Source organism: Pseudoalteromonas rhizosphaerae, from assembly GCF_902498845.1.
Taxonomy (GTDB): domain Bacteria; phylum Pseudomonadota; class Gammaproteobacteria; order Enterobacterales; family Alteromonadaceae; genus Pseudoalteromonas; species Pseudoalteromonas rhizosphaerae.
In genome coordinates, this window is sequence record NZ_CABVLM010000010.1 from 1 (window position 1) to 115343 (window position 115343).

Genomic DNA, 115343 nt, shown 5'->3' on the forward strand with positions numbered 1-115343 from the left:
AGAATGGTGGGTCATGATGGACTTGAACCATCGACCAATGGATTAAAAGTCCACTGCTCTACCAACTGAGCTAATGACCCGCTCTGATGTGCCTAAACACGGTGCGTGAATCCGCCGATTATAACCACTCTACTATTCAACGAATAAAGAATGGTGGGTCATGATGGACTTGAACCATCGACCAATGGATTAAAAGTCCACTGCTCTACCAACTGAGCTAATGACCCGCTCTGCTGCTGCAACAAAATGCAACAAAACATTAATACGTAAATCCGCCGATAAAGACCATTCTATTATTAAATAATGAATGGTGGGTCATGATGGACTTGAACCATCGACCAATGGATTAAAAGTCCACTGCTCTACCAACTGAGCTAATGACCCGCTCTTTTTGTCGCAATTCGAGTGGTTGAACCATTCGTTTGCTGCGGGCGCTTATAATACTTATTTAAAAAATGAGTGCAACAGAAAATGTCTCTTTTTTTAAGTTTTTATGTCTAGTTGACCAATTTTAGACCGCTTATGACAAAAAGCAGTCTAATCAAACTGATTCTACATTTTTGAAAGGCGATCAGTGGCCAATTTTGCAGCAGTTGTACTTGGGTATTGGTTAAGTAAATCATTAAAGGTTTTTGACGCTTGTTCGGCTAAACCTTGCTCTTGTAATAAAGTACCAAGCTTTAACATGGCATCTGGACGCTTATTTGAATTTGGAAATTCATTTACAACAACTTTAAAATGTTCCGATGCCTTTACTGGATCATTTTTAATTGTTAATAATTGTCCTAACCAATAATGAGCGTTAGACGCATACACAGAATTTGGATATGTTGTTAAAAACGTTTGAAACTCTGGAATTGCCTGATCATAGCGCTTATCCTTCATGATTAATGCCACTGCACGCTCGTATGCCTCATTCTCAGACAGATCAGAACTTATAGCTTGCGATGCAACAGGCTCTGCGTGTTGCTCTGCACTAGGTTGCGAGTAAGCTTGGCTAACGCGATTTTCTATTTCTTGATACAGCTCACGTTGACGTTGCAGTACTTTTTCAAGCTTATAGGTCTGCTCTTCAGTGATCCCGCGAACCTGGCTCACTTCATCTTGCAGCCTATTTAACTGTTGCTGTAACTCAACTTGTAATAAATTTCTCGACTGCATCATACTTTCAAGGGCAGCAAGGCGTTTTTCTATACTCGATTGTGAACTCGCAGCTTCTGAAACAGGAGCGGGAGCAGCCCAAACATGGGTGCTCCCGCTCAATATCATGGCTGCCAAAATAATTTTCGGCTTCATAATGTCTCTAATTTAGTAAACTAGTACCGCACGGCGGTTTTTAGCGAAAGCAGATTCAGTACGTGATTTAACCATCGGCTTTTCTTCACCGTAGCTCACTACTGACATTTGGCTTGCAGAAACACCTAAACTTTGTAGGTATTTTTCAACTGCTTGGCCACGGTGCTCACCCAGTGCAATATTGTACTCAGGAGTGCCACGCTCATCAGCATGACCTTCAATTAATACTTTAACAGATGGGTTTTTAACTAAAAACTCAGCATGTGCACGAAGTAATTCGCCATACTGACCTTGAATAGTCGCAGTATCAAAACCAAAGTAAATCACTTGTTCTTGACGCAATTCGTCATACTTCTGACGAAGTTCTTCTTGTGCTTGCTGCTCTGGCGTTAATGTCGCAACTTCGACAGTGTCATTATCAGTTGTTTGCTCAACAGTCGCTTGATTTGATTGATTTGCTGCACCTTCATCGATATCCGAAGATGAGCTACAAGCTGCTAGTGTCATAACTGGCACAGCAATTAGCAGGCCTTTAAGTATTTTATTAAGTTGCATTGAGTAGATTCCTATATTGAGTAAACCAGCAAAAATTACTGTAAATAAGGCGACCACGCGGGTGCCTTTACTTGTCCATTTAGCACAGGTAACCGTGCTTTAAAGCGACCGTCCATTGATACTAGCGCTAGTACCTGCTTATTATTATGTAGCGTGCTATAGATGATCATCGAACCATTTGGTGCTACGCTCGGTGATTCATCTAGGCGCGTTCGTGTTAACACTTGAAATGCGCCTGTAGCCAGCTCTTTCTTAGCAAGATGGTACTGCCCGTTGGTACGGTTAACCATCACTAATTCTTTGCCGTCAGGGGTAATAGAACCAGCTAGATTCATATCACCATCAAAGGTCATTCGTTGTGACCTACCTGTTTGTAAATTTAACTTATAAATCTGAGCATTACCACCCCTTTCAGAAGTAAACACTATATCTTGACCATTCGGATGCCAAGACGGTTCAGTATCTATACTACGGTGGTTAGTCAATCGGGTTTCTTTACGCGTTGCTAAGTCTAGCATATACACTTCTGTAGCGCCGTTTCTGTCTTTTGATAGCACCAATAGTAGTTTTTTACCATCGGGTGAGAATTGTGGCGCACCATTAATACCTTGGTGACTTGTTATGAGTTCACGCTTACCAGTGTATAAATCTTGGATATAAATTTGGCTTTGACGATTTTCAAAGGTTACATACGCTAGTTTAGTGCCATCTGGTGACCATGCTGGTGACATAAGCGGCTCTTGCGAGCGTAATAAAACCTGCTCATTGAAACCATCATAATCTGCAACTACTAACTGGTAAGGCTTTGGTTCATCATCACGTACAATGACATAAGCAATTTTAGTTAAAAATGCGCCGCGCTCACCGGTGAGTTTTTCATAAATAACATCACTGATGCGGTGTGCATAACGTCTAAAACCGGTATCACTGATCACACTTTCGCGTGCTTCTTGAATATGATCTTGGTTTTTAATAAGTTTTCCGTTACTCATCATTTGCGTTTCACCACCAGTGATTTGGCCTCGGATAACATCAATAAGCTCATAGCGTACTAAGTAACGGCCATCAGTTTGTTGTTCGACTTCACCAACTAAAATCGCTTCAACACCTTTATTTACCCAAGCGCCATAGTCTACGTCTGCGTCTTTACTAGGTAACTGTGGCATGGCATTAACGTCAATGGGTTTAAATTTACCGCTACGCATTAAATCCGCAGCAATCACATCACTGAGCTTTTGTGGAATTGGCCCCACACCTTTATACTTAAATGGCACGATCGCAATAGGTCGCGCGCCATCAATGCCTTCGGTTATGACTATTTCAAGTGCCGCATTTGCAACACTGGTAAAGCCTAAAACGAAAATTAAACAAACTGTTTTCAACTTGTTGAACATACCATTCCTTTAAAATTGTGGCTTAATTGTTAAGTTAATATTTTTTAATTGCTCAAACACATCTTTATCTTTAGAAACTGGCAGTGTATCAGCCATACGAACCGCTCTAAGCGCCGCTTCACATACTAACTTATCACCACCTAAAGATGTAACTTGTGTGACCAGACCATTAAAACCTAAGCGAATATTCACACGGCATTGTTGGTTTTTCATCTTTTCATCAATTAATAAATTTTGCTGAATACGCGCCATAATTAATGCTTTATATTTATCAACCTCAGTGCCTACCTGTTGCTGACGTATTTTATTACGTGCAGCTTGCTCTGTAGCCAGTTGCTCTTGCAGCATTTGCTCTTGTAACGCTTTTTGTCGTGCCTCTTCAGCAGCTTCTGCACGTTTTTTAGCAGCTAACTCTTCGCGTTTACGGTCGTCTTCAGCTTTCTTTAAAGCCTCTTCTTCTGCTTTACGTTTTTCAGCAGCAGCTTTAGCAGCAAGTTCAGCTTGTTCTTTTTGCTTTTCAGCCTGCTGCGCTTTTTCACGTTCTTTTTGCTCTATTTCACGCGCTTTTTTAGCTTGAGCTTGGGCTTGTGCGGTTTCTTTCTCTTTCGCGCGACGCTCTTGCTCTAACTTTTTGATCCGGCGGTCTTCAGATTCACGCTGTTTACGTGCATCAGATGCTCGGCGCTCTAAATCACGAATGCGCTTATCTTCAGCACGTTTTTTATCATCTTCTTTGCGTTTCAACTCAGCAATTTTTTGCTCAACCATTTTCTGGTCAACAGTCACCGCTGAAACAGCATTTTCAGCATCAGGCATAGCCTTGTTCAAGGTAACTTCCATTACTGTAGGCGGTGAAGTATGAAAACTCGCGGTTCCAATCAAAACGCCAACTATAGCGAGGTGCAATAGCACTGATTTTAATACTGAAGGACCCATATTAGCTTTTATTCCCTTCAAACGATTCAGTCATTAATCCAACTGAAGGTACACCGGCATTTTTTAAGAAATCCATCAATAATAGTACTTCTTGATACGATACTTTACCTGAGCCTTTGATCATCACTGGGGTTTCTGGGTTTTTCATCAGTTGCAACTTGATAACAGCGGCAACATCTAATGCTTCCATCGGTTCTTCTGGATCAGTACCGATACTGACATAGTACTTACCTTGTGCATCAATTGAAGCAATGATCGGTGGCGTATCTTTAGTATCAACTAAATCTGATTCTTCCATTTTTGGCAAATCAACTTTAACGCCATGAGTGATCAAAGGCGCAGTGGCCATAAAAATAATCAGTAGCACCAGCATTACATCAATGTAAGGAACTACGTTTATCTCTGCAACAGGACGACGCTTCTTACGCTGATACATTCGCTTTTGCCTCTATTTGGGTAGCTGCTTGACGGTGTAAAATATTTGCAAACTCTTCCATAAAGTTAATGTAGTTAGATTCTAGCTTTTCAACTCTATTAGCAAAACGGTTGTATGCAATAACCGCTGGAATAGCAGCGAATAAACCCATAGCTGTTGCAATAAGCGCTTCAGCTATACCTGGGGCAACCATTTGTAAGGTTGCTTGCTTAACTTCGCCTAACGCGATAAAAGCATTCATAATGCCCCATACAGTACCAAACAAACCAATGTAAGGACTGATAGACCCCACTGTTGCTAAAAACGATAAACTTGATTCTAATTTTTCGATTTCGCGAGATAACGCAACTCGCATTGAACGATGCGTCCCTTCCATTACAATGCTAGCACTTTGAAAAGAGTTTTTCTTATGGCGAGCAAACTCTTTAAAGCCTGCTATAAATAATGCTTCAACACCAGTTGAGCTACCGCTACGCGATGAGATCTCATTGTAGAGTTTACTTAAATCAATGCCTGACCAAAATTTTTGCTCAAATCGCTTAGTATTGGATAATGCATCCGAAATTGCTTTTTTACGCTGAAAAATAATTGCCCATGACATCACTGACATAGCTAATAATGCCAGCATAACTAATTGCACAAGAAAACTTGCTTCTAGAATTAAATCTAAAAAATTAAGCCCTGAACCCACATTAAACTCCTAATAAGATTTCTTGTATAAATAACATTTCATTATACGCTAGGTATATGACCGAAAAAATGGCCAAAAGTTGCAACTAGTGTATCTATTCAGCTCAGTACTGACAACGCTATTGCTGTGAATTAGCAACAAAAAACGTTGAAGAGCAGGCTGACTCCATTTTTATAGCCTTGTTCGGCAATCTTGACGCAACAATTTAAGATTGTACTGCCGAGGTAAATACATGCTGGGGTGCTTATTTATAAACAAAAACTGTGTAAAACACCCTCTTTATTCACTCTTAATGAATAAACAAGCATAATTGACTATAAGCATAGTCATTGCAACAGTTTAACTAATCTATAAAAAAATCATTCAAATAAATAAAACATCACAAATTCAATAGATTAATATACGACCGTGAATTTTATGAACAAAAATAAAGCGCCCATAAAAATCTTGCTATTAGTTTTTTTTATCTGAAAATTAAATTTTTCTAGTTTGAACAAAAACCAACTATTGCGTATTATTCTCCCATACCGAGCTAGCGCAGCAATGAATACTTCATTCAGCCCAGTTCTTTGCAATATGATTCTGATTTTTCGTATTGCTACGCTTAAAGTCTTCTTGATAAAACTTGATGAATTTAAGCAGTGTTACTTAGATTACTTCCTTCAACTTGTTGTTTGCCCGCATTTTATGCGGGCTTTTTTTTGCCTGCAAATCACGCACAGCACTACCTCGCTATGGCGCATACAATATCGTTTACAAACTTAACAGTATGTGAATTGCATTAGCCCAAATAACTAAATAATCTAAACTTTAAGTAATATGCTAATCACGCGATTAACTTAAACACAGCAAAATAGACATTTGAATAGTGGCTAAAAGAACAGTATAGAAGATGTATGAGGTGGGTTTGCAGCCATACGCACGCATACAGCTACAATAAATGTACTTTATTCTTGTTTGGGTAATAAGCCAAAGTGATGATAGGCGTTATCAGACACAATACGCCCTCTTGGCGTACGTTGGATAAATCCTTGCTGGATGAGGTAAGGCTCGATCACATCTTCAATGGTTTCTTTTTCTTCACCGATGGCGGCGGCTAAGTTGTCTAACCCTACCGGCCCCCCCATAAACTTTTCAATGATCGCGAGTAAATATTTACGGTCCATATAATCAAAGCCGCTTTTATCGACATCAATCATATTAAGTGCCAGCTCTGCCACTTCGGCATTTACAGTACCGTCTGATTTAACTTGCGTGTAATCTCGTACCCGGCGTAATAATCGATTGGCGATACGTGGCGTACCACGAGAGCGTTTAGCAATTTCAATGGCGCCTTCATCACACATGGCTAAATTTAAATAATGAGCAGAGCGCCCCACTATAGTCGATAAATCTGCCACCGAATAAAACTCTAAACGCTGCACAATACCAAAACGGTCTCTAAGTGGTGAGGTTAACGAGCCTGCGCGAGTGGTAGCACCAATTAAGGTAAAAGCGGGTAAATCGAGCTTAATGGAACGAGCTGCGGGCCCTTCACCAATCATTAAATCGAGTTGATAATCTTCCATTGCAGGATAGAGTATTTCTTCAACTTGCGGGCTTAGCCTATGTATTTCATCAATAAAAAGTACATCGCCTTCTTCTAAATTGGTCAGTAGTGCGGCTAAATCACCGGCTTTTTCAAGCACTGGGCCCGAGGTTGTTTTAATACTAACATTCAGCTCATTGGCAACAATGTTTGCTAGTGTGGTTTTTCCCAAACCCGGCGGACCAAATATTAATAAATGATCAAGCGCTTCACCCCGACTCCGTGCAGCTTCTATAAATATTTCCATTTGCTGTTTAACATGGGGCTGACCAGTATAATCGGCTAATAGTTTTGGTCTAATCGCGCGATCGACTACATCTTCATTACTTTGTTCAGTCGCATCTATTAAACGATCCGCTTCAATCATGGTTTACTCACAACATTGATTTTAGAGATTCTTTGATCAGAACCTCTGTAGACATACCAGGCTTGGCCACTGATTTTACTGTTTTTTGTGCTTGCGCCAATTTATAACCTAATGACACTAACGCAGAGATTGCATCATCTGCCGCATTATTAGCAATAAGTGCGTCAGAGGCGGGCTCTATAACTGCATTATCACTAAATGGCGTGAATAAGTCATTACCCCAATCTTTTAATCGGTCTTTCATTTCAAGTACCAGGCGCTCTGCGGTTTTTTTACCTACGCCTGGCAGTTTCACTAAACTGGTGGCATCTTCGTTATTCACACAGCTAACAAATTGCTTAGCCGACATCCCTGAAAGTATTGCTAATCCGAGCTTTGGCCCAACGCCATTGGCTTTTAATAGCTCTCTAAATAATGCTCGCTCTATTTTATTATTAAAGCCAAATAATAACTGGGCGTCTTCTCTTACTACAAAATGAGTATACACAATGGCATTTTCGCCAATGTTTGGTAAATCATAAAAACACGTCATCGGCATGTTAACTTCGTAACCAACACCGCTTACTTCAAGCAAAATTTCTGGCGGTTGTTTTTCTACTAAGATGCCATTTAAGCGACCTATCATGTTATTTCCTTAATCGTCCTCTAACGGTTTTACTGGCACTGCCCGCTAGTTTTATTAAATTTTGATCGGAATGAGCATGGCATATCGCAATGGCTAATGCATCTGCTGCATCCGCTTGCGGTGTGCCTGGTAATTTTAAAATATTTTTAACCATATGCTGCACTTGCGATTTATCGGCACCACCGTGCCCTACCACCGCTTGTTTAATTTGCCGCGCCGAGTATTCAAACACCGGTAACTCAGCCATTGCCGCACCAACAATTGCAGCCCCTCTGGCTTGGCCTAATTTAAGAGCTGAATCAGGATTACGCGCCATAAATACTTTTTCAATGGCAAAATGATCGGGAGAGAATTGTTCGATTAGTTGACTGATCCCTTGATAAATCATTTTTAATCGAATAGGAAACTCGTGATCGGCCAGTTTTATACAACCGCTGCCTAAATAAGTAAATTTAGCACCTTGATGGGCAATCACCCCATAACCGGTTAATCGTGAGCCAGGATCAATCCCTAAAATAATAGCCAATACTTGCCCAATCAGTGTAAATAGTTAAGTACGCTAATAATGCCAGAGCACTGTATAAATTACCAGTGCATTATTGGCATAAAAAAGCCCGTAAAAACGGGCTTGTTTAATTGCTAACCTTTTAGGCTAAAGAGCGTAGTAACCCTTGGGTATTTTTACGCATGGTTCTAGCTATCATAAAGTAGCCCAGTGATGCCACAAACACACCACCCACTAATGGTCCAATAAGCCAAATATGCGGGTGCAGCTTACCTGCTAAGTCAAACATCTCACGTTGCACTATTAATAAAGCCACATCACTGACCAACGCAGCGACAAAACCAGCAGCGCTGCCCAGCAATAAAAACTCATATAAAGTGGCATTTTTTATTAGCCGCCCTTTGGCGCCTAAGGTACGCAATATGACAATTTCCTGCATCCGTTCACCAAGGCTTGCTTGCACTTGCGAAATTAAAACCAAGCCACCACACATCACCACTATCGCCAGTACAAATCCAATTGCCAGCGATACTTGCGAAATAGTAGAGCGTATTTGTTTGACAAAGCTGTCAACGTCGATGGCGTTGATTGTCGGGTAGGCACGTAGTAGCTCACTAAAATCGCGTTTTTGATCGGCTTCGATACGCACCGATGAAATATACGTCGCAGGAAAATCAGCCAATACATCAGGGCTTAATATAATAAAGAAATTAGGCTTCAAAGTAGCCCAATTAACTTTACGAACACTGGTTATTTTGGCATCAAATGACTGGGCGCCAATCAAAAATGTTAGCGTATCACCCAGTTTCACATCTAAGCGTTCTAGCATAGATTCTTCGATCGATGCTTCAGCGGTGGCATTGTCGCCAAACCACTGCCCGTCTATGATCTCGTTTTGCACAGGGACTTGCTCTAACCATGTAAGGTTTAGCTCACGGCCAATACCTGCGCGTGCTTCTTCGTCTTTCTTTTCGTTGTCTTGCAATGAGACTTCGCGAGCAACTAATTCACCATTAACAGCGTTTACGCGACCACGAATAGTCGGGTAAAACTCAGATACTTGAATATTTTTTTGCTCTAAAAAGCTTGTTACGTCTGGCAATTCAGTTTCGGTTATATTGACTAAAAAAGCATTCGGCGCGTCGCTTGGAAGTTGCGATTGCCAATCTGCGATCATATCGTTTTTCAGCACCACTAAAAATAACAATAGCTTTATTGCCAACGAAAAACTGATCAACTGTACCGCATTAGCATTGGCACGTTTTTGCAACGAAGCAATCGCTAATGACCAACTATTCCCCGGGCGCAATCCTAGTTTACGTCCGCTGCCAAAAATTAACCGCGATAATACAAACAGTATTGCAATCAAAATTAAAGTAGAGACAAACAAAATAGCGGTAATTTTAAGGTTATTACTAAACAACCACATTAATAAAAAGACTGTTAAGCCCGACATCGCTAAATGCACTTTACTTACTAATAGCTTATCGCCTAAGTTACGGCGTAATACCCTAAGCGGTGGAATATCAAATAAATCTAATAACGGCTTGATTGAAAACATCACCGCACAGATAACGCCAGTACTAATCGCCACAAACCACGGTTTTATACCCGCAGCAGGAAGAGTATTGTTCATTGATTTAGCTAAATAACTAGTAGCTATCTCTTGTAAACCATAGCCAATGGCTAAGCCAAGTATGACCGACAAAGCACACACCAGTGATAAATGCAGTAAGTAAATTTTGCGAATTGTCGATCGGCTACCACCTAAGGTTTTCATCATCGCAACTGGGTCATATTGGCGTTCGCAATAACGCTTTGCAGACACGGCAATCGCCACCGCCGCTAAAATAATGCCCAATAATCCCGCTAATAATAGAAAGCTTTCAGCGCGGTTTAAGCTATTTGCAATCGGCGACTGTCTGTCTTTAACACCATACCATTGCTGATTTTCTTTCATTTGTGGTTTTAGCCAGCTATAAAAGTCAGTAAGGTTACTCTCATCCCCTGCATACAACTGACGGTAAAAAACACGGCTGCCCGGCTGGATCACTTCAGTTTTTTCTACATCTTGGTTATTTAACAACACACGACGACTACTTGAAAAAATATTAAATGGCGCATCAGGCTCTTCCACCAATACTTTTTCAATATTAAATTGCGCAGCGCCAAGCTCAACCGTATCACCTACTTTTACATTTAGTGCATAAAATACCGATTCACTAAACCACACATTACCAACAGTTGGCCCTTGCGTGGCCACTTCAACCTCGCCGGTTAAGCTGCTTTTAACTTTTAGTTCGCCCTTAAGTGGGTAATGCTCCGACACCGCCTTTACTGAGCTTAATTGCATTTCGTCATTAGCAAACAGCATAGTATCAAAGTAAGTGAGCTGTGCGGTTTGTAAGTTGTATTCGCTTGCTGTTGTTAAATATTCACCCGGTAATTCATGGTTGCTTGCCAGCACGCGATCAGCGGCAATAAAGGCACTGCTTTTTTGCGCGATGCTTTGCCCTATGCGATCAGTCACCATAGAAAGCGTTAAAACCGTCAATACCGCCAACGCTATGGCCGCACAAATCACCGTAAGTTCACCACGGCGAAATTCACGGCTAAATAATTTTAATGCTAATTTAACCCACATTCGCCACAGCCTCATTGGTATTTTTAACTAATTGACCCGCTTCAATTTGTAACACATGCTGACACTTTGCTGCTAACGCCTCATCATGTGTGACTAAAATCAACGTCGTGCCATGAAGCTGATTAAGCTCGAATAACAGTGACTCAATTAACTTACCATTTTTGCTATCAAGATTTGCTGATGGCTCATCGGCGAATAAAATCTTTGGTGTGCCAATAAATGCGCGAGCAATCGCTACACGCTGCTGCTCACCACCAGACAATTGCGACGGATAATGCTCAATACGATGACTTAAACCTACTTTTTCCAGAAGATCGAGTGCTTGTTGCTTGGCATTTTTTTCACCAGCAAGCTCTGCCGGTAACATCACATTCTCAAGTGCTGTTAAACTCTGTACCAACATAAATGATTGAAATACAAAACCGACTTTTGCAGCTCTTAATGCCGCACGCGCTTCTTCATCAAGTTCATGCAGCGGCTCACCATCTAAATAAATTGATCCCTGAGTCGATTGGTCAAGCCCTGCGAGCAAACTTAATAAAGTTGATTTACCTGAACCTGAGGTACCAACTACAGCAACTGAGTCTCCAGACTTGACATTAAAGGTGATGTCACTGAGGATGGGCAAATCCCCTTCAAGGGTATTAACCGTTTTAGAAAGACCTTTAACCTGAATGATATTTAATTGAGATAGCGCTGACATATGATGTATTCAATCCTACGTTTTATTTTCGTTTTACTATTAGTAATCAAACCACTTAGTGCGGCAGCTGACAACACAATTTTAATTTTAGGTGATAGTTTAAGCGCCGCCTACGGCTTAAAACAAGAGCAAGGCTGGGTTAAACTGTTACAAGATAAGTACGACAACGAGCAAGCACCAATCCAACTTATCAATGCCAGTATCAGTGGCGAAACCACCGGTGGCGCACTGCGTCGTTTAGACGCCCTACTTAATGAGTTTCAACCGAGCCATGTACTTATAGAGCTTGGTGGTAACGACGGCCTGCGTGGCTTTCCAATTAAACGCCTAAAAGAAAACCTAGCCAGTTTAGTGAGCAAGAGCAAACAAGCTGATGCCAAAGTAGCGATTATGGAAGTACACATCCCGCCTAACTATGGGCCACGTTATACCGGATTATTTACCGCTAGTTTTGCTGAGGTTGCTGGTGCCACAAACAGCCATTTAATGCCATTTTTTATCTTGAATGTCGCTGCTGATAATAGCCTGATGCAAAACGACAACATACACCCTAACAAAACTGCTCAACCTATACTACGAGATGTGATGTATAAATCGATCAATGACTGGATAAATAACTAAACATCCTCATAAAATGATTTATTTCACTCAGTACGTGCAATAAATGTTCAAACAAACAAAAGCTTATTGATTTTTGAAAAAATATACGTACTATTGCTTGCAACGTCGGTATGTAGCGCAGCTTGGTAGCGCACTGTCATGGGGTGGCAGGGGTCGAGAGTTCGAATCTCTCCATACCGACCATTTAATTCAACAACTTAACCTCATTTATATATAAGTTGTTTTCTTTAAAAACCTTTCGTGTAGCCAATCTGTAGCCACTCTACTCATTTTATAGCTGGGAAATAAAGCTTACTTCATTTAGCTGTTCGTGCGTACTGGTTGCGAAACTCCCGTTTTACGATGTCTGAAAATACCCTAAATAAACTTGGCTAGTTTCGTATATTGATCTAAGCTATTGCGTAAGCCCCACACACCAGAAAGCCGTTTCTTTGTAGATACCTAAATAAGCTTTTCCGAGTCCAATTGTTCCCCCAGCTTGTCTTAATACCTTTATTATTAAGGTGATTTACTAAAGCATAATAACTAGGATTTTTGTATCGGCTAGATTGATTGAGCAATTCCACCAGCGCTTTAAAAATTAGTTTATCGTTTTCTATTCGATGTGAATTTTGCATAACTCCCCTTTATTAAGTCATATTATACCCTTTTATATGCTAATGTTTGCTTGGCAGAGTTAAAGCATGTTTGTATAGCTATCAGCATATGCTTGAAGTTCAATTCTACAATCAAGCTACTTTTTACAATTAAAGTTTCTAAGGAGAGATATGTTTTTTTCTAAAAGTGATAAATCAACACCATCAAATACTAAGCCTGACTGGAGCTTAAAAGATAAAGAGCTAATAAATAATATAACTGGTAACACATATAATACATCAGACTTAGCATACGCATTAAAGAAAGACGGGCATAATGCTATTGCAGCCATTTGGTATAAAGGCCAATTTTTATGCAGCTTAACAACGCTCTACAGTCAATCTGGTATTTATAAAAATCATGGTATGAAAGAATGCGATGCTTTCATAGAAGGCTTCGACGATACAAACCTAGCTGACCTAAACAGCAATGAAATAGAAATATCTTTGCCTTACCTTAAATTCATGAAAAAAGAATTTGGATTAGCGGGAATCAGAACCCAGCAAAACCAAAACCATTACGATGTGCTCTATTATGGTAAATACTTAACACAAATTTCTGAGTCTGTAGCTAACACAATAGAGAAAGCTAAAGATATCCACCTAACCAGAAAATATGGTGTTAATGGCAGTAAAGCCAAACAAGACTATGATAAACAGAAAATAGAACACGCTATTGCAAGTAAACTAAACAAAGTTGAAGCAAAAGACGTACTACTGACAACCGAAACAGCGCCAAACTTAAATATTACAAAACGTATTGATGTTATTACTGCCGAATGCGCTTATGGCATGAACATTTTTAAAGATTTTTTTGCAAGTTTTAGTGATACTTTTGGAGGTCGCAGTAACAGCATACAAAACACGCTTAGAGATGCCCGTAAAACAGCACTAAATGAACTTAGAAAAGAAGCTATCTCAGTCGGAGCTAATGCGGTTATAGGTATTGATTTAGATTACAGTGAGATATCTGGCGGTGGTAAATCAGGTATGTTATTTATCGTTGCTTCGGGCACAGCTGTAATTATCGAGAATTAAACATAACTATATTATATGTGCTCTATAATGCCCGAAAAGCCATATCAAAATTCTATTCAAAGAAGTTAAAATATCTCTTTAATATATTGTTATTAAAACACTTTTATTTTCTATAGGTGCTTTCGCAAAGCCTATATATCTTGAATGCGAAATTATAAAACTAGACAGCCACTCTAATTGAACAAACAATGCTGTTCTATCACATTTACTTTTTAGATTAAGAGTTAATCTTTTACTACAAGGTTACTTTCATTTTTTCTATTTAATAAGTTATTAATCCGCTTAAACCTAAATTGCGCGCACGAAAATGACTGCACAATTGCAGTTTTAACTTTTTACTGAGGGCTTTTAACTTAACTTCTATATTTGCACAAGCTGACCTTTGTGCTGAACAAATTTTAACTAGATTAAATATTCTAAAGCATGTATTTTGTTTGCCAGGATAAAGTATAGGGACATTAAAATGAATAAAAAATTAATATTATTGGCTTTATTTCTTGGGGTAACACTAACTGCGTGCGGCGGTTCAGGTAGTTCAACTAAGCCACAAGTAGAAAATAATAATCTCAGTGATAGCGATAAAGATACATCTACCGATAGTTCAACCGGCTCAGGTGCCATTACTGCTAAAATCAATCCGATCCAATCGGTATACACCGGTTCAACGGTCAGATTAGTAGGAACAAGTAGCATTGTTCCTGCCATTTCAAGCGTGGATTGGTCAATTATTGAAAAGCCTGATAATAGCTCTGCAAAAATAGCAAATAATAGCAGCCTAATGAGCGAGTTTGTTGCCGATATAGCTGGTACATATCAAATTCAGCTAATCATTAAGTCAGGTTCAACAGAGTCTATTGCTACAGCGTCAGTGAGCATTTCAGATAAACCAATTGAGCCAAAAAATCATGCCCCAACAGCTGTTATTACTCCTTTTGAGGAAAAAGTGGGTAAAAATAAGCAAGTAACACTAAGCGGCAAAAATAGCTCAGATCCTGATGGCGATAATATTTATTATAAGTGGCAAGTTACCAGTGCTAACAATGCATTAGACTTCTTTCTCGCCAATCCTGAAGGACAAAGTGCTGGTTTTGAAGGAAGAGACTATGGCATATTCACGATCAGCTTAACGGTACATGATGGTAAAGCCTATTCAGAAACGGTAACCAAACAGATAGAAGTATATGATGATAGACCAGAGCTCATAGCATCATTTGACGCACCTGAAACCGCTGAAGTGAACGAGTTTATTAACCTTGATGCAAAAGACAGCATGCAATACAATTTTGCGACTCCTATGTTTAGCTTCGACAGTATTCCTGCTACCAGCAAGGTAACATTAGCCTATACTATGTCGTATATCTCCTTCTTTATTCCAGATGTTGCCGGTGAATACAAGGTTCGTTTTACACTCAAAGATAGAAATAGTGACCGTACGGAATCAGTCGTAAAAACGATAACGGTCTCAGAGAAACAGAGCGATGCTGGTAAAACAGCAATTTCATTTAGTTCCGACCAAAATGCACCACCAGCACTTAACGTCTTGCCAAGCCCATTGCTTAATACCTTTACCCTATCAGAGCAATTATTCTACGCTGAAGTACAAGAGCCTGAGGGCGCGCAAGTAGAGTTGAGCTGGAAGTGGCTAAATAGGCCAGCGAATAGCCAAGCAGATATTATTGCTGAAACAGGTAGCCGCGCTAGAGTTCGTTTTGATGTTGCTGGCTTTTACATTTTACAAGTCGCCGCCTCTGACGGAGAAAACACCACGAAAAGGTTTGTCGCAATCAAAGTAGAAGATCCCGATAACTCCGCGCCGACCATTATCGATGTTGAGATGTTCGGGAATAAAATCAAAGGCAGTAATTTAACACTCAAAGCACACGCCTATGACAAAGAAACAGATCCCATTACCTACACATGGCTCGTATTATTGCCAAATGGCAGGGTTGCATCTATTGGTAACGAAACAAGTGATACAGCAATATTGCCTTTAGTTTCCTCAGGTAACTATCAAGTGCTTGTTTATGCAAAAGATGATATAGCTCCTTATTCGAGTCATAAACGCATTACATTTATCGTTGAGTAACAACTGATGCGGCACGCTTAGCTCGTGCCGCTCACTGTCTTTCTTAGCTCTATCATCAACTCCTTTACCCTGTGAATAAACGAGTCAGCCGATTCCTCTAAAAGATATGCTTGAGCTACGCCCAACTCAGCTAGTTTTATCTCCGCTTCTTGGCAACTAAACTCCTACTAAAATAGATAGCCATTTTAGAGCTTGGCAGTAGCCTGTGAGCTCGATGGATTTAAGCTCAAGTTACGTTTATTGATAACTAAAATTACGCAGTCCATTTTAAAGCTAACTAATAAGCCTATTTGACTAATTACTTAACCATTGCAACTTGGATCAATTGCAAATATATTAACAAAACTACTAAGTAGAAGGATTTACTGATGCCAGGTGCCTTTGCACACATTACTGCGGCTAACTTAGCTACTGAGAATAACGCCCTGATTGGAATGAATATTCCTACCAAAGCAAAGCTGATCTTAAGTCAAAATCAAAAATACCTTGAGTTAGGCTGTGTATCGCCTGACTACCCTTATTTAGCTGTGGGTAATTCAGAGCAAAATAAATGGGCTGATTTAATGCATTATCACAATACCGGTGATGTAATTAAAGAAGCAGTAAAGTATTGCAAAAATCTAGAGGGATCAGCGCAAGAAAAATGCTTTGCTTGGCTGTGTGGTTATATGTCGCATGTTGCAGCTGATATCACCATTCATCCCGTGGTCGAGCTTAAAGTGGGCCCGTATGAGCAAAACCAAACTGACCACCGCACTTGTGAAATGAATCAAGACGCTTATATTTGGCCAAGGTTAAACTTGGGTGAAATTGGCCTTGCTGATCGCGTTGAGCTGAATATCGGCTCGTGTACCAACCAGAATAAGTGCCTTGATGAAAATATTAAACAACTATGGCAGCATGTTTTATCGCATATCCACCCAGATTACGCACAATCAGCAGCTCCTGACTTTGATGCGTGGCATTCAGGCTTTCAACTGGTTGTTGATCATGCTGAAGAAGGATATCGGCTTTTTCCATGGGCAAGGCATGTTGCGGCAAACAATGGACTACTCTACCCTCGCCAAGATGAGATTGATTACACTTACATTGAGCAGCTTAATACTCCAAATGGCCCAATGCACTACGACGACATTTTTAATTTAGCGGTTGAAAATATACAGTATTTTATATCGATTATTGCTAATGCTATTTTTAATGATGGAGAGTGCTGGCAAATTTGTAATTGGAATTTAGACAACGGTAAAGACGAAAATGGCAACTTAACCGCGTGGAATATTTAAAATGAAATACTTAACTCTAATCTTAGTAATTGTTTTATCTGTGGGCTGCTCTAGCCTAGCTAATGCACATGATCCAGAAAAGATGGCTGATCTTGCATCACAACTAAAAGATATTTCAGCCGCGGTTGATGGCACATTAAAGTTCAGCACCAAAACCTATACTGATCCGCAAGCATTACTAATGGCTGCTATCAACAGCAATAAAAACAAACTCACCCCTTTTGAGGACTATCAGTTAAAAGTTTTCATTCAAGATAAAAATGCCATTTTATTACTGTGTGAGGATGACATTTTACTTATTGAAGATGCTGGCTGTACTGCGCCATCCGATATCCAGCATTGGCAATCAACTGACACTCAAGCCTGTAAAGTTACTATCAACGCCAGCAAAATTTGTAAGCGTTAAAAAATTGCGATTTATTCTTTTTTATAAAGTTTAATTAAGCCAACTTATTTTTTAAATACAATGTTTACCTTCATTAATAAAAGGAATTTCAATGAATAACAAAATAACCAAGGTACTTATATTTTGTATCGCCCCCCTAATATGTGTATTTAACCTACACGCAGAGCCTTTGCTTTCCCCCTATCCAAGTGCCAAGCTGGAGAATTCCGTTATTTTAGCGGGTGAGGAAACTCGCCTTGTTACAAAGTTTGTTGCTACAGCAGAAAAGTCTCAACAATTTGAGTATAAAAAATTCATTGGTGATACAGGCCATTACGCTTATACGATAAAAAATGTTGCTTCGTTAAAGGTAACAAAAAATTATGAAAGTGCGTTAAGTGATGCTGGTTTTAAAGTGGTTTATACATGTTCTTTAAGTGATTGTTATTCAGGAGATAAACGTGAACAAAGAAAATTATTAGCTGAAAAGTCTAGCTACTTTAACCCTAGTAATCAATTCCAACAACCTCACTATATTTTCGCCACAAAAGGGGATGAGTCCCTCGATGCTGCTATTTCGTTATTTGTTGGTCAGTATAAAAATACGACGCGAGTATTATTAACCACAGTGGATATAAAAGACATTGAATCAGGACTTGTCACTGCCAATTTTGACGCATTTACCAAACACAATAGTAAACAGATAACCAAGGCACCCCGTAAAGATAAAGGGGGCTCAGCAGATCATCCATTAATAAGTCGCTACCCTAGTAGTTATATTGAAGATTACAAACAGGTTGATTATGAAGAATTCAGCATTCCTGTTGGTATTGTTGATACAAAAACAAAGACACTGCCAATGCTAGACGTTACCGGAGACTTAACCCAAATTACTTATGTCGTAAACAGGGTGTCAACGCTAAAAATTTATCATAATTATCTAAGTGCTTTAGTAAAAGCAGGGTTTGAAACGGTATTCTCTTGTCAAAAAGATACATGCAGTGGTAACACCAGAGATAGATTAATCCGTGAGGATTTACAAAAGTTAGGTGATAAGCTCGCTGTAAAACAAGCTTATAATTACTGGCGCCAACCTCGATACCAAGTTATGAAAAGTACTGTTGAGGGCCAAACTACCTATGTAGCTTTTTTCATCGGTAACTATGAAGGCGATTCTCGTATTCAGCTTGTAGTGATGCGGAGCGAGCCATTATTAACTGGGTTAATAGAGACAAATAGCGATAAAGTGTTAGAGCAACTTAAGCAAAAAGGTAAAGCCTCAATCTATGGGGTGTTATTTGACTACGATAAAGCGGTCATAAAGCCTGAATCTAAACAATCATTGGATGTCATTGCGCAAGTTTTAGAAAAAAATAAGGGATTGAGTTTGTATGTTGTTGGTCACACAGATGATAAAGGCTCTGCTGAATATAATTTAGACCTTTCTAAACGTCGGGCTGATGCGGTAGTTAAAGCTTTAATTGCTGACTATGGTATCGCTAAAACAAGATTAATACCTCAAGGTGTTGGCCCCTATTCTCCCGCAGCCACTAACAAAAACGAATTAGGTCGAGAGCTGAATCGACGTGTTGAATTAGTCGAAAGGTTATCTGATTCAAAATAATTACGTATCGCGAAAAATGCATATTAACGCCATTGCCTTAATATGCATCTTTATCACCAATTAGGTACGAAGTTCTATTTCAAAGTGGTCACTAGGCTCGCATTGAAGACTAAGCCTTTATCTATAGTGGCTTTAAAACTGCAAAACGCACCATTCACTAAACATAAATTGGGTGCAACATGTCCGATATCAGCGTCGATGATAACTGGGAATAAACAATTACCTAACGCAAGCTCAAGGGCTTGGTAATAATCAATAGTTTGCTCTGGAGAGCTAAGCAAAGCACTACGCCCCAGAATAATACCGTTAATATCAGCAAACACACCATTTAACCGCAACGCCATTAAAGTACGAGCCACTGCTGTAGGTGAAAGCTCTGCATTTTCTAAATAAAGTAGTAAACCTTCTGGCGCATATGTTTGCTTAAAGTTATGCAGATCAAGATATGGAGAAGCCAGTAACACGTTAAGTGAGTCTAAACAGCCACCAAATAACCGCCCCGTCAGCTCTACTTGCCTTGAGTCTTGATAGTTTAGGCAGCGCCATTGACTCGGCTGAGTATAATCAAATAATGCATCTGGCTCTTTTGCGTAATCAATCACTTTATTCTGATAATACTTGGCAGGCACCTGCTCGAAATAGCTATTTTTCTCAAGCGCCAGAACATCAAAAACTTGTAAGCAGTAATTGTCTTTCTCGTTGGGATGTAATTGCATTAGATTTGCAGCATGAAGTGTTACCCAACCACATCGCACTGTAAGCATACAAGCAAACGTGCTCACATCTGAAAAACCTACTAACCACTTTGGCTTGGCAGACTTAACCGCATTAAAATCAATATACTGAAGTACTTCCATGGCAAGCTCACCACCCCACGGCGGCATAATTGCGGCAATGCTGTCATCTAGTAAGAACGCCATTAGCTCATCAGCGCGTTGTTTTGCTGGGCTACTTTGTTGTCTTAAGCATTTACCTTCGACTACTAGGTAGCCACGGCGTGTTAAGCCAGAAAGTACGCGTTCCAGGCGTGGGTGAAAGATACTCTCAACACCGGATGAAAATGCGCAAATGGCAATTTTATCGCCGTTTTTTAATGCGTCAGGAAAAGTAATTGCTGTCATCAACATCTGCAAATTATCAATACGTTAGCTTAACGTACCCAATTTATTAAGAAATGTCGAGATTGTTTATGGCATAAAAAAACCGATGCAAGCATCGGTTTTTAAAAACGTGAAAATGAGTAAAGTAATTAAATGTACTCAACCTCAATGATTTCGTATTCCACGTCGCCTTTCGGGGTTTTAATGATCACAGCATCATCTGCTTGTTTACCAATTAAACCACGGGCAATCGGTGAATTAACCGAAATACGGTTATCTTTAATACTTGCTTCATCATCACCAACAATTTGGTATTTAACTTCAGCATCAGTCTCAACATTAACGATTGTTACTGTGGTACCAAAAATAACTTTACCCGTATTTGGTAGTTTAGTCACATCAATGATTTGTACATTTGAAAGCTTAGCTTCAATTTCTTGAATACGGCCTTCGCAAAAACCCTGTTGCTCACGCGCTGCGTGATATTCAGCGTTTTCTTTTAAGTCACCATGTTCACGTGCAACTGCAATATCAGATACAATTTTTGGACGGGTAACTGTTTTTAATTCGTTAAGTTCTTTGCGCATTAAATCTGCGCCACGAACTGTCATCGGAATTGTTTGCATACTTTTCTCACTTAATCCCAAGGCCGATAAACGGCCTTGGCACATTTCCTTAGTTCAATCGCAGGTGTAGTTCTTGAACTGACGTCACTTTGCTGCGGTCGTCTGCTTGGTTAGCAGTACAGTTAGCAAATGCCGCATTCAAGGTCGTTGTATAGTTAGTTTTGTGTTGCAATGCACCACGACGTAACACCTTCGAATCTTCGATCGCTTGGCGACCTTCGGTAGTATTAACGATATAGCTATACTCGCCATTTTTGATTCTATCAAGAATGTGCGGGCGACCTTCAAATACTTTGTTTACACGACGTACTGCAATACCAGCATCTTCAAGTGCAGCGGCTGTGCCACCTGTTGCATCTAGTTCAAAACCTAGGTCTGTCATGGTTTTAGCTAGTTCAACAATACGTGGCTTATCGCTATTACGCACAGATAGTAACGCGCGGCCACCGCGTGGTAAAGTGTTGCTTGCACCTAATTGTGCTTTTGCAAAGGCTTCGGCGAATGTATCACCGACACCCATTACTTCACCAGTAGAGCGCATTTCAGGGCCACGGATAGGATCCACACCTTGGAACTTAGCAAATGGCAATACCACTTCTTTTACGCTGTAGTAAGGTGGTATCACTTCTTTAGTAATGCCTTGGCTTGCTAAAGATTGACCCGCCATACAACGTGCCGCTACTTTTGCAAGTGCCACACCGGTCGCTTTTGATACGAACGGTACCGTACGCGCTGCACGTGGGTTTACTTCGATTAAGTACACTTTGCCATCTTTAACAGCAAACTGTGTATTCATCAAACCAACCACGCCAAGCTCCAGTGCCATGTCAGTTACTTGCTTGCGCATTACGTCTTGCACTTCTTGTGATAACGAATGGGCTGGTAATGAACAGGCTGAGTCACCTGAGTGAACACCCGCTTGTTCAATGTGTTCCATGATGCCGCCGATGATCACTTGCTCGCCGTCGCAAATTGCGTCAACGTCAACTTCAATCGCGTTATCTAAGAAACGGTCAAGTAGTACTGGTGCTTCATTTGATGCAGATACGGCTTCGGTCATGTAACGACGTAAGTCTTGCTCGTCATACACAATTTCCATTGCGCGACCACCTAGTACATACGAAGGACGTACAACCAGTGGGAAACCAATTTCAGCTGATTTTAAAATCGCTTCTTCAGTTGAAGTAACAGTAGCATTTTCAGGCTGAAGCAGGTTTAAACGCTCAACAAGTTGTTGGAAACGCTCACGGTCTTCTGCACGGTCAATCGCATCTGGTGAAGTACCAATTACTGGCACGCCGTTAGCTTCAAGTTCACGGGCAAGTTTAAGTGGTGTTTGACCACCGTATTGCACGATTACACCAACAGGCTTTTCTACACGTACGATTTCAAGTACGTCTTCAAGGGTAATTGGTTCAAAGTATAAACGGTCTGACGTATCGTAGTCGGTAGAAACCGTTTCAGGGTTACAGTTAACCATGATAGTTTCGTAACCGTCTTCACGTAGTGCAAGGGCTGCGTGAACACAACAGTAATCAAATTCAATACCTTGGCCGATACGGTTAGGACCGCCACCAATCACCATGATTTTATCACGATCAGATGGGTTAGCTTCACACTCTTCATCGTACGTTGAGTACATGTATGCAGTATCAGAGCTAAACTCTGCAGCGCACGTATCAACGCGCTTGTATACTGGCACGATGTTTAATAAATGACGCTTTTTACGAATTTCAGCTTCAGACACACCGGCAATTTCAGCGATACGAGGATCAGCAAAACCTTTACGTTTTAACTTACGAAGGAAATCAGCGCTTAAGCCAGCCATGCCCACTTCGGCAATTTTAGCTTCGTCTTTTAAGATGTCTTCAATCTGTACTAAGTACCAACGGTCAACTTTGGTTAACTGAAACACTTCTTCAACGCTCATGCCGTGACGCATTGCATCAGCAATATACCAAATACGCTCAGCGCCTGGCTCACGTAATTCACGGATGATTTTCTCTTTCGCTTTCGGATCGTCAAGTGCCACGATTGGGTTGAAACCCGTTGCGCCAACTTCCAGACCACGTAATGCTTTTTGTAACGACTCTTGTTGGTTACGACCAATCGCCATTACTTCGCCTACAGATTTCATTTGCGTGGTTAAACGGTCGTTTGCACCAGCAAATTTTTCAAAGTTAAAGCGAGGAATTTTTGTGACTACATAGTCAATTGATGGCTCGAACGACGCAGGTGTTTTACCACCGGTGATGTCATTTTGTAGCTCATCAAGTGTGTAGCCTACCGCTAGCTTAGCCGCGATTTTAGCAATCGGGAAACCGGTTGCTTTTGAAGCAAGTGCTGATGAACGTGATACACGTGGGTTCATCTCGATAATAACCATACGGCCGTCATCTGGATTAACACCAAACTGTACGTTTGAGCCACCTGTTTCAACACCAATTTCACGCAGTACTGCCATAGAGGCATTACGCATTAATTGGTATTCTTTGTCAGTTAATGTTTGCGCAGGAGCAACGGTGATTGAATCGCCAGTATGAACACCCATTGGGTCAAAGTTTTCAATTGCACAAACGATAATGCAGTTGTCGTTTTTGTCACGCACAACTTCCATTTCGTACTCTTTCCAACCGATCAATGATTCATCAATCAATAGCTCGCTGGTTGGAGAAAGGTCTAAACCGCGTTCACAAATTTCTTCAAACTCTTCTAAGTTATACGCCACACCGCCGCCGGTGCCGCCCATAGTGAAAGAAGGTCGAATAATACACGGTAAACCAATGCGTTTGATGATGTCTTTTGCTTCATCCATTGAATGGGCAATTTCAGCACGCGGGCATTCTAAACCGATATTTCTCATTGCGATATCGAAACGTTCGCGGTTTTCTGCTTTATCGATTGCATCAGCTGTTGCGCCAATTAGCTCAACACCATGCTTTGCCAATACACCGTGCTTGTCTAGTTCTAGCGCACAGTTCAATGCGGTTTGACCACCCATTGTAGGTAGCACTGCATCTGGCTTTTCTTTTTCAATGATTTTTTCTACCACTTCCCAATGAATTGGCTCGATGTAGGTCGCATCAGCCATATCAGGATCGGTCATAATTGTTGCAGGGTTTGAGTTAACTAAAATAACTCGATAGCCTTCTTCTCTAAGTGCTTTACACGCTTGAGCACCAGAGTAGTCAAATTCACAGGCTTGGCCGATTACAATCGGGCCTGCGCCTAGGATAAGAATGCTTTTTATGTCGGTACGTTTTGGCATTGTTACTCCGGTTTAATTAGTTGTTACGCGCTTGCATCAAATCGATGAAGTGGTCAAATAATGGGGCTGCATCGTGTGGACCTGGGCTTGCTTCAGGGTGACCTTGGAAGCTAAAAGCAGGTTTGTCGGTGCGGTGAATACCTTGCAACGTTCCGTCAAATAACGATTTATGCGTAGCACGAAGGTTATCTGGTAACGTTGTTTCATCGGCAGCAAAACCATGGTTTTGCGCAGTGATCATTACTACGTTACGGTCTAAATCTTTCACTGGGTGGTTACCACCGTGATGACCAAACTTCATTTTCACTGTTTTTGCACCCGAGGCAAGGGCTAACAATTGGTGACCTAAACAGATACCAAAAATAGGAATTTCAGTTTCTAAAAAGGCTTTAATTGCTTCAATGGCGTAAGTACACGGTTCAGGATCGCCCGGGCCATTCGATAAAAAGATACCATCTGGGTTAAGTGCTAACACGTCAGCTGCCGAGGTTTGTGCAGGTACAACGGTTAATTTACAACCACGGTCTACAAGCATACGGAGAATATTACGCTTCACACCGAAATCATAAGCAACAACGTGAAACTTTTCATCGGCTGCGTTTAGAGTTTTGAACCCTGCGCCTAATGTCCAGCTTGATTCACGCCACTCGAAATTTTCCTTGGTTGATACTACTTTCGCTAAATCCATACCTTTTAAGCCTGGGAAGGCTTGCGCAGCTGCGAGCGCTTGGTTTTCATCTAATTCGTCACCTGCAATAATACAACCGTTTTGAGCGCCTTTATCGCGCAAAATACGGGTAAGCTTACGAGTGTCGATGTCTGCAATACCTAAGATATTACGTTCTTTTAAGTAATCATCTAACGATTGCTCGTTACGGAAATTACTTGCTAGCAGTGGCAAATCACGGATCACTAGGCCTTTAGCCCAAATGTGACTCGCTTCTTCGTCTTCGCTGTTAGTACCCGTATTACCTATGTGTGGGTACGTCAAAGTTACGATTTGTTCCGCGTATGAAGGGTCAGTCAGAATTTCCTGATAACCAGTCATGGATGTATTGAATACTACTTCACCGACAGACATGCCGTCAGCGCCGATTGCAGTACCGCGAAACACTGTGCCGTCTTCTAGAACTAACAGAGCGGATTTAGTCAAGTTAACCTCCTAACAGTAAAAAACGGGAGTAAAGTCATTTGCTTTACTACCCGTTTATAGCGATTGGAAACACGCAATTATGAATTTTTGGCAAATTAGCGCTATTTTATAGTAATTTGCCTTTTAGGTCTAACCCTATTTCAATAATCAGTAAAAATAAGCCCTATAAGCCAAAAAAGCCACCAAACACCCAAAAAAGTAACTAAACTACTTCAAGTCGAGGACATCTTGCATGTCATAAAGTCCTGCAGGCTTATTTTTCAACCAGCCCGCAGCTCTTACTGCGCCTAATGCAAAGGTCATTCGAGAACTTGCTTTATGAGTTAATTCAAGCCTTTCGCCAGAAGTTGCGAAATATGCGGTATGTTCACCAACTATATCTCCGCCTCGGAGCACCGAATAACCAATTTCATTTTGCGATTTTTCTGTTTCTAATCGGCTGCGATCAAATACCGCAACCTCATCATGCACCCACCCTTTTGCATCGGCAATTGCCTCACCAATGGCAAGTGCAGTGCCTGATGGCGCATCGATTTTATGGCGATGATGCGCTTCAAAAATTTCGATATCTAAATCATCACCGAATTTAGTGGCGGCGGTTTGCACTAAATTCAACAGTAAATTTACGCCTACGCTGTAATTTCGCGCAAACACAATAGGAATCTGCTTGGCAGCCGTTTGTAACGCCAGCATATCGTCGTCATTTAAACCGGTGGTGCCAATCACCATCGGGATATTTTGTGCAACAGCTGTTTTTAAATGCTCACGCATACCCGCTGGGAGCGTAAAATCAATCAGTACATCGGTATTGTCAACGTTGCGTTCATCACTAAAATTAATTGTCGCAGGTGCTGCGCTATTTAATTGATTAACGGCAATATTTAATAAGGGAGAACTGCTGCGTACATAGGCTGCACTAAGCTCGGTATGATTATTTTTGTGAGCGGCTTCAATTAATGCCAACCCCATTCTTCCGTTTGCGCCAAATACGCCTATTCGATTCATATTAATAACCTATGCATTTTTTGTGTTGGCTAGATTTTATCTAAAACTCGTGTAATAGTCAGGTAAGCCTTTTAAAAAATAATAATAACAGATACCCATAGACTTTAGCCATCTATACATTTAAACTTCTTTCTTTGCGCCGATTTGGTCTTTGGCTTGCGGGCGCTGTTGAGGTACTTATCATTGTGGTAGGTATGACAACTAAATTCAGCTAAAAGAGGGATGTTTTGGCTGTGTTAGTTGTGCAAGAAGTTATCTAACGAGGAATATGATGCAGCCATCATTTAATAAAACAACAGCAAAACTATCTTTGCTCCCCCTATTAACCTTTGTGGCCTTATTTTTAGGTGCGGGTTTATACCTGCAATCACAAGGGGTCGATTACGCTTTTTATCAGCTCCCTGCCCCTGTTGCTATTTTACCGGCGATTATGCTGGCGTTTATGTTAAATAAAAACACCATTAACCACAGTGTAGAAACCTTTATAAAAGGTGCCGGTCACAACAACATCATTACCATGTGCTTAATTTATTTACTTGCTGGGGCATTTTCTGCCGTCGCAGGTGCAACAGGCGGCGTGGATGCGGTTGTTAACGCCGGTTTATCACTTATTCCACCAACATTACTTTTACCGGGCTTATTTTTAATTGCAGCGGTAGTATCTACGGCCATGGGTACTTCAATGGGCACTATCGGGGCGATTGGCCCGATTGCGTATGCGGTCTCTATTAAAACCGGTATTGATCCAGCATTAATGGCCGGTACGATTGTGTCAGGTGCGATGTTTGGCGATAACTTATCAATTATTTCTGATACCACCATTGCTGCAACGCGTACCCAAGGCTGTGAGATGAAAGATAAATTCCGTGAGAATTTAAAAATCGCATTACCAGCAGCTATCCTCACTATTGGTTTATTATTCTTTTTAACTCCTGCGGCTCAAGCAGTAGAAACTAAAGATTACGATATTCTATTAGTACTACCTTATGCATTTATTTTAGTACTAGCGGTGATGGGCTTTAATGTATTTGTGGTGCTGTTCAGCGGTATTATATTTGCGGCACTGATGGGCTTTACTGGCAGTTATGAAGGAGCCAGCTTTGTAAAAGACATTTATAAGGGCTTTACTGATATGCAAGAAATATTCTTGCTGTCGATGTTTATTGGTGGCTTATCTGAGTTTATTCGCATTAACGGTGGCCTTGATTATATCGCGCAAAAGATTCAAGCCATTACTAAAGTCATTGCAAAATGGCACCGAAAAGTGGCAGATCAACTAGGTATTGCCGCGCTAGTTATGACCAGCAACGTATGTATAGCGAATAATACCGTGTCGATTATTGTTGCCGGTCCTATCGCCAAAAAACTTGCCGATGATGGTGAGATCAGCGGTAAGCGTTCAGCAAGCTTACTGGATATTTTCGCCTGTGTTACGCAAGGATCTCTCCCTTATGGTGCACAAGCGTTACTACTTGGCGCAACATTTAAAATTAGCCCGTGGCAAGTATCAACCTCATCTTACTACTGCTTTATATTGGCATTTACTGCTATAGCTGTAATTTGTCTACGCCGAAATAAGGCATAAATACTTAAGCAGATGTGCTCACGTTTGGGCGTATCTGCTATACTTTGCACTTTACTCCCCATTAAACATATAGTTATGAATATAAAATCAACATTATCTTTAGTCGCCCTTTGTGCAGTTAGTACATCTAGCTTTGCTGCAAATTGGAGCACAACGCAACTACATTTAAACTACGGCGATTTTAAAAACCCATTTACTGAACAAAAATCAGGTACATCAATCGCTTCACTGCAACACGCCTCTGGCTATGACTATGGTGATAACTTTTTCTTCATAGATTACATTAATGATAATGTTGATGATGGCTATCAAGACCGTGACTTTTATGGCGAATGGTATTCAACTTTTAGCCTTTCTAAAATAACCGGTAATGACTTTTCGTTTGGCGCTATTGCTGACGTTGGATTAACAGCGGGCTTTAACGCCGCAGGTGATGCTAAGGTATTGAAGTATTTACCCGGTGTTAAAGTAAATTGGCAAGCGCCAGGATTTAGTTTTTTATCAACCCTAGTTACGGCCTATATAGATGATAACGAGGGTGTTGCCCGTGGCGGCGCGCCTATTGAAACTAACAGCTGGATGCTAGATGTTGCATGGGGTTACCCGTTTTCGATTGGTTCACAAAAATTTAATGTAACTGGCCATGTTGAATATATTGCTGAGCGCGAAAATGAATTTGGTGAAGATGTTAAGGCGTGGATCTTAGCGCAGCCTATCATTACTTGGGACTTGGGTAATGCCATCAGCATGAAAGAAAATACCTTACTACTTGGCCTTGAGTGGCAATATTGGCACAATAAGCTAGGGACCGATACCACTGAGTCGGTACCGCAATTTCATGTTGAGTGGACGTTTTAGCGAGTTAGCGAGAATAATAAAGCGCGATATCAATTGTATTGCGCTTTTTTTACTTACCATGAACACAGATCATGTTAGCTTTATTTCATAAACACCCAAACGCTGCTGTTGCTGATTAGCAAGGAAGATTGATGTCTCTTTTTGATAATATTTAAATTGTGCGCCTGCGCGTTGCACAACCTTTATACTCGCTAAGTTATCCTCTAAACAACAAAACTCAATCACTTTTGCATGACTATTATTTTTTATATAAGGCACTATTTTAGTAAGCACTTGATTCATGGCTCTTTGCCCGCGTGCAAAATCAGCTAACCAATAACCGCATTCAGCACCCTTACTGTCAGGATCAATGTGTTTAATACCAAATACACCGCTTAAGCGATCCTCTATATATACCGCAAACCACTGAGAACCTGCTTTACCGCTGTGTAGTCGTTCATATATATAACGTTTAGTTGAATTAACATCTATTACGTAATCCACCCAAGGTAAAAATTGACTCAGATTTTCCCGACTATCGGCGATAACTTGGTAAAGTTCAACTGCGTGACTAATATCTAATGGCTTTAAAGTTATTGAATCTGAAATCACCAGTTCCATTTAGTCAGCCTCAACTACTTTTGCTAAACGCATATGTAGCAGCGGAAACGGCTTTCCTTGACCATCTAATTCAGAGCGCCCTATTTGCTCAAACCCTCTACTTAAATAAAAACCATGGGCTTTAGGGTTTTGCTCGTTAACATCAACATGAGTTGCCGCTAAATTATCAATCGCGTAATTAATTAAGAACGTGCCAACCCCCTTCGCAAAGAAAGTCGGCTCAACAAACAGCATTTCAATATTGCCGCCAGCAACGCCAATAAACCCAATTATTTTTCCACTGTTGTCTTTACAACAAAAAAGACTAACAGCATCAAAATAATGTGCCAAAATCAATGGTTTCAGTTCATCTATGTGTTGTTGGGTTAAAAAGTCATGGGTATGAGAAACGCAAGCTTCCCAGATCTCAATTAAAGAGGCGTAATCTTTTTGCTCGGCGGATTTAATAAGCATTGTTAATTCCTTTGAATATTAAAATAACCATCATCAGTTTTGCAAAAATATTGTAGCGGAGTTGGGCAACAGCTCCGAGGCTAAATCAACAAAAAGCAGCGTAAACGCTGCTTTTATAGTACTTACATTTTAGTCTCTAACTTTGCGTTAAATAAAACGCTTAATAATAAAATCAACTTTGACACGCTTAGCTTGCCCCAGCAGTTTTTTAACCGCTGGCGGGTAATCGTCCATGGTTTCTAAATCTTCGGCACCGTTTAAACGACGACAGTGTTGTAATATCTCGGCTCTTTCATTGTCGATTGCTGGCATGAGACTTTGCTCAGGATCTTCTAATAAAATGCCATTTTCGATATCTAATCCCCAGGCACGAGGATTTAAATTATGGCCACTCAATAAATGATATTTACGATCAGCACAAATACCTTTCAAATGAAATGAGTTACTTTCATGCTGCCACAAATACACATTTAAATTACCGTTAATAATATGGCGCTTTTGCGATTTTAAAAATTTATGCAAAATCGTTTCATACAAGTATGGCAAAGCACCTATTTTACTAAATGGTTCACTTGGTGGCAGGTAAAAATCATTCGCCGTTTTATCGCCTACTACGATTGTTACTTGCTTGCCCTGTTTTAGTAAGCGGCGCAATGAACGCATTAACGGTGCAGGAAAATTAAAGTATGGGGTATACAGCACTAACTCTTGCTCGGTGGCATCAAATAAGGATTTGATCACACGATTGAGCTCGTTATTACGTCGTCCCAGTCCTAAAAATAGTCGCACGCCAAGTGCTTGCTCATTTTGCTCCACACTGTGAGCGTAGTTAGCTTGCTTTAATGAACGCATCAATTGTTTTTGTGCGATTTTAATATCATTAAACTTTGTTAAAGGCCGCACATCAATACGTGGAACGGCTTCAGAACTCAACAATTCATGTTCAATAAAGTCAATCACAGAATCACATAGTGAGGCCTGCTCGACTAAAAAATAGCGATCTAACCGGTAGCGCTCTTGATACTGCAAATACACATTATTTAAACTCGCACCGCTGTAAAGCAGCGTATCATCAATTACAAAACCTTTTAAATGCAACACCCCAAAAAGTTCTTTTGCTTTTACTGGTACGCCAAAAATTTGTACATTTGATTGATATTTTTCTTGATATTCACAATATAAACTGGCGTTACCATCTGACTTTGCCGCACCAATTAAACCGCGTTGAGCACGATGAAAGTCAACCAACACTTTTACATCTAATGCGGGGTTTGCTAATGAAGCCTGATGTAACGCTGCTAACACTTCACGCCCTGCTTCATCATCTTGCAGATAAAGTGTCGTAATATAAATACGTGTTTTTGCCTGCGCAATCAGTGCTAGTAAATGCGTGCGATATTCTTGTGCATTGGTTAAGACGTTAACGTCTTTTGAAGTCAACCCGTACGCGGGTTTTTCCTGCCAAAATAACATAATTGCCTATTCACTTAGGTCACCCTTAATCAGGGTCACAAATCAAAATTAGTTAAAACATATCAAAAAAACACAGCTTGGTCATGAATTAACGTCGCATGCTGAGTTAATACTGAATTAATAGCTCAGATATCATACAAATCGTACACTTATCATGATTCTAGTACACAATATTTGACAGCTTTGTGATTTAGAAAAAAAAATAATCGCCGCTTTTATTTACTTCCCTCTTGTTTCTCTTAAAATCGAGCGCATTAATACGCTATTAAACGTTTAGGATATAAAAACATGAGTGAAGTAAAACATTGTAAGTTGCTAATTTTAGGATCTGGACCTGCGGGTTACACTGCAGCAGTTTACGCAGCACGCGCAAATTTAAACCCGGTATTGATCACCGGTATGCAACAAGGCGGTCAACTTACAACAACGACTGAAGTTGAAAACTGGCCGGGCGATGCTCACGGTTTAACAGGTCCAGCATTAATGGATCGTATGAAAGAGCATGCCGAGCGTTTTGAAACTGAAATTGTCTTTGATCACATACACACTGTTGATGTAACTAAACGTCCATTTACATTAACGGGTGACCAAGGTACTTACACGTGTGATGCGCTGATCATTGCAACGGGTGCATCTGCTAAGTACTTGGGCCTAGAGTCTGAAACTAACTTCCAAGGCCGTGGTGTGTCAGCCTGTGCAACCTGTGATGGTTTTTTCTATAAAGGTCAAAAAGTGGCGGTTGTTGGCGGTGGTAATACCGCGGTTGAAGAAGCGCTTTATTTATCGAACATTGCTGATGAAGTACATGTAATTCACCGTCGTGATAGCTTCCGCAGTGAAAAAATCTTAGCCGATCGCCTCGCTGAAAAAGCAGCAAACGGTAACGTAGTCATGCATTATAACCGTACGCTTGATGAAGTACTGGGCGACCAAATGGGTGTTACCGGTGTTCGTATCAAGGATGCAAACTCAGAAGCCACTGAAGAAATTGAGTTAGCGGGCGTATTTATTGCCATTGGCCATAAGCCAAACACCGATATGTTTGAAGGTCAGCTAGAAATGAAAGACGGCTACCTAGTAGTTGAGTCTGGTCTTAACGGCAATGCAACACAAACAAGTGTACCAGGTGTTTTTGCTGCAGGTGATGTGTCTGATCATATCTACCGTCAAGCAATCACTTCTGCGGGTACTGGCTGTATGGCAGCACTTGATGCTGAGCGTTTCTTAGATAACCTATAAGTTTACATAACATATAGTAAGGGCTGAATTTTCAGCCCTTTTTTTTGTGGCCAAAAATTATAAAGGCTCATCCAACACCGAAAAGTACTCATTGCAGTCGCACCAACATTCACCACATTTATACTCGAAATCAATCATATTTATATAATTAATGGCTTAGGTGCGATAGGATCTAAGTCCGAGCAATGAATATCGTCAAAGTATAGTAAGTAAAACTAGCTATAATTATAGTTAGGCACAAAAGCTTTATTCATTTAGGCATTACTAGAGACTGTAAAATCAGTTAAAATGCTTAACTTCATATCAAGTAAAATACCGAGAGTTTTCTATGAGTTTGTATACAAAATATATGGAAGAAATCCAAACCCGTAAAACGGAGCTTGGATTAAACCCACAACCAATCGATAGCGCTGAACTAGTATCAGAAATCATTAATCAAATTAAAGATACTAATAACGAGCACCGTAAAGATTCACTGCATTTCTTTATCTTTAATACATTACCAGGAACAACCAGTGCTGCGGGCGTTAAAGCACAGTTTCTAAAAGAAATTATTTTGGGTGAAGAGCAAGTTGCAGAGATCACTCCAGAATTCGCATTTGAACTGCTTTCACACATGAAAGGCGGCCCGTCAATTGAAATGCTAATTGATTTAGTATTTGCTGATGACGCAACAATCGCAGCACAAGCGGCTGAAGTACTTAAGACTCAAGTATTCTTATACGATGCAGATATGGCTCGCATAAAAGCGGCATACGAAGCAGGCAATGCAATTGCTAAAGAATTACTAGAGAGCTTCGCACAAGCTGAATTCTTCACAAAATTACCTGACATCGAAGAAAAAATCGATGTAGTAACCTACATTGCTGGTGAAGGCGACATCTCAACTGATTTACTGTCTCCAGGTAACCAAGCCCATTCACGTGCTGACCGTGAACTACACGGTAAATGCATGATCACTGAAGAAGCACAGCAAGAAATTGTTGCGCTTCAAAAGAAACACCCTAACGCTAAAGTAATGCTTATTGCTGAAAAAGGCACGATGGGCGTTGGTTCATCTCGTATGTCTGGTGTAAATAACGTTGCACTTTGGGCAGGTAAACAAGCAAGTCCATACGTTCCTTTCATCAATATTGCACCTGTTGTTGCAGGTACTAATGGTATCGCACCAATCTTCTTAACGACGGTTGATGTAACCGGCGGTATTGGTCTTGATCTTAAAAACTGGGTTAAGAAAGTAGACGCAGACGGCAATACTGTAACTGATGAAAATGGCGACGCAGTGCTTGAAGAAGCGTACTCTGTTGCTACCGGTACTGTGTTAACAATCAATACAAAAGAGAAAAAGCTTTATAACGGTGATAAAGAACTTGTTGATATTTCATCAGCATTCACACCGCAAAAAGTTGAATTCATGAAAGCTGGTGGTTCTTACGCTGTAGTATTTGGTAAGAAACTACAAACGTTTGCTGCTGAAACGCTCGGCATTGAAACTCCTCTTGTGTATGCACCTTCAAAAGAAATTTCACATGAAGGGCAAGGCTTAACAGCGGTTGAAAAAATCTTTAACCGTAATGCAGTAGGTGTACTATCAGATACGCCACTTCACGCAGGCTCAAATGTTCGCGTTAAAGTGAACATCGTTGGTTCGCAAGATACAACGGGTCCAATGACAGCACAAGAATTAGAAGCCATGGCGGCTTCAACGATTTCACCACTTGTTGATGGTGCATATCAGTCTGGTTGTCACACTGCATCAGTATGGGATAGCAAAGCACAAGCTAACATTCCTAAACTAATGGCGTTTATGAATAAGTTTGGTTTGATCACTGCACGTGACCCGAAAGGCGTTTACCATGCAATGACTGACGTTATTCACAAAGTATTGAACGACATTACAATTGATGATCGCGCTATCATCATCGGTGGTGACTCGCATACACGTATGTCTAAAGGCGTTGCCTTTGGTGCCGATTCAGGTACTGTTGCTGTTGCACTTGCAACGGGTGAATCTGCGATGCCGATTCCTGATTCAGTTAAAGTGACGTTTAAAGGCAAAATGGCTAAGCACATGGATTTCCGCGATGTTGTACATGCAACGCAAGCGCAAATGCTTAAGCAGTTTGGCGGCGAAAACGTGTTCCAAGGTCGTATCATTGAAGTGCATATTGGTACCCTAATGGCTGACCAAGCGTTTACTTTCACTGACTGGACTGCAGAAATGAAAGCGAAAGCGTCAATCTGTATTTCAAATGATGAAACGCTAATTAAGTCAATTGAACTTGCTAAATCACGTATCCAAATCATGATCAACAAAGGGATGGATAACGAGGCGCAAACGCTACAAGGTCTAATCGACTTAGCTGACAAGCGTATTGCAGGTATTCAATCTGGTGAAGAGCCAGCACTTTCTCCAGACGATAACGCTAAATACCACGCAGAAGTTGTGGTTGATTTGGACCAAATCGTTGAGCCAATGATTGCCGATCCAGACGTGAACAACGATGATGTTTCTAAGCGTTATACTCACGATGTGATCCGCCCTGTTTCTTTTTACAACGACAAACCTGTTGATTTAGGTTTCGTTGGTTCATGTATGGTTCACAAAGGCGATATGAAAATTATTGCTCACATGCTACGTAACCTTGAGAAGAAAAACGGTTCTATCTCATTCAAAGCACCATTAGTTGTTGCGCCACCAACATACAACATTGTTGATGAGCTTAAAGCGGAAGGCGACTGGGATATTCTTGCTAAATACGCTGGTTTTGAATTTGACGATGAAAAACCAAAAACAGCGGCACGTACTAAGTATGAAAATATCCTATACCTAGAACGCCCTGGTTGTAACTTATGTATGGGTAACCAAGAAAAAGCAGAACCTGGTGACACTGTTATCGCAACATCAACTCGTCTGTTCCAAGGCCGTGTAGTAGCCGATACATCTGAGAAAAAAGGTGAGTCACTACTGGGGTCAACGCCAGTTGTAGTGCTTTCTACTGTACTTGGTCGTTTCCCGACTATCGAAGAGTATAAGTCTGCAGTTGAAGGTATTGACCTTACATCGTTTGTACCTGTTGAAGAAGCGATGACAACTAAATTCAACGCAGGTCAAGCAGTACCCGTAAAAGTGGTTAGCTAATTCGATTAGTTAATGGTTCAATTAAGCGCGTTTTTTAACGCGCTTTTTTTTGCCTACAATTTGCCTATTAGAAGTAAGCCCTGTACGAGGCTATGGATAACAAAATAATTTGTGGTTTGTGAATTTAAAGCAACAGGTTACACTTTATCTTGATCATTCAGTTATTCAATCGGTGTTATGACTAAACAACTTTATCAACTCGCTAAAAGCCACTTTGCTTTTCCTGATCCCACCCATGCATTAGATGATCCAGATGGTTTACTTGCCATTGGTGGATGCTTATCTGTAACGCGATTAAAAAATGCCTATCGCTACGGTATTTTTCCATGGTTTAGTGAATACGAGCCAATTATGTGGTGGTCGCCAAGTATGCGCGGCATCATTGAACTCGATGAATTTCATATTAGCCGAAGCTTACGCAAGCATCTGAAAAAAAATCCGGTTAAAGTGACTATTAATACCGAATTTACTCAGGTGATTGAAGCCTGTCGCCAACAACGCTTAGAAACCGATGGCACCTGGATCACAAAAAAAATGCTCAACGCTTATAAAGATGCACATAAAGCAGGCTTAGCGCATAGTTTAGAAATCTGGTCAGACGACAAACTTGTTGGAGGCTTGTACGGTATTATGCAGCATGGCGTATTTTGCGGCGAATCAATGTTCCATCATCAAGCTAATTGTTCAAAATTAGCCATGTGGGCATTGGTCAATTGGTTGAAACGTCACCATGCGCATTTTATTGACTGTCAGCTTGAGAATCCTTATTTAGTCACTTTAGGTGAAAAAGTGCTACCGCGCTCAGAATTTTTAACTAAACTAAAACAAGCAGAAGAGTTTATTATTCCAACAACAATGTGGCAACCTCAGGAGCTTATCGCTATTTATGACTGAACACTTACCTGCTCGTTTAGGTTTAAGCCAACAATTTGATTGTAGCTACCTAGCCGATCGCCAAGAGCAATTATTAGTCATTTTGGATCCAAGTTGTTATACTCCGGGCAAATTTGAGCAATTACTGGCCCTCGGTTTTCGCCGTAGTGGTGACCAAATTTACCGACCACACTGCCCTGTTTGCAGCGCATGTAAGTCTGTGCGTGTATTAGCTAAGGCATTTTTACCGACAAAATCACAAAAACGTAAACTTAATAAAGCAAAAAATGCCTTTAGTGTGAAATATTCAGACCAACAACGCCCTGAATACTTTCCGTTATACAGTAAATACATTACCGAGCGTCACCAAGACGGTTCTATGTACCCACCAGAACAAAGTCAGTTCAACAGCTTTATATTTTGTCACTGGTTACCAATTACTTTTATTGAATTATGGGACCAAGAGAAACTGGTTGCAGTGGCGGTAACTGATTGTATGCACAACGCTGTTTCTGCTATTTACACTTTTTTTGATCCTGATTATGAGCACTTCAGTGTGGGCACAATTATGATTTTAGAGCAGCTCAAATTCGCCAAACAATACGATAAAGAATTTGTCTATTTAGGTTATCAAATTGATGAATGTGCAAAAATGCGTTACAAAACCCAATTTTTACCTGCCCAAAATAGGGTTGCAGACCAGTGGCTGGCTATTTAATTTACAAAAATGCCTACTGCGGCTTTACTTATTGGTGTATTTTCGGCAGAATCTGCATCGTTTAACTATTAAAGAGGTGTTACGCTAAACATGGCGAAAGAAGACGTAATCGAAATGCAAGGGACGGTCCTTGATACTTTACCAAATACAATGTTCCGAGTTGAGCTTGAAAATGGTCACGTAGTTGTGGCTCACATTTCAGGTAAAATGCGTAAAAACTATATCCGCATTTTAACCGGCGATAAAGTTACCGTAGAAATGACCCCATACGATTTATCAAAAGGTCGCATCGTATTCCGTGCTCGCTAAGTTAGTGCGTTAACGAAATATCAAGTTTTTAGCTAAGTTGTCTGAGTAACTTAGTTACTTTCTACATTAGCTTGAAGCGTTTATTAAATGTAATTGATAGCTAAACTAACAATTACATTTAATAAACAAAAAGCCCAGCAATTGCTGGGCTTTTTGTTTTCTATTTAACGCTGCAATTATGCAGGTGTTAAATTCGTTTCATAATCAAAACGCAATTTTTTATCTTTGATAGACACTTTCACTGTGCCACCGTCGATAAGTTGCCCAAATAAGATCTCGTTTGCCAGCGGCTTTTTCAATTGCTCTTGGATCACGCGGCCCATTGGACGTGCGCCCATAGCTTTATCGTAGCCTTTATCTGCCAACCATTCCCGCGCTTTATTAGTAAGCTCAAGATTAACTGACTTTTTATCCAGCTGCGCTTGTAACTCAACAATAAATTTATCAACAACCAGTAAAGTTACATCACGATCAAGGTGGTTAAACCAAATGATGTTATCTAGGCGGTTTCTAAATTCTGGCGAAAATACTTTATTGATTTCGCTCATCGCATCATGAGAATGATCTTGATCAGTAAAGCCTATTGATTTACGTACTGTTTCTTGTACGCCCGCATTGGTAGTCATCACCACCACAACATTTCTAAAGTCAGCTTTACGGCCGTTATTATCTGTCAGCGTGCCATGATCCATCACTTGCAGTAAGATATTGTAAATATCTGAGTGAGCTTTCTCAATCTCATCCAGTAAGACAACCGAATGTGGATTTTTAATCACAGCCTCAGTTAACAAACCACCTTGTTCAAAACCAACGTAGCCTGGAGGCGCACCAATTAAACGGCTTACCGCGTGGCGCTCAACATACTCAGACATATCAAAACGGATAAACTCAACACCCATACATTTTGCAAGCTGTTTAGTTACCTCCGTTTTACCTACACCCGTTGGTCCTGCAAACAAGAACGAACCGACTGGTTTATCTTCATTTGATAAGCCTGAACGTGATAAGCGAATGGCCGAGGTTAGTGCATCGATTGATTGATCTTGGCCAAATACCAACATCTTCAAGTTACGATCAAGATTTTTAAGAGTCTCTTTATCGCTTGATGACACACTTTGCTGCGGAATACGCGCCATTTTTGCCACGATCAATTCGATATCTGCCACACCAATGGTTTTTTTGCGTTTAGAGATCGGTTGTAATCGTTGGCTAGCACCCGCTTCATCAATAACATCAATGGCTTTATCAGGTAAGTGACGCTCATTAATGTACTTAGCACTGAGCTCTGCCGCCGCTTTTAACGCTTTTTGCGTATAGCGAATGCCATGATGCTCTTCGTAACGTTCTTTTAAACCATTAAGTATTTTAGTGGTATCAGCGACACTTGGTTCAAGTACATCAATTTTCTGAAAACGGCGCACTAACGCACGGTCTTTTTCAAAGATATTTTTATACTCGTTATAGGTAGTTGAGCCCATACAACGTAACTTACCGCTCGAAAGCAGTGGTTTAAGCAGGTTAGATGCGTCCATAACGCCACCAGAGGCTGCGCCGGCACCAATTATGGTATGGATCTCATCAATAAACAAAATAGCGCCAGGTTTCGCCTGAAGCTCTTTTAGTAATGCTTTAAAGCGCTTTTCAAAATCACCGCGGTATTTAGTACCTGCAAGTAATGCCCCCATATCTAACGAGTACACCACAGCATCGGCAATCACTTCGGGTACTTGTTCATGCACTATGCGATAAGCTAGACCTTCAGCAATAGCGGTTTTACCTACCCCAGCTTCGCCAACTAATAACGGATTATTCTTTTTACGACGACACAGTACTTGCACCGTGCGTTCTACTTCACTATCACGGCCCACCAATGGGTCGATATTCCCTTCACGGGCGAGTACATTCAAATTAGACGTGAAGTTTTCTAATTTACTTGGCTCTTCGCCTTGAACGGCTTGTACTTCTTCATGGATGTCATCAGCATCCTCACCGCCCATGTCATCGTCTGCTTTAGAGATACCATGAGATATAAAGTTCACAATATCTAGTCGCGAGATATCAGCTTTTTTCAGCAAGTAAACCGCTTGGCTTTCTTGTTCTGAAAAAATGGCAACCAGCACATTGACGCCTGTTACTTCGTTTTTACCCGATGATTGCACATGAAATACCGCGCGTTGCAATACCCGCTGAAAACCAAGTGTTGGTTGAGTTTCACGTTCTTCTTCTAAATCAGGAATGACTGGAGTGGTCTCATTAATAAACTCTGATAGCTCAGCTTTTAATGCTGCCATATCAATCCCGCAGGCGTGTAGCGCTTCTCCAGCCGATGGATTATCAAGTAGGGCAAGTAATAGGTGCTCTACAGTCATAAATTCATGGCGACGTGTACGCGCTTCGCGAAACGCCGCGTTTAAAGTTAGTTCTAAATCTTTGTTTAGCATTAGCAACCCCTTACTGAGATAATATTTTTATACCGTTGTGATGGGTATTTTGATCACCCTACCTTGGTATTATTCCTGCTCACAACTACATAGCAGTGGATGCTCGTTATCTCGTGCATAACGGTTAACTTGTTCAACTTTGGTATACGCTACATCTGCGGTATATACACCGCAAATTGCGCGACCATTTTGATGAACTTGCAGCATCACATCTGTTGCTCTATCGCTATCCATATTAAAAAACGTCGTTAGTACTTCTATCACAAAGTCCATTGGCGTGTAATCATCATTATTTAAAATGACTTTGTATTTTCGCGGTGGTTGCAGTTTTTGCTTCTCACTATCGCGAACCGTATCTAAAACACCTGAATCTTTCATGCCACTCATAATTAAATATAGTCTTGTCTTTGGAACTCAAGCAAACTTGAATAAAAAATAAATTAAATGTTAAAAAAATAGTTTAAAACACTTGACTGATCGGCGAAATAAACTACAGTCAATTGTAGATTGATTAAACCTTAGTCAGTCTATCAAACTATACGGTTTAGAATAACTAAATTAGTCAACTTATAGAAGGATGTAGAAGTATGGCTTGTGGTAAAGTCAAATGGTTCAATAATGCCAAAGGTTTTGGTTTCATCGTAGAAGACGGCTGCGAGAATGATATATTCGCCCATTACTCAACGATTGTAATGGACGGTTATAAAACACTTAAAGCTGGTCAAGATGTAACATTCGAATTGCAGCAAGGCCCTAAAGGCATGCATGCGACTAATATAGCGCCTAACGAAGAGTTAGTGTAGTTGTTTAGACGTTCGACTAAAGCGAGCGACCTGTAAAGATCCTCGCTTAATTCCTCTAAATTATTTAATCTCAATTAAATTATAAATTCAGATTCAAAGCTGGCATTTTTAATCTATTAGAAATTAAACGTACAGAATGAACAAAAACTGTCCTTCCTCTTGAAATTCTTTTTTAATACCCCCATGTTATATTTGTTATTAGCCCTTTGTTGCCAAGCTTGTTACACTCTTGGGTGCTTAAAAGCAGCCTCAAAAGGCCCTTTAAACACTAATAATTAGGCTAATGGCTAATTTACTTAGTTTATAAATAACATAAAATTAAATACAGTTCGTCAGGTGTGATTATTTAATCAACAGTATTAACACCTAACTGACTGATCATTGTCACGTCGTGCACGCATGATGGCGATGATATTTCTTTGCATTGTTGAATATGGCTCTTACGCCTACTATCTAGGAATGATGATGACATCAAAAATTATCTACACTAAAACAGACGAAGCTCCGGCACTAGCAACATACTCTTTGCTGCCGATCATCCAAGCATACACTAATGCCGCAGGCGTTGAAGTTGAAACACGTGACATCTCTTTAGCGGGTCGTGTTATTGCTAACTTCTCTGAGTATTTAACTGAAGAACAACGTATTGGTGATGCGCTTGCTGAATTAGGCGAGCTGGCTAAAAAACCTGAAGCAAACATCATTAAATTACCAAATATCAGTGCATCAGTTCCACAATTACGTGCTGTTATCAAAGAATTACAAGCAAAAGGTTACGCACTGCCAGACTACCCTGCTGAACCTAAAACAGATGAAGAAAAAGCAATTCAAGCAACTTACGACAAAATCAAAGGTAGTGCTGTAAACCCAGTATTACGTGAAGGTAACTCTGATCGTCGTGCTCCTGGCTCTGTAAAAGAATATGCACGTAACAACCCACATTCAATGGGGGCATGGAGCAAAGATTCTGCTTCAAATGTTGCGAGCATGAGCGAAGGCGATTTCTTTGGCTCTGAGCAATCAGTAACGCTTGATACTGCTACTGATGTACGTATTGAGCACGTTGCTGAAAATGGCGACGTATCTGTTCTTAAAGCAAGCACGCCATTACTTGCTGGTGAAGTGATTGATGCATCTTCAATCAGTATTACGAAACTACAAGCTTTCTTAGCGGCTGAAATCGATGCTGCAAAAGAAAAAGGCATTCTGTTTTCATTACATATGAAAGCAACCATGATGAAAGTATCTGATCCAATCATCTTTGGTCATGCGGTAAAAGTATTCTATAAAGACGTTTTTGCTAAGCACGGCGCTTTATTTGCTGAGCTAGGTGTTGATGTTAATAATGGTCTTGGTGATGTTTACGCTAAAATCCAAACATTAGACGATGCTAAACGCGCTGAAATCGAAGCTGATATTGACGCTGTATACGCTACACGCCCTGCAATTGCGATGGTTGATTCTGATCGTGGTATCACTAACTTACACGTACCAAGTGATGTGATTATCGATGCGTCTATGCCTGCTGCAATTCGTTCAAGCGGTCAAATGTGGAACAGTGAAGGTAAATTACAAGATACTAGCTTTGTCATTCCTGATCGTTGTTACTCTGGTGTTTATCAAGCAACAATTGATTTCTGTAAAGAACACGGTGCATTTGATCCAACCACTATGGGTAGCGTTCCTAACGTTGGCCTAATGGCACAAAAAGCTGAAGAATATGGTTCACACGACAAAACATTTGAAGCACCAGCAAATGGTGTGATCCGTGTTGTTGATAGTGCTGACAACGTATTGCTACAACACACTGTTGAGCAAGGCGATGTATGGCGCATGTGCCAAGTTAAAGATGCACCAATTCAAGATTGGGTAAAATTAGCTGTAAACCGTGCACGCGCTACCGGTAACCCTGCTATTTTCTGGCTTGACGAAAACCGTGCACACGATGCACAGTTAATCAAAAAAGTTAACGCATACTTGCCAGACCACGATACATCTGGCCTTGATATTCAAATACTTGCACCACTTGAAGCAACCTTATTCTCTCTTGCACGCATTAAAGATGGCCTAGATACTATTTCAGTAACAGGTAACGTATTACGTGATTACCTAACTGATTTATTCCCAATTCTTGAGCTTGGTACGAGTGCAAAAATGCTTTCAATCGTACCACTTATGAATGGCGGCGGTTTATTTGAAACTGGCGCGGGTGGTTCAGCACCGAAGCACGTTCAACAATTCGAAAAAGAAAACCACTTACGTTGGGATTCGTTAGGTGAGTTTTTAGCACTTGCGGCATCACTTGAGCACCTAGCTGTCAATACTGGTAACAACAAAGCACAAGTGCTAGCTGATACCCTTGATAAAGCAACAGGTACTTTCCTTGCTGAAAACAAATCACCGTCTCGTAAAGTGAAAGAAATTGATAACCGTGGTTCTCACTTCTTCCTATCTTTATTCTGGGCGCAAGAGCTTGCCAAGCAAAACGATGACAGTGAACTTAAAGCACAGTTCACACAAATCGCCAGTGATTTAGAAACCAACAAAGAACAAATCGTTAACGAACTTAACGATGCACAAGGCCCAGCTGTAAACATCGGTGGTTATTTCCAACCAAATGATGATGCAGCATTTAAAGCAATGCGCCCTAGCACAACATTTAACGATATCTTAGCTAAACTAGTATAAGTATCGATTTAAATTTAAAAGGCGCTCACTGTTAAAGTGAGCGCCTTTTTTGTGGCTTTTAAATAATGTTTTATTTTTCACTGATACAAAAAGCAAAAAGGCAGCAAATGCAGCCTTTAAATTGTTCAAGTTACTAAGCTGAACGTAGTTACTTAGTATATGCGCGAGGCATATCTGAGTCAGTAGTATAACGCTTACGGAGTTTATCTTGGCGTGCTTCAGTTGAAACTTCTTCGCCGTTAATAAACATTTTAGTTACGTGACTAGTAAAATCAAATGGGTCATCGTTCCACATCACTAAGTCAGCAGCTTTACCTATCGCCACACTACCGGCATTAATTCCAAATACATCAGCAACATTCGCTGTTATCGCTTTTAATGCACCCGCTTGTGTCATGCCATAAGAAACCGCATTACCCGCGTCAAAACGCAATTGATAAACATTGTGACTGGCATCGCCTGCGATCGACAACAACACTTTTACGCCTGCTTTTTCGAGTTTGCCTGCATTATCTAAACTCGCATGTAGCGAATCAAAACTGCCTGGCAAGCTCTCCATAGAACTTACAATGACTGGAACATTTGCTTGCGCTAATTGCTCTTTTACAACCACGGCATCTTGTGCGCCTGCAATCACTAAATTAAGTGAAAACTGTTGTTTTACTTTGATTAGCTCAATAATATCTGCAGCGCGAGAAGCCGTTACTAATAGTGGCATTTCACCCGCTAATACTTTATCGAGCACTTTATCTTCAGTGCTTGGTACAGCATCGTCTTTTTTATCTTTTTTGCTGGCTTTTTGTTGATGAGCAGCTAACTTATCAATCAAGTTTTTCAGCGACATAGCACGAGAGCCTTTGCTCTGCTCGCCTAAGTGCACCACCAGCGCGACTTGCGTTTGCTTAACACTGTCAAACTCACCGCTTAAATCAACTACGCTGGCAAGGCCTGCAAAAATACTTTCTCCGCCATGTGGGGTGATCACATCACGGGTGATACCACCTTTACGTGCATACGGGATCAAGCTTGAGTGAGCATTAAATGCTAGGCTTGGATCAAAATCGATCCCCGCTTTATCATCGCCAGCATCGCGAGAGCCAGCAACAGCGCCCACTTCAACTAGACCTAACTGATTCATGCTGCCAATAAAGCCAGCTGTAACAATTTGCCCTTTGGCATCAATAATCGTATCAGCCTCGACTGTTGCAGGATTAATAGCAATAATTTTGCCTTCATCCATGATGATGCTAGCGCCTTGTAAAATACCTTGCTCAGTTGAGGTATGAACAGTGGCGTTGATGATAGCGACTGATTGGGCGTTCACCGCAGTACTTGCTAACAAACCAGCAGCAACTAGCGAGAGTGAAAATGAATGTGTTAATTTTGTCATCCTAGTTACTCCTTATTTTTGACCTAACATAAAATCGCTTTGTGCTTGGAATGTATCATCGTAGCGATCATACACTTTCGCACCATCAACAAATACTTGCTCAGCTTTAGCATAAACACTAAACGGACTTTGATTCCAAATTACCACATCAGCCTGTTTGCCAGCTTCGAGTGAACCGGTTTTATCAGCTATACCTAGCGATTTTGCAGCATTTGAAGTAATCCATTTGATTGCATGCTGTTCAGAGATATTAAAACCATTGTCGTTGGCGCGGTACATTACTTTGCCAGCTTCTTGATTCAAGCGCTGGATAGTGGTGTCAGAGTCTGAATGAACAACAGCACAAGAATTTTTAACCGCATCAACAATCGCTACGTTCTCTTGTACCATGTCGTAAGCTTCCATTTTAAAGCCCCACCAATCAGGCCAAAGCGCAGCACAGGAGCCATTTTCAGCGAGTAAATCAGCAATTTTGTATGCTTCAATACCGTGATGGAAAGTACCCGCGTGATAACCAAACTCTTTTGAAAGGTCAATCATCATTGCCATTTCTTCTGCTTTGTAACAATGATTGTGGATCCTAACTTCGCCCTCTAATACACCACGCAATGTATCGTATTTAATATCACGATGCGGCACCTCTGGATTTTTACCTGCTGCATAATCAGCATCGTATTTATCCCACGCACGTTTATACTCAGCGGCGCCTATCCAAGCCTCACGATAACCGGCCATATTGCCCATTCGTGTTGATGGTAATACCCCTTTACGCCCGTAAACACGCTTAGGGTTTTCGCCACAGGCCATTTTTAAACCGTACGGTGCATCTGGGAACTTCATACCCTGCATCGTGTGCGATGGAACATTTTTTAAAGTAACCCCACGACCACCAAATAAATTAGCTGAGCCGGGTAAAATTTGTAATGCAGTAATCCCGCCTTCACGTGCGCGGTTAAAACCAGGGTCTTGCGGCCAAATTGAATGCTCAACCCACACTTCGGCAGTATTTGGGCTGGTCATTTCATTGCCGTCCTGATGAGATTCAACAGAAGGGCTTGGGTATGCTCCTAAGTGTGAATGTACATCAATAAGCCCAGGTGTAACCCATTTACCTTGTGCATCAATAGTCAAATCAGCTTGTGCAGTTAGATCTTTACCGACTTGTTGCACTTTTCCGTCAACAAGTAATACATCGGCTTCTTCTAAACGCTCACCTGTACCTGTTAGTACTGTTGCATTGGTGATAAGCGTCGTGGTTGATTTAAGTACCTTATAGGTACTTGGATATGGATTTTTATTGATTGTTACTTTGTCGTCTTGTGGGCCGTTGTCTTGGCAGCCGGCAATCGCCACACCAAGTGCAACAACCAACAATGAAGGAGCAAATTTTTGCATCATATTAGTCTCTGTTGTTGTTTTTTTGTTACTTTATATAAACACACAACATAAAGCTAAAAAATCAGCTAGAGCTGCATTTATATAAGATGAATGTTATTTCTTAATATAATTGTTATACAGTTGCTCAAGTGCAGCTTCTGTTGTCAAACTTGGATCTTTACTAATAAAGTGCTTAACAGTTCGAGTTACGAAGTCTGAATTTTGTTTATGCAATTTTGAAAAATCCTTAATTAGGCAATCGCCATCTTTAGCGGCAGTCACTTTATCGTGACGATGTCGATACTGACTCAAGGCTTTATTAAAATCACCTTGGTAGTCTTCTACTAAAATTTTATAAAAATCACTTTTTTGTACTTTTAATTCGCTAATACAATAATTTAAAGCTTCTTTAAAATCAGTAAAAATGGCGCCTTCGACATCAAACTCAGCCGTTTTTTCTCGCACTGTGACCTTGGCTTCTTCGGTTGCATAACTAAAACCACTAAACGCCAAGCGCTCTGCGGCTTCTTTTCCTAACGCCATACCCGCTTTAATGCTATGTGCAAACTCATCACTCATATCGCTAAGTTCATTCTCATGCCACATATTATAAACCCGCAGTGGTTTAGCATATTTGGCACCGAGTTTGTTTTTTAACTTAGTAAAGCGTTCATCAATCGTCATTAAGCGCTCGTTATGCAATATTGCATAGCATTCATAGCACGCTGGAATACTAATAAACTCAGCTTCTTCACCTAAATCAATAATGCTTTGTAGCATATGCAATGGCGGGCAATGATCGCGCTCAGTCGCTTCACAGCCACAATAAAAGCAACGGTTAAAATTATGCTGTTCACAGGCGTATGCTTGCTGATAATAACTCGCCAATGTTTTACTCACAGAGTCTCCTAATAGACAGGTATTTGATAATCAAGACGATCATAACAGGGTTGAAAAATATGTCAGTAATGCTGCACAACAAAGTGCAATGACTCTAAAGTAAATAGCATGTAAAACCTATGAAAGCAGATTGAAAAACAACCAAAAGCAATAAAAAAAGTGAAAAATAATTTGTTTGAAATATGTCAAAAAACACACATTAAATCATTTACTATCAGATAGTTAGTTATTATAAAACACATCCACACACGGTGTTACATCTTGTCGATTTTCATTTACAGCTTTATTTAAAAATAAAGCTAATATTTAACTCGTCAACAAGCAGACATACCAAACCACTGGAGAATGATGATGAATACTTTAACAACTACACTTTGTACAACGTTACTTTTAAGCTCAGCAGCACTTACTACAACCAATACTGAAGCAGCACAATTTGTTGCAGCTGATAATAGCCCTGGCACTCAAATTTGTATGGCTGTGAGCTCCAATAAACGTTTGCAACTTTATGCAACAATGAAAGACTTACGTATTAGCAAAACAACCGTAACCAATAAACTACGTTGTAACAACTTGAGTATCGCAAAATTTGCGGGAACTTACGGTTTTAATAAAACGGCAAAGTATCTAAACCTTGAAACGACAACGGGTACCTCAATTCAAGATTTAGCAAAACTAGACCAACAAACAATTATGGTTGTTGCCGGTTCTAAGTAGTATGGCTAAGCAATATCAAATTTAAGCAGGCGAGTCGTTGGCCTGCTTAAAATTAATTTATATAATTGCAGCAATCAGGCCAAACAAACCACCGAATACCCCGCCCCATACAACTAACCAGCCTAAATGCTCACGGATCATAGTTTGTATAATATCTTTGACCATTTTTGGTGTCAGCTCGTCTAAACGCTTATCAACTAAGCCAGAAACCGTGTTAAACAACGAATCACTTGCGAGCCCTGATTGCGTTAATTTTTCATTCACCAAACTTTTAAACTCATCGGTTTCGCTCATATTAAGTAATGATCCACGCATTTTGTCAATAAATGCTTCGCGCATTGGCTCAACCGCGGCACTACCACCAAACATCGCTAACATGCTACCAAATTGGGAGTGCTCAATAACGTCAAGTAAGCTATCAAAAGCTGGATTTAAATCGACTTCATTGATCACTGGCTGTAGATCGACATTGATATTTTTGTTGCCTAACAATTGAGATATTTTTTGCTCTGAAAAGAACTCGGTTAAAATAAGATTTTTAATCGCCACTTTAAACCCCGCAAACTTCAGCTGGATCACGCCCGACCCATATAACAAAGGTACTTTTTCAAATAACATATGCACTGCGAGTAAATTAGTCACTGCGCCTGAGAGTGCAAATAAGCCGATTGACAGTACAATTGCTTGGTCGAATAGAAAACCCGCCACCACTAAAATCCCGGCAATTACATTGGTAATAAGGCTTTTATTCATCATTCTCTCCACTTGGTTGTTGCATAAAGCTAAGCGCGCGCTTACAAAATATTAATTTTACTCTCAAGAGTTTGTTTATTTAACTACTTTTTGCCATAGTTTAACTATCTGTATAAAAGGTGAACAATGCTATGTGGAATACGGTTAACGAACAGATAAGCCAAGCTATGCATTTTGACTTTAAACACACTATAAAACGCCAACTGCAAAGCCCTAATAACGATAAATTATTTCAACTCAGTGATGGTATACACCAGTATTTTGTAAAAGTAGCCCATCGTAGTGACTTAGAGCGATTTGAAAACGAAGCCCACAATTTACAACTGCTCACTAAAGAGAGCTTATTTATGGTGCCAGATTGTATCACTACAGGTGCTAATATTGAGTTTTCATTTATCGTTTTAGAATGGCTTGAACTTGACCAACAACCTCATACCAACTGGCATATTATGGGTAGCCACCTTGCAAGCCTGCATCTGAAACATCGCCAAGCCATGTTTGGTTTTGATCAGGATAATTTTATTGGCCCAACAACTCAGCCCAATCGCTGGCATAAAAAATGGAATATATTTTTTGCCGAAGAGCGCATTGGCTGGCAGCTCCAATTACTGCATGAAAAAGGCATTGATCTCGTTGACAAAGATTACTTTGTCGCCCTGATAAAAGATATGCTGCATAGTCATACCGTAAAGCCATCATTATTGCATGGCGATTTTTGGCGTGGCAACATGGGATTTATTCAATCAGTACCGAGTGTATTTGATCCGAGCTGCTATTATGGTGATCGGGAAGTTGATATTGCCATGAGCGAGCTGTTTGCTCCTTTACCTGACGCTTTTTACATCGCCTATAACAAGCATTACCCACTAACACAGGGCTATGAGCAACGTAAGTTAATTTACCAGCTTTACCCTATTTTAAATCATGCAAATATCTTTGCCGGCCACTATCTTACTGAAGCTAAACAAAAAATAGAACTACTACTGAAATAAGGTCGTTTTTATTGTCAAATAGATGTCATAAATGAATAAAGCAGACTATATTTAGGTATCACTTAATGTTGAACAACCCCAGCAATGACAGGCGCTAGCGTTCAATTGTGGGGTGCATAACCATTTATCAGCAGCGATAAATAATTACCTTTTATTGCTCTGCTTTGTAAGGTTGAATCATTTATGAAAAACCAACTCTCACAACGGATCTGCTGCCCACATTGTGGCCATCATATTCATATTACCCTTGATGCTAGTGATGGCGATCAAGATTACTTCGAAGATTGCGCAGCATGCTGTAACCCTATCCATTTTAATATGCATATTGACTATGCAAATAGTAAGGTAGAGTTACATATAGACAGCGATGACGAACAAATATTTTAGCCTAGCATTTATATTTGACTACGAAGCCTGCTGCCGTAAGTAGTTTTCGACCGTATTGATGATAGTATAAGTTTGTTGATCAACTTCGATATTTAGCGCATCACCAATTACAGCCTTACCAATATTGGTAATAGCTAATGTCTCTGGGATCAAATGCAGCCAAAAGCCCTGCTCATCGGTTTCACCTACCGTGAGACTAGCGCCATTGACTGATACAAAACCTTTATACATCACATACTTTTGCCACTGACTTGGTAAGCACAACTGTATTTTACAATTATCTTGTGTATGAATAATATTTTCAATCTGGGCGGTGCAGTGAATGTGACCAGATACAATATGCCCACCTAACTCAGTACCAAAAGTCATAGAGCGCTCATAGTTAACGGTACTGCCAGCAATAAGCTTTCCTAAATTAGTTAACTGTAATGTTTCGTCAATTACATCATAGTGAACCTGAGCAAGCAGTTGATCAGAGATATTATCTACTTTAACAACCGTTAAACAGCAACCATTAATAGCAACGCTGGCACCTAACTCAAGTTTTGTAACATATTGCTTTGCTACAGCGAGCACTAAACGCATCACACCTTGCTGCTGGTTAGTGGAAATCACCGTCGCTTGTGTTTGCACAATTCCTGTAAACATAAATCAATTCACCTTTTATTACCTAAAGTAGATACTGTTCATATTATTTCACGCTTTAGTTTACCCGATCCACGTTATTATTACTGTAACCAATAACATTGACTCATCGCTATAATTTTTGATTCTGTGCTTTATCGATTACACTATCTGCCTCTTCAGTTTACGTAGTAAGTGATATGACTTTTTGTAGTTGGGAAGCCAAACGGTTAGTTTCTCTGGCAATCCCCGTTTTTTTAGCACAAGTAACCTTAGTTTTAATGTCGGTGGTCGACACCATCATGGCAGGACAAGTGAGTCCTACCGATTTAGCAGCATTGTCAATTGCAACCGGCGTATGGAACCCCGCCATGTTGGCTCTGCAAGGCATATTATTAGCCCTGACTGGCATAATTGCGCAATTTTCCGGCGCTAACGATAAAACCGGCATCAGCCATTACTTTCAACAAGGCTTGTACCTAGCTGGTGTATTGAGTGTTATCGGTTTATCTATTGCCTATTTTGCCGATATTATTATTCTCAAACTCGATACCAGCCCTGCTATCGCCAATATGGCCTATGACTATATTCATTTTGTAAAATGGGGCATTATTGGATTTTTAGTGTTCAGTGTTTATCGTAATATTACCGAAGGCATGGGGATGACAAAGCCGGCTTTTTATATCAGCTTAATTGGTTTAGCCATCAATATCCCAGCCAACTATGTGTTTATTCACGGTATGTTTGGTATGCCCGCACTCGGTGGTGCAGGCTGTGGGATTGCCACTGCATTGGTATTTACTGCCATGGCCATCGCACAAGTTATTTATTGCCAGTTAAGTAAAAAAGTAGATGCCAAAACATTATTAGCAAACTTTCAAGCACCGCAATTACCAACCATGTGGGCAATTACTAAGGTGGGCATACCAATCTCACTTGCTACATTTTTTGAAGTCACTTTATTTGCCTGTATTCCTTTATTCATTGCGCACTTAGGTGCGGTTGCGGTAGCCGGCCATCAGATTGCTGCAAGTGTCACAACCTTGCTGTTTATGATGCCGCTGAGTTTATCTATTGCGATCAGTATTCGGATTGGCAATTTATACGGCCAACATCATTTTGAGCAGCTTAAAAAGGCTATTTCAACAAGCTATATTCTAGCCATGATCATTGCCGTTATACTTGCTGCCATAACTTTCTTTGGCCGTGACGTGATCAGTCAACTTTATACAGATGATGCACGTGTTATTGCCTTAGCAACGTCAATCATGATTCTAGCGTGTATTTATCAACTACCTGATTCCTTACAAGTAGCTGCCAACGGTATATTAAGGGGTTTAAAACACACAGCACCGATTTCGTATATAACCTTTATATCTTACTGGTTGATTGGTTTTTCACTGGGTTTTGTTTTAGCACGCACCGATTTAATAGTGCCAGCAATGGGCCCGCATGGTTTTTGGGTAGGTATCATCGTCGGCTTAAGTGTAGCCGCAGTGTTATTAATGCTCACTGTCGCGAATAGATTCAAACATGAACCACTTAAAAGCGCTTAAAAAATCGCACCAACAAGGTAACCAAACGTCACGGTTTGGTTACCTTTGTAGTTTACTTTGCTGTTTACTGCTACTTTGTGCATGCACAGATAAACCCGCTGATGTGTATTTAGAATATCAGCAGCGGCTCGCGAATGCGTTAGACAAGCCAACTCCTGATACAGCAAAACTTACCAATGTTGCGCTATCAGCTGTTAGCAACAATAAACCAACAAATGCACAACAGTTGAGCATATTGCAACTGGCACAACTTTCACACTGTAAACTCAATACCCTTATTGCTGAACATAATAGTCAACTAGGAAAACTCGCCTCTCCTGCTAGCCAGTTAATATACCAGATTCAATTTATTCAATTTGCACCACAGTGCTTAGATAGTCTAGAACCTGATTCAAAAAGTTATCAAGCCATAAGTAACGAATTACATAATAAAAAACAACAGTTATTAGATCAGTTCAAGCAGCTACTTTATAAAGACCCAGAACTAAAACGCACATGGCAGCTAACCGGCTATACACTTGATACAAACTTAGCCGGCCTTGTAGAAACCGAACTTGCGCTGCAAAGCCTAGTGAATTTAAAACAGCAAATAATACAGCAGCAATATGCACAAATAGACTCTAAAGCGCTCTATCCGCTACTGGCGCAATTGCGCCAGTTTAACTTCAATCAAGCTTTAATAAGCGCAGTACGCCAACAAACACAGCTAAATAATAGTACTAGTAACTTTTTAGCGAATATTGAGCTAAGCACACTATGCAACCCGCTAAAAAATAAACGCCAAGCACAGATCCTCAGCAACGTATTCAAGAAGTATTACTTGCAGCAGTTACAACCCTATCAGGCTCAACTATCAGGTGCTTTAGAGCGCCTAATGCCGTTGTATCAAGCATTATGGCAAGACTCCAGCCCAATACAACCGCAACTAACGGCATTACTAAGCCCAGCACAGCCAAGTAATATACTCACAGCATTTAAAGAATCCACCAAAACACACGTTATTTGGTGGCAAAAATTTTATAAAACGTGTGAAATCAGCCCAATATGAATAAAAAAACGGCAAACGAACTAAAAAAAGCGTTTCTCGCTTGATTCACTTCAGCGCACGCTATATATTAGCGACCGTTGTTAAGCAATTAGCACAACTTAAATTTATGATACGACCGTAGCTCAGTTGGTTAGAGCACTACCTTGACATGGTAGGGGTCGGTGGTTCGAATCCACTCGGTCGTACCAAATTTAAGGAAATTTTAAATAAAAGTACTATCGTAAGAAAAAGCACTACCCACTCTTGATCACCCGGTCCTGAGGCCAGTAGTTCGAATCCACTCGGTCGTACCAAATTTAAGTAAAAGTCCTATTAAAATATATTGTACGACTGTAGCTCAGTTGGTTAGAGCACTACCTTGACATGGTAGGGGTCGGTGGTTCGAATCCACTCAGTCGTACCAATCTTAATCACTAATATCCTCAATTCGTAAACCCTAGCTCAGTTGATTAGCCCACTACCTACTCTTGATCACCCGGTCCAAAGGTCAGCGGTTCGGATCCACTCAGTCGTACCAACCTTAATCACTAACATCCTCAATTCGTAAACCTTAGCTCAGTTGATTAGCGCACTACCTACTCTTGATCACCCGGTCCACAGGTCAGCGGTTCGAATCCACTCAGTCGTACCAATTCAAGTAAAAACAAAAATCAGCCTAACCTACTTTATAAATCTTAAGTAAACTACAACTCAGCTGGTTAGAGCACTACCCACTCTTGATCACCCGGTCCAAAGGTCAGCGGTTCGAATCCACTCAGTCGTACCAATCTTTATCACTAATATCCTCAATTTAGCTCAGTTGATTAGCGTACTACCTACTCTTGATCACCCGGTCCAAAGGTCAGCGGTTCGAATCCACTCAGTCGTATCAATTCTGAATAAATAAATTAAAAAATGCCCGCCACGATTTGACTCTACACAGAAGATCAATGATTCAAATATTAAATACCCTGCTCTTTCCTTCGCCATACAAATGCGCTTGATTGCTTATTGAAAATAGTAACATTTTCATATTCATCACTTGCTCTGCCAGCTAAGCCATAGCATACATGCAGTGGTAATAGATGCTCTTCTCGCGGATGACAATAACGTGCATGAGGCGCTTTATGCCAGTTTTGCATCATTAAATTACGCTTTGGTTCAGGCAAGGTGTTATCACTTAAGGTCGATCGTAGCCACTGTTCAAATTCGTGGTTATTGATTTGGCTCTGCTGATTATCCTGCGCGAAAAATGCCTGCATGTTATGAAACGAAAAACCAGAGCCAATAACTAATAAATTTTCATAATCCAAAGATTGCAACGCTTTACCGATTGCTAAGTGCTGTGCAGCATCTAAGTTATTCACTAGTGATAGTTGAGTCGCGGGTATATCGGCTGCTGGGTACATTAATGTTAAAGGCACATACAAACCATGATCGTAACCGCGATGATGATCTAACTTCGCTTCAATACCAGCATGTTGTAACACTTGTTGTACTTTTTCAGCTAACTTGGGCTCTCCCTGACTTGGGTATTGCACTTGATAGGCAGCTGGCGGAAAACCATAATAATCGTAAATCATCCCCGGTGCTGCATTGGCAGTAATAGTCGCTACTGACTCTTCCCAATGAGCGCTAATCAATAAAATGGCACTTGGTTTTTTTAGCGTGCTTGCAAGTGATTTTAAATAAGCAACCAATTGTGTATGGTTTGGTTCATTTAACAGTGGCATTGGGCCGCCACCATGAGAGATAAATGCAATGTCTACATTATTCATAGTTACTCCAAACAAGCTCACTTAACATGAGCAAGTAAACCTTGATAGTTAAACTAACGCAAAGCTAAGACGCGGATTTATCCGTAATCCACGTCATTTCATAATAGTGATTAAACATGCTTGGACTGTAACTGCCTAGACGTTAATTTATTCGCTATAAAGTTATCAATACTAAAACGACCACCACCTTGTAATGTTAGCGCAATCAGTACTACAAACAGTGTCAGTGCATATTCGTAGCCGTTATTTGCCATAAACAAGCCATTGTCTATATGTACCGAAAAAATAGCCACTAGCATGGTAAATGCTGAAATAAGTGCAGCAGGACGCGTCAATAACCCAAGTAATAATGCTAACCCGCCAAAAAATTCAGCACTGCCTGCGAGTAATGCCATTAAATAACCTGGAGTAATACCGATACTCGCCATCCATTGACCTGTTCCTTCCAGACCATAACCACCAAACCAAGCAAACAATTTTTGTGATCCATGTGCAGCTAAAATCAAACCAATTGGCGCGCGAAGTATTAAAGCGGCAAGTCCTGCATCTGATTTTAGTATCGTGTTTATTAGTTTCATTATTTGTTCCTCTTTAGCAAAGTATTTATTTACGTTTTAATTAGACCCTGTTGGGATAAGTACACTTTACTATCAATGTCATGGCGGAGTAAGATGACAAATAAAGAATGATTAACAACAAAATGTTGTTAATAAATTTAAATATGAGAAAAATTATGGATAGAATTGATGCAATGCGGGCCTTTGTATCTGTGGTGATCGAAGGTAGTTTTAGCAATGCAGCAACAACCTTACAACTTTCACCACAATTGGTTAGTAAGTACGTTTCTAAACTAGAAGAACGCCTTGCTGTACGGTTACTTAATCGCACTACCCGTAAAGTGAGCCTCACTGAAGCTGGCACTCATTATTTTCAGCATGCGCAACAGATATTGTTAAGCATTGATGAAATGGATTCACAATTAGGGGGCTTACAGCAGCACCCAACCGGAACTCTGAGAATAAGTGCTCCGGTGTCGTTCGCGTTAAAACACATGGGTAAATTAGTGACTGAGTTCCAATCACATTACCCTTTTGTTAATGTTGATTTGCAACTGAACGACCGCAAAGTTGACATTGTTGATGAAGGTTATGATGTAGCACTGCGTATTGGTCGACTCAAAAGTTCGTCTTTGATTGCCAAGCAGGTCGCGCCCATTAGATTAATTTTATGTGCCTCACCTGACTACCTTGAAAAACATGGTACTCCTGAAAAACCTGAAGATCTAAAAAACCACCGATACTTGCATTATAGCTATACAGAAATGGATACTAAAGACGAAATATATCAGTGGTTACGGGTAAAAAACACGCAACGTAGTAGCGAGTTTCAAAGTAATAATGGGGATGTATTAGTTGATTGTGCTATCGCTGGTGCTGGGATCGCATTACAGCCTACATTTATCGCCAGTGAAGCCATTAATAGTGGCAAGTTGATCGAAGTTTTACCTCAATTTGCAACGGGAGCTGTTGGTTTATATGTTGTTTATGCCCACCGAAAATTACTACCACATAAAATAAGATGTTTTATTGATTTTATTAACGGATACTATGGTACGCCGCCATATTGGGACAAAGCAATCGTTTAATCAGTAAAGCCAAACCGCTGTGTAAGCATAATTAAACTGCGTTCTGACGCACCTAAAATTAACGCAAAATCACCAGCGGCAGTTGGGTGTTTTCTATCATTTTTAGGGTATTACTGCCCAAAAAAGCATGTGCTATTTTTGAATGCGAAAAGGCCCCCATCACCAGCATTTCTATTTCATTTTTAGCTTTATATGTCATTAAAGAACTAAAGATATTACCTTCTAAAATGCTTGATTTCACTTCAAAACCACTTTCAACAAGCAGCGCTTCGGTGCGTTTAAATTTTTCCAACAAATCATGTTTGCCATTTTCTACAGTCACTAAATGACACGTTAAATGATGCAACAGGCCACCAGCAATAATCTGTTTAACCATTTTATCTGCTGTTTCTCGTCCATCATAAGCAAGCATAAAGTTGTTCGGCTCACTAAAGTGACGATTGGCAATTAAAATAGGTGTATGAACATGGCGAATAACCTGCTCAATATGCGACCCAATAGCTTTAAAATTCTGTTCGTGAGTTTTACCGCTTCGGCCAATAACAATCAGTCGCGCTGCATCTTCAAGGTCGCAAATTGCCTCAACAATACCGCTATGGCGCTGCTTACTTTCAATTGACTTACACCCTTGTTGGCTAGCAAATACACTCGCGTGATCTAACATTTCTTTGCCTATTTGCAATGCTAATTTACTGCGTTGCTCATCCAGTGTCGCCATCTCTGATAATAATGATGTAGTTGCACCAAAACCAATTATGCCACTTAAGTCGTCAATCACAGCAGCGTTTTGTTTTTCTATGGCATGCAAAAATAGCATCGATTTATTAAGTTTCTTGGCCGCCCAAATCCCCGCCTTACACACATCATCTGTGTAAACTGAGCCATCTATACAAGTAATAATTTTATTCATTGTGTTCTCCTTAATGGCCTGCCATGAGTTTTTCAACTTCTTCAGGGTCATTGTGAACGCCAAATTTGTCAACAATCGTTGCTGTCGCGTCGCTCATACCAATAATCTCGACCTCTGCACCTTCGCGTCTAAATTTAATCACAACTTTATCAAGCGACGACACTGCCGTAATATCCCAAAAATGCGAATGAGTTAAGTCAATCACTACTTTAGCAACGACCTCTTTAAAGTCAAACGACTCAATAAACTGCTCTGAGGATGCAAAAAACACCTGTCCAACAACCTGATATACTCGTTCATCAGCCGATGAATGCGCTGACTTTACAACCATAAAACGACCAATTTTATTGGCGAAGAATAGTGTAGCCAATAGCACACCGACTAATACTCCCATGGCCAAGTTATGCGTTGCGACAACAACAACGACCGTGGCAACCATTACGATGCTACTTGATAATGGGTTTTTCTTTAAATCTCGCAGTGAACTCCAAGAAAAGGTGCCAATCGACACCATTATCATCACGGCAACCAGTGCCGCCATTGGGATTTGCTTTAGCCATTCATCTAAAAACACCACCATAAGTAGCAGAAAAGCACCCGCGGTAAAACTTGATAAACGGCCACGGCCCCCTGATTTTACATTAATGATCGACTGGCCAATCATCGCACAGCCGGCCATTCCTCCCATTAAACCTGAACCTATGTTCGCGATCCCTTGACCTTTACATTCACGATTTTTATCACTAGCGGTATCGGTTAAGTCGTCAACAATTGTCGCTGTCATCATCGACTCCAATAAACCAACGACAGCAAGGCCAAATGAATAAGGAAGAATTATTAGCAGTGTGTCGAGGTTAAAAGGCACATCAGGCCATAAAAATATTGGTAAGGTATCTGGTAACTGGCCCATATCGCCAACAGTTCGAATCTCAAGTCCTACCAACATTGCAACCAAAGTTAAAACCACGATACACACTAGTGGTGATGGAATTGTTCTGCCTATCACCGGTAAGTAAGGGAATAAATAAATGATCCCAAGACCCGCAGCCGTCATAGCATAGACATGCCATGTTACATTCGTCAGCTCCGGCAGCTGTGCCATAAAGATAAGAATTGCCAACGCATTTACAAAGCCTGTAACCACGGAGCGAGACACAAAGCGCATTAAACTCCCCAGTTTTAAATAGCCTGCAATAATTTGTATCACGCCGGTGAGTAATGTCGCCGCCAAAAGGTATTCTAAACCATGCTCTTTAACTAAGGTAACCATCAGTAAAGCCATAGCGCCAGTAGCGGCAGAAATCATCCCGGGTCGTCCACCCACTATCGAAATAACCACGGCAATACAAAATGAAGCATACAAACCGACTTTAGGATCCACGCCCGCTATAATAGAAAAAGCAATCGCTTCTGGTATTAGCGCAAGCGCCACCACAGTACCTGCTAATAAGTCCCCTCGGATGTTAAAAAGCCAATCTCGTTTTATTTTTTCTAACATAAAAAACCTTGTCATGTAGTTAACATTAACGCCCATCCAGCAGTCAATAAAACACCGACAATGCTTTACTAAACGATAACAACCGCATTTTCATTAATGTTTTTTTATTTATTAAAACGGCACATAAGCGCCTACCAATGTTTGGTATATAGGTATCACGCAGCGGTGATTTAGAGGAGGAATAACTTAGGGCGGCGTTAAACGCAAAACATTGTTCCTTATGTAGAATGAATAAATTATCGTCTTTATTCTTGCATCTAACGTATTTTTAAGCAAGCCAAGTAACTTTTGTGTAGGCGCTGATAGCTGCTGTTACTCCTTACCTTGCCAATAAAAACACATAAAAAACATGCCATCATTTACCCGTTCCTTTACAAACGGCTGCAACGATAAACATTGCCAATGCATTTTAGTTATCGTCTTTTTAAGTTGTTAAATGCATATATGCGACTAAGCTTTAGTAATAATTACAAAAACTTATCAAATAAATGAAAAAGTACTTAGTCTTTTTATTGTTATTTTGCGGGTTCACACAGGCAACTATGACCCCTGTTAGTTACCAAGTGGGTAAGCAAACAATCATTGCGCCAGCAGTACGATATGAATATGGTTATGCCTATAACATTGATAGCAAAAAGCTTTTAAAACTAGTCACGTTAAATTGGCCCCCCTATATTGATGAATCATTGTGTAATAACGGCTGGCTATTTCAATTAACCGTTAAACTGTTACTACAAAAAGGCTATGGTGTACACATTGAATTTTTTCCATGGGCGCGAGCCGTTAGAATGGCAGAATTGGGTAAAGCAGATATTTTGTTTCCAGAGTATTTTATTGATGACACTATAATGTCAGAAAATAAGAAAGATAAAACACGTAACGAGTTAATGGCTTTATCTTCAGCTATTCCAGGTGGAAACTTATCGCTTGTCACACTCAAAGGAAGCGATTCAAATTATGATGGCAGTATAGAATCAATAAAAGATCAAGTTATTGGTGTTGTCCGATCATATAAAAACACCCCAGAACTCGATAAACTGATTGAATCAAACAAAATTAATACCGTAGTTGCAAACACTGAATTCCAACAAATTCATTTACTAACGAGCTTAAGAGTTAACTTAATTGTAGCTGATTTTGATGTGTTGATTGCTAGTATTGAAAAGTCTCACGCATCCGAGAAAGAAAAACAACAAATGAAAGATGCACTGCAGCCATTGTCCCCACCTCTAGATTACAAACCCCTCTATTATACAGTAAGTAAAGCAAACCCAATGTGGCAGGAAATTTTAGCTGATCTGAATAACGAAATACGTAACATGAATGAGCAAGGAACACTTTTAAGCTATATTGAAGAAAAAAAGCAACAGTGTAGCCGCTAATAGTAAAGCGCTTAAATATTAACAAATAAGCGCCTTTATATTATTAAAACAACGACTCAAATGTCCCATCAGGAAATAATATACCAGGCACCCCTCTTACCGCAGTTACATCTGCGATTTGTGTATCGCCAAAATATAATCCACCACTGTAGTTGCGACCTTTTTGCTTAACATCTAACCAGCGACCTTGAGCACCGTGGATCACGGCATTAATATTATTGCCTACTGTACGTAAGTTAATTTCAAGTGCTCTATTCTTTAGCCGTAAGGCAATCTCTGCATTGGTAATATCAGCTAAACGATTCAAACGACCAACATAAGCAAACTGAAAATCCGGTGCGCCATTTAATGGCGTTATCAATTGCACAGCAAATGCAAGATTCTGTGTAGCTTCATTTATAAATGGCGTTGCTTCGATTGCTTGTAAGTTAAACTGTGTCGTTTGATTTTCACTAACAAGCTGACCTTTAAAGTCAAAACCAGATACCACTGTCACAAGCTCTTCAAAAGGAGTAACGAAGCGATCGGCGTTTAGCTTTATGTCACCTGTTAACACACCGCTATTGGCACTTTCTAATGATACCGTTGTCTCTATATTCAGCTGCCCGGTTGTTTCACTTTGATCATTTGAAAATGGATCGTCAGTACCATCAAACGACAGCACTAAATCACTCACATCGGCGTTTAGTTGAGTATCTTGGCCTATCACTTTAGCACTCATAATACCGGAGACTTTATTACCCAACAGTCCACTTACTTGCCATTGTGGAATATTTAAATCTAGTTGTACGTCATGATCATCATACTGGCCACTAATAGCCCAAGAATAAGGGGATTGTTGGTAGTTTATTGTCAGTCCCTGTAAATTATAAACTCCCGCGTCGGTATTATTTAATGGCGAAAAATTATAGAGCACGTCATAAAGCACATTCCCTAAAACGATAATAGCTTGTTGCGAGTCTTCGCCTAATATTGTTTCAAATTCAGTCAGCTTTTGTTTGAGCTCATCACTGTACGTTTGCTCTTGTAAGCGTGCCACACCTATTATATTACGCACATCTTCGAGTAACTCACGAGAGTGTAATTGCTCTTCATCTCGTTCTTGTGGCGAAATATTGCTAGCACTCCCAATCATAACGAGCTGTTGTTTGACCTCTCCAACGACGGATTGTAATAATTGATTACCATCTTCATTAAGTAAATTTTCTGACACATAGCGATCTGCAAAAGTACGATAAAGTGGCAAACTTGCTAACTGGGCCTGTTGTTCTACCACCGTATTATTGGCTGTATTTAAGCTCGCCTCGATATCCGCAGCTCTTTTTAAGATCACACCAAAAGTCAGTGCATTAGTAAGCACCTCAGCTTCAAGGTTGTCATTTAGTTGGCTGTGAGTAAGGTGATAAAAAGGTGTCGCACTCAAGCTCTGCGTGGTTATGCTTATGTCTAAGTTATTGTCGCTAATCACTGAGCTGATCGGTGATAAATAGACCTTATTTTCGCCCGGAGCTGCAAAAAAATCAGCGCGGTAACTTAATGTCATATCCATCACTTCTTGATAATCAATACGACGATTGGCATTCCCATCATTCGGATTATTTCTGACTGTGCGACCACAACCTGCAAAACTTGGACATGTTAACGTCGTTGCATTTGAGGTAAATTCAACATGATGAAAATTTAAAGTTGTGGCTGATAAAGTAACATCGTTAATATCTGCAACGTCAATATTTTTTATAGAGCCCGTGTTATCATTGATGATCGTTAATGTACCCGCAGTGGATTGCCAAGGAGCAATATAAAAGCTTACCGTAGAAGACGTTTCCAGCATGGCCGGTAAAGTATCTGCTGTGCCATTATCTGATGAGCCACCACAACCAACTAATGACATAAGTAAACTAACTGATATAAGTTTTTTAAACATCACAAGTCCTTAAAACGCTAACTTCAGGTACCAATTTACATTGGCATAATACGCTTTATCAATATCGAGATTATCAGTCTGTATATTGAAACCAAAATAATCGTTCTCGATACCAAGCAAAAATGCTTCACTTTTTATTTCATAACCACCAATTACTGCCCAATGATCCCAAAAGTGCATGCGTGCTTTTAATTGAGAAAACGTATCTTGATCAAATTGTTTAACCATCAGCTCAGTAGAAAACAAATCGTTAATGCGATAATCTGCATAAACTTTGATACGCACCGGCATATCAAATTTATGCGTGACTTCGTTGCCATACTCAGACGTTGCTAAGCGTACTGTTGGCTCAGTGACAATATCCCCATCATCGTTTTCAGTAAACGGGACCTCTGTTGTATAACCATTTGCAAAACCGCTTTTTTCATACTCAGTTTCATACAGTAAGTCTTGTGCAAGTAGCCCAACGCTTAAATCATGGTTTATTTTCCAATTAACTGCTAAATCAACGCTGTACCCTAAGCCGGATGGGTTCTCATCTGGAGTAAATCGCTTAAATAAAATATCTTTCGAAAAATAAGAGTCGACTGTTAATGCGCCTTGGATCTCATCACTATAGACTGTGCCTTCGACTTTCAGATCTTGAAAATGCGTACTAGCAAAAACCGTTAATTTAGGCGTTATTGTTAATGCGTCAGAGTCTAAAAATTTGAAATCATATAAAACAAACAACCCATTGGTGGTTGATTGCTTACCGTCTAGGTAATAAACATAATTTCTATCTTCAAAAGGCAGGTCATTTTTTTCAGTATGCAAATAACGCGCGGTATCCGCATCAAAGCTTAAAACATAATCAAAGCGGCTTTGATAACCGACTTTAAAATTTCCATAGCCAACACCAAACTCAAAAACATTATAAGTAAAGGCGCTATCACCGGATGTTAATGGAGCATCAAAATCATCTATAAATGCTTTAACTGGTTGGGTCTCTGTGTACACTTCTGAATCGAATGTGGTAAAGACTTGAAACTGCTCTGCAGCGTAACTAATAGGGGTAATTAAAAAAGCGGAAAATCCTAACGTGAGAATTTTTTTTTTCATACTTATTTCACTTGTTATTATTTTAGCTAAGAGGGAGAGTACTCTCCCTCTTAAAGTTACTTTTACTTAGACGAATCTAAGAAAGTAATATCTGTGTAATCGATGACTTCGCCATCATAATATTTAACAGATATACCATTTGTTATTTCTGTAACCTGTCCGAATTCCGTAATCATATTATTGAAATTAGCATTAACAGACCCAGAGAAATCTTCACCATCTCGAGCGCCAATGAACAACTCGTAACCAAACCCATTATGTAATTGAATTTCTAATCCGTAAAGGTCTTCTTGATAGTTACCATCAATAGAAATAGTTGCGGTAAAGTTAAGGCCTGAAGTTAATCCTGAAGCCGTAATTGCAGCTATACTAGAAGAGTCGGTTCCTGCTAATGAAAGTGTACCCACAAAACCAGAATCACCATCAATTATTTCGACTCTGCTCCAACCATTTACAGCCAATACAGTTCCATCAATAGCCGTATCTGAGTTAACTTCTTCCTCAAAGTCAATTGCTAAACATGAGTCAGATTGCTCTGTTGAGATTACGCCATAGTAAGCATCAACACAATCTTCTAAAGCATCACTCATGTTAGCTAGTGTTTCGATTTTAATAACCGCACCATCTTCGCTTTTTATCATACCACCAAAAGCAAAAATAAGTGCTTTGTTGTTGATGGAGCCATTCACAGTAACCTTTTCGCCTGTTACTGTATTCATAAGATCCAGCTCTAAATCATCTTTATCAAAACTGTAAGTCCAAGCTGGATAGCGAGTTGAAACCACATCAACTCCTTCATCGCCATAATCCCATGCTTCAGTCAATACGTCGTAGATTACTTCTGAAATATCAAATAAAGCTTGGCCACCAGTTTTAGTTATAAGCGTAGCACTACGCGCTTGTTCTGTTCCTGCTTTTACCTTAACTAACAGCTCAAACTTAACAATTGTGGATTTAGCATTTGTTTCAAGAGTTGTAGCTGTTGTAAGAGCAGTAGCGGCTTTATCAGCAAGTTCAGTTGCAAACGCAGTACTTAATTTTGCAGCTGCTGATAATTCAGCGGCCATTGTTTTATCAATTTCTTCGGAAGCAATCGCCGCTAACGATGCAGCAGCAGTTTCAGCTTGGTCAGCAGCACTGGCAAGTTCATTTGCTTTAGTACTAAGAGCCATAGCCTGGATAATTGCAGATTGTGCTGATGCAAGAGCAGCTACAGCATTTTCTTTTGTATCAAGCATTGCTGCATCAACAGCCATCATAGCCGTCGATAAATCGGCTTGAGCAACCATTGCAGCTGAATCAGCTGAACCTAGTGAGGTATTGGCAACACTAGCATTATTTTTGGCAACATCTAGTGCTAATTCAAATGCTGCTACAGCCTCATTAGAACGTGCTTCTTCTTCTGCAATACCTTCAATTAACGTAACAACGGCAGAAAGTTGTGCTGTTATGGCATTGACTAACACATCTGATTTATCTGTTAGTTGCTGATATTCATCCCCTAAACCTGCGGCAGTGCTGGCAATTGAAGTGGCTGAATTAAGCGCAGCAGAAAGCTCTACTTGCAACTGGCTATACGCTACTTTATTACCCGATAAAATGAATACTGCTGAACTATAAGCGAGTACTTTATCCGTTGTATCTAAACCTGCATCCCCCAATTCTTTAACTGTATTGAGTTCAGTCACGCCCTTAGAAACGGAAGTTGTAGCAGTTGCTAATGCGCTAGTGATAGTTGTTATTTGTGATTCTAATTCTGCAGCTACTTTAGCTACAAAGTCATCACCAGCATCACAGTTATCTTCACAGCCAATCTTCTCTAATGCTTTTTTTACTTCTTTTGCGGTTTCATTTAAATCTTTATCTAAGCCTTTTTCTTTTGCTTTTGCTTGCACATCTTCAACAGCTTTAGTGGCTTTATCTTTGAGTTTTGCAATCTCATCAGGATCGGTAATACCTAAGTTTTCAGCAACTTTAGTAAATGCTTCATCAATGCCTTCACCTGTTACTACTGCGGCAAAAATAAGGCTAGTATTCTCAACGGCTTTTTGTAGTTCAGCTGCAATCTTTTGGACAATTTCATTGTCACTGTTGCTTACTTTGCCTTCTTTAACCGCGGCAGACAAACTTGCAATCAGGTCTTTTAATGAGCCATTGGCACCCGCCCCCGCAACAGACTGCAATGAAACGGCAGTTTGAACTAATGCCAAAGTACCTGCATCCAGTGAATCACCTTCGCCAATATCACTGAAGTCAACCGCACCACCAAGAGAAATATCACCAAGTAAAGAAGCTGCTTTAATTGCGGTATCAGGGCCTAATATTTGAATTAATGTTTTTAAACTTGCCGCTGCAACTGCTTCATCGGAGACTGTTGAACCATCTTTAGCGCCATCTAACAATATTTTTGCTGCAATACTTGTATAAAGAGTCACATTAGCAAAGTACTGCTGTGCACCACTCCCATCACCTTCCGCAAAATTAATACCACGAGCACTTGCAGGCGCTACTGGCGCTTTAATAAACTTAACAACCTGTAGTTCAAGATCGTCTTTGTACCATTCGCCAAAATCAATCGCAGTATCACCATTATTTATCATCCCAGCGTCTTCAGATGCTGCTGGGGCTTCATCATAGCTGCCACAACCAGTAAATGAATCACATTTAACCATACTGTCATCATCTTCTTTCGACGTACTCACCGTAATATAAAGTGCTCCCGTAAAGCCGTCTTCAAGGTAAATATTATAGGCACCCGTGATTGATGTCATTGTCTCAGTTGGATTAGCTGCCGCAACCATTGCCTGTGCTTTGGCATCAGCATCAGCTTGAGAAGTCGCCGATTCTGCAGTATAGCTTGCATCAGACGCAGCCTCTAAACGATACGCAACGGGAACAGGTTCACCCGAGTCATCGACTGTAGATACTGTCACTACAGCATTTTTTAACGAACCTTTTACCGCTTTCCCAGATACTTGGGTATTAAAATTAGTGCTGACTTCGCCTTTATATACTGTAACTGGGTCAGGCTTGTTATAGTTATTATCATTATCTGAACCACAACCAGTTAGGCCGAGAGTCAATGCAACCGAGGCTGCAATTGGGGTAAATTTAATTATTCTTTTCGCCATGAAAATCTCCTAGAGTGCTTGTTAGCAAATAGCATTACTGAAATCGTAGCCTATATTAATATCAACAGTCATTTAAGTTAAAATTATGTATCAAACCGTATCAAGTTAACGCAATAAGCTACTTTGTTATTACATGTTATCAACTTACCACCAATATATGACAATTTATGGAAAAATGTAATTTTAATTACACCTGTAAATAATCAACTGACAGGCTCAAAGAATTTATATATCCAGTAAGAAAATAAAAAATAAAAACATTTAAAAACAAGTTCTTAATTATTTTTCATTTGTTTTTTAATTGATTGGGGAACAGATAAGAGATGAAATGTTAACCGAAAGATATAAAATAATGCAAATCCATTTACATTCATTCACATAAATAAGAGAGGAAAAGTAACTTAGCAGTCACTTTTCGTTTTCTTACATTAATTAATTCGCCTCAGGTACTCGGACAACGCCTTCCATTAGCACACGAGCACTGCGACTCATACTGGCCTTGGTTACCTGCCACTTACCGTTTTGAAGTATCGCTTGCGCGCCTACAGTTAATGTACCTGACGGATGGCCAAAATTAACTTCGCTCAACTGACCGCCACCAGCTGCAAGATTAACGAGCGATCCTGCTATCGCAGCTGCGGTGCCGATTGCAACAGCGGCAGTCCCCATCATGGCATGATGAAGTTTCCCCATCGACATGGCACGTACCAGTAGGTTGATATTATCACTGTGAATTTCTTTACCGCTTGAAGCTAGATATGTCATTGGTTTATTAATAAATGCCACTTTTGGTGTATGTTGACGCGCTGCCGCCTCACTAATATGAGCGATCAAGCCCATTTTTACTGCTCCATGCGCTCTAATAGACTCAAGCTTAGCTAATGCTTGTTCGTCATTATTTATATCATCTTGAAGTTCAGTGCCGGTATAGCCGATATCTGCTGCATTAACAAAAATAGTAGGGATACCCGCGTTGATCATAGTGGCTCTAAGTACACCAAACTCAGGGACTGCTAGTTCATCTACCACATTGCCTGTTGGAAATAGCGCACCATCGCCATCCGCTGGATCAATGAACTCTAATTTCACCTCAGCGGCGGGAAATGTCACCCCGTCGAGTTCAAAGTCACCCGTTTCTTGTACTTCACCATTGGTCATTGGCACATGCACTAAAATGCTTTTTTTAATATTAGCTTGCCAAACTCGCACTATAGCCATACCGTTTTCTGGAATACGGCTAGCATCAACAAGACCATTACTAATTGCAAATGCGCCAACTGCAGAAGTTAAATTGCCGCAGTTTCCGCTCCAATCAACAAACGCTTTATCAATAGCAACTTGGCCAAATAAGTAATCAACATCGTGATCAGCTTGCTCACTTTTACTTAAAATAACGGTTTTACTGGTACTAGAAGTAGCCCCCCCCATACCATCGGTTTGTTTGCCATATGGATCTGGGCTACCAATCACTCGCAGCAATAAATTATCTCGCACAGAACCTGCCACTTGTGCAGCCTCTGGTAAATCGCTGAGATTAAAGAATACCCCTTTACTAGTGCCACCGCGCATGTAGGTGGCAGGTACTTTAATTTGTGGTTTAAATGTCATGACTGTTTTCCTTATACACTTTGCGTGGCTTCTAAAAAGTCTTGAGCAAAGCGTTGTAATACGCCACCTGCAGCATAAATGGATAGTTCTTCTTGAGTATCAATACGGCACTTTGTTGGCACATTTAATACTTCACCATTAGTGCGGGTAATCGTTAAATTAACGCTCGCACCTGGTGTTAATTCACCAGTTACATCGTAACTTTCACTACCTTCTAGCTTAAGCGTTTTACGGGTGGTGCCCGCTTTAAATTCCAGCGGTAATACACCCATACCAATTAAGTTAGTACGGTGTATACGCTCAAAACCTTCTGCAGCAATAACTTCAACGCCTGCTAAACGCACGCCTTTGGCTGCCCAATCACGAGAAGAACCTTGTCCATAGTCAGCTCCTGCAACAATAATTAATGGTTGTTTGCGCTGCATATAGGTTTCGATTGCTTCCCACATCCGAGTAACTTTGCCCTCAGGCTCAATACGGGCATATGAGCCTTGTTTCACTTCGCCATTTTCAATCACCATTTCATTAAGTAATTTAGGATTAGCAAAAGTTGCACGTTGTGCAGTTAAATGGTCGCCGCGGTGCGTTGCATACGAATTAAAGTCTTCTTCTGGCACACCCATATGCGTTAAGTACTCACCTGCTGCACTACTGGCCATAATTGCATTTGACGGTGATAAATGATCAGTTGTGATGTTATCGCCAAGTACCGCTAATGCGCGCATGCCTTTCATGGTACGCTCACCAGCGAGTGCGCCTTCCCAATATGGCGGGCGGCGAATATAAGTACTTTGTGGGCGCCAATCGTAAAGTGGGTCGTTATCTTCACCGTAATCAACGGTTAAATTAAACATCGGCTCGTAAACCTTCTTATACTGCTCAGGTTTTACGCTTTGTTTAATCACTGCATCAATCTCTTCATCTGATGGCCAAATATCTTTTAAGGTTACGTCATTGCCCTGCAGGTCTTGTCCGAGTACGTCTTTTTCAATATCAAAACGAATAGTTCCTGCAATGGCATAGGCAACTACTAATGGCGGAGACGCTAAAAATGCTTGCTTAGCGTATGGGTGAATACGGCCATCAAAATTACGATTACCAGAGAGCACTGCCGTGGCGTATAGGTCGCGATCAATCACTTCTTGTTGAATAATGGGATCAAGCGCACCACTCATACCGTTGCAGGTAGTGCACGCAAAGCCAACAATACCAAAACCAAGTTGCTCTAATTCTGACAGTAATTTGGCATCTTCAAGATACGATTGCACTGTTTTTGAACCCGGTGCTAATGAGGTTTTAACCCATGGCTTGCGAGTTAAGCCCTTCGCATTTGCATTACGCGCAATAAGACCAGCTGCAATGACGTTACGTGGATTACTGGTATTCGTACAACTAGTGATAGCAGCAATAATACAGGCACCGTCCGGCATTAAACCATCTTCATTTTCAACAACCCCAGAGATCCCCTGCACTGCCAAATCACTGGTTGAAACACGGCGATGCGGATTTGACGGTCCAGCAATATTGCGGCCAACGCTTGATAGATCAAATTTTAATACCCGATCGTACTGCGCTGTTTTTAGGCTGTCGCTCCACAGACCGGTAGTTTTTGCGTAATTTTCAACTAAGGCAATTTGCTCTTCTTCACGTCCTGTTAGGCGTAAGTAATCAATGGTCATCTGGTCGATATAAAACATCGCTGCGGTGGCACCAAATTCTGGTGTCATATTTGAGATAGTAGCGCGATCGCCTAATGTCAATGCATCTGCGCCTTCACCATAAAACTCTAAATAGCTTGATACGACACGCTGCCCACGTAAAAACTCAGTGATCGCAAGCACGATATCCGTTGCTGTAATACCCGGTTGACGTTTGCCACTGAGTTCAACACCAATAATATCAGGCAAACGCATATAAGAGGCGCGGCCAAGCATCACGCTTTCGGCTTCAAGGCCGCCAACACCTACTGCAATGACACCTAACGCATCAACATGCGGTGTGTGGCTATCAGTACCGACTAAGGTATCAGGAAAAGCAATCCCATCGCGGCTTTGGATCACCGGCGACATTTTCTCAAGGTTGATTTGATGCATAATGCCGTTACCCGGTGGGATCACATCAATATTTTTAAACGCAGTTTTGGTCCAATTAATAAAGTGGAAACGGTCATCGTTACGTCTATCTTCAATAGCGCGGTTTTTTTCAAAAGCATCAGGATCAAACCCAGCGTATTCAACGGCTAATGAGTGATCAACAATCAACTGTGTTGGTACTACTGGGTTAACTTTAGCTGGATCGCCGCCTTTGGCTGCAATGGCATCACGCAAGCCAGCTAAATCAACCAGTGCTGTTTGTCCCAAAATATCGTGACAGACTACGCGCGCGGGATACCAAGGGAAATCTAAATCTTGTTTGCGTTCGATAAGCTGCGACAGTGCTGCGGTTAGCATTTGCGGCTCACAGCGGCGTACTAAATTCTCTGCTAAAACACGTGATGTATAGGGTAAGGCTGCGTACGCACCAGCCTTAATTTCATCAATTGCAGCTTGGGTGTCAAAATAATCGACATTAGAGTTAGGTAAGGGTTTTCTGTATTTAGTATTGTTTATGATAGTCATTACAAGACTCGCTAATTTGGTGACGGTGGTCGCACACGTATAGCGTGTTTAAGGGATGTATGAAAAAAGAGGCCTTAAAAACTATGCGCTAGTGGCAATGTGCAAAAAATAAAAGGTGAGCGTATTTTCGCCCACCTTTAATAGTCTTAACGTGATTCGATTGGCGTATAACTACGCGCTTCTGGCCCAGTGTAATCTGCACTTGGGCGAATAATACGGTTATTAGCGCGTTGCTCTTTTACGTGTGCGGTCCAGCCTGTTACACGGCTCATAACAAAAATAGGGGTGAATAACTTAGTTGGAATGCCCATAAAGTGATACGCCGATGCATGGAAAAAGTCTGCGTTACAAAATAACTTCTTCTCACGCCACATAATTTCTTCACAGCGCACTGATACTGGATAAAGTACCTCGTCGCCTAGCTCTGCAGCGAGTTTTTCAGACCACTTTTTAATGATCACATTACGTGGATCTGATTCGCGATAGATTGCGTGACCAAAGCCCATAATTTTATCTTTACGCTCCAGCATGCCCATGATTTCTTGCTCTGCATGGTCTGCATCTTTAAAGCCTTCAATCATATCCATTGCCGCTTCATTCGCGCCGCCATGTAATGGGCCACGTAACGTACCAATAGCACCTGTTACACAAGAGTGAATGTCAGATAATGTCGATGCACAAACGCGACCTGTAAAGGTTGAGGCATTAAATTCATGCTCTGCATATAAAATCAGCGATACATTCATCACTTGAGCAAATAACTCTGATGGCGCTTTATCATGTAGTAGCGTTAAAAAATGCGCGCCAACTGAGTCATCATCAGTTTGTGTTTCAATACGCACACCGTCGTGAGTAAAACGATACCAGTAACAAATAATGCTTGGGAATACCGCAACCATACGGTCAATGGCATCATTAGCCTGACTAAAGTCATGCTCCATTTCAAGGTTACCTAGCATAGAGCAACCTGTACGCATAACATCCATTGGGTGCGCGTCTTTTGGAATGTTTTCAAGTACAGTTTTCAGTGCCGGTGGTAAACCACGTAAACTTTTTAGTTTAGCTTTGTATTCGCTAAGCTCTGCAGAGGTCGGTAATTCACCGCGCGAAAGCAGGAAAGATACTTCTTCAAACTGCGCTTTTTCAGCAAGCTCTGCAATGTCGTAACCACAATACGTTAAGCCTGAACCGGTTTGCCCTACTGTACAAAGTGCTGTTTGGCCTGCTACTTGTCCGCGAAGTCCTGCGCCGCCTAATGCTTTATCTACCATGATGTGTCTCCTGTTGAATTTATTATTATTTATCAGATTTTGCTGAAAAAAGGTTATCGAGTGTATTTTCATACGAGTGATAATCTAAAAAGTCATAAAGCTCAGCACGTGTTTGCATATTTTCAATTTGGCTCTGTTGAGAGCCTTCATTTAAAATTGCTGAATAGACGTTAAGTGCCGCTTTATTCATTGCTCTGAACGCGCTAAGTGGGTAAAGCACCATTTCTACGCCTACATCACTTAGTTGCTCTTTAGTATAAATTGGCGTTTGGCCAAACTCAGTAATGTTAGCCAAAATAGGCACATTAATCGCTTTGGTAAAGGCTTGATAGTCGGCAAGATCGTGTACGGCTTCTGCAAAAATCGCATCGGCACCAGCTTCAACACAGGCTGCTGCACGTTCAATCGCGGCATTTAAGCCTTCTTTTTGAAACGCATCAGTACGCGCCATAATGTAAAAGTCACTGTCAGTTTTAGCATCAACAGCCGCTTTAATACGGTCAACCATCTCGCTTTGCGAGACAATTTCTTTATTCGGGCGATGGCCGCAACGCTTTTGCGCTACTTGATCTTCAATATGAAACCCCGCCGCGCCGGCTTTGGTCATCTCTTTGACTGTGCGAGCAATATTAAATGCTCCACCCCAACCAGTATCGGCATCAACAAGTAATGGTAAATCGCTGGCACCTGTGATGCGGCGAATATCTTCCAAAACATTATCAAGACTGGTCATCCCCAAATCAGGCATACCAAATGAAGCATTCGCGACACCTGCACCTGAAAGGTAAATTGCTTGATGACCCATTTTTTCAGCCATCATCGCCGTGTAAGCGTTGATTGTGCCGACGACTTGTAATGGATGATTATTGGCAATCGCCTGTTTAAATTTTAATCCTGCTGACATTACATTCTCCTAACTTTGAACGGGGTTGCTTTATGACAACTTATATTTTTTAATGGTTTAATATGACGTTTTTACTGCTCCGCGCGCTCATTTTGCGCGGCATGTAAATTAAACTTCGTTTGTATATTGGCTTGCGATGCACTGATATGGCGCTTCATCAATAACTCAGCTAATTCCCCATCATGGTTTTCAATCGCATTAATAATGGCTAAGTGCTCATCAAACGCTTTTGATACGCGAGGCCCAACCATGCCCATTTGCACACGATACATACGAATTAACTGATAAAGTCCGTTACTCAATAAGTGAATAAGGTGGTCGTTTTTACTGCCTTTAATAATGCGATAATGAAAATCCAGATCGCCGGCTTCTTGATAGTAAGACTCACCCTCTTTTACACGTTGTGTTTTCAGATGCTGATTAAGTAATTGCTTTAAACTTTGTACTTCATCCGGTGCCATATTGTCGGCAGCTAAACGACACGCTAAACCTTCAAGCGCACTGCGAACTTGATATACTTCTATTAAACGTTCAGCTGTAAGTGCCACAACACGACAACCCACATTCGCTTTACGCTCAACTAAATAACAACTTTCAAGGCGGTTAAGCGCTTCACGAAGCGTTGCACGGCTTACACCATAACGCTTTGCCAGTTCTGGCTCGGATATCTTGCTACCTTGAACAATAATGCCTTCGACAATTTCTCGACGCATATCCACAAATACCTGATCTGAGGCGGTAGTAATAGGTGTTTCACTAAAAGCATCTTGCGTCATTGTTCACCTTCTAAGATTGTCGACAATTTACGGATACACTATGGTCTTTAGCTGTAAATGTGTCAACCCTAAATCAGTAAAAACTGCGTTTAAAAACGGCTATTGTCGACATAAGTATAATAAATAATGTTTAAAAACACTTAAAACACACATTTATGCACCAAGTGTCGACAGGTTTGTATACTTTAAAAGATTATTTAAGGCACTGCTCTGAGCCACTAATAATGCTAGAATACAACTTTAAAATTCTCTGTGAGCACTGCCTTGGACGCCAATACCTATATTCCCCAGCATTTTATAGATGACGTAAAGACCTATTTACCAGCACACCTAACATTGGATGACTTTCTCAATGCCTGTCGCAGACCGCTTCGTAAATCTGTACGTGTCAATACGCTTAAAATGTCGGTTGAGGATTTTCAGCAGTATGCCCTTGATAGAGGCTGGACATTAAGCCCAATCCCATGGTGTAGCGAAGGTTTTTGGTTAGAGCGCAGTGAACATGAAGAGCAAGCTCTGGCACTGGGTAACACGGATCTACATTTAAGTGGCGCTATGTATGTACAAGAAGCCAGTTCGATGCTGCCACCAATAGCACTTAAAGACGCATTAACTGATGCAACTCATGTGCTCGACATGGCATCCGCTCCTGGCTCTAAAACTTCTCAATTAGCAGCATTAATGAATAATCACGGGGTATTGGTTGCCAATGAACTGTCGTCATCTCGTTTAAAAGTACTCAGCGCAACCTTAAAGCGTATGGGAGTTGGCAATTGTGCATTGTCGCATTTTGATGGGGCTATTTTTGGCGATTATATGTATGAATGCTTTGACAGTATTTTACTCGATGCCCCATGCTCTGGCGAAGGTACGGTTCGAAAAGATGCTGATGCCTTAAAGAATTGGTCAATTGAGTCAAACATTGATATTGCCAAAGTGCAAAAAAACTTAATAAAAAGCGCTTTCTATGCATTAAAACCAGGCGGTACATTAGTCTATTCAACCTGTACTTTAACCCCGCTCGAAAATCAGCAAGTGTGCGAATATCTTCTCACTGAGTTTGCAGAGCATCTTGAAATACAACCATTAGATCATTTGTTTGCAGGTGCAGAGCGAGCCACAACCAGCGAAGGCTATTTGCATGTCTGGCCGCAAACATTCGACAGCGAAGGCTTTTTTATTGCTAAGTTTAAAAAGCTTGCTAGCTGCGATAATCCAAATCAAAAAGTAAAAAAAGGTGCATTCCCTTTTCAGCCGTTTGACAAAAAATCCAGCCAAGCATTTTACACTGAGCTAAAAAAACAATTTGACCTGACATCACTCAGCGGCTCACTAATGCAGCGCGATAAAGAACTGTGGCTATTCCCTGAGCAGTTTGCCGCCATTGAAAACAAAATAAAATACGCGCGACTTGGTATCCACCTCGGCATGATCCACAAAAATGGGGTGCGTCTTAACCACGAATTTGCCACCGTATTTGGTGGCCAATGTAAGGCTAATGTAATTGCACTAAGTAACGAGCAGGCCAATGACTACTTTCAAGGTAAAGATATTCGTTTAAGCGAACCTAGCAACGCACTTGGCGAAGTGGTTTTAACCCTTTGTGGCTGTCCGATAGGGCTTGGAAAGTGGCAAAAAAATAAAATTAAAAACTCCTTACCTCGAGATTTAGTACAAAACACTCAACTGATCAGCTGGTGATAATAATAAGGTGTGGATAAGTTGGCAACAACCAATGTATAAAATTTAAGCTTTGCGCTTCGTTTTAAGACAAACAGTTGTTTTATAAGCAGTATAAAAAATCATCATTTATTGGGGTTTTTTACATATGTTAACTACACTTAATATTACTTTCTACTTCTCCCTTAATGAACTTAGAAGGTGTTTTTAAAGTTAGCGCAGGCTCATTAGAGCCATCCCCTAAGCCCAGAACAATGCGGATTCGTTCTGGGCGTTTTTTTGTCTATGAATAAGCTATCGTCTTGAAATTTATTCAGTCACTTAGGTAATCATTGCTTTATTACACATAACTTGTTTCTATATATAGACTAAGAAAGTGTAAGGACTACCATGTTAAAAATATCTTCATTGATCATGACTATTTCAGTACTGTCATTCTCTGTTATTGCCAATCCTGAGTCGCAAAAATACCTTGGTTTTAATTACCCGCATAAAGCGCAAAATGCTGTGAGTATCACGTTTGATGATGCTCGTCACAGCCAAGTCGATGTTGGCACTGCGATTTTGAACAGGCACCAAGTCAAAGCAACTTTTTATGTTTCCCCTTTTAACGTTAAGCAGCGCCTAACTCAGTGGCAAGACGCGGTAAAATCGGGCCATGAAATTGCAAATCATACCAGCAGCCACGTATGTACAGGGAATTTTGAATGGTTAAGAGCACAAGACTTATCACTTGAACACACTACACTCAAGTGGCTTGAAAATGATATTTTATCAGCGCAGCAATACCTAAAAGATCATTTAGGAGTGACCCCTCGCGCCTTTGCTTATCCGTGCGGCAATACATTTGTTGGCCGGGGCATTGATACTAAGAGCTACGTGCCTTTAATCGCTAAACATTTTGACAGCGGCCGAACTTGGTTAGATGAGTCAGCTAATAATCCTAATTTTACTGATTTTGCACAGCTAACAGGACTTAGGATCGACGGAATGAGTTTTGATGAAATCATTACTATGCTGGATCAATTACGGGAAAATAATGCTTGGTTGATTTTAGCGGGCCATGAAATTGGTAACAGAGATCAATATACCACTGACGCAAAAGTACTCGAGCAATTGCTTGTTTATCTGAAAGATCCTGCTAACGGTTATTGGTTAGATACAGTAAGTAACGTTAGCGACTATGTAAAACAACAGCGCAAACCATTAAATTAATCATTGCTTAAATCAAACTCTGTGGTGCGATTATCGGGATGGAGTAACTGATAACGCGCCAGCTTTCCTTGTTGTAATTCAATCAAACTAATCGCTGAATCACTCACCAAGTATTTTTGCCCCTCCCCGATGGTTTGATGTTTATCGACTTCCATCTGCCAACGCTTTGTAAAAAAGTTTAACGGGCTTTTCGGCGCGTATAAAATCGAGTCTAACTTATCCAGCACGTTAATTAATTTACGCGGAAACTCATTTTTAATACCACTGGCAGTAAGTTGCCAAATTCTATTGGGGTGCTTACCAAAGCGTTTCTGTACGGAAAAACAGAATGAGTAATGTACATCACCCGATAAAATAAGCGTTTCTTTAGGGGTATCGTCACGGCGAAAGGTATCCAGTAACTTTTTAGCTGAGCCTTCGTGGGCCATCCAGTTTTCAACATCAACTAATAATGGCTGTCCGCAAATATTAAACAATGACTGAATAGCTTCAATTGATTTAACGCCAAACACCGGTGCGGGTGAGACAATGATCACTTGTTCATGAGTCACTAAACTTTCTTCGAGCTCAGTGAGACGCTCCCAATCAAGTAGACCAGAGGGCTCATTAAAGTTTTGCTCATTACGCCAACGATGAGTGCGGGTATCCAGCACGACCACTTTAGGCACAGTATTCAACTCATAATGCCAATGATTAAACTCGAGAATGGTTTTATCAAACGCTTTAAATTGCCATTGTTTTTGCTCAGAAAAACTCGTCTTAAACGCATCAAGTAAAGCAGCTGTTTTATGACCTGCATCATTGCCAAAGCCTTGCATCAGCCAATAACTGATCAAGCCATTATTAACAATACGGCGGCTAACTGGATGTTGGTAAATAACCTGCTCCCAACCAGCCGTCAAGTTCCAATCATCGGTAACATCATGATCGTCAAACATCATTAACGTTGAAATATTTGCCAGTAGCACCTGAACGTGTACTAAGCCATTTTTAAAATCCGTTAAAGCTGCTTTTTCATTATCAAAAACTTGCTGGCATTTGGGCGAGCTTGCTTGATAGCTAATACTATCAAAGTCAATTAAGTCCCACAGTAACGGGCTAAAATTGAGTAAATAAAGGGCTATAAACTCTTCAAAAAAGATCAAGTGATTTGCAGCTTTTAAGCTTGAAAAATGTGGCTCATCTTTTTTTAGCCAATAGCCAACCCCTATTTTATTGCGTTTTTGCCAAGGGACCGTCGGTAAATATAAGTGGCGCTGATAAAGTTGTTCACTTAACTGTGCAGGTAAATCAATTGCCAGTGGTTGCTCTTGGTATATTCCTAATACGCTGATCAGTCGTTCAATTGCTAATAACATCGCACCAGCAACATCATCGGCATACACTTGATCACCAGAGAGCAGTAAAACATCCGCCCCGGTTTTATTTACACTGCGATTTTGCTGTTGAAAATCATTCGCAGCCACTAAGCTATCTTTTGCAGGATGATGTGGGTTACGGCATGAGCCATGTAAAATCTGCTCAAGTTTTTGCGGGATCACAAATTCAGGGGTGGCTTTTCCTTGATAACAAAAATCACTTAAATCAACGTCTAAGTTGCTGTTTAATAGGCGGTAGCTGATCAGCTGATTAACAGGCAATGTTGCGGCAATCGGTTTTACGATCACAAAGTGCAAGTAAAGATGAGTACCTAAAGCAATGCTCTGTTGCTCACTAAAAACGTCTATATCATCAAATTCAATACTAAATTGTGATGCTACAGACGTTGCAAACTGTATGCAAACCTCTGCAGCATCAGCTCGGCGCACCATCGGCCCCATTATTAATAGAGGAAGTGATGCTGTGCTCATATGCTAATTAACCTTTGTTCACTAAGTTGAACAATGAGTAGAAGTTTTCCGTAGTCGCTTTGGCTAGCTCTTTGTAGCTAATACCTTTTAAATCAGCAATGTAATAAGCAACATCTTGCACATAAGCGGGCTGATTAGTTTTCCCACGATACGGTACTGGCGCTAGATAAGGCGAGTCTGTTTCGATTAATAATCTATCAAGAGGGATTTGTTTAACAACATCTTTAAGCTCTACGGCATTTTTAAAGGTCACAATGCCAGAGATAGAAATATAAAAGCCTAAGTCGATGGCTTTTTTAGCCATATCCCAATCTTCAGTAAAGCAATGCAATACACCACCACACTTTTGTGCGTTATGTTCACGCATTAAGTTTATGGTGTCGTCGCGCGCATCGCGAGTATGAATTATAAGTGGTTTTTGTAACTCGTTCGCCACTTCAATATGACCCACAAAACTTGCTTGTTGCACGGCATGGGTGTCTTTCGAATAATAGTAATCAAGCCCTGTTTCGCCAATTGCTACTACTTTATCGTGGCTTGCTAAATCAATTAAGCGTTGTTTATCAAGTGCGTCTTTTTGATCAAGCGGGTGAACACCACACGAGGCAGAGACATCACTATAGCCTTGAATTTTTTCTAGCATACTAGGGAATTGATCAAGTGTGACACTCACACATAAAAAGTGTTCAACTTGTTTAGCCCGTGCACTATCAAGTACTTGGTCTAAGTTTAAATCGAGTTTATCAAAATCGAGTCGGTCTAAATGGCAATGAGAATCTACAATCATGTTACTGCTTACTACATGGTATAAGTTGGATTACCAGAGTTTAACATAGTCCCTAGTAGTTTTTCGATCTTCACATTTAGGTTCGTTTTATCATCGATAAAACTAATACCAATGCCCGGTGGATTAGAACTTTGCGCGCCTTGTGGCGTGATCCATGTAACTTTTCCGGTTATTACATCATCTTCAAGCGCATCCGGTAATGTCACTTTTAATGCCAATGAATGACCCATCTCATAACGCATATTAGTGCGCACAAATAGTCCACCATTTTTTAAATACGGCATATAGCAGCGGTATAATTCATCTAGATCATCTAAATCGACTAATAATTCTTGCACAATAATCCTACTTATAGCTTTTACGTAAACGATACGCTAAACGAGACACTGCCAACGGCAAGTTCAATCCTAATATCTGTGTACTGTTTTGCACAAATTCGGCCAATGCATTTTGCGCACTCTGATATGAATCAAAATCCATTCCAGCAATGAGTTGTTGTTTTAATTGTTCGCTTAAAAATAAACAAAAGACGCGAACACGCTCTGTATCTTTACTGATAATATCAACTAACGCACTGAAATTATGGCCTTGTTTTAGCTCAGTTGCAAACTTATACAATTCATCGATTACTTCCAGCTGCTCATCTTGTTGCCAACGGGCAATCAATAATGGCTGCTGGGTAAACATTTTTAACCATGGATATGCAGGAACGTGCAGTTGGGAAATCCAATTCATAGCAACATTGGCGTCATTCACTTTTACTTGTGTAAGCGCGCAGCGACTTAAAATAGTGGCCGGTAATTGCGTTGTCGCACTCGTTGTTAGTAACAAAAATCGCTGTGGGCTGGGCTCTTCTAACGTTTTAAGTAAGGCATTGGCCGCCGCTGTGGTCATTTTATGGCAATCATTGATCACCACCACTTTATTGGCATTTTGCGCCGCTGATTGATGCATGAAATCGCTGACACTGCGAATATCATCCACACCAATGCTTTGTCCATCAGCTTGCACTACATATTTGTCAGGATGAGTAACCGCTTGATTTAAATGGCAGCTCTTACAATGCCCACAAGGGACTAAGTTAGTTGCAGACAAGCACAATAATGCATTAGCCAGCTGCTCCACTAAGGCGCGCTTACCAACACCTTGTTGACCATTAAATAATTGTCCATGGTGAAAACGCCCAGCATTAAAACTGGCTGCTAATTGCTGCTCAACATTGCTAAGCCAAGGATAAATCATGTTAATTGTTACTTTTCATAAATTGTTCAAGCACGGTAATAATATCTTGATGTACTAATTGCATACTTTGACCTGCATTGACTGTTTTAATAGTGTCATCACTATTTGCGAGTTCTAAATAGCGTGCGCGGGTACGTTCAAAAAAACTCAATGCTTGTTGTTCTATACGATCCAGTTCACCGCGTCCTTTCGCACGGGCAAGGCCCACCGCAGGTTCAATGTCCAAATAAATGGTCAGATCTGGTTTTAAACCTTTTAATACAATATTGGCGAGAGAATCTAACGTAGTAGCGGCAATTTCACGTCCGCCGCCTTGGTAAGCCTGCGATGATAGATCGTGACGATCGCCTAATACCCATTGTCCTTTAGCAAGTGCTGGACGAATAACATTATGTAGCAGTTGCGAACGGGCTGCATACATCAGCAGTAATTCTGTTTCGCTGGCAATCTGTTCGACATGGTTATCTTTTACAATAGTGCGCAGTGCTTCAGCGATGGGTGTGCCGCCGGGCTCGCGTACATTAATAAAATCAACTTTGTGCTGCTCTAAAAACTGTTGGCAAATTGCTATAGCTGTCGATTTACCGGCCCCTTCTAAGCCTTCAATCACAATAAATTTTGCTGCTGTCATGATCTCTCTTTTTAGTTTGAAAAAGCATTAATCGGCTTTCTCGTTTTATATTCTTTACTCTGATTTGCTTAACTGTTTTTGATAACGTAAGTAATCTTGTACTGCTTTGTTATGTTCTTTTAAGGTTTTAGAAAATTGATGGCTACCATCGCCTTTGGCAACAAAATAAAGGTACTCAGACTCAGGTGGATTGACTGCTGCAAGTATTGCCGCTTTTGACGGCATAGCAATCGGCGTAGGCGGTAAGCCATTAATTTTATATGTATTATACGGAGTATGATTAGTTAAATCTTTACGTTTTATATCACCATCAAAGTCAGCACCAATGCCATAAATCACGGTTGGATCAGTTTGCAAGCGCATTTTTGTATTTAGTCTATTAGTAAATACAGAGGCTATTAATGGCCGTTCGCTGGCAAGGCCTGTTTCTTTTTCAATAATTGAGGCCATAATCAATGCTTCGTAGGCCGTTTTAAACGGTAAATCAGCAGCCCTGTTTTGCCAAGCCTCATCAAGTACATTTTGCATTATTTTATGCGCTCGTTTGAGCACTGAGCTTGTCGTATCATTAGCATGATAATAATAGGTATCAGGAAATAACCACCCTTCTAAATGCTGCTCAGAGCCGACTATTTGCTGAGATAACTCACCAAGACTTAAATCTTGACGAAGATACTGGGCTTTACTTATTGCCGCTAACACGTCACGAAGTGACTGACCTTCAATAATTGTAAAACTAAAGCTTACTTGTTTACCTTGATTGATTTGCCGAATGTTATCAAGCACCGTGGCGTTATTAAGTTGATATAAACCAGCTTTTAAATCCGTCAGTGTCGGATCGAGTTTCGCGAGTATCTGATAACGTAAGCACCCATCTAACCATTTTTTTGCTTGCCACTGTTGGCAGAGTTGATTAAACCCCGTGCCTTTTTTAACTTCAAACAACGTATTCGCTGGCGCTTTTAAACTACTGTTAATAGTAGCTTGCAACTGTTGATAACCAACTCCAGTTACCAATAATGCTAGCAACACAATCGATATAATCACTCTTAACACGCGGACTCCTTGGTAAATAAACCATGCAATAATACTAAACTATTTGCTAACTCAAATTGCATACCATCAATCGCTGTAACAGGCACAATTCCCATTAAGCTATTACAACTAAATACTGCCTCCATTTGCAGCAATTGTTCTAGCTTAATATCAGTAAATTCAATGGTTAACTTATCACACAGTGATTGCAGATAAACCCCTTGAATGCCACAGTTTTGCAAACTTGGACTAAAAACTCGACCATTTTTAATAGCAAAAATATTTGCCGCAGAGGTTTCAATCACATTATTGTGATAATCACACACCAGTACATCATCACAATCTTGCCCTTGCATGGCGCGTTTGATCATTACTTGCTCTAAACGATTTAACGTTTTCAAACCAGCAAGCAATGGTTGCGATGCAAGTTGCACAGGGCTAATAGCGAGTTTAATACCTTGTTGTGCTAATTGAGCGTAGTGTGAAGGAAACGGTAATAGCGACAGTACAATCAATAAATTGCTTTGTTCAGGAAGGCCATAACCACGCCCTCCTTCACCACGTGTAACCACTATTTTTAATACGCCCAGCGAAACCGTCTTAATATACTCAGCGATTGCTTGCTGCAGTGCCGATAAATCCAGCTCACCAAAACTAAGTCGCTGCGCGCATTCAACTAATCGTGCACTGTGAAGTGGCCAATGCTCTACTTGAGCATCAACTATTTTTGCCGTTGTAAAAAAGCCATCGCCATAATTAAAGCCGCGATCATTGCTACTTATGCTAACGCCTTGCTGTGGCGTGACTAATTTTATTGTTTGCGCTATGTGAGTTTTTTGTTTTGGCATATTTTGCATATAAAAAAGCCCAGTAACAACTGGGCTCTTATTTTGTCTCGTTGTTAAAAAAGATTATACCTTTTTAAATACCAACGAGCCATTAGTACCACCAAAACCAAATGAGTTACATAATGCGTAATCAAGTTTCGCATCACGAGCCGTGTGTGGAACGTAGTCCAGATCACAGCCTTCATCAGGGTTATCAAGATTAATTGTTGGTGTTACTTTTTGATCTTGTAACGACAAAATAGTGATAATTGATTCAACAGAGCCTGCTGCACCGAGTAAATGACCCATCATAGATTTTGATGAACTCACCATCACATCTTTGGCAGCATTACCAAAAATTGACTTAACTGCAGAAGTTTCTGCTTTATCGCCAGCGTTAGTCGATGTACCGTGAGCATTAATATAACCCACTTGATCTGCATTGATTTGCGCATCGTTTAAAGCATTTTCCATTGCCAAGGCTGCACCGGCACCATCTTCTGGTGGCGACGTCATGTGATAAGCGTCGCCGCTCATACCAAAACCAACCAACTCAGAGTAGATTTTTGCACCTCGGGCTTTCGCATGCTCGTATTCTTCAAGTACGATAACACCAGCACCATCAGCAAGTACAAAGCCATCACGGTCTTTGTCCCATGGACGAGATGCAGCTTGCGGATCGTCGTTTCGGGTTGATAACGCACGTGCAGCGTTAAACCCCCCCATACCAATTGGCGTTGAGGCTTTCTCTGCACCACCGGCAACCATCGCATCAGCATCGCCATAAGCAATCATGCGCGCAGCGTGACCAATGTTGTGTAAACCTGTTGTACAGGCTGTCACGATAGAGATATTTGGACCACGTAGACCGTGCATAATCGATAAATGACCAGAGATCATATTGATAATGGTCGACGGCACGTAAAAAGGAGAAAGCTTACGTGGGCCACTGTTTAATAACTTTATGTGGTTTTCTTCAATAAGTGTTAAACCACCAATGCCCGAACCCACAGCAACACCAACGCGGGCTGCGTTTTGCTCTGTGATCTCAAGGCCAGAATCTTGTAGTGCTTGTACACCTGCTGCAATGCCATACTGGATGAACAAATCCATTTTTTTAGCATCTTTTGCCGGCATATAGGCTGACGCATCAAAATCATTCAGCAAACCAGCGAACTTGGTGCCAAAACTAGATGTATCAAAATGAGTGATAGTTTGGATACCACTTTTGCCATTTAACAAGCCTTGCCAGGTTGATTCAACATCATTACCTAGCGGCGTCAACATTCCTAAGCCAGTTACGACGACTCGACGTTTAGCCACGGTTTGCCTCCAATAAGGGAATTATTATTTTTCTGGTGGGTATTAATACCCAAATGCGTGGAAATACAGGGTATAGATAGATTAAGGGCAGCGAACGCTGCCCTTAATATGCGATTGATTACTCAGCGTGAGCCGTTACGTAATCGATTGCAGCTTGTACTGTAGTGATCTTTTCAGCTTCTTCATCTGGGATCTCAGTATCGAACTCTTCTTCAAGAGCCATTACTAATTCAACAGTATCAAGTGAATCTGCGCCTAAGTCATCAACGAAAGAAGCTTCATGCTTTACTTCTTCTTCTTTAACACCTAGTTGCTCAATGATGATTTTCTTTACGCGTTCTTGGATGTCGCTCATTCTTCTTTCCTTTATTAAAAACGCCAATGCGTTATTTTCAGATTGCGGCGTAGTTTACGGCGCATAATTCTGTGATTCAAGGATTTGCTGATAATTTTTTATCTGGTCAAACCTCTTGACGGTTATTTGTGTCTTTTATCGCTTATTTTCAGCACGAATTCAAGTATGTTTAAAGCAAGTTAACAAAAAATTCAACATTTTTCGACAAGCCGCCTCAAAACAAAATAGGAACAAAGTTCCTTACACCATGTACATCGCACCATTTACGTGCAAAGTTTCGCCTGAAACATACGCTGCTGCATCAGATGCTAAGTAACATACTGCGGCAGCAATTTCATCCGGTTGGCCTAAACGCCCAGCAGGAACATTAGCAAGCGTAGCTGCTTTTTGCTCGTCAGTTAAGCTGTCGGTCATATCTGTTTGAATAAAACCAGGAGCAACTACGTTGACTGTAATACCACGAGAAGCAACTTCACGCGCTAACGACTTAGAAAAACCAATTACACCCGCTTTAGCTGCTGCGTAGTTAGCTTGCCCTGCATTACCCATTGTACCAACAACTGAACCTATATTGATAATTCGACCGTTTTTCTTTTTCATCATCGGGCGTAACACTGCTTTAGATAAACGAAAAACTGAGCTCAAGTTAGTATCAATGATATCGTCCCACTCTGCATCTTTCATACGCATAAGTAAGTTATCGCGGGTAATACCAGCATTATTTACTAATACGTCGATATCGCCTAAATCTGCTTTTATCGCAGCAAGTGTCGCCTCGATCGACGCAGGATCAGTTACGTTTAACGCATAACCTTTACCATTCTCGCCTAAGTATTCGCTGATATTTGCAGCACCAGACTCGCTGGTTGCAGTACCGGCAACTTTAGCACCTTGTGCTACCAATGTAGTGGCGATTGCTTTACCAATACCGCGACTAGCGCCTGTAATTAGGACAACTTTGCCCTCTAACGAAAATAAATTTGCCATTTTTTCCTACTCTTATTTTGCTTCGTCAATGGCAGTTTGGCTATTCACCGAACCACATACCATTGCTTTATCAATGCGTTTAGCAAGACCCGTTAACACCTTCCCAGGGCCAAACTCGTAGCTTTGGGTAATGCCCTGCGCTACCAATGCTTGTACTGTTTCTGTCCATCGTACTGGACTGTATAGTTGACGCACTAATGCATCTTTAATAGCGTCCGCTGAACTTGCAGCTGTTACATCAACATTATTAATTACATCACACTTAGGTGTATTAAATGTTAAAGCAGCTAAATCTTTTGCTAATTTTTCTGCCGCTGGTTTCATTAGTTCACAATGTGAAGGTACGCTTACCGATAAAGGCAATGCACGTTTTGCACCGGCTTCTTTACACGCTTCTGATGCTCTGTCTACTGCGGCTTTATGACCTGCAATCACAACTTGACCCGGTGAGTTATAGTTTACTGGTGCAACCACTTCACCTTGTGCTGATGCCAAGCACGCGGCTTTAATTTCGTCATCACCTAAACCAATGATCGCAGCCATTGAACCCACGCCTGCTGGCACAGCTTCTTGCATATATAAACCACGGTTTTCAACCAATTTTACAGCTTCGCCTAAGCTCAACACATCAGCACATACCAGCGCTGAGTATTCACCTAAACTGTGACCTGCCATCGTTACGTCTGCATCTGGATTTGCAGCAAGCCATTGGCGGTAAATTGCCACCGATGCTGTTAATAATGCCGGTTGCGTACGATGGGTTTGATTTAATTCTTGTTCTGGACCATTAAGTACTAATGCAGCCAAATCATAACCAAGTGCCGCTGATGCTTGCGCGAACGTCGCTTTAACAATATCAGATTGCTCTAATAGTTCACTTAACATACCCACAGATTGTGAGCCTTGACCCGGAAAAACAAGTGCAATTTTTTGTGCCATACTTTGCTCTTTTAATTAAACAAATAAATAAATGTTTAAGTACACACCTGACATAGTAATTAATCGTCAGTTGCGACTTTTTTAGTTGAATGTGTTTGCTCGAAGATAGCTGCAATTTTTTCAGGAAGTTGACGTTCCACCTCTCTAGCAGCTTCGTCGATAGCAGCATGAAATGCTTTAGCTGAGGCATTTCCATGGCTTTTTACGACAATACCGCGCAATCCTACCAGAGAAGCGCCGTTATACTGGTCGGGGTTCACCCGTTTATAGAGTTTTTTTATTACTGGCTGTAACATAAATGCTAAACATTTATAGAAAAAGTGCTTTTGCAGTGCTTTGGTAAGCTTAAACATAATCAGCTTGGCAATCCCTTCACAGGTTTTCAAAGCCACATTGCCCACAAAACCTTCACAGACGATCACATCTGATTTACCAGTAAAAATATCACTACCTTCGCTGTAACCAGTATAATTAAGGTAGCTACATTGTTGCATCAGTTGTGCAGCTTGTTTGATATCTTCATGGCCCTTAATGTCTTCGGAGCCAATATTTAATAAACTCACTTTTGGACTATCACAGCCCAGTGCTTGCCCTGCGACAACCGAACCCATAATGCCAAATTGATATAAGGTTTGTGCATCACAATGCACGTTCGCACCTAAATCAAGTAAGTAAACCGGATTTTTTCGCTCAGTTGGCACAGCCGAGATCAATGCAGGACGTTTTACGCCTGGCAACATTTTCAGCACATAGTGAGCCATAAATAATAATGCACCGGTATTTCCGGCACTAACGCACGCTTGTGCCTCACCTGATTTAACTAAATCAAGGGCAACGCGCATTGAGGAATCTTTTTTAGATCGCACAGCAGAAGACGGTTCACAGCTATTGGTGACTACTTGACTACAATGACGAATTATTAAACGAGGATGAGATAGAGAATCGAGAGACTCGAGTTCTTTAGATATTACTTGTTCGTTGCCACATAAGATCAATCTTAGGTTGGCATTTGCATTTACCGCGTTAACGGCTGCGGGGATAGATGAACGGGGGCCATAATCGCCCCCCATCATATCTAACGCAATTGTTAGATTGGTCAGCATAAAAGCAATCTCTTATTTAGAAATTACTTGAACGCCTTTGTAGTAACCATCTGCAGTCACATGGTGACGACGATGAGTCTCACCAGATGTTTGGTCTACAGTTAAAGTTGGACCACTGATCGCATCGTGTGAACGGCGCATGCCGCGTCTTGCACGAGACTTTTTGCTTTTTTGTACAGCCATAGTCTTCTCCTAAGAATCTTTCTTAAGTTGTTTCAAAATATCAAATGGATTTGGTTTATCATCTTCCGCTTTTAAAACACCAAAGCTGGCAGGCTTTGCTGAATAACTGCATGAAGCTTCGTTGTGGGTAGCAACTAATGGCACGGCTAAAATTAGTTCGTCTTCGATTAAATCAAAAACGTTAACTTCACCATTTTCATCAAGCGCTACTTCATCGTAGTCTTCTGGAAAAATCTCTAACTCTGTATCCTCACCGACTGGTGAATAAACAAAGTCTTGAACCAAATCCAACCCTAAATCACCATTACAACGTTGACAAGTGACAGTAACATGTGTGGACAAATTGCCTCTAATCACAGCGAAACCTTGATCATCGTTTTTGCAATGAATTTTTACCGCTATTTCACCTACTTCTTCCTGCACAACTTCCCGTAAACGGGTAAGTTTTTCAAGCGGTACAATGCCGTCATACTTTAAACGGTGTTGCGCTGCCTTGCCTGGATGAAGAGTGATGGGAATTTTCACCTTTTGCATAGGGGCTGCATCATATAGATAGTTACTTGGTTAGTCAAAGTAAAAAACCAATTTTAGCTGGTTTTTCGCGATTCATTTCTTTGTTTTGCCAACGGATCTGATTTATCCTAACTCAATCTAATTTTCATTAGGAAAACAATCCATGCAGCACCCGCTTATTTTAGCCTCAAGTTCACCCTTTCGTCAGTCTTTATTGCAAAAATTTAATCTGCCGTTCGACAGTTTTTCACCTGATATTGACGAATCAGCACTACCCGATGAAGCCCCAGTTGAACTTGTAAAACGCTTAAGTGAACTCAAAGCACGCGCAGCCACTACACTTTTTAAACAAGGCTTAGTAATTGGCTCTGATCAAGTTGCCGTATTTGAGCAACAAATCTTAGGCAAACCACACAACAAAGAAAATGCCATTAAACAACTGAGTTTATTTAGCGGTAATACAGTCACATTTCTAACGGGCTTATGTGTTTATGATATTCAAAGCAATAAAACAAAAACCCTAGTTGAACCCTTTAATGTTACATTTAGAACACTGACACAAGCACAAATAACTGCTTACTGCGACGCAGAGCAACCCTACAATTGTGCCGGCAGCTTTAAAAGCGAAGGCTTAGGTATTTGTTTATTTGAAAAGCTTAGCGGTGATGACCCTAATAGCTTGATTGGTTTACCACTTATCAAACTCAGCCAATTATTGACTGAGTTTGATCTGGATGTGTTAAGTAATCAAGACTAACTATTTATTCGCTACGACTTAAACTAAACGCGCAGCTAGTTGCTGATACGAATCAACTGTCGCAATCGGTGTAAACTCGTTTAGCTGCTGGGCGTTATGCACCCCCATAGTTACACCTAAACGGTCAATATTGGCCGCTTTTGCCATCGCCATATCTATTTTAGTGTCGCCAATCATCAGCGCATCATCATGGCTAATATTAAGTTCATCCAGCAGTTGCAACAACATATCAGGAGCTGGTTTTGACAATGCATCATCACTGGTGCGGGTCGCTACAAAGTAATCCCGTAACTGTGTTTCATCCAGCAAGCGTTCAAGGCCGACTCGGCTTTTGCCGGTAGCAACAGCTAACAATACGCCACGGTTTTTTAATGCCGCTAAAGTCTGTTCTACATCAGCAAATAAAGGCGTAGGCGTGTTATCAAGATGTTTATACTGATGCTTATAACCGGCGATTAAATCAGCGTGTAAATGGCTCTGCTGAGGAAATAACACCGTCACGGCCTGCTCAAGTGATAAACCAATGATATTTTTAACCGCCTCGTCAGTGGGGCAAACTACACCACAGACTCTCGCTGATTGATGCATACAGTTAACTATTTTAGCAACTGAATCCATCACCGTGCCATCCCAATCAAATATAACTAATTTATAGGGTTTCACGGTTTTGCGGCACGTAACGTTTTAATACAATTAGCCAGCGCTTTATCAAGCGGCGCTTCTACTCGCATAGTAGTTTCATTTTTTGGATGATAAAAACTCAAATCGTGCGCATGTAAAAATAATCGCCCTAATCCCACTTTACGCATCGCCGCATCAAATGCTTGGTTGCCATATTTATCATCACAAGCAATTGCATGACCTTTACATTGTGTATGCACACGAATTTGGTGAGTACGACCGGTTACTGGTGATGCCTGCACTAACGAACATTCAGCAAAGCGTTCCAGTACTTTAAAACGAGTATGTGAAGGTTTACCTTCAACGTTATCCACACGTACTACTCGTTCACCTGATTGTAGGGTGTTTTTACGCAGCCCTTCGGTGACATTTTTAGTTTTAGAATCCCATTGCCCATCAACCAATGCCCAGTAATTCTTTTCCATGGTTTTTTCACGTAACTGTTCATGCAAGCTGGTCAACACTGAACGACGTTTCGAGATTAACAAACAGCCTGATGTATCACGGTCTAAACGATGTACAAGCTCTAAACTGCGCTCATCTGGGCGCAATACGCGCAATGCTTCAATTAAACCATAACTGAGCCCACTGCCGCCATGCACAGCCATGCCTGATGGTTTGTTAATGACGATAAGGTATTTATCTTCAAATAAAATAGCCTCTTCAAGTTTGGTCACTACATCAAGGTTTTTAGGCACAAACTCTTCACGTTCAGCTATTTGTATTGGTGGAATACGAACGATGTCATCGAGTTGTAATTTATACACAGGTTTGATGCGTTTTTTATTAACCCGCACTTCCCCTTTGCGAAGAATTCGATACACAGCGCTTTTAGGCACCCCTTTTAAATGAGTAATAAGAAAGTTATCAATCCGTTGACCTAAATGGTCTTCGGTAATCGTGACGAAAGATACTTGTAAGCCGGTTTTTTCTGACATTGCCTAATCACTGATTTAAGTAAAATAATTTTAGTTGCTAACACAGTTATAATAATGGGATAATCACCGTCGCAAATATATATTTGCAAATAACAACGGTGCTTTTTAACACATTAAAACATTCGTGATGCACATTCTGGGTAATTGATCATACAGATCCGAGATAAGTTTTCCAAAGCTTTTATACATACCCAGTTTACACGTGCCTTCAATTAACTCCGATGCGTGTAATATATCGCCAGTTAAGTTTGAGCATGAAGTGTTATTTAATGTTGATGAAAAAAGCAATTTGAACAGATAATTTGTCTGATCGTGACGGCGTACAATACGCCGTTCAGCAGATGTGTTGTAACCGTACAAGTTAATTTAATTAATGGTCGACTCTGGACAGAACTCGAATACGTCACTGTAAAAAACAGCCGATAGTTTTGGCACCATAATAGAATTTAATAACGTGACAACACGTTATTGTCAGCCAGCACCATAAAGATACTTAGAGTACGGATACAGTACCAAGCTCCCCCACAGACCCAGTCGTGAGATTGTACAAAAAGAAGCGATGGGAGCAACTGAACAGGCGAAAAGTTTCGTCATGTCAGAGACATAACACAGTAGAGTAACAATATGAAACGTATGCTAATCAATGCGACGCAGCAAGAAGAAATGCGCGTAGCACTGGTTGATGGCCAGCGCCTGTATGATTTAGATATCGAAAGCCCAGGTCACGAACAAAAAAAAGCCAATATTTATAAAGGCAAAATCACTCGTATAGAACCGTCATTAGAAGCCGCCTTTGTTGATTACGGCGCTGATCGTCACGGATTCCTTCCTTTAAAAGAAATAGCCCGTACTTACTTCCCACAAGGTTATACTTTCCATGGTCGTCCGAATATTCGTGACGTGATCAAAGAAGGTCAAGAAGTTATTGTCCAAGTAGACAAAGAAGAACGCGGCCAAAAAGGCGCAGCCCTCACCACTTTTATTAGTGTTGCAGGTAGCTACTTAGTCTTAATGCCTAATAACCCTCGTGCTGGCGGTATTTCTCGTCGCATCGAAGGTGATGAACGCACTGAACTTAAAGAAGCTTTAAGCCGTTTAGAACTGCCTAAAGGCATGGGTTTAATCGTGCGTACTGCCGGTGTTGGTAAATCGTTTGAAGAACTAAACTACGATTTAAAAGCGCTGCTTGTTCATTGGGATGCGATTCAGCAAGCCTCTGATGGCGGTAAAGCACCGTTCTTAATTCACCAAGAAAGCAACGTGATTTTCCGTGCGATTCGCGATTATTTACGCCGTGACATCGGTGAGATCCTAATTGATAAAGCCCGTGTATTTGAAGAAGCTAAAGCGCACATTGAGCGTTTTCGCCCTGACTTCATGAGCCGTGTAAAACTTTATCAAGGTGAAGTGCCTCTTTTTACTCATTATCAAATCGAAAGCCAAATTGAGTCTGCGTTTCAACGTGAAGTACGCTTACCTTCTGGTGGTTCAATTGTTATTGACCCAACTGAAGCACTTACTTCTATCGATATCAACTCATCTAAAGCCACTAAAGGCGGCGATATCGAAGAAACTGCGCTTAATACCAACTTAGAAGCTGCAGACGAAATTGCTCGCCAATTACGTTTACGTGACTTAGGTGGCTTAATCGTTATCGACTTCATTGATATGACACCACCGCGCCATCAACGTGAAGTAGAAAATCGCTTAAAAGATGCTGTTCGTCCAGATCGTGCCCGTGTACAAATTGGTAAAATTTCGCGTTTTGGCTTACTTGAAATGTCGCGTCAGCGCCTACGCCCTTCATTAGGTGAAGCGAGCCAAGGCCCATGCCCACGTTGTAGTGGTCAAGGTACTATTCGTTCAAACGAGTCGATTGCATTGTCAATCCTACGTTTAATCGAAGAAGAAGCGATTAAAGACAATACCTCACAAGTTAATGCCCAAGTACCTGTAGCGGTTGCCTCATATCTGTTAAATGAGCAACGCCGTAGCGTGCATCGCATCGAAAAACGTCATAACTGTGATGTGGTGATCATTCCAAATCAACATATGGATACACCACATTATGAAGTAATGCGTTTGCGTAAAGATGAAACAATTGAAGCAGCAAGCTACGAGCAAATCACATTACCTGAACAAGAAGTGTATGAAACATCAAAAACACCAACGGTCGCGGTACGTGAAGAGCCGGTGTTAAAAGGCGTAGTTATGCCATCAACACCAGCACCACAAGCTCAGGCTCAAGCAGCCCCAGCAGCGGCACCACAAAGTGTTGCAGCCCAGCCGCAGGTAAGTTTATTTACTACCATCAGCAATTGGTTTAAGGCTTTATTTGCAACGCCTGCTGAGCAAACAGAAAGTAAAGAGCAACAGCAGCAAAAAACAGCGAGTGAATCTCGTAATAATCCACGTCGTAACAATGACGGTGATACACGTCGTCGTAATAACCAACGTCGTCGTAACAATAATTCACGCACTAAACCGCAAAGCGAGCGTACAGAGAGCGTAGCTGAAGAAACGCCAGCAGTTGGAAACACGCAAAACAACGAGCAACAGGAAAGAAACGATAACCGTAACAAACGTCGTCGCAATCCTAACTCACGTAAGCGTAACGATAACCGTAACGATGACAGCAAAGTAGTAGCAGAAAAAACCGAAGCAAAAGCTGACGTAAAAGACGTTGCACCAAGCCAAGATGTCGTTGTTGAAGCAACGGAGCAAAAACCTAAGGTTCGTCGTCAGCGCCGTAACTTACGTAAAAAAGTTCGCCTGCAAGATGAAAATGCACAATCGGCTACAACCAACAATGACGCAGAGCAACAAGCTACGCCTGTTGTTGATGACAAGCCGGCTAAGCCAGTTGTAACTCAAACTGAAGAAGTTAAAGCACCGGTTGAGGCTTCTGCTGTTGAAACAACGGCTGTTGAAGCGCCTGAGCAAAAAGCTGAACAGAGGGCACCAAACGAGCAAGAGACAGTAACATCGACTGATGAAGAGCAAGGCCAAACGCGTACGCGTTCACGCCGTTCTCCACGTCATTTACGTGCTGCTGGGCAACGCCGTCGTCGTCCTGAGGGTGAAGAAGCTACGCCAACGCAAGGTACACAACCACCAGCATTTATTCCAGTTGCAGATCAAGCCGCTGCTGAATATGAAGCTGAGTTAAAAGCCAAGCAAAATAAGCAAGCTGCAGAAGTAGTTGAAGAAAAACCTGCCGTTGCTGAATCAGCTCCAGAAGTGGTTGAACAAGCACCTGTTGCTGCTGAACCGACTCCAGAAGCGGTTGAACAAGCACCTGTTGTTGCTGAAGCAACTGAAAAAGTGGTTGAACAAGCGCCTGTTGCTGCTGAAGCAACTGAAGAAGTGGTTGAACAAACGCCTGTTGCTGCTGAAGCAACTGAAGAAGTGGTTGAACAAGCACCAGTTGCTGCAGAACCTACTGAAGAAGTGGTTGAACAAGCACCAGTTGCTGCTGAAGCAACTGAAGAAGTGGTTGAACAAGCGCCTGTTGCTGCTGAAGCAACTGAAGAAGTCGTTGAACAAGCGCCTGTTGCTGCTGAAGCAACTGAAGAAGTCGTTGAACAAGCGCCTGTTGCTGCTGAAGCAACTGAAGAAGTGGTTGAACAAGCGCCTGTTGCTGCAGAACCTACTGAAGAAGTGGTTGAACAAGCGCCGGTTGCTGCTGAAGCAACTGAAGAAGTGGTTGAACAAGCACCAGTTGCTGCTGAACCTGCTTCAGAAGTAGTTGTTGAGGAAGCACCAATGGCAGAGACTAAGCCTACTGCAAAACCTGTAGCACACACTAAAACAGTGATCACTTCAGGTAAAGCAAGTGCGCCAATGGCACAACCTACTGCTGTTGCAGATAGCGAAGTCGCCCATACGCCAAAAGCGATGGCACACGACAAACGTGACGCTATTCCAGATAGCGGCTTACGTGCCGGTTCTATCAAACCAGCTGGTCGCGCGAATGCTGCAATGACTAAAACCATGAGTGTTGACTAACACTTTTGGTTTAGCTTAAAAGCACACTAAAAAGCCGCGTTAATGAAAATTAACGCGGCTTTTTTAATAGCAGTTATAAGGTTAAAGAGAACGATTTACTAGGCTCTAGCTAAAGCAAACTAGCCTAAGCAGAGATATTAGATAAATAGTGATGAAAAAAAACAGCACATTGCACTTGTTATTTATAAAAAGCGCATGAAGGGTAATGCTATATTTATCCTTGTTTTAGCATATACTCATGCAGCAATTCAGGAAACTTTTCCTGCGGTGGAAACTTACAAAAACTGTGCTCTGCCCCCGTACTCGCCCACTCAAGTTTTTCATCCGTGTAAGTTTCAATGAATGGCTTGTAGGTGCGAGAATCATCTAGCATTGTTGAGCGAACATTTACAAAATCATCCAAACCTTCTAGGTGGGTAAATAACCAGCTCATACAATGTCCACAAAAAAAGTGCTGCGTACTGCTGTCATGCAGCCCGCCAATAACAGGCGTTCCAGATGTAATAAAAAAGGCAGCTCGTTGGAATAATGAGCTTAAGCTAAATGCGCTAGACGTCATTTTCTGACAACCAGTGCAATGACAAGCCATGGTGATCATTGGCTTTGCGCTAACTTCAAACTTTACCTGTCCACAACGACAATGGCCTTTTGTTTTATGAGATGTACTGTCCATTATAATCTTCCTTTAAGTTCAATTTTATCAACGCCGATGCTACGTTGAATGTATCACAAATAACCTTAGCACATGCTACAGGGTTTGATTGCGCTATAAAATGTCCGCCTTCAATCTCAACTTGGCTGAAGCTGGAACACATTGACGCTAAGTACTTCACCGCACTCGCGCTTACCAGTAAATCTCTACTAGGGCGAATATAAGTCACTGGGCAATCTAACTCGCACTGTTGTTTTGAAAGGCCAGCTATGTTGCCTAATCTTAATTTGAGTTTACGTTTATTCGCTGTTTGCAGCGAAGCAAATACGGGATAAACCAACGTTTGGCCACCCGTTAAACTAAAACCAAACAGATAAAGTAGCTTTTTACTTAAATAATTTGCTGACAGTAAGCTAACGGGTAAAAAGCCTGCCAACTTAGATAACAAAGAAGGCGCTGAGATAAAGCTGGCCAAAAATACGATGCCTTTCACACGACTGCCAAGTAGCTTATAAAGCTCATAAGCCACCGGCCCAGAATAAGACTCCGCGACAATATAAATATCAGTATCTTTAAAACGCTTTGCTATTTCTGCCGCTTGTTTAGCATAAGTTACGCCTTCAAGTGATTCATATGAGATCACTTCAGTATTTATATTTTCAGGCAAGTTTTTTGTCAATTTAGCAAACAGGCGGCCAGTCCCGTCAAGGCCAGGAAGCAGTATAATTTTCATATTTAAATTCAACACCCAACGTTAGCATTCAAATACTTGAACTTTGATTTTGGCCAAGTGCTTTTGTGCACAAAAATCATGAGCAAAAAATATGAAAAGTGTAAAAACAATTTAGCTTTGCTCATAAACACCTAGACTCGTTAAATTATACAGTAACTAATTGATTATCTAAAACGATGGCAAGTCGAAGGCTCATATTATTAGGGATGTTTGTTATTTTTTCTTTTCTTGTATTGCGGTGCCAACTGAAAGACCAATGCCAGCGCCAACAGCAATGCCAATAGCTAAACTAAAATGTAATATGTTAAATATAACACCAATAACCACACCGATAGCAGAGCCAACTCCACACCCTATTGCCATATATACACCTAAGGTTTTATTTGCTGATTTACCTTCCTTTTTATGGCTCATATCAGTCCTTAAATCATCACAGCTATGTCGGCTTATCTACAAGTCTAAAAAATGACTCGATTTGATTTATTTTCATTTGTAAACCAAACACAGCCTAGTTACTATTTTGGTTAAATTATTTTTTGTATTAAAAGCTAGAGTAATAATCTTATTAGCGGTGGTTTTTTCAGACAGCTTAATTAATTTAGTATCGACTGTAGCTATGCTTCGGCACACAGCAAAAACAAGAAAGCGCGGTGTAAACACCACGCTTTCAACTAATTCAAATCTGCTTAAAACTTACCGCTTATGGCTTATGGCTTAAAGCGCTAGTCTTCACTTTCCATAAACCGTTGCAATTGGTCTTTAAGGTTCGGCGGTATGCCTTTAATAACTAACGTATCAGTGGCCTCGTTGTACATTACCCGTTCGCCTAAGTGTTTGCGCTCAAAGCTGATGCTAACACCGCCGCCAAGGCCAGAGAATTTAACCATACTGGTAACGGTTTTTTTATCGACCGGGAATGACTCTTCTAAATCATAGCTTTGCTCTTTGCAAAAGCTTTCAAATGGGTTGTCGTCACCTTTGGTAAGCGTTGCTGATAACTCGCTGACGTTAGCATCTTCACCAGTAGTAACGCAGTCATTACAGTAATCAAATACTTGTTTACGCAGATCGTCTTTTTCAGATTTATCAAATTGTTGCTCTGATAAATAATCTTCAACTGCATTGAGCATTACTTGGCTCTGCTGTTTAGGATCGATGCCTTCTTCGCAACCTAAAAAGTCTAAGAAGAAGTCGGCGACTTTGCGCCCTGCTCGGCCTTTAATAAATGAGATATAACGATTGTCTTCTGCTTGGGTGTCCCACGCAGTTAAATCGATGCGTGCAGCTAGTTGCATGCGGGAAATATCTAAATGGCGTGACGAGGCTAAATCAAGCTCAGAGGTAATAGAGTAATGCTCTTTGATGTTGATCATTGCAATCAGCATATAATCGGTTGCTACGTATTGATAATGACAAAATACTAAATAGCCAGTTTCGTTAAACGCGTACTTATCAAGTTCCTCTTTAAGTACAGCTGAAGCTTGCTCTGTCATGTGCCAAAAGCCAAGCTCGCTATTGCGATAACTTTGCATGGCTGATGCAACTACAGAGTTTTTATCACCACTAAAAGCACAGTACCCTTTACCTGGTTTGCCGTTGTATGCGTGATGAAGTTGCTCGATGAATACAGCGACTTTATCATTCACTGCCATTTCGTCATTGCGCAAATGAATTTGCGTATCGTCGTCTTTTTTGTCTACATAATGAACGACTAACTTTTTAACATCTATTGCCATCTTTGTTTTTCACGCCTCTGGTGTTAAAATGTGAGAATATAACTCTTTTATTGAACCAACTGATGCCAATCTTATCAAAATATTCTAATGATGAAGTAGAACAAATCGTCGATCAGCTCATTGATGTGTTAACTAAGCACAATGCGCCGGTTGATTTAAGTCTTATGTGTTTAGGAAATTCTATCACGCATATCTTAAAAGAGCATGTACCAACAGGGAAAAGACAAGCGGTTGCAGACAATTTTGCCAAAGCACTTGCGCAATCGGTTAAATAGACTTTATGAATTTATCGCAGCACAATCAGTTTTCGTCTAAAGCGAGTCAATTATTAAGTTGGGGGCATTTGTTTACTTTTGCCAATATCGGCTTAGTGTTGCTTATAAGTTTAAGTTACTTATTTGCTGACTCTCCTCCCACCAGCTTTATGGGTATGCTTTATATGCTAGTGACATGGCTTAGCCACACTAGTTTTATTACCTTTATTGCCTTTGTGCTGACGGTATTTCCGCTAAGTTTAATATTTCCTTACCCACGTCATATCCGCGGTATGGCAGCAATACTTGCCACCTGTGGTGCATCACTACTGACGCTTGATGCCTATGTGTATTTTAATTTAGGCTACCATTTAAGTAGCTCTGCATTACCTGAGATTATTACCTTATTATGGCATCGTTTAACCAGCTCTCCAGCGCTGACAACCCTGCTCGCTGGAGGAATTGTGATGCTTATTTTTGCATTTCAATTATTAGCAAGTAACTATACATGGCACCATTTAGCCCGCTTAAAACAATATAAATTTGCTCGTTACGCCAGCTCATTGTTATTAGTGTGTTTTGCGATGAGTCACAGTATTCATATTTGGGCTGATGCAAATTTGAAGTTTGATATTACTAAGCAAGATAATGTCTTACCCTTGTCCTACCCAACGACAGCAAAAAGTTTATTGGCAAAAAATGATTTACTTGATATTGAAAGCTACGAGCAAGCGCATAACGTAAAGGTTAATACACAAAATGTAGATTACACGGCTCCAACACCAATTGCTCGCTGTGAAGAATTTACTGCTGCGACAGTCGATATTTTAGTGTTTAGCTCTGCGCCTGCGTTAACTAATTTTGCTAAACAGCACAAAATTTTAAATAAAACCGAGCAGCTTTTACAACCCGTTCATCATCAAGATGTACTATTTAGCTTGATTTACGGTTTACCTGCATACTACAAGCCTGCCTTAATGACAGAGCAAACATTGCCGGTGTGGCAAAGTAATCGCCGTAGTATTAGTGTCAGTGGCTTTGATGATTTTAACTATATCAATAGTACAACAGCGGGTGATGCAGCAATTCGTATCATTAACGCCGATGAAAACACTGCGCTTCGTGAGGGAGTCAATCAAGTATTTGCATTTAGTTTAGCCGATGTTGATCACGGTATTGTGAGTGCTTCATCTTTATACAGCACGGATAGAAAAGTAACCCGTACAGAAGGCTTGATCCAACCAAGCGATTTAATTGCCACAAGCGTTGGCCAATATTTAAATTGTGCTGATATCGCAAAGCAAAGCATGCTAGGCGTTAATTTGTATAACAAAAAAGGCGATATGGGCGTTAATTATTCGCAAGGCGTATTTATTGCCTATAAGAAAGACCGTATTACATTAATTGATTCTGATGGTAATTATAAAAATATCTCTGCTGCACAAGGCTTTTCAATAGAGCAAGGTTTAGATATTCCGTTTTTAGCACAAAGCATTAAAAAGCTAAAAACCTTTACCGAATAACTGCTACTGGCAATTTACCCAAGTTAGGTTATAGTTTTCATATATGATTATGCCCTAACTAGGGAAGGCTAGCGTAATGAAACTGTGTACTCTTTTCGTTATTTTTATTAGTTTGCTATTTGTTGCTGATCAGGCGGCTTCCGCAGATCAATATTACAAGTGCGTAACCGACAGAGGCACTACATTTAGCCAATTTCCCTGTGGCGGGCAGGCAACGCAACATAAAATAGCAGTGTCCCCCAACGTCACTCCGGCTACTGTAAATCATGTCAAAGCGCTTAATTCCCTTGAGCGTGAACAAATTATTCGTAATCTCAACGCTGAGATACGCAGCGTTAAATATAAACTCGCCATTTTGAGTCGTGACCGTGATCGCGCTGAATACGAGCAACTGCAACGGCTAAATCGTTTAATGAGTGATGATGATAAAAAAAAGCTGAGTAAAGAGATAAAAAAGCAGCTAAAAGTGATCAATAAAACGTTTGCCAAAAACACCAAAACGACCAACAAACAGCTCTCCGCACTCGAAAAAAAACTGAAACGTTATGAATAAACTATTGGGTTTTACCAATATATAGCATACTCTTAACATGTGTAGAGCATATACTCTACAGGTCATTTTGGAGTACCCGTTCATGCAACCACAAAACATTGCCGAGCTAATTTTAAATGGCTTTAAAAAGCATTATAAATTATTTCAGCAGATCACCGCACAAGCACCTCTGGCATTTGCAAATAAAAACTGGACAAAAATGCACGACATTAGTCGCTTGCGGATCACTTATTACGATGATCGGGTTAACGAAACCACCCAACAACTACAAAATCAGCAATTAGCTAATCAACTGGATGAATCACTCTGGCTGCAAACAAAACAAATCTACCAGCACTTTTTAACGTTTCATCCACAAGCAGAATTAGCCGAAACATTTTATAACTCTGTGTTTTGCCGCTTATTTCATCGACGTTATTTTAATAATGATTTTATTTTTGTAAAAGCCACCTTAGCAGATGCTCCTGCGCTTCCTGTAGAAGCAGAATACCGCAGCTACTTTCCTGTTGTAGACGGCTTAAAGCCCACTATCCGTAAAATAATTAATCAATTTGATTTTAAAGCCGATTTTGTTAATTTAGAGCGCGATATACGACTTTTAGTAAAAGCGTTTTATAAACAAGCACCTGACACCCATCACCGTGCGTGGCAAATGCGCTTTGACATATTACAAACGTCGTTTTATCGCAACAAAGCAGCCTATATTGTCGGCCGTGTAGTATCACAAAGTAGTGTGCAGCCATTTATTATTGCGGTGTTACATCATCAAGAGCAAGGTCTGTATCTCGATGCTTTACTGACTAACTCATCGCAAATGCGGGTTATTTTTGGCTTTGCTCGCGCTTATTTTATGGTTGAAACCCACGCTCCTTCCGCATTAGTTCGGTTTTTAAATCAACTAATGCCCAACAAAACCTTAGCAGAGCTTTACAATGCCATTGGCTTTCATAAACAAGGTAAAACCGAGTTCTATCGCGAGTTTTTAACCCATTTACAGCGCTCCAGTGATGATTTTGTGATTGCCCCTGGCACACCGGGTATGGTGATGATGGTATTTACCCTACCTTCATTTGATTATGTATTTAAAATAATTAAAGACAAATTTGGTGAAAGTAAACCATTTGGCCGCGATACCGTTCTCAAACGCTACCAATTAGTTAAAAGCCATGATCGGGTTGGTCGTATGGCAGATACCATAGAGTATTCTAACGTCGTATTCCCTGTTGCGCGTTTTAACGCTACATTGCTTGCACAGCTTAAACACACTATTGGTTCATCAATGATCATCGAAGGCGACTTACTGATCATCAAACATATGTATATTGAGCGACGCATGACGCCACTGAATTTATATTTAGAAAAAGCTAATACTGAAGATGCCGCTGTTGCCATTGCAGAATATGGCCAAGCACTCAAGGAAATGATCGCCGTTAATATTTTCCCAGGCGATATGTTGCTTAAAAACTTTGGTGTCAGTAAACACAAACGCATTATTTTTTATGATTATGATGAAGTGCAATATTTAACAGACATGAACTTTAGGGCACTGCCTAAAGCCAAAAGTTATGATGACTACTTAACCAATGAGCAAAGTTACTCTGTGGCACCACAAGATGTATTTCCAGAGCAGTTATGCACTTTTGTAATGCCGAACCCGCAATACAAAGCGGTTTTCAGCCAAACACATCCAGAACTATTAGACGTCGCATTTTGGCAGCAAGCGCAACGAAATATAAAAGCAGGGGTCGTTAGCCATATCTACCCTTATCCAGCAGCGCAGCGTTTTATCCATCAATGGTAGACGAAAGGACACACAATGAATATCAGTAAAATAGATTTAAACTTACTCGTTTATCTCGACACCTTATTACGCGAATGTAATGTTACTCGCGCCGCAAACCAGCTGAGCATTACACAGCCGGCCATGAGTAATGGTTTAAAACGTTTACGTAACCTGTTTAACGATCCGATCTTAGTACGCACTAGTGATGGTATGGTGCCCACGGAACGAGCTATTGAATTGCAGCCGGTGATCCGCGGCATCTTAATGACATTAGAAGAAACGCTTGCACCAAACCGTGAATTTGAAGCCAGCCATAGCAAACGGGTATTTAGGATTATGGCCAGTGACTATGCTGCCAGCACCTTAGCACCTAAGCTACTGAGTAAATTACACGATGAAGCGCCGGATACCACACTCGATATTCTCACTCCAAGTGATGTTACTTTTCATGATGTAGAAAACGGTAAAGTTGATATGGCAATAAATCGTTTCGAAAACCTACCGCAGTCGTTTCATCACAAGCGTATTTGGAAAGATAGCTTTTGTTGTTTAGTAAAAGCTGACAACCCGATCATTGAAAACTTTAGCCTCGATAGTTATTTAAAAGCGCGGCATATTTGGGTAAGTAAAACAGGTTTTGGTGTCGGGGTTGGTATGGATCCCAAAGACGTACAAAAACTTGGCTGGGTTGATGAAGCGCTCGCCCACTTTGGTAAACACCGAAATATTGCCACATTCACCCGTAATTACCACGTTGCTATACATCTAGCGAAAGAGAAGAACCTGATTGCGACACTCCCTTCAAAAGCCGCTAATATTTATTTAGATGATCCCGGTTTGCAAATTCTGGAGCCTCCCTTCCCTATACCACCATTTGAGTTAGATATGATTTGGAGCCCATTACTTCACAGAGATGCCAGTCATATTTGGTTACGCCAAAAAATAGCCGAAGTTGCAGATGAATTAAAGTAACGCTCTTACAAAAGTCCTGTAAAATTTGCTTACTGGTATTTTCAAGTAAGCAAACATCAATTTAAAAGTATTAATAATCATGATGTTAAAATAATTTAAAAATGGAATGGCAATTGCTTTAAGTTACTTGAACTTTAATATTCATTTAACTTAAAGAGGTCAATATTATGAATGCCCAGCAAGGAAACGAAGTAAATCATATCACTGACATTATCCAAGTAATGAACAGCGGCATCGACTTTTATGAAAAGGCGCAGGAAAAAGTACAAGATCCAGCCATTGGTGCGCTATTTCAGCGTATGATAGACGCACGTAAAGTCAGCGTTGAAAACCTACAGCCTTACGCTATTAATCAGCAAGGTGAACGAGAAGATGGTTCGTCTTTTGCTGTTGAAGCTCGCCGAGCATATACCGCACTGATCACAAAATTTAGTGCCAACAACGACCAAATTTATGTCAAGGAGCTTGAAGAAGTGGAAGATAAAACACTTGAAGAAATTAAAGCTGCCATGAAAAAACCACAACCGCACGATTGTGAAGCCGCCCTCGCTAAAGTATTACTGACCATGCAAAGCTGTCATACGGAGATGAGCCGTATGCAGAAGCATTAACCACAATGCTTAAATGAAAGCCCAGCCACGCGCTGGGCTTTTTTATGCTCATAATTATAGTTAAATGATTTTTATAACAAAAAAATGCAAATAATTAATAAAAATAGCATATTTATTTAACCACAGCATGATTTTAATCGTCTAGGCTTATTAATAGGTACCTACTATCCCGCTGTGGCGCCGCAGCATTTTATCAAAAATAACAAGGTTCCATTATGAGAAATAAACAACATGTAAACCCACAAAACGCTGACGTTGATATGACGCCGATGCTTGATATTGTATTTATACTTTTAATATTTTTTATTGTTACAACTTCATTTGTAAAACCTGTGGCAATAGAGCTGCAACGGCCTGTAGATAAACCCAGTATTGATAAACAAACTAAAAGTGCTCATTTTAGTATTGACCAAAGCAATGCGGTGTATTTTGCGGGGCGATTAATTGACTTAAACCAAGTTGCAACTAACCTTGCGATGTTTGCTGCGAAGTATAATATCGCCACAGTACAAATAGCCGCAGACGAAAACAGTACGCATCAAACTTTAATGACAGTAATGAATAATATCAAAGAGTATGATAACTACCCCATCGCACTCACATCACACTAAAAGCAAAAAAAGGGCCAGACGGCCCTTCAAAACTAAATAACGTAGGAGAAGTTATTTTTAGAATCGGTATTCAGCACCTACATAGTAGTAAGCACCGTTAAAACCAAATGGTGCTGAACGGCGTGAGTACTCAAATACACCGGTTGAACTGATAATAGTATTACCAGAAGCATCAACAATTGTGCCTGAGCGAGAATTACCTATGGTATTTTTATCAGGGTAAACGTCAAATAAATTGTTTGCACCAATATTTAGTGACAAGTTGTCTGTGACAAAATAATTTACTTTTATATCGGTAAGAATTTCAGCGCCGTAAGTCTGGCGACCGCCATCTTCAACCGTGTATTCGCCATAACGATTGAGCGATAAGTTTACCGTCCAATCTTCAAGGCGATATAATGCACTTAAGTTTACTCTGTCTTGTGGTTGCCATTCTTCGATGATTGAGGTTTCTTGCGAAGAAAATACATCTTCGACAGGGATCGTTTCCAAACCACTGCCCGCAGGAGTAAATAAATCAACCACATCGGTTTCAGTAAAGTTAGCCGCTAATGTAAAATCTAGGGTACCGCCTAAGCCTTCCGTGTTCCATGTCGCAACAAAATCCACACCTTGCGTTTCTGTATCTGCACCATTTAAGAAAAACTGCCCTGCACCTGCGCCAGAACTAACCAATGCAGCATCTAGCGTTGATGACAACCCTTTACCTAAACGGTTACTGATCACGATACGGTCGTCAATATCAATTGAATAATAATCAACGGTAACATTAATATTATCCGTCACGTTATACACAATACCTAAGCTCATGTTTTGTGACTTTTCTTCTTTAAGTTTTGGAATACCAATACTCTGTGCAAGTGTGCTGTCGTTTCTAAAAGTACCAACTTCTTCTGCAATTAGATCGCCATTAGGACCAACTACAAACTGGGTACTGATATTATTGAAATACAATTGCTGCATTGATGGTGCTCTAAAACCAGTACTCACCGCACCGCGCAGTGAAACGTCATCAGTCACCGACCAGTTACCCGCTAACTTAAAGTTAACCGTATCACCAAAGCCTTTGTAGTTATCGTAACGCAGTGCGCCAGAGATAATTACATCATCAATAATGTAAGTTTCAGCATCAAGGTAAAACGAAATCACATCACGTGATTCATCCACAGAAGATTCCGGCGATGAACCACCAAAACCTTGTGTACCACCTGCTGCATTTTCGCTGCCAATACCACCGCTCATACCATCGTAAATATTAACACCATTATTAGTATCATAATCACGGTAAGCGTATTCACTGCCTTCTAAAATACGATATTCATCGGTGCGAAGCTCGGCACCCATTGCCAGTGAAAAATTATCATAGTCTTGTGTAAAATCAAGATTGATTGTTTGCAGTGATAACTCCATGCCATACGCATACGCTTGGCGAGGAATAGTGGCACGAATATCATCAGCACTTAAACCTTGATCATAACGTAATAAATTAGCGTATGAACCATTGATAGTGTCACTAGTGGTGTAATCAATGCTGTTTTCACCATAGGTGTATGACAGGTCAAGACTAGAGCTATTATCAAACTCTTTTTTAAAGCCAAAGTTATACGAGATATCATCAATGGTGGTGTTGATCATTGGCAAGAAGCCCATCGGGATCACCGCATCACCATCTTGTAAAACTGGGTTGCCATCAGCATTGGCATTATGGCGGAAGAACGCAGCTGATTCGTTATCTCGGGTTGAATAAGTAATAAAGCCATAGAGCTCACCACCAGCAAGTTCATAACCGGTATTCACCGTTAAAGCAAATTGTTGCGAGTCTGCATCACCAATTCTAAACGTATCACGTGGTGCAGTCAGCTCACGAGGATCGCCCGCTAACAGCGTGCCATCATCAAGCTCTGTGCAACCATAAAACTGGCAAGAGCCATGTAAACCGGCACGATTAGTCGGTGCACGGTCGCGGTAGTTGATAGTGGTATTTAAATAACCATCATCGCCTAGCGCAAAGCCTTTATTAAAATCAACCGTAACGGTTTCGCCATCACCTTCAGAATACTGGCCATAGTTAACTGCGGCTTTACCGCCTTCATCAGCATCTTTTAATACGATGTTGATAACACCCGCAATCGCATCTGAACCATATTGTGCAGCCGCACCATCACGTAGCACTTCGATACGTTTAATTGCAGCAGCTGGGATCGCATTCATATCTGTACCTGCGGTACCACGACCTACAGATGTATTAATATGGATAATGCTGGCTTGGTGACGACGTTTACCATTGATAAGTACTAATGTTTGATCTGGCCCTAAGCCACGTAAAGTAGCAGGTCGTAGTGCATCAGTACCGTCACTGATCGATGAACTTGAAAAGTTAAAAGACGGTGCGATAGCTTGTAACATACGGCCGACTTCTGTTTGTCCGGTATTTTCTAGCGCTTCAGCACTTAAAATATCAACAGGTACGGGTAAGTCTTCGACCGAACGCCCTGCTACACGGCTACCAACGATGGCGATTTTTTCAATATTTTCTTGAGCGGCTTGTTCTTGTGCATTAGCAACTTGGCTATTGGTTGCCATTAAAAGTGGTATTACAGCAGCACTGACCCCTGAAAGCTTTCTCATGTTGTTATCATTCCTATTGATTTGTTTGAGTTTTATACTCAGTAAACCATTTTGATCAACAACCGCATCGAGTTCAGTATTTTCCAGCATTGTACTAAGCGCTTCTAACTGAGTGTAATAACCATACACTGATTGAGCTTGGTATTGTTTTGCTAAATCAAACGAAAAAACCACGGTTTGTTCTGTTTGTTTTGCAAACTCTATCAATGCTTGATCTGCTCGCTGCGCTTTTATATCAAATTGTACCATCTGTGGATTTGCAGCCTCAGCCTGAACATTTAGGCTAAATACTAAAGGTGCTAATACAATTAACCCACAAATTGGATACGTTTGGTTACTGCGCAACTTATACAAACAGTTGAGAAAGAATAATCCGCTATGCAACCCTGCTTTTTTATTAATTATTTTTTTACTTTTTATATTTACCATTGTAACTTCTGACACTTTAAATCAAAGAGCAAGTATAAAGCTTAGCTGTGATCACCGTGTTTTAGACTTACGATATGTTCACCTAAACGTTCATGCTCAATGGCTAAATTGATGCGCAGGCTATCAAGTAAACCGATAATATCACCGGCTTTAAAAACCCCAGCCACTTTTAAAGAAGCTAATGCAGGATCAGCAAGTTCAAAACGCGTTGCGGTATAGCGACTCACTTCTTGCAGTGCTTCGCTTAACGACTCGCCATTAAAAATTAGCATACCTTGTTGCCATGCCAGATCCCGTTGTACATCATCTTGTGTTAACCGTTTGATTGGCTTGGTAATACTTTCTTTAATTAATGCTTTTTCGCCAGAGATAACAATACTAGCATTAATTTTTTTCACACTGTCTGTATCATTACTAGCACTTTGTAATTGTACAAAATCATCAGCATTTACGGCAACCGAAGGATCCGTGATCATCACTTTACCCTCAGTAACAACCAGCTCAAGATCCGATGCTGCATTACGTTGGACATTAAAAACAGTCCCCAGTGCGGTAAATGACTTATCGCCTGCCATCACCGTAAATGGACGTGCGGCATCTTTAGCAACATTAAAACGCCCTTCGCCTCGACTTAAAATCAGTTGTCGGCGGTTTTTTGTATACGCAACTTCTAATAAGCTATTGGTATTTAATTGCACAATCGTACTATCTGGTAGCACAAACGTTGCTTGCTCACCGACTTTAGTACGGTAAATTTTACTGTACTTGGCTTGTTCTTGTGGTGTTGTTGGCCACTGCTCAATACCAACAAATATAAAGCTGGCAACTAGCAATGCGGCAAAGACACTTGCCGCAATCGAAAAATTAATTTCTCTGCGGGCAGGCTTATTGATACTATTTTTATTGGGAAATAAACTACTCAACTCATTTAATACGCTCAGTTCATCCCATAACTGGGCTAACTCAAATACCGCATCTTGATGGGCTTTATTTTGTTGCACCCAGTGCTGAAATTGCATACGTTCTTGCTTTGATAAGCCCCTATCCATAGCACTTATCCAACGACTGGCATCTGCTTGAATAGCATCTTTAGACGAAAATTGATGAATATTACTCATTTTCCCACCCTCCTGGCAGGTTCAATAGTGGCACTGCTGTGCTCACCTAACTGCTCATGTTGCTGCATGTAGCGCATAGATTGTAACAAACCTTTGGCAATATGTTTTTCAACCGTACTTTCACTTAACTTCATTTGCGCTGCGATTTCTTTTTGGCTCATGCCATATACTTTCTTTAAAATAAAACATTTTCGCACTGGCTGGCTTAGTTGCTCAGTAGCACGGCAAAACAATAAAAAGCGCTCTTTTGAGGTCACTTCATCCTCAAGCTGCATAGATCGCAACGACTGCTGATAATCATCAGAGGTATCTAATGAATCGCAATGCTGATTATCCCATTTAGCAATATGGTTAAGCGCCAAATGCTTGGCAGTCTTTAGCATATAACTGCGCGTATATTTAATATCTTGTTTTAAATCAGCCTGATAGCTCTTAACAAAGGTTTCTTGTACTATATCTTCCACGTCATCTGGTTGTACAATCCGCGAAACAAAACGTCGCAACTGTGAAGACAGATCAATAAATGTTGTAGATAATGTCGGCTTGCGCGTCATTATTAACTTTACCCTTGCTATTATTATTACGCCTAGGGTACGAGTTTTAGCGCCAATTACAAGGCAATTTGTTAATTTTGTGGTTATTAAAGCCGTTTCGCTAACAAAGCACTTACAGCACGTCATAATTAAGCTATTGTCATACAAAATAATGACTTCATTACTTTATAAACAGCTTTATTGCGGGGCGCATAAAAGCGCTCAATTATTCAGTTATTAAACTAAATTACGCTTTAAAAACCGCGGTTGCTTCGACTTGGTTCATATAGCCCTAGTATGTTCTACACTATTTAAAATGCAATGAAAAAAATAAACACCAGCATATACCTGTAAAAATTTTAGGTATACACTCGTATTTAACTAAGCTAAATGGATTAAGCACCACGTAAGTCAAGCTGATGATAAAATCAACAGAATCTCATGCTATTAGCTTATAAAATGTTACATATTATTTATACTTAACAATTGGAACTGTGGAGTAACCATGCGTCTGTCTTTCGCACCATCAAAATTATCTTTATTCTTATTTACCTCGGCTTCGTTGTTTCTACAAGGTTGTAGTGAAGCACCTAAAGCCGAACAAGCAGCAATGCATCCAGCAGCTGTGGCAACAACCCTAGCAACCTATGAGGATGCCCCATTCACTATTGAACTACCGGCAACCTTATCAGGCTCTAAAGAAGTTCAAGTACGTGCCAGAGTAACGGGGATCCTAGAATCTCGTAACTTTGATGAAGGCCAGACAGTTAAGCAAGGGCAGTCACTTTTCACTATAGATTTAGCCCCCTATCAATTGGCGGTTGAAAGCGCGCAAGCAGCTCTTAATGGTGCAAAAGCATCTTTAGTGCAAGCCGAACGTGAAGTGAAACGATTAGCCAAACTACGTGCTGAGAAATCAGTCTCACAACGGGATTATGATAACGCCAGCTCCACCCAAGATATTGCTAACACGACGTTAGAGGCCGCGAAAGTTGCATTAAAAGAAGCCCAACTGAATTTAGAATATGCGCAAGTAAAAGCACCTGTCGCTGGGGTGGTGGGCCGTGAATTTGTGTCGGTAGGTACTTTTGTATCAGGTCCCGATCTATTATTAACGCAAATTACCCAGTTTGATCCTATTCGTTTACGATTTGGTATTTCTGAGCGTGAACAATTACAAATGCGTCAAGATGTCGCAAATGGCTCTTTAACGCTGCCAGAAAAAGGTCAGTGGCACACGAGCATTAAATTACAAGACGGTTCACTCTCCAATAAAAGTGGCAAAGTTAACTTCTCTGATGTACGTATTAACCCAAATACCGGCACCAGCGAACTACAAGCAATTATCCCCAACACTGATTTTGAACTTCGCCCAGGTCAATTTGTGCGAGTGATGTTAAGTGGTGCGGTACGCAAAAATGCATTTGTAATACCGCAACGTGCGGTACTTGATAATGGCACTGGTAAATTTGTTTATGTAGTCGCTAAAAATGAACAAGGCGGCACGATTGCGCGCCCAGCTCCCGTTGAAGTAGGTGAGTGGATCCAAAAGCCAGATAATCAAGGTGATAAAAACTTTTGGTTGATTAAATCAGGCATACAGCAAGGCGATGAAGTGATCATCGATGGTATGGCAAAGATTTTCTTTCCAGGCATGCCAGTGGCCGTTAACAATGCAACAAACAACGTAAGCGCAGAATAGGCGCAGGGAGTTTTATGTTTTCTCGTTATTTTATCGACAGACCAATTTTTGCGTTTGTGATCTCAATTGTTATTGTGCTGGCGGGCCTGGCTGCCATGCGCAGCTTGCCGATCGCCCAATACCCTGAAATTGCCCCACCCGTTGTGCAAGTGACAGCAGCCTATCCGGGTGCGTCGGCTGAAGTACTCGAACAAACCGTAGCCGCGCCGATTGAAAATGCGATTACCGGTGTTGAAGGCATGATGTATATGTCTTCAACCTCGACAAGCTCTGGTGCAACAACCATTGAAATAACGTTTGAAATTGGCACCGATATTGACCAAGCAGCAGTTAACGTCAATAACCGTGTAAAGCAAGTTGAAGCTCGTTTACCTGAAGAAACACGGCGCCAAGGCGTGGTGGTGCAAAAAGGTTCATCGAGTTTTTTGCAAGTTCATGCGTTTTATTCACCGGACGGCACTCGTGATAGTCTATGGACTTCAAACTATGTCACCCTGAATATTTTAGACCGTATTAAACGTGTTCCTGGTACAACGAGCGTACAAATTTTTGGCGCGAAAGATTACGCCATGCGTATTTGGCTGCGCCCTGATGTAATGAGTCAGCTCGGTGTTACTGTTGAAGAAGTCGCAGGGGCAGTTCGCAGCCAAAACTCTCAATATGCAGCCGGTTCGATTGGTGCAACCCCCACTTCACAATCAGCGCAAGAGCTGGTTTACAGTGTTACCGCTCAAGGGCGTTTATCAGAGCCTGAACAATTTGAAGAAATCATTATTCGTTCAAACCTTGATGGCAGTAGCTTACGTTTAAAAGACATTGCCCGTGTTGAACTTGGTGCAAAAGATTATAACTTCAGAGGCACTATTAACGGCAAAGAAGCCGTACTATTAGGTATCTTCCTACAACCTGGTGCCAATGCACTTGATGTAGCAGCAGAAGTTAATGGCGTATTAGCAGAGTTAACTCAGCAATTTCCCACTGGACTTGCTCACTTAAATTCGTACGATACCACCCGTTTTGTTGAAGTCTCGATCCGCGAAGTAGTGAAAACACTACTTGAAGCAATGGTACTGGTTTTCTTAGTGGTGTTCTTATTTTTACAAAATTGGCGCGCCACACTGATCCCAACTCTTGCCGTACCGGTGTCATTACTTGGTACGTTTGCTGGCATGTATATGCTTGGTTATTCTATTAACTCATTGACTTTATTTGGTATGGTACTGTCTATTGGTATCGTAGTGGATGACGCCATAGTGGTACTTGAAAACGTAGAGCGTATCATGCACGAAGAGCATGTGAGCGCCCATGAAGCCGCAATAAAAGCGATGAAAGAAGTATCAGGACCTGTTGTTGCTATTGTTCTAGTACTTTGCTCAGTGTTTGTGCCAATTGCATTTCTAGGTGGCTTAACTGGCGAACTATTCCGTCAGTTTGCGATCACCATTTCAATTGCTGTGAGCTTATCTGGCATAGTTGCACTAACAATGACCCCAGCTTTATGTGTGCTTATTTTAAAACAAGAGCATAAACAAACCGCAAGCTTCTTTTTATGGTTCAACCGTGTATTTACTAAAATAACCAGTAAGTATGTGGGTGCTGTTGGTTTTATGGTGCGCCGTGGCGCATTAGGTTTATTGCTGATGATTGGTATGGTGTCAATTACCATTGGCCTTTGGAAAAGCACTCCTGGTTCATTAGTGCCTGATGAAGACCAAGGCTACTATATTTCAGCTATTTTCTTACCTGATGGCTCATCCCTTGAGCGTACAGAAAAAGTAGTGGCTGAAGTTATTAGCGCCGTACAATCTAATCCTGCCAATGAAAATGTGGTGGCATTTACAGGCTTTGATTTTATTGGCGGCGGTTATAAAAACAGTGCAGCCACCTTATTTGTAACCCAAAAACATTGGGATGAACGAGAGATTGATACTAAAAGTTTGGTTAATGAGCTGTTTATGAAAACTGCGCATATCAACGAAGCACTTGTTTTAGCGTTTAACCCCCCTGCTATTTTTGGTTTAGGGAGCACTGGCGGATTTGAATTTTATATTCAAAACAAAGGCGCAGGTGGCCCAGAAAAACTGCAACAAGCCATGGGTTTAATGATGGCTGAAGCACAAAAAAGCCCTATTTTAAGTGGCCTACAAACGTTGTGGCGACCAAATGCCCCCCAACTTAAAGTTGATGTAGATCGTGAACAAGCCCGCGCAATGGGCATTGAAATTGACGATGCCTTTACAGCCCTTGCCGGCACACTGGGTACTTATTATGTGAACGACTTCAATAAATTCGGCCGAGCTTGGCAAGTACTTATGTCAGCAGAAGCTGAATTTAGAATGAAGCCTGATGACATTGGACGAATTTATGTAAAAAACAGTCAAGGTACTATGGTCCCTATGTCTGCGTTTACTAATATTGAATATAGCCGCGGACCAGAAAATCTAAATCGTTATAATAACTTGCCTGCGGTAAAACTGCTCGGTAATGCTGCACCCGGTTACAGCTCTGGCCAAGCAATTGCTGAAGTTGAACGTATTGCAAAAGCAGTATTACCACCGGATATGACCTACGACTGGACCGGCTCTGCGTATCAAGAAAAACGCAGCTCAGGTACCACAGGAATTGCTTTAGGCCTTGCGGTGATCATGGTTTTCTTAATCCTTGCAGCACTATATGAACGTTGGTCATTGCCACTCTCGGTGATGCTAGCATTGCCATTTGGAACCTTTGGCGCATTGGTATCAATCTGGTTAGTAGGCATGACTAACGATGTGTACTTCCAAATCGGCTTAGTGACCTTACTTGGTTTAGCCAGTAAAAATGCCATTTTGATTGTTGAATATGCATTGATGAAACATCAACAAGGTTGGAGCGCAAGCGCTGCAGCACTTGAAGCTGCCCGCCTTCGATTTAGACCCATCATCATGACTTCGATGGCCTTTATTTTAGGTGTAGTGCCATTAGTATTGAGCTCAGGCGCCGGTGCAGGTGCACGTCATAGCGTTGGTACTGGCGTTATGGGCGGCATGATGGCAGCAACCTTCCTTGCCGTGTTCTTTGTACCACTGTTCTTTTATTGGTTAACTGAGCGCAAACTTACTGAAAAACGCTCGCGAGCAGATTTATCCGATGAAATTGCAAGCCACCACAAGCGTGAACATGTCGACACCCAAGAGGGTAATTTATGATTTAAGCTCAGCTACAAAAATATAAGGGCAAACAGTGGTTTGCCCTTTTTTATGGTAATTTGATAACTAGCAATTTTATACTGTCGGCGCTACTATTAAACTATTGCGTCGAGGAGCCTTATGATGAATAGTGAAAAATTAACCGAGTTTGAGCAGTACTTTCAGATTGATGAAAGTAATCGAGTAAATTTATTTGCTGTTGACGATAGCAAAGTGCCTACTACCTTAGCGCAACTAGAAGCAGATATCCCACCGTTATTTAAATTGGCCAATGAGGTTAGTGAATTAGAGCAAAGCTCGTTAAGACCATTGCGTAGCCTTGGTGATTTGGCACAAGAGCTTGCCGTATTTTTACAAGCACAATCGCGTAAAATCGACTTGATCATGAGCCATATATTGGCCTCAGAGCAGCCCGAAGATAACGCTATTTATTGTGATAGCTACGGCGGTGGCGGTGTCAAACTAACCGATACAAAAGTCTACTCTATTGGCCAAGCATTTCGCACTAAATTATTTTTACAGCATGAAGCCTCTGCTATTTATTGTTACACCGAGGTAGTTGCGGTTAATAAGATTGACGATGAACACTACCAATACACCCTACTTTTTAAAGCCATCCGCGATACTGATCAAGAACTTGTGGTACGTGCTAGTTTACATGCACAAACCAGACAACTGAAAAAGCGTCAGCTGCTGCAACATGAAAGCGACAACTTTGATAACCAAGACACAACAGAGCCAACAAAACCAGAATAATATAGATACTAGCAACCCTCATTTTGAAGTGGCTTGGCTATAGTTGAAATGCTAAACTAATAGCACCTTTGTTTGTTTATTAAATTCATGAACTTTAGACTTTTACCCGAATGGGCTGAGCAAGACGCCGTTATGCTCACTTGGCCACACCAAGCCACTGATTGGTGCGACAATTTAACCGCTGTAGAGCCTGTATACGTGCAATTATGTCAGCATATTTGTAATGCAGAGCAATTAGTGATCATCGCTCATGATGAAGCCTTAAAAACACACATTAGCCAATTATTGCGCAACAACGCTGTTGATTTGAGCCGCGTGCATTTTGTTGTTACTCCCTGTAACGATACGTGGGCACGTGATCATGGCCCATTAACCTGCGCCGCAGTTGCTGATAATAGCCAACTAAAAATTGTTGATTTTATCTTTAATGGCTGGGGTAATAAATTTACCAGTGAATTAGATAATAAAATTAATGCGGTACTGGTTAAACAA

General features: G+C 40.8%; 98 protein-coding genes and 6 tRNA genes (1 of these 104 running past the window's edge). 40 read left to right on the forward strand and 64 right to left on the reverse strand.

Translation table 11 applies throughout. The features are described 5' to 3' along the window. Positions 1-4: 4 nt before the first annotated feature. From PSR9079_RS15365 to PSR9079_RS15430, 14 genes are all read right to left on the reverse strand, one after another. Positions 5-80 (reverse strand) — tRNA-Lys (locus PSR9079_RS15365). Positions 81-151: 71 nt separating this feature from the next. Then, positions 152-227: transfer RNA gene (locus PSR9079_RS15370), tRNA-Lys, on the reverse strand. A gap of 81 nt (positions 228-308) precedes the next feature. Continuing rightward, a tRNA-Lys gene (locus PSR9079_RS15375) sits at positions 309-384 on the reverse strand. A gap of 168 nt (positions 385-552) precedes the next feature. Beyond that, positions 553-1296: a tol-pal system protein YbgF gene (ybgF, locus tag PSR9079_RS15380; protein ID WP_149982323.1), complete on the reverse strand. Its 744-nt coding sequence runs from the start codon at positions 1294-1296 to the stop codon at positions 553-555. A 12-nt stretch (positions 1297-1308) separates the two neighbouring features. Beyond that, on the reverse strand, positions 1309-1851 hold the full coding sequence (gene pal / locus PSR9079_RS15385; protein WP_149982324.1) for a peptidoglycan-associated lipoprotein Pal: 543 nt from the start codon (positions 1849-1851) through the stop codon (positions 1309-1311). A 35-nt stretch (positions 1852-1886) separates the two neighbouring features. Next, the gene (tolB, locus tag PSR9079_RS15390; protein WP_149982325.1) at positions 1887-3245 is read right to left on the reverse strand and encodes a Tol-Pal system beta propeller repeat protein TolB; all 1359 of its coding nucleotides are present in this window, start codon (positions 3243-3245) and stop codon (positions 1887-1889) included. Positions 3246-3254: 9 nt separating this feature from the next. Beyond that, entirely contained in the window at positions 3255-4181 is a 927-nt protein-coding gene (tolA, locus tag PSR9079_RS15395) for a cell envelope integrity protein TolA (RefSeq protein ID WP_149982326.1), read from the reverse strand. A gap of 1 nt (position 4182) precedes the next feature. Continuing rightward, positions 4183-4617: a protein TolR gene (gene tolR / locus PSR9079_RS15400; protein ID WP_149982327.1), complete on the reverse strand. Its 435-nt coding sequence runs from the start codon at positions 4615-4617 to the stop codon at positions 4183-4185. Beyond that, complete coding sequence (gene tolQ / locus PSR9079_RS15405) at positions 4604-5308, reverse strand: protein TolQ (RefSeq protein ID WP_149982328.1); 705 nt, start codon at positions 5306-5308, stop codon at positions 4604-4606. Before tolQ ends, tolR begins: the two co-directional genes overlap by 14 nt. Positions 5309-6255: 947 nt before the next feature. Beyond that, positions 6256-7263, reverse strand: coding sequence for a Holliday junction branch migration DNA helicase RuvB (gene ruvB, locus PSR9079_RS15410; RefSeq protein WP_145233092.1), 1008 nt, complete (start codon positions 7261-7263; stop codon positions 6256-6258). 7 nt (positions 7264-7270) lie between these two features. After that, positions 7271-7888, reverse strand: a complete 618-nt coding sequence (gene ruvA / locus PSR9079_RS15415) for a Holliday junction branch migration protein RuvA (protein WP_145233091.1) — start codon at positions 7886-7888, stop codon at positions 7271-7273. 1 nt (position 7889) lies between these two features. Further along, the gene (gene ruvC / locus PSR9079_RS15420) at positions 7890-8414 is read right to left on the reverse strand and encodes a crossover junction endodeoxyribonuclease RuvC (protein WP_149982329.1); all 525 of its coding nucleotides are present in this window, start codon (positions 8412-8414) and stop codon (positions 7890-7892) included. 121 nt (positions 8415-8535) lie between these two features. Beyond that, on the reverse strand, positions 8536-11037 hold the full coding sequence (locus PSR9079_RS15425; RefSeq protein WP_149982330.1) for an ABC transporter permease: 2502 nt from the start codon (positions 11035-11037) through the stop codon (positions 8536-8538). Then, positions 11027-11740: an ABC transporter ATP-binding protein gene (locus PSR9079_RS15430; protein WP_145233088.1), complete on the reverse strand. Its 714-nt coding sequence runs from the start codon at positions 11738-11740 to the stop codon at positions 11027-11029. The genes PSR9079_RS15425 and PSR9079_RS15430 overlap by 11 nt, the downstream gene beginning before the upstream one ends. Here PSR9079_RS15430 and PSR9079_RS15435 point away from each other — a divergent pair, their 5' ends adjacent. The 7 genes from PSR9079_RS15435 (at position 11741) to PSR9079_RS15470 (ending at position 19412) form a co-directional block, all read left to right on the forward strand. Beyond that, a complete protein-coding gene (locus PSR9079_RS15435; RefSeq protein WP_145233087.1) occupies positions 11741-12361 on the forward strand; it encodes an arylesterase in 621 nt (206 codons plus the stop codon). A gap of 106 nt (positions 12362-12467) precedes the next feature. Next, positions 12468-12544: transfer RNA gene (locus tag PSR9079_RS15440), tRNA-Pro, on the forward strand. Between the two features lie 584 nt (positions 12545-13128). Next, positions 13129-14034 carry a YbjQ family protein gene (locus tag PSR9079_RS24200; RefSeq protein ID WP_342799459.1) on the forward strand — a complete coding sequence of 302 codons (906 nt, stop codon included), beginning with the start codon at positions 13129-13131 and terminating at the stop codon, positions 14032-14034. Between the two features lie 463 nt (positions 14035-14497). Further along, entirely contained in the window at positions 14498-16120 is a 1623-nt protein-coding gene (locus PSR9079_RS15455) for a PKD domain-containing protein (RefSeq protein WP_149982331.1), read from the forward strand. 368 nt (positions 16121-16488) lie between these two features. Continuing rightward, positions 16489-17403 (forward strand): zinc dependent phospholipase C family protein, encoded by a 915-nt coding sequence (locus PSR9079_RS15460; protein WP_149982332.1) that lies wholly within the window; start codon positions 16489-16491, stop codon positions 17401-17403. Position 17404: 1 nt separating this feature from the next. Continuing rightward, positions 17405-17809, forward strand: coding sequence for a hypothetical protein (locus PSR9079_RS15465; protein WP_149982333.1), 405 nt, complete (start codon positions 17405-17407; stop codon positions 17807-17809). 91 nt (positions 17810-17900) lie between these two features. Beyond that, positions 17901-19412, forward strand: a complete 1512-nt coding sequence (locus PSR9079_RS15470; RefSeq protein ID WP_149982334.1) for an OmpA family protein — start codon at positions 17901-17903, stop codon at positions 19410-19412. A 74-nt stretch (positions 19413-19486) separates the two neighbouring features. Here the strand turns inward: PSR9079_RS15470 and PSR9079_RS15475 are convergent, their stop codons facing one another. The 5 genes from PSR9079_RS15475 to dapB form a co-directional block, all read right to left on the reverse strand. Further along, on the reverse strand, positions 19487-20533 hold the full coding sequence (locus tag PSR9079_RS15475) for a S66 family peptidase (protein WP_149982335.1): 1047 nt from the start codon (positions 20531-20533) through the stop codon (positions 19487-19489). A gap of 128 nt (positions 20534-20661) precedes the next feature. Beyond that, positions 20662-21138, reverse strand: a complete 477-nt coding sequence (gene greA, locus PSR9079_RS15480) for a transcription elongation factor GreA (protein WP_145233085.1) — start codon at positions 21136-21138, stop codon at positions 20662-20664. A 49-nt stretch (positions 21139-21187) separates the two neighbouring features. Then, entirely contained in the window at positions 21188-24406 is a 3219-nt protein-coding gene (gene carB / locus PSR9079_RS15485; RefSeq protein WP_149982336.1) for a carbamoyl-phosphate synthase large subunit, read from the reverse strand. A 16-nt stretch (positions 24407-24422) separates the two neighbouring features. Further along, a complete protein-coding gene (carA, locus tag PSR9079_RS15490; RefSeq protein WP_145233083.1) occupies positions 24423-25559 on the reverse strand; it encodes a glutamine-hydrolyzing carbamoyl-phosphate synthase small subunit in 1137 nt (378 codons plus the stop codon). 207 nt (positions 25560-25766) lie between these two features. Further along, the gene (dapB, locus tag PSR9079_RS15495) at positions 25767-26564 is read right to left on the reverse strand and encodes a 4-hydroxy-tetrahydrodipicolinate reductase (RefSeq protein ID WP_149982337.1); all 798 of its coding nucleotides are present in this window, start codon (positions 26562-26564) and stop codon (positions 25767-25769) included. A 271-nt stretch (positions 26565-26835) separates the two neighbouring features. Between dapB and PSR9079_RS15500 the strand changes: the two genes are divergently transcribed. Next, the gene (locus PSR9079_RS15500; RefSeq protein WP_149982433.1) at positions 26836-28149 is read left to right on the forward strand and encodes a Na+/H+ antiporter NhaC family protein; all 1314 of its coding nucleotides are present in this window, start codon (positions 26836-26838) and stop codon (positions 28147-28149) included. 75 nt (positions 28150-28224) lie between these two features. Continuing rightward, positions 28225-29007 (forward strand): nucleoside-binding protein, encoded by a 783-nt coding sequence (locus PSR9079_RS15505; protein ID WP_149982338.1) that lies wholly within the window; start codon positions 28225-28227, stop codon positions 29005-29007. 69 nt (positions 29008-29076) lie between these two features. Here PSR9079_RS15505 and PSR9079_RS15510 read toward each other — a convergent pair whose 3' ends face one another. The 3 genes from PSR9079_RS15510 to pssA form a co-directional block, all read right to left on the reverse strand. Further along, on the reverse strand, positions 29077-29607 hold the full coding sequence (locus PSR9079_RS15510; protein WP_149982339.1) for a GNAT family N-acetyltransferase: 531 nt from the start codon (positions 29605-29607) through the stop codon (positions 29077-29079). Next, a complete protein-coding gene (locus tag PSR9079_RS15515; protein ID WP_149982340.1) occupies positions 29608-30060 on the reverse strand; it encodes a GNAT family N-acetyltransferase in 453 nt (150 codons plus the stop codon). Positions 30061-30207: 147 nt separating this feature from the next. After that, positions 30208-31533 (reverse strand): CDP-diacylglycerol--serine O-phosphatidyltransferase, encoded by a 1326-nt coding sequence (gene pssA / locus PSR9079_RS15520; RefSeq protein ID WP_149982341.1) that lies wholly within the window; start codon positions 31531-31533, stop codon positions 30208-30210. Positions 31534-31821: 288 nt separating this feature from the next. Here pssA and trxB point away from each other — a divergent pair, with 288 nt between their 5' ends. From trxB to infA, 5 genes are all read left to right on the forward strand, one after another. Then, positions 31822-32772: a thioredoxin-disulfide reductase gene (gene trxB, locus PSR9079_RS15525; RefSeq protein ID WP_149982342.1), complete on the forward strand. Its 951-nt coding sequence runs from the start codon at positions 31822-31824 to the stop codon at positions 32770-32772. Positions 32773-33100: 328 nt separating this feature from the next. Next, positions 33101-35914, forward strand: coding sequence for a bifunctional aconitate hydratase 2/2-methylisocitrate dehydratase (locus PSR9079_RS15530; protein ID WP_149982343.1), 2814 nt, complete (start codon positions 33101-33103; stop codon positions 35912-35914). A 177-nt stretch (positions 35915-36091) separates the two neighbouring features. Next, positions 36092-36808, forward strand: coding sequence for a leucyl/phenylalanyl-tRNA--protein transferase (gene aat / locus PSR9079_RS15535; protein WP_145233076.1), 717 nt, complete (start codon positions 36092-36094; stop codon positions 36806-36808). Beyond that, the gene (locus tag PSR9079_RS15540; RefSeq protein ID WP_145233075.1) at positions 36801-37505 is read left to right on the forward strand and encodes an arginyltransferase; all 705 of its coding nucleotides are present in this window, start codon (positions 36801-36803) and stop codon (positions 37503-37505) included. The genes aat and PSR9079_RS15540 overlap by 8 nt, the downstream gene beginning before the upstream one ends. 90 nt (positions 37506-37595) lie before the next feature. Continuing rightward, positions 37596-37814 (forward strand): translation initiation factor IF-1, encoded by a 219-nt coding sequence (infA, locus tag PSR9079_RS15545; protein WP_002962494.1) that lies wholly within the window; start codon positions 37596-37598, stop codon positions 37812-37814. Positions 37815-37990: 176 nt separating this feature from the next. On the opposite strand, the gene clpA is transcribed toward infA, so the two are convergent. Both clpA and clpS read right to left on the reverse strand, forming a co-directional pair. Then, a complete protein-coding gene (clpA, locus tag PSR9079_RS15550; RefSeq protein ID WP_145233074.1) occupies positions 37991-40255 on the reverse strand; it encodes an ATP-dependent Clp protease ATP-binding subunit ClpA in 2265 nt (754 codons plus the stop codon). 69 nt (positions 40256-40324) lie between these two features. Further along, complete coding sequence (gene clpS, locus PSR9079_RS15555) at positions 40325-40633, reverse strand: ATP-dependent Clp protease adapter ClpS (protein WP_179959204.1); 309 nt, start codon at positions 40631-40633, stop codon at positions 40325-40327. A gap of 209 nt (positions 40634-40842) precedes the next feature. Between clpS and cspD the strand changes: the two genes are divergently transcribed. Together cspD and PSR9079_RS15565 are read left to right on the forward strand one after the other, a co-directional pair. Further along, positions 40843-41058 carry a cold shock domain-containing protein CspD gene (gene cspD / locus PSR9079_RS15560; RefSeq protein WP_054204685.1) on the forward strand — a complete coding sequence of 72 codons (216 nt, stop codon included), beginning with the start codon at positions 40843-40845 and terminating at the stop codon, positions 41056-41058. A 465-nt stretch (positions 41059-41523) separates the two neighbouring features. Beyond that, positions 41524-43746, forward strand: coding sequence for an NADP-dependent isocitrate dehydrogenase (locus PSR9079_RS15565; protein WP_145233392.1), 2223 nt, complete (start codon positions 41524-41526; stop codon positions 43744-43746). 148 nt (positions 43747-43894) lie between these two features. On the opposite strand, the gene PSR9079_RS15570 is transcribed toward PSR9079_RS15565, so the two are convergent. The 3 genes from PSR9079_RS15570 to PSR9079_RS15580 form a co-directional block, all read right to left on the reverse strand. After that, the gene (locus tag PSR9079_RS15570; protein ID WP_149982344.1) at positions 43895-45136 is read right to left on the reverse strand and encodes an amidohydrolase family protein; all 1242 of its coding nucleotides are present in this window, start codon (positions 45134-45136) and stop codon (positions 43895-43897) included. Between the two features lie 12 nt (positions 45137-45148). Next, entirely contained in the window at positions 45149-46531 is a 1383-nt protein-coding gene (locus PSR9079_RS15575; RefSeq protein ID WP_149982434.1) for an amidohydrolase, read from the reverse strand. 96 nt (positions 46532-46627) lie between these two features. Beyond that, a complete protein-coding gene (locus tag PSR9079_RS15580; RefSeq protein WP_145233071.1) occupies positions 46628-47413 on the reverse strand; it encodes a hypothetical protein in 786 nt (261 codons plus the stop codon). A gap of 351 nt (positions 47414-47764) precedes the next feature. On the opposite strand from PSR9079_RS15580, the gene PSR9079_RS15585 reads away from it, so the two are divergent. After that, positions 47765-48130 carry a DUF3718 domain-containing protein gene (locus tag PSR9079_RS15585; protein WP_149982345.1) on the forward strand — a complete coding sequence of 122 codons (366 nt, stop codon included), beginning with the start codon at positions 47765-47767 and terminating at the stop codon, positions 48128-48130. Positions 48131-48187: 57 nt separating this feature from the next. Here PSR9079_RS15585 and PSR9079_RS15590 read toward each other — a convergent pair whose 3' ends face one another. Beyond that, positions 48188-48883 carry a DUF445 domain-containing protein gene (locus PSR9079_RS15590; protein ID WP_149982346.1) on the reverse strand — a complete coding sequence of 232 codons (696 nt, stop codon included), beginning with the start codon at positions 48881-48883 and terminating at the stop codon, positions 48188-48190. Positions 48884-49014: 131 nt separating this feature from the next. On the opposite strand from PSR9079_RS15590, the gene PSR9079_RS15595 reads away from it, so the two are divergent. Continuing rightward, complete coding sequence (locus tag PSR9079_RS15595) at positions 49015-49875, forward strand: fructosamine kinase family protein (RefSeq protein ID WP_149982347.1); 861 nt, start codon at positions 49015-49017, stop codon at positions 49873-49875. Positions 49876-50058: 183 nt separating this feature from the next. Further along, a complete protein-coding gene (locus tag PSR9079_RS15600; RefSeq protein WP_145233067.1) occupies positions 50059-50262 on the forward strand; it encodes a CPXCG motif-containing cysteine-rich protein in 204 nt (67 codons plus the stop codon). A gap of 18 nt (positions 50263-50280) precedes the next feature. Here the strand turns inward: PSR9079_RS15600 and PSR9079_RS15605 are convergent, their stop codons facing one another. Continuing rightward, positions 50281-50910: a riboflavin synthase subunit alpha gene (locus tag PSR9079_RS15605; RefSeq protein WP_149982348.1), complete on the reverse strand. Its 630-nt coding sequence runs from the start codon at positions 50908-50910 to the stop codon at positions 50281-50283. Positions 50911-51086: 176 nt separating this feature from the next. Between PSR9079_RS15605 and PSR9079_RS15610 the strand changes: the two genes are divergently transcribed. The 4 genes from PSR9079_RS15610 (at position 51087) to PSR9079_RS15625 (ending at position 53893) form a co-directional block, all read left to right on the forward strand. Continuing rightward, on the forward strand, positions 51087-52442 hold the full coding sequence (locus PSR9079_RS15610; RefSeq protein WP_149982349.1) for an MATE family efflux transporter: 1356 nt from the start codon (positions 51087-51089) through the stop codon (positions 52440-52442). Then, positions 52420-53490 (forward strand): DUF3080 family protein, encoded by a 1071-nt coding sequence (locus PSR9079_RS15615; RefSeq protein ID WP_149982350.1) that lies wholly within the window; start codon positions 52420-52422, stop codon positions 53488-53490. The genes PSR9079_RS15610 and PSR9079_RS15615 overlap by 23 nt, the downstream gene beginning before the upstream one ends. 111 nt (positions 53491-53601) lie before the next feature. After that, a tRNA-Val gene (locus PSR9079_RS15620) sits at positions 53602-53678 on the forward strand. A 138-nt stretch (positions 53679-53816) separates the two neighbouring features. Then, a tRNA-Val gene (locus tag PSR9079_RS15625) sits at positions 53817-53893 on the forward strand. A gap of 538 nt (positions 53894-54431) precedes the next feature. Here the strand turns inward: PSR9079_RS15625 and PSR9079_RS15630 are convergent. Both PSR9079_RS15630 and PSR9079_RS15635 read right to left on the reverse strand, forming a co-directional pair. Then, complete coding sequence (locus PSR9079_RS15630; protein ID WP_246175582.1) at positions 54432-55247, reverse strand: DODA-type extradiol aromatic ring-opening family dioxygenase; 816 nt, start codon at positions 55245-55247, stop codon at positions 54432-54434. 110 nt (positions 55248-55357) lie between these two features. After that, entirely contained in the window at positions 55358-55825 is a 468-nt protein-coding gene (locus tag PSR9079_RS15635; protein WP_145233063.1) for a DoxX family protein, read from the reverse strand. 155 nt (positions 55826-55980) lie between these two features. Between PSR9079_RS15635 and PSR9079_RS15640 the strand changes: the two genes are divergently transcribed. Then, a complete protein-coding gene (locus PSR9079_RS15640) occupies positions 55981-56892 on the forward strand; it encodes a LysR family transcriptional regulator (RefSeq protein WP_149982351.1) in 912 nt (303 codons plus the stop codon). Between the two features lie 58 nt (positions 56893-56950). On the opposite strand, the gene PSR9079_RS15645 is transcribed toward PSR9079_RS15640, so the two are convergent. Both PSR9079_RS15645 and PSR9079_RS15650 read right to left on the reverse strand, forming a co-directional pair. Further along, the gene (locus tag PSR9079_RS15645) at positions 56951-57802 is read right to left on the reverse strand and encodes a universal stress protein (RefSeq protein WP_149982352.1); all 852 of its coding nucleotides are present in this window, start codon (positions 57800-57802) and stop codon (positions 56951-56953) included. A 10-nt stretch (positions 57803-57812) separates the two neighbouring features. After that, positions 57813-59300 (reverse strand): SulP family inorganic anion transporter, encoded by a 1488-nt coding sequence (locus PSR9079_RS15650; protein WP_149982353.1) that lies wholly within the window; start codon positions 59298-59300, stop codon positions 57813-57815. A gap of 542 nt (positions 59301-59842) precedes the next feature. Here PSR9079_RS15650 and PSR9079_RS15655 point away from each other — a divergent pair. After that, positions 59843-60682, forward strand: a complete 840-nt coding sequence (locus PSR9079_RS15655; protein ID WP_246175584.1) for a substrate-binding periplasmic protein — start codon at positions 59843-59845, stop codon at positions 60680-60682. A 43-nt stretch (positions 60683-60725) separates the two neighbouring features. Here the strand turns inward: PSR9079_RS15655 and PSR9079_RS15660 are convergent, their stop codons facing one another. From PSR9079_RS15660 to PSR9079_RS15695, 8 genes are all read right to left on the reverse strand, one after another. Then, positions 60726-62606, reverse strand: a complete 1881-nt coding sequence (locus PSR9079_RS15660) for a hypothetical protein (protein WP_149982355.1) — start codon at positions 62604-62606, stop codon at positions 60726-60728. A gap of 9 nt (positions 62607-62615) precedes the next feature. Next, the gene (locus PSR9079_RS15665; RefSeq protein ID WP_149982356.1) at positions 62616-63707 is read right to left on the reverse strand and encodes a hypothetical protein; all 1092 of its coding nucleotides are present in this window, start codon (positions 63705-63707) and stop codon (positions 62616-62618) included. A 62-nt stretch (positions 63708-63769) separates the two neighbouring features. After that, entirely contained in the window at positions 63770-66838 is a 3069-nt protein-coding gene (locus tag PSR9079_RS15670) for a hypothetical protein (RefSeq protein WP_149982357.1), read from the reverse strand. Between the two features lie 432 nt (positions 66839-67270). Beyond that, entirely contained in the window at positions 67271-68446 is a 1176-nt protein-coding gene (gene prpF / locus PSR9079_RS15675) for a 2-methylaconitate cis-trans isomerase PrpF (RefSeq protein ID WP_149982358.1), read from the reverse strand. Positions 68447-68457: 11 nt separating this feature from the next. After that, complete coding sequence (gene acnD / locus PSR9079_RS15680) at positions 68458-71064, reverse strand: Fe/S-dependent 2-methylisocitrate dehydratase AcnD (RefSeq protein ID WP_149982359.1); 2607 nt, start codon at positions 71062-71064, stop codon at positions 68458-68460. Positions 71065-71210: 146 nt separating this feature from the next. Then, a complete protein-coding gene (prpC, locus tag PSR9079_RS15685; RefSeq protein WP_145233600.1) occupies positions 71211-72335 on the reverse strand; it encodes a bifunctional 2-methylcitrate synthase/citrate synthase in 1125 nt (374 codons plus the stop codon). Positions 72336-72360: 25 nt separating this feature from the next. Continuing rightward, complete coding sequence (gene prpB, locus PSR9079_RS15690) at positions 72361-73239, reverse strand: methylisocitrate lyase (RefSeq protein WP_145233598.1); 879 nt, start codon at positions 73237-73239, stop codon at positions 72361-72363. Positions 73240-73310: 71 nt separating this feature from the next. After that, positions 73311-74015, reverse strand: coding sequence for a GntR family transcriptional regulator (locus PSR9079_RS15695; protein WP_149982360.1), 705 nt, complete (start codon positions 74013-74015; stop codon positions 73311-73313). Between the two features lie 264 nt (positions 74016-74279). Between PSR9079_RS15695 and rsmF the strand changes: the two genes are divergently transcribed. Both rsmF and PSR9079_RS15705 read left to right on the forward strand, forming a co-directional pair. After that, on the forward strand, positions 74280-75716 hold the full coding sequence (gene rsmF / locus PSR9079_RS15700) for a 16S rRNA (cytosine(1407)-C(5))-methyltransferase RsmF (protein ID WP_145234083.1): 1437 nt from the start codon (positions 74280-74282) through the stop codon (positions 75714-75716). 369 nt (positions 75717-76085) lie between these two features. Continuing rightward, positions 76086-76910 (forward strand): polysaccharide deacetylase family protein, encoded by an 825-nt coding sequence (locus PSR9079_RS15705; protein ID WP_149982361.1) that lies wholly within the window; start codon positions 76086-76088, stop codon positions 76908-76910. On the opposite strand, the gene PSR9079_RS15710 is transcribed toward PSR9079_RS15705, so the two are convergent. From PSR9079_RS15710 to yceD, 14 genes are all read right to left on the reverse strand, one after another. Continuing rightward, positions 76907-78760, reverse strand: a complete 1854-nt coding sequence (locus tag PSR9079_RS15710; protein WP_149982362.1) for a metallophosphoesterase family protein — start codon at positions 78758-78760, stop codon at positions 76907-76909. The two genes, PSR9079_RS15705 and PSR9079_RS15710, sit on opposite strands and share 4 nt — an antisense overlap. 7 nt (positions 78761-78767) lie before the next feature. Continuing rightward, positions 78768-79547, reverse strand: a complete 780-nt coding sequence (locus PSR9079_RS15715; protein WP_145233593.1) for a TatD family hydrolase — start codon at positions 79545-79547, stop codon at positions 78768-78770. Between the two features lie 11 nt (positions 79548-79558). Further along, positions 79559-79885, reverse strand: coding sequence for a PilZ domain-containing protein (locus PSR9079_RS15720; RefSeq protein WP_145233592.1), 327 nt, complete (start codon positions 79883-79885; stop codon positions 79559-79561). A 7-nt stretch (positions 79886-79892) separates the two neighbouring features. Further along, positions 79893-80789 carry a DNA polymerase III subunit delta' gene (gene holB / locus PSR9079_RS15725; RefSeq protein ID WP_149982363.1) on the reverse strand — a complete coding sequence of 299 codons (897 nt, stop codon included), beginning with the start codon at positions 80787-80789 and terminating at the stop codon, positions 79893-79895. Position 80790: 1 nt separating this feature from the next. Further along, entirely contained in the window at positions 80791-81420 is a 630-nt protein-coding gene (tmk, locus tag PSR9079_RS15730; protein WP_149982364.1) for a dTMP kinase, read from the reverse strand. A 54-nt stretch (positions 81421-81474) separates the two neighbouring features. After that, a complete protein-coding gene (mltG, locus tag PSR9079_RS15735) occupies positions 81475-82476 on the reverse strand; it encodes an endolytic transglycosylase MltG (RefSeq protein WP_149982365.1) in 1002 nt (333 codons plus the stop codon). Next, positions 82470-83303, reverse strand: a complete 834-nt coding sequence (pabC, locus tag PSR9079_RS15740; protein WP_145234081.1) for an aminodeoxychorismate lyase — start codon at positions 83301-83303, stop codon at positions 82470-82472. The genes mltG and pabC overlap by 7 nt, the downstream gene beginning before the upstream one ends. A 63-nt stretch (positions 83304-83366) precedes the next feature. Then, positions 83367-84605 carry a beta-ketoacyl-ACP synthase II gene (gene fabF, locus PSR9079_RS15745; RefSeq protein WP_149982366.1) on the reverse strand — a complete coding sequence of 413 codons (1239 nt, stop codon included), beginning with the start codon at positions 84603-84605 and terminating at the stop codon, positions 83367-83369. Between the two features lie 118 nt (positions 84606-84723). After that, positions 84724-84960: an acyl carrier protein gene (acpP, locus tag PSR9079_RS15750; protein ID WP_016707440.1), complete on the reverse strand. Its 237-nt coding sequence runs from the start codon at positions 84958-84960 to the stop codon at positions 84724-84726. Positions 84961-85200: 240 nt separating this feature from the next. After that, a complete protein-coding gene (gene fabG, locus PSR9079_RS15755; RefSeq protein ID WP_145233587.1) occupies positions 85201-85947 on the reverse strand; it encodes a 3-oxoacyl-ACP reductase FabG in 747 nt (248 codons plus the stop codon). A 12-nt stretch (positions 85948-85959) separates the two neighbouring features. Further along, positions 85960-86886 carry an ACP S-malonyltransferase gene (gene fabD / locus PSR9079_RS15760; RefSeq protein ID WP_145233586.1) on the reverse strand — a complete coding sequence of 309 codons (927 nt, stop codon included), beginning with the start codon at positions 86884-86886 and terminating at the stop codon, positions 85960-85962. Positions 86887-86945: 59 nt separating this feature from the next. After that, entirely contained in the window at positions 86946-87989 is a 1044-nt protein-coding gene (gene plsX, locus PSR9079_RS15765; protein ID WP_145233585.1) for a phosphate acyltransferase PlsX, read from the reverse strand. A 12-nt stretch (positions 87990-88001) separates the two neighbouring features. Then, the gene (gene rpmF / locus PSR9079_RS15770) at positions 88002-88172 is read right to left on the reverse strand and encodes a 50S ribosomal protein L32 (RefSeq protein WP_002962381.1); all 171 of its coding nucleotides are present in this window, start codon (positions 88170-88172) and stop codon (positions 88002-88004) included. A gap of 9 nt (positions 88173-88181) precedes the next feature. Then, positions 88182-88706 carry a 23S rRNA accumulation protein YceD gene (yceD, locus tag PSR9079_RS15775; RefSeq protein WP_145233584.1) on the reverse strand — a complete coding sequence of 175 codons (525 nt, stop codon included), beginning with the start codon at positions 88704-88706 and terminating at the stop codon, positions 88182-88184. Between the two features lie 142 nt (positions 88707-88848). Here yceD and PSR9079_RS15780 point away from each other — a divergent pair, with 142 nt between their 5' ends. Further along, a complete protein-coding gene (locus PSR9079_RS15780) occupies positions 88849-89442 on the forward strand; it encodes a Maf family protein (protein ID WP_149982367.1) in 594 nt (197 codons plus the stop codon). Between the two features lie 18 nt (positions 89443-89460). On the opposite strand, the gene PSR9079_RS15785 is transcribed toward PSR9079_RS15780, so the two are convergent. After that, on the reverse strand, positions 89461-90105 hold the full coding sequence (locus PSR9079_RS15785) for an HAD-IA family hydrolase (protein ID WP_145233582.1): 645 nt from the start codon (positions 90103-90105) through the stop codon (positions 89461-89463). After that, positions 90102-91061 (reverse strand): 23S rRNA pseudouridine(955/2504/2580) synthase RluC, encoded by a 960-nt coding sequence (rluC, locus tag PSR9079_RS15790; RefSeq protein WP_145233581.1) that lies wholly within the window; start codon positions 91059-91061, stop codon positions 90102-90104. The genes PSR9079_RS15785 and rluC overlap by 4 nt, the downstream gene beginning before the upstream one ends. Before the next feature lie 624 nt (positions 91062-91685). Here rluC and rne point away from each other — a divergent pair. Beyond that, positions 91686-95069, forward strand: coding sequence for a ribonuclease E (rne, locus tag PSR9079_RS15795; RefSeq protein ID WP_149982368.1), 3384 nt, complete (start codon positions 91686-91688; stop codon positions 95067-95069). A gap of 214 nt (positions 95070-95283) precedes the next feature. On the opposite strand, the gene PSR9079_RS15800 is transcribed toward rne, so the two are convergent. From PSR9079_RS15800 to yejK, 4 genes are all read right to left on the reverse strand, one after another. After that, positions 95284-95742, reverse strand: a complete 459-nt coding sequence (locus PSR9079_RS15800; RefSeq protein WP_149982369.1) for a GFA family protein — start codon at positions 95740-95742, stop codon at positions 95284-95286. Beyond that, positions 95723-96454 carry an alpha/beta fold hydrolase gene (locus PSR9079_RS15805; RefSeq protein WP_179959205.1) on the reverse strand — a complete coding sequence of 244 codons (732 nt, stop codon included), beginning with the start codon at positions 96452-96454 and terminating at the stop codon, positions 95723-95725. Before PSR9079_RS15805 ends, PSR9079_RS15800 begins: the two co-directional genes overlap by 20 nt. A gap of 213 nt (positions 96455-96667) precedes the next feature. Then, positions 96668-96868, reverse strand: coding sequence for a hypothetical protein (locus PSR9079_RS15810; protein ID WP_149982370.1), 201 nt, complete (start codon positions 96866-96868; stop codon positions 96668-96670). A gap of 308 nt (positions 96869-97176) precedes the next feature. Further along, positions 97177-98190, reverse strand: a complete 1014-nt coding sequence (gene yejK, locus PSR9079_RS15815; protein ID WP_149982371.1) for a nucleoid-associated protein YejK — start codon at positions 98188-98190, stop codon at positions 97177-97179. 62 nt (positions 98191-98252) lie between these two features. Between yejK and PSR9079_RS15820 the strand changes: the two genes are divergently transcribed. From PSR9079_RS15820 to PSR9079_RS15850, 7 genes are all read left to right on the forward strand, one after another. Beyond that, on the forward strand, positions 98253-98465 hold the full coding sequence (locus tag PSR9079_RS15820) for a YejL family protein (protein WP_016707302.1): 213 nt from the start codon (positions 98253-98255) through the stop codon (positions 98463-98465). A 5-nt stretch (positions 98466-98470) separates the two neighbouring features. Continuing rightward, positions 98471-99967: a DUF3413 domain-containing protein gene (locus PSR9079_RS15825; protein WP_149982372.1), complete on the forward strand. Its 1497-nt coding sequence runs from the start codon at positions 98471-98473 to the stop codon at positions 99965-99967. A 76-nt stretch (positions 99968-100043) separates the two neighbouring features. Next, on the forward strand, positions 100044-100520 hold the full coding sequence (locus PSR9079_RS15830) for a DUF4124 domain-containing protein (protein ID WP_149982373.1): 477 nt from the start codon (positions 100044-100046) through the stop codon (positions 100518-100520). Between the two features lie 82 nt (positions 100521-100602). Beyond that, positions 100603-102321, forward strand: a complete 1719-nt coding sequence (gene aceK, locus PSR9079_RS15835) for a bifunctional isocitrate dehydrogenase kinase/phosphatase (RefSeq protein WP_149982374.1) — start codon at positions 100603-100605, stop codon at positions 102319-102321. Between the two features lie 15 nt (positions 102322-102336). Next, a complete protein-coding gene (locus tag PSR9079_RS15840; protein ID WP_149982375.1) occupies positions 102337-103275 on the forward strand; it encodes a LysR family transcriptional regulator in 939 nt (312 codons plus the stop codon). Positions 103276-103442: 167 nt separating this feature from the next. Further along, positions 103443-103886 carry a ferritin-like domain-containing protein gene (locus PSR9079_RS15845; protein ID WP_145233559.1) on the forward strand — a complete coding sequence of 148 codons (444 nt, stop codon included), beginning with the start codon at positions 103443-103445 and terminating at the stop codon, positions 103884-103886. 215 nt (positions 103887-104101) lie between these two features. Next, positions 104102-104497: an ExbD/TolR family protein gene (locus PSR9079_RS15850; protein WP_145233557.1), complete on the forward strand. Its 396-nt coding sequence runs from the start codon at positions 104102-104104 to the stop codon at positions 104495-104497. Positions 104498-104554: 57 nt separating this feature from the next. Here the strand turns inward: PSR9079_RS15850 and PSR9079_RS15855 are convergent, their stop codons facing one another. Genes PSR9079_RS15855 through PSR9079_RS15865 form a run of 3 tightly spaced genes read right to left on the reverse strand, consistent with a single transcriptional unit; the run spans position 104555 to position 109226 of the window. Next, entirely contained in the window at positions 104555-107554 is a 3000-nt protein-coding gene (locus PSR9079_RS15855) for a TonB-dependent receptor plug domain-containing protein (RefSeq protein ID WP_425468865.1), read from the reverse strand. Positions 107555-107595: 41 nt separating this feature from the next. Next, the gene (locus tag PSR9079_RS15860) at positions 107596-108672 is read right to left on the reverse strand and encodes a FecR family protein (RefSeq protein WP_145233555.1); all 1077 of its coding nucleotides are present in this window, start codon (positions 108670-108672) and stop codon (positions 107596-107598) included. Then, on the reverse strand, positions 108669-109226 hold the full coding sequence (locus tag PSR9079_RS15865; protein WP_145233553.1) for an RNA polymerase sigma factor: 558 nt from the start codon (positions 109224-109226) through the stop codon (positions 108669-108671). Before PSR9079_RS15865 ends, PSR9079_RS15860 begins: the two co-directional genes overlap by 4 nt. 484 nt (positions 109227-109710) lie before the next feature. On the opposite strand from PSR9079_RS15865, the gene PSR9079_RS15870 reads away from it, so the two are divergent. The 4 genes from PSR9079_RS15870 to PSR9079_RS15885 form a co-directional block, all read left to right on the forward strand. After that, the gene (locus tag PSR9079_RS15870) at positions 109711-110907 is read left to right on the forward strand and encodes an efflux RND transporter periplasmic adaptor subunit (protein WP_149982376.1); all 1197 of its coding nucleotides are present in this window, start codon (positions 109711-109713) and stop codon (positions 110905-110907) included. A gap of 14 nt (positions 110908-110921) precedes the next feature. Next, complete coding sequence (locus PSR9079_RS15875; RefSeq protein ID WP_149982377.1) at positions 110922-114095, forward strand: efflux RND transporter permease subunit; 3174 nt, start codon at positions 110922-110924, stop codon at positions 114093-114095. A gap of 123 nt (positions 114096-114218) precedes the next feature. Beyond that, on the forward strand, positions 114219-114851 hold the full coding sequence (locus tag PSR9079_RS15880) for a PilZ domain-containing protein (RefSeq protein ID WP_149982437.1): 633 nt from the start codon (positions 114219-114221) through the stop codon (positions 114849-114851). Positions 114852-114938: 87 nt separating this feature from the next. Continuing rightward, positions 114939-115343: the start of an agmatine deiminase family protein gene (locus PSR9079_RS15885; protein ID WP_149982378.1), read on the forward strand. The gene runs 651 nt beyond the window's last position; 405 of the gene's 1056 nt are visible here — the first part of the coding sequence; its start codon is at positions 114939-114941; the stop codon falls past the right edge of the window.

Bases quoted from the DNA above. Each gene is read 5' to 3' on its own strand.
- tolA (WP_149982326.1), bottom strand. From the start codon at position 4,181: ATGGGTCCTTCAGTATTAAAATCAGTGCTATTGCACCTCGCTATAGTT.
- rluC (WP_145233581.1), bottom strand. From the start codon at position 91,061: ATGTCAGAAAAAACCGGCTTACAAGTATCTTTCGTCACGATTACCGAA.
- PSR9079_RS15515 (WP_149982340.1), bottom strand. From the start codon at position 30,060: ATGCTTATTAAATCCGCCGAGCAAAAAGATTACGCCTCTTTAATTGAG.
- aceK (WP_149982374.1), top strand. From the start codon at position 100,603: ATGCAACCACAAAACATTGCCGAGCTAATTTTAAATGGCTTTAAAAAG.
- dapB (WP_149982337.1), bottom strand. From the start codon at position 26,564: ATGAATCGAATAGGCGTATTTGGCGCAAACGGAAGAATGGGGTTGGCA.
- pabC (WP_145234081.1), bottom strand. From the start codon at position 83,303: ATGCCAAAACAAAAAACTCACATAGCGCAAACAATAAAATTAGTCACG.
- PSR9079_RS15695 (WP_149982360.1), bottom strand. From the start codon at position 74,015: ATGACGCAAGATGCTTTTAGTGAAACACCTATTACTACCGCCTCAGAT.
- trxB (WP_149982342.1), top strand. From the start codon at position 31,822: ATGAGTGAAGTAAAACATTGTAAGTTGCTAATTTTAGGATCTGGACCT.
- PSR9079_RS15455 (WP_149982331.1), top strand. From the start codon at position 14,498: ATGAATAAAAAATTAATATTATTGGCTTTATTTCTTGGGGTAACACTA.
- PSR9079_RS15880 (WP_149982437.1), top strand. From the start codon at position 114,219: ATGAATAGTGAAAAATTAACCGAGTTTGAGCAGTACTTTCAGATTGAT.
- PSR9079_RS15435 (WP_145233087.1), top strand. From the start codon at position 11,741: ATGATGTATTCAATCCTACGTTTTATTTTCGTTTTACTATTAGTAATC.
- PSR9079_RS15615 (WP_149982350.1), top strand. From the start codon at position 52,420: ATGAACCACTTAAAAGCGCTTAAAAAATCGCACCAACAAGGTAACCAA.
- PSR9079_RS15430 (WP_145233088.1), bottom strand. From the start codon at position 11,740: ATGTCAGCGCTATCTCAATTAAATATCATTCAGGTTAAAGGTCTTTCT.
- PSR9079_RS15570 (WP_149982344.1), bottom strand. From the start codon at position 45,136: ATGACAAAATTAACACATTCATTTTCACTCTCGCTAGTTGCTGCTGGT.
- PSR9079_RS24200 (WP_342799459.1), top strand. From the start codon at position 13,129: ATGTTTTTTTCTAAAAGTGATAAATCAACACCATCAAATACTAAGCCT.
- PSR9079_RS15820 (WP_016707302.1), top strand. From the start codon at position 98,253: ATGCCAATCTTATCAAAATATTCTAATGATGAAGTAGAACAAATCGTC.
- PSR9079_RS15705 (WP_149982361.1), top strand. From the start codon at position 76,086: ATGTTAAAAATATCTTCATTGATCATGACTATTTCAGTACTGTCATTC.
- ybgF (WP_149982323.1), bottom strand. From the start codon at position 1,296: ATGAAGCCGAAAATTATTTTGGCAGCCATGATATTGAGCGGGAGCACC.
- pal (WP_149982324.1), bottom strand. From the start codon at position 1,851: ATGCAACTTAATAAAATACTTAAAGGCCTGCTAATTGCTGTGCCAGTT.
- PSR9079_RS15505 (WP_149982338.1), top strand. From the start codon at position 28,225: ATGAATATAAAATCAACATTATCTTTAGTCGCCCTTTGTGCAGTTAGT.
- PSR9079_RS15465 (WP_149982333.1), top strand. From the start codon at position 17,405: ATGAAATACTTAACTCTAATCTTAGTAATTGTTTTATCTGTGGGCTGC.
- plsX (WP_145233585.1), bottom strand. From the start codon at position 87,989: ATGCTGACCAATCTAACAATTGCGTTAGATATGATGGGGGGCGATTAT.
- PSR9079_RS15640 (WP_149982351.1), top strand. From the start codon at position 55,981: ATGGATAGAATTGATGCAATGCGGGCCTTTGTATCTGTGGTGATCGAA.
- PSR9079_RS15665 (WP_149982356.1), bottom strand. From the start codon at position 63,707: ATGAAAAAAAAAATTCTCACGTTAGGATTTTCCGCTTTTTTAATTACC.
- PSR9079_RS15605 (WP_149982348.1), bottom strand. From the start codon at position 50,910: ATGTTTACAGGAATTGTGCAAACACAAGCGACGGTGATTTCCACTAAC.
- tmk (WP_149982364.1), bottom strand. From the start codon at position 81,420: ATGACAGCAGCAAAATTTATTGTGATTGAAGGCTTAGAAGGGGCCGGT.
- PSR9079_RS15660 (WP_149982355.1), bottom strand. From the start codon at position 62,606: ATGTTTAAAAAACTTATATCAGTTAGTTTACTTATGTCATTAGTTGGT.
- PSR9079_RS15510 (WP_149982339.1), bottom strand. From the start codon at position 29,607: ATGGAACTGGTGATTTCAGATTCAATAACTTTAAAGCCATTAGATATT.
- greA (WP_145233085.1), bottom strand. From the start codon at position 21,138: ATGCAAACAATTCCGATGACAGTTCGTGGCGCAGATTTAATGCGCAAA.
- PSR9079_RS15600 (WP_145233067.1), top strand. From the start codon at position 50,059: ATGAAAAACCAACTCTCACAACGGATCTGCTGCCCACATTGTGGCCAT.
- PSR9079_RS15840 (WP_149982375.1), top strand. From the start codon at position 102,337: ATGAATATCAGTAAAATAGATTTAAACTTACTCGTTTATCTCGACACC.
- PSR9079_RS15830 (WP_149982373.1), top strand. From the start codon at position 100,044: ATGAAACTGTGTACTCTTTTCGTTATTTTTATTAGTTTGCTATTTGTT.
- tolR (WP_149982327.1), bottom strand. From the start codon at position 4,617: ATGTATCAGCGTAAGAAGCGTCGTCCTGTTGCAGAGATAAACGTAGTT.
- acpP (WP_016707440.1), bottom strand. From the start codon at position 84,960: ATGAGCGACATCCAAGAACGCGTAAAGAAAATCATCATTGAGCAACTA.
- PSR9079_RS15810 (WP_149982370.1), bottom strand. From the start codon at position 96,868: ATGAGCCATAAAAAGGAAGGTAAATCAGCAAATAAAACCTTAGGTGTA.
- PSR9079_RS15850 (WP_145233557.1), top strand. From the start codon at position 104,102: ATGAGAAATAAACAACATGTAAACCCACAAAACGCTGACGTTGATATG.
- PSR9079_RS15590 (WP_149982346.1), bottom strand. From the start codon at position 48,883: ATGAATAAAAGCCTTATTACCAATGTAATTGCCGGGATTTTAGTGGTG.
- carB (WP_149982336.1), bottom strand. From the start codon at position 24,406: ATGCCAAAACGTACCGACATAAAAAGCATTCTTATCCTAGGCGCAGGC.
- PSR9079_RS15585 (WP_149982345.1), top strand. From the start codon at position 47,765: ATGAATACTTTAACAACTACACTTTGTACAACGTTACTTTTAAGCTCA.
- PSR9079_RS15500 (WP_149982433.1), top strand. From the start codon at position 26,836: ATGCAGCCATCATTTAATAAAACAACAGCAAAACTATCTTTGCTCCCC.
- PSR9079_RS15780 (WP_149982367.1), top strand. From the start codon at position 88,849: ATGCAGCACCCGCTTATTTTAGCCTCAAGTTCACCCTTTCGTCAGTCT.
- PSR9079_RS15710 (WP_149982362.1), bottom strand. From the start codon at position 78,760: ATGAGCACAGCATCACTTCCTCTATTAATAATGGGGCCGATGGTGCGC.
- cspD (WP_054204685.1), top strand. From the start codon at position 40,843: ATGGCTTGTGGTAAAGTCAAATGGTTCAATAATGCCAAAGGTTTTGGT.
- PSR9079_RS15530 (WP_149982343.1), top strand. From the start codon at position 33,101: ATGAGTTTGTATACAAAATATATGGAAGAAATCCAAACCCGTAAAACG.
- prpF (WP_149982358.1), bottom strand. From the start codon at position 68,446: ATGACATTTAAACCACAAATTAAAGTACCTGCCACCTACATGCGCGGT.
- pssA (WP_149982341.1), bottom strand. From the start codon at position 31,533: ATGTTATTTTGGCAGGAAAAACCCGCGTACGGGTTGACTTCAAAAGAC.
- aat (WP_145233076.1), top strand. From the start codon at position 36,092: ATGACTAAACAACTTTATCAACTCGCTAAAAGCCACTTTGCTTTTCCT.
- PSR9079_RS15630 (WP_246175582.1), bottom strand. From the start codon at position 55,247: ATGAATAATGTAGACATTGCATTTATCTCTCATGGTGGCGGCCCAATG.
- PSR9079_RS15875 (WP_149982377.1), top strand. From the start codon at position 110,922: ATGTTTTCTCGTTATTTTATCGACAGACCAATTTTTGCGTTTGTGATC.
- PSR9079_RS15565 (WP_145233392.1), top strand. From the start codon at position 41,524: ATGACATCAAAAATTATCTACACTAAAACAGACGAAGCTCCGGCACTA.
- PSR9079_RS15460 (WP_149982332.1), top strand. From the start codon at position 16,489: ATGCCAGGTGCCTTTGCACACATTACTGCGGCTAACTTAGCTACTGAG.
- PSR9079_RS15595 (WP_149982347.1), top strand. From the start codon at position 49,015: ATGTGGAATACGGTTAACGAACAGATAAGCCAAGCTATGCATTTTGAC.
- PSR9079_RS15870 (WP_149982376.1), top strand. From the start codon at position 109,711: ATGCGTCTGTCTTTCGCACCATCAAAATTATCTTTATTCTTATTTACC.
- clpS (WP_179959204.1), bottom strand. From the start codon at position 40,633: ATGAAAGATTCAGGTGTTTTAGATACGGTTCGCGATAGTGAGAAGCAA.
- rpmF (WP_002962381.1), bottom strand. From the start codon at position 88,172: ATGGCTGTACAAAAAAGCAAAAAGTCTCGTGCAAGACGCGGCATGCGC.
- yceD (WP_145233584.1), bottom strand. From the start codon at position 88,706: ATGCAAAAGGTGAAAATTCCCATCACTCTTCATCCAGGCAAGGCAGCG.
- PSR9079_RS15825 (WP_149982372.1), top strand. From the start codon at position 98,471: ATGAATTTATCGCAGCACAATCAGTTTTCGTCTAAAGCGAGTCAATTA.
- clpA (WP_145233074.1), bottom strand. From the start codon at position 40,255: ATGCTAAACAAAGATTTAGAACTAACTTTAAACGCGGCGTTTCGCGAA.
- PSR9079_RS15715 (WP_145233593.1), bottom strand. From the start codon at position 79,547: ATGATTGTAGATTCTCATTGCCATTTAGACCGACTCGATTTTGATAAA.
- PSR9079_RS15635 (WP_145233063.1), bottom strand. From the start codon at position 55,825: ATGAAACTAATAAACACGATACTAAAATCAGATGCAGGACTTGCCGCT.
- PSR9079_RS15800 (WP_149982369.1), bottom strand. From the start codon at position 95,742: ATGGACAGTACATCTCATAAAACAAAAGGCCATTGTCGTTGTGGACAG.
- PSR9079_RS15575 (WP_149982434.1), bottom strand. From the start codon at position 46,531: ATGCAAAAATTTGCTCCTTCATTGTTGGTTGTTGCACTTGGTGTGGCG.
- rne (WP_149982368.1), top strand. From the start codon at position 91,686: ATGAAACGTATGCTAATCAATGCGACGCAGCAAGAAGAAATGCGCGTA.
- PSR9079_RS15425 (WP_149982330.1), bottom strand. From the start codon at position 11,037: ATGTGGGTTAAATTAGCATTAAAATTATTTAGCCGTGAATTTCGCCGT.
- PSR9079_RS15610 (WP_149982349.1), top strand. From the start codon at position 51,087: ATGACTTTTTGTAGTTGGGAAGCCAAACGGTTAGTTTCTCTGGCAATC.
- PSR9079_RS15470 (WP_149982334.1), top strand. From the start codon at position 17,901: ATGAATAACAAAATAACCAAGGTACTTATATTTTGTATCGCCCCCCTA.
- ruvB (WP_145233092.1), bottom strand. From the start codon at position 7,263: ATGATTGAAGCGGATCGTTTAATAGATGCGACTGAACAAAGTAATGAA.
- yejK (WP_149982371.1), bottom strand. From the start codon at position 98,190: ATGGCAATAGATGTTAAAAAGTTAGTCGTTCATTATGTAGACAAAAAA.
- PSR9079_RS15845 (WP_145233559.1), top strand. From the start codon at position 103,443: ATGAATGCCCAGCAAGGAAACGAAGTAAATCATATCACTGACATTATC.
- holB (WP_149982363.1), bottom strand. From the start codon at position 80,789: ATGATTTATCCTTGGCTTAGCAATGTTGAGCAGCAATTAGCAGCCAGT.
- PSR9079_RS15805 (WP_179959205.1), bottom strand. From the start codon at position 96,454: ATGAAAATTATACTGCTTCCTGGCCTTGACGGGACTGGCCGCCTGTTT.
- PSR9079_RS15865 (WP_145233553.1), bottom strand. From the start codon at position 109,226: ATGACGCGCAAGCCGACATTATCTACAACATTTATTGATCTGTCTTCA.
- PSR9079_RS15655 (WP_246175584.1), top strand. From the start codon at position 59,843: ATGACCCCTGTTAGTTACCAAGTGGGTAAGCAAACAATCATTGCGCCA.
- acnD (WP_149982359.1), bottom strand. From the start codon at position 71,064: ATGACTATCATAAACAATACTAAATACAGAAAACCCTTACCTAACTCT.
- infA (WP_002962494.1), top strand. From the start codon at position 37,596: ATGGCGAAAGAAGACGTAATCGAAATGCAAGGGACGGTCCTTGATACT.
- PSR9079_RS15540 (WP_145233075.1), top strand. From the start codon at position 36,801: ATGACTGAACACTTACCTGCTCGTTTAGGTTTAAGCCAACAATTTGAT.
- fabG (WP_145233587.1), bottom strand. From the start codon at position 85,947: ATGGCAAATTTATTTTCGTTAGAGGGCAAAGTTGTCCTAATTACAGGC.
- PSR9079_RS15855 (WP_425468865.1), bottom strand. From the start codon at position 107,554: ATGGTAAATATAAAAAGTAAAAAAATAATTAATAAAAAAGCAGGGTTG.
- PSR9079_RS15860 (WP_145233555.1), bottom strand. From the start codon at position 108,672: ATGAGTAATATTCATCAATTTTCGTCTAAAGATGCTATTCAAGCAGAT.
- PSR9079_RS15650 (WP_149982353.1), bottom strand. From the start codon at position 59,300: ATGTTAGAAAAAATAAAACGAGATTGGCTTTTTAACATCCGAGGGGAC.
- prpC (WP_145233600.1), bottom strand. From the start codon at position 72,335: ATGGTAGATAAAGCATTAGGCGGCGCAGGACTTCGCGGACAAGTAGCA.
- PSR9079_RS15645 (WP_149982352.1), bottom strand. From the start codon at position 57,802: ATGAATAAAATTATTACTTGTATAGATGGCTCAGTTTACACAGATGAT.
- prpB (WP_145233598.1), bottom strand. From the start codon at position 73,239: ATGTCAGCAGGATTAAAATTTAAACAGGCGATTGCCAATAATCATCCA.
- PSR9079_RS15475 (WP_149982335.1), bottom strand. From the start codon at position 20,533: ATGACAGCAATTACTTTTCCTGACGCATTAAAAAACGGCGATAAAATT.
- fabD (WP_145233586.1), bottom strand. From the start codon at position 86,886: ATGGCACAAAAAATTGCACTTGTTTTTCCGGGTCAAGGCTCACAATCT.
- tolB (WP_149982325.1), bottom strand. From the start codon at position 3,245: ATGTTCAACAAGTTGAAAACAGTTTGTTTAATTTTCGTTTTAGGCTTT.
- ruvA (WP_145233091.1), bottom strand. From the start codon at position 7,888: ATGATAGGTCGCTTAAATGGCATCTTAGTAGAAAAACAACCGCCAGAA.
- PSR9079_RS15670 (WP_149982357.1), bottom strand. From the start codon at position 66,838: ATGGCGAAAAGAATAATTAAATTTACCCCAATTGCAGCCTCGGTTGCA.